The organism is Paraburkholderia sp. J76 (assembly GCF_905220295.1).
In the GTDB taxonomy this organism is placed as follows: domain Bacteria; phylum Pseudomonadota; class Gammaproteobacteria; order Burkholderiales; family Burkholderiaceae; genus Paraburkholderia.
Window position 1 is genome coordinate 1 of sequence record NZ_CAJMZJ010000003.1, and the last position, 115343, is coordinate 115343.

Annotated in this window: 97 protein-coding genes, 3 tRNA genes and 1 riboswitch (1 of these 101 running past the window's edge); of the genes, 52 read left to right on the top strand and 48 right to left on the bottom strand. The window is 65.5% G+C overall.

Annotated elements, in window-relative coordinates; genetic code table 11:
* Window positions 1-122: 122 nt before the first annotated feature.
* On the bottom strand, window positions 123-296 hold the full coding sequence (locus tag U5768_RS06600; protein ID WP_322029603.1) for a hypothetical protein: 174 nt from the start codon (window positions 294-296) through the stop codon (window positions 123-125).
* Window positions 297-427: 131 nt separating this feature from the next.
* On the opposite strand from U5768_RS06600, the gene U5768_RS06605 reads away from it, so the two are divergent.
* The gene (locus U5768_RS06605; RefSeq protein WP_322029604.1) at window positions 428-598 is read left to right on the top strand and encodes a hypothetical protein; all 171 of its coding nucleotides are present in this window, start codon (window positions 428-430) and stop codon (window positions 596-598) included.
* A 25-nt stretch (window positions 599-623) separates the two neighbouring features.
* Here the strand turns inward: U5768_RS06605 and U5768_RS06610 are convergent, their stop codons facing one another.
* The 4 genes from U5768_RS06610 to U5768_RS06625 form a co-directional block, all read right to left on the bottom strand.
* Window positions 624-1976 carry an MATE family efflux transporter gene (locus U5768_RS06610; RefSeq protein WP_322029605.1) on the bottom strand — a complete coding sequence of 451 codons (1353 nt, stop codon included), beginning with the start codon at window positions 1974-1976 and terminating at the stop codon, window positions 624-626.
* On the bottom strand, window positions 1973-2281 hold the full coding sequence (locus tag U5768_RS06615) for a DUF2288 domain-containing protein (protein WP_322029606.1): 309 nt from the start codon (window positions 2279-2281) through the stop codon (window positions 1973-1975). Before U5768_RS06615 ends, U5768_RS06610 begins: the two co-directional genes overlap by 4 nt.
* Before the next feature lie 665 nt (window positions 2282-2946).
* The gene (locus tag U5768_RS06620; RefSeq protein ID WP_322029607.1) at window positions 2947-3666 is read right to left on the bottom strand and encodes a peptidoglycan DD-metalloendopeptidase family protein; all 720 of its coding nucleotides are present in this window, start codon (window positions 3664-3666) and stop codon (window positions 2947-2949) included.
* A gap of 163 nt (window positions 3667-3829) precedes the next feature.
* Window positions 3830-4744, bottom strand: a complete 915-nt coding sequence (locus tag U5768_RS06625) for an aldose epimerase (RefSeq protein WP_322029608.1) — start codon at window positions 4742-4744, stop codon at window positions 3830-3832.
* Window positions 4745-5229: 485 nt separating this feature from the next.
* Here U5768_RS06625 and U5768_RS06630 point away from each other — a divergent pair, with 485 nt between their 5' ends.
* On the top strand, window positions 5230-6060 hold the full coding sequence (locus tag U5768_RS06630; protein ID WP_322029609.1) for an undecaprenyl-diphosphate phosphatase: 831 nt from the start codon (window positions 5230-5232) through the stop codon (window positions 6058-6060).
* A 116-nt stretch (window positions 6061-6176) separates the two neighbouring features.
* Window positions 6177-6253: transfer RNA gene (locus U5768_RS06635), tRNA-Arg, on the top strand.
* Between the two features lie 311 nt (window positions 6254-6564).
* On the opposite strand, the gene U5768_RS06640 is transcribed toward U5768_RS06635, so the two are convergent.
* A complete protein-coding gene (locus tag U5768_RS06640) occupies window positions 6565-6807 on the bottom strand; it encodes a hypothetical protein (protein ID WP_322029610.1) in 243 nt (80 codons plus the stop codon).
* Between the two features lie 190 nt (window positions 6808-6997).
* Here U5768_RS06640 and U5768_RS06645 point away from each other — a divergent pair, with 190 nt between their 5' ends.
* Both U5768_RS06645 and U5768_RS06650 read left to right on the top strand, forming a co-directional pair.
* Window positions 6998-7387 (top strand): hypothetical protein, encoded by a 390-nt coding sequence (locus U5768_RS06645; protein ID WP_322029611.1) that lies wholly within the window; start codon window positions 6998-7000, stop codon window positions 7385-7387.
* A gap of 7 nt (window positions 7388-7394) precedes the next feature.
* Window positions 7395-7844, top strand: a complete 450-nt coding sequence (locus U5768_RS06650) for an NUDIX hydrolase (RefSeq protein WP_322029612.1) — start codon at window positions 7395-7397, stop codon at window positions 7842-7844.
* 93 nt (window positions 7845-7937) lie between these two features.
* On the opposite strand, the gene U5768_RS06655 is transcribed toward U5768_RS06650, so the two are convergent.
* Entirely contained in the window at window positions 7938-9656 is a 1719-nt protein-coding gene (locus U5768_RS06655) for a glutamine--tRNA ligase/YqeY domain fusion protein (protein ID WP_322029613.1), read from the bottom strand.
* A gap of 157 nt (window positions 9657-9813) precedes the next feature.
* Between U5768_RS06655 and U5768_RS06660 the strand changes: the two genes are divergently transcribed.
* Complete coding sequence (locus tag U5768_RS06660) at window positions 9814-10377, top strand: RBBP9/YdeN family alpha/beta hydrolase (protein ID WP_322030047.1); 564 nt, start codon at window positions 9814-9816, stop codon at window positions 10375-10377.
* Between the two features lie 18 nt (window positions 10378-10395).
* Here U5768_RS06660 and U5768_RS06665 read toward each other — a convergent pair whose 3' ends face one another.
* Complete coding sequence (locus U5768_RS06665; protein ID WP_322029614.1) at window positions 10396-11616, bottom strand: CaiB/BaiF CoA-transferase family protein; 1221 nt, start codon at window positions 11614-11616, stop codon at window positions 10396-10398.
* A gap of 320 nt (window positions 11617-11936) precedes the next feature.
* On the opposite strand from U5768_RS06665, the gene alaS reads away from it, so the two are divergent.
* Window positions 11937-14561, top strand: a complete 2625-nt coding sequence (gene alaS, locus U5768_RS06670; RefSeq protein WP_322029615.1) for an alanine--tRNA ligase — start codon at window positions 11937-11939, stop codon at window positions 14559-14561.
* A gap of 82 nt (window positions 14562-14643) precedes the next feature.
* Here the strand turns inward: alaS and U5768_RS06675 are convergent, their stop codons facing one another.
* Window positions 14644-15585, bottom strand: a complete 942-nt coding sequence (locus tag U5768_RS06675; protein WP_322029616.1) for a LysR substrate-binding domain-containing protein — start codon at window positions 15583-15585, stop codon at window positions 14644-14646.
* Window positions 15586-15682: 97 nt separating this feature from the next.
* Here U5768_RS06675 and U5768_RS06680 point away from each other — a divergent pair, with 97 nt between their 5' ends.
* The 3 genes from U5768_RS06680 to U5768_RS06690 all read left to right on the top strand — a co-directional run bounded on the left by U5768_RS06680 (window position 15683) and on the right by U5768_RS06690 (window position 18113).
* Complete coding sequence (locus tag U5768_RS06680) at window positions 15683-16903, top strand: YbfB/YjiJ family MFS transporter (protein ID WP_322029617.1); 1221 nt, start codon at window positions 15683-15685, stop codon at window positions 16901-16903.
* A 186-nt stretch (window positions 16904-17089) separates the two neighbouring features.
* Entirely contained in the window at window positions 17090-17620 is a 531-nt protein-coding gene (locus tag U5768_RS06685) for an NUDIX hydrolase (RefSeq protein ID WP_322029618.1), read from the top strand.
* Window positions 17621-17672: 52 nt separating this feature from the next.
* Window positions 17673-18113: a thioesterase family protein gene (locus U5768_RS06690; RefSeq protein ID WP_322029619.1), complete on the top strand. Its 441-nt coding sequence runs from the start codon at window positions 17673-17675 to the stop codon at window positions 18111-18113.
* On the opposite strand, the gene U5768_RS06695 is transcribed toward U5768_RS06690, so the two are convergent.
* The 3 genes from U5768_RS06695 to U5768_RS06705 all read right to left on the bottom strand — a co-directional run bounded on the left by U5768_RS06695 (window position 18110) and on the right by U5768_RS06705 (window position 20972).
* On the bottom strand, window positions 18110-19060 hold the full coding sequence (locus tag U5768_RS06695; protein ID WP_322029620.1) for an ATP adenylyltransferase family protein: 951 nt from the start codon (window positions 19058-19060) through the stop codon (window positions 18110-18112). The two genes, U5768_RS06690 and U5768_RS06695, sit on opposite strands and share 4 nt — an antisense overlap.
* 6 nt (window positions 19061-19066) lie before the next feature.
* Window positions 19067-19552: an adenosine-specific kinase gene (locus U5768_RS06700; RefSeq protein ID WP_322029621.1), complete on the bottom strand. Its 486-nt coding sequence runs from the start codon at window positions 19550-19552 to the stop codon at window positions 19067-19069.
* 157 nt (window positions 19553-19709) lie between these two features.
* The gene (locus U5768_RS06705; protein WP_322029622.1) at window positions 19710-20972 is read right to left on the bottom strand and encodes an MFS transporter; all 1263 of its coding nucleotides are present in this window, start codon (window positions 20970-20972) and stop codon (window positions 19710-19712) included.
* A gap of 439 nt (window positions 20973-21411) precedes the next feature.
* On the opposite strand from U5768_RS06705, the gene U5768_RS06710 reads away from it, so the two are divergent.
* Entirely contained in the window at window positions 21412-23118 is a 1707-nt protein-coding gene (locus tag U5768_RS06710; protein WP_322029623.1) for a methyl-accepting chemotaxis protein, read from the top strand.
* Between the two features lie 75 nt (window positions 23119-23193).
* Here the strand turns inward: U5768_RS06710 and iolB are convergent, their stop codons facing one another.
* The 7 genes from iolB to U5768_RS06745 all read right to left on the bottom strand — a co-directional run bounded on the left by iolB (window position 23194) and on the right by U5768_RS06745 (window position 32253).
* On the bottom strand, window positions 23194-23997 hold the full coding sequence (gene iolB / locus U5768_RS06715) for a 5-deoxy-glucuronate isomerase (RefSeq protein ID WP_322029624.1): 804 nt from the start codon (window positions 23995-23997) through the stop codon (window positions 23194-23196).
* Entirely contained in the window at window positions 23994-24908 is a 915-nt protein-coding gene (gene iolE, locus U5768_RS06720) for a myo-inosose-2 dehydratase (protein ID WP_322029625.1), read from the bottom strand. The genes iolB and iolE overlap by 4 nt, the downstream gene beginning before the upstream one ends.
* 24 nt (window positions 24909-24932) lie before the next feature.
* A complete protein-coding gene (iolD, locus tag U5768_RS06725) occupies window positions 24933-26939 on the bottom strand; it encodes a 3D-(3,5/4)-trihydroxycyclohexane-1,2-dione acylhydrolase (decyclizing) (RefSeq protein ID WP_322029626.1) in 2007 nt (668 codons plus the stop codon).
* Window positions 26936-28951, bottom strand: a complete 2016-nt coding sequence (locus U5768_RS06730; RefSeq protein WP_322029627.1) for a bifunctional 5-dehydro-2-deoxygluconokinase/5-dehydro-2-deoxyphosphogluconate aldolase — start codon at window positions 28949-28951, stop codon at window positions 26936-26938. Before U5768_RS06730 ends, iolD begins: the two co-directional genes overlap by 4 nt.
* A 37-nt stretch (window positions 28952-28988) precedes the next feature.
* Window positions 28989-29810, bottom strand: coding sequence for an ATP-binding cassette domain-containing protein (locus U5768_RS06735; protein WP_322029628.1), 822 nt, complete (start codon window positions 29808-29810; stop codon window positions 28989-28991).
* Between the two features lie 13 nt (window positions 29811-29823).
* A complete protein-coding gene (locus tag U5768_RS06740) occupies window positions 29824-30987 on the bottom strand; it encodes an ABC transporter permease (protein ID WP_322029629.1) in 1164 nt (387 codons plus the stop codon).
* A gap of 201 nt (window positions 30988-31188) precedes the next feature.
* A complete protein-coding gene (locus tag U5768_RS06745; RefSeq protein ID WP_322029630.1) occupies window positions 31189-32253 on the bottom strand; it encodes a sugar ABC transporter substrate-binding protein in 1065 nt (354 codons plus the stop codon).
* 288 nt (window positions 32254-32541) lie between these two features.
* On the opposite strand from U5768_RS06745, the gene U5768_RS06750 reads away from it, so the two are divergent.
* The 4 genes from U5768_RS06750 to U5768_RS06765 all read left to right on the top strand — a co-directional run bounded on the left by U5768_RS06750 (window position 32542) and on the right by U5768_RS06765 (window position 35862).
* On the top strand, window positions 32542-33432 hold the full coding sequence (locus U5768_RS06750; protein ID WP_322029631.1) for a MurR/RpiR family transcriptional regulator: 891 nt from the start codon (window positions 32542-32544) through the stop codon (window positions 33430-33432).
* The gene (gene iolG, locus U5768_RS06755) at window positions 33425-34447 is read left to right on the top strand and encodes an inositol 2-dehydrogenase (RefSeq protein ID WP_322029632.1); all 1023 of its coding nucleotides are present in this window, start codon (window positions 33425-33427) and stop codon (window positions 34445-34447) included. Before U5768_RS06750 ends, iolG begins: the two co-directional genes overlap by 8 nt.
* Window positions 34448-34460: 13 nt before the next feature.
* Window positions 34461-35516: a Gfo/Idh/MocA family oxidoreductase gene (locus tag U5768_RS06760; protein ID WP_322029633.1), complete on the top strand. Its 1056-nt coding sequence runs from the start codon at window positions 34461-34463 to the stop codon at window positions 35514-35516.
* A 118-nt stretch (window positions 35517-35634) separates the two neighbouring features.
* Window positions 35635-35862 carry a sulfurtransferase TusA family protein gene (locus U5768_RS06765; protein WP_027815106.1) on the top strand — a complete coding sequence of 76 codons (228 nt, stop codon included), beginning with the start codon at window positions 35635-35637 and terminating at the stop codon, window positions 35860-35862.
* A gap of 74 nt (window positions 35863-35936) precedes the next feature.
* On the opposite strand, the gene galU is transcribed toward U5768_RS06765, so the two are convergent.
* Both galU and U5768_RS06775 read right to left on the bottom strand, forming a co-directional pair.
* Window positions 35937-36818: a UTP--glucose-1-phosphate uridylyltransferase GalU gene (gene galU / locus U5768_RS06770; RefSeq protein WP_322029634.1), complete on the bottom strand. Its 882-nt coding sequence runs from the start codon at window positions 36816-36818 to the stop codon at window positions 35937-35939.
* Window positions 36819-36898: 80 nt separating this feature from the next.
* Window positions 36899-39766: a valine--tRNA ligase gene (locus U5768_RS06775; RefSeq protein ID WP_322029635.1), complete on the bottom strand. Its 2868-nt coding sequence runs from the start codon at window positions 39764-39766 to the stop codon at window positions 36899-36901.
* A gap of 215 nt (window positions 39767-39981) precedes the next feature.
* Here U5768_RS06775 and U5768_RS06780 point away from each other — a divergent pair, with 215 nt between their 5' ends.
* Both U5768_RS06780 and U5768_RS06785 read left to right on the top strand, forming a co-directional pair.
* Window positions 39982-42375 carry a UvrD-helicase domain-containing protein gene (locus U5768_RS06780; protein ID WP_322029636.1) on the top strand — a complete coding sequence of 798 codons (2394 nt, stop codon included), beginning with the start codon at window positions 39982-39984 and terminating at the stop codon, window positions 42373-42375.
* A 21-nt stretch (window positions 42376-42396) separates the two neighbouring features.
* A complete protein-coding gene (locus U5768_RS06785) occupies window positions 42397-43227 on the top strand; it encodes a 5'-methylthioadenosine/adenosylhomocysteine nucleosidase (RefSeq protein ID WP_322029637.1) in 831 nt (276 codons plus the stop codon).
* Window positions 43228-43231: 4 nt separating this feature from the next.
* Here U5768_RS06785 and U5768_RS06790 read toward each other — a convergent pair whose 3' ends face one another.
* From U5768_RS06790 to U5768_RS06815, 6 genes are all read right to left on the bottom strand, one after another.
* Window positions 43232-45142: a propionate--CoA ligase gene (locus tag U5768_RS06790; protein ID WP_322029638.1), complete on the bottom strand. Its 1911-nt coding sequence runs from the start codon at window positions 45140-45142 to the stop codon at window positions 43232-43234.
* A gap of 180 nt (window positions 45143-45322) precedes the next feature.
* A complete protein-coding gene (locus tag U5768_RS06795) occupies window positions 45323-45958 on the bottom strand; it encodes a hydrogenase maturation protease (RefSeq protein WP_322029639.1) in 636 nt (211 codons plus the stop codon).
* A 248-nt stretch (window positions 45959-46206) separates the two neighbouring features.
* Complete coding sequence (locus tag U5768_RS06800; RefSeq protein ID WP_322029640.1) at window positions 46207-47070, bottom strand: HlyD family secretion protein; 864 nt, start codon at window positions 47068-47070, stop codon at window positions 46207-46209.
* 40 nt (window positions 47071-47110) lie between these two features.
* Window positions 47111-47311 carry a DUF1656 domain-containing protein gene (locus tag U5768_RS06805; protein ID WP_322029641.1) on the bottom strand — a complete coding sequence of 67 codons (201 nt, stop codon included), beginning with the start codon at window positions 47309-47311 and terminating at the stop codon, window positions 47111-47113.
* Window positions 47301-49532, bottom strand: coding sequence for an FUSC family protein (locus tag U5768_RS06810; protein WP_322029642.1), 2232 nt, complete (start codon window positions 49530-49532; stop codon window positions 47301-47303). The genes U5768_RS06805 and U5768_RS06810 overlap by 11 nt, the downstream gene beginning before the upstream one ends.
* Before the next feature lie 9 nt (window positions 49533-49541).
* Entirely contained in the window at window positions 49542-51092 is a 1551-nt protein-coding gene (locus U5768_RS06815; protein WP_322029643.1) for an efflux transporter outer membrane subunit, read from the bottom strand.
* 155 nt (window positions 51093-51247) lie between these two features.
* Here U5768_RS06815 and U5768_RS06820 point away from each other — a divergent pair, with 155 nt between their 5' ends.
* Both U5768_RS06820 and U5768_RS06825 read left to right on the top strand, forming a co-directional pair.
* A complete protein-coding gene (locus tag U5768_RS06820; RefSeq protein WP_322029644.1) occupies window positions 51248-52186 on the top strand; it encodes a LysR family transcriptional regulator in 939 nt (312 codons plus the stop codon).
* A gap of 165 nt (window positions 52187-52351) precedes the next feature.
* Window positions 52352-52483 (top strand): hypothetical protein, encoded by a 132-nt coding sequence (locus U5768_RS06825; protein ID WP_322029645.1) that lies wholly within the window; start codon window positions 52352-52354, stop codon window positions 52481-52483.
* 47 nt (window positions 52484-52530) lie between these two features.
* Here the strand turns inward: U5768_RS06825 and U5768_RS06830 are convergent, their stop codons facing one another.
* The 4 genes from U5768_RS06830 to wrbA all read right to left on the bottom strand — a co-directional run bounded on the left by U5768_RS06830 (window position 52531) and on the right by wrbA (window position 55973).
* Window positions 52531-53337, bottom strand: a complete 807-nt coding sequence (locus U5768_RS06830) for a metallophosphoesterase (RefSeq protein ID WP_322030048.1) — start codon at window positions 53335-53337, stop codon at window positions 52531-52533.
* 35 nt (window positions 53338-53372) lie between these two features.
* Window positions 53373-54809 carry an FAD-binding oxidoreductase gene (locus U5768_RS06835; protein ID WP_322029646.1) on the bottom strand — a complete coding sequence of 479 codons (1437 nt, stop codon included), beginning with the start codon at window positions 54807-54809 and terminating at the stop codon, window positions 53373-53375.
* 130 nt (window positions 54810-54939) lie between these two features.
* Entirely contained in the window at window positions 54940-55296 is a 357-nt protein-coding gene (locus U5768_RS06840; protein ID WP_322030049.1) for a DUF2069 domain-containing protein, read from the bottom strand.
* 59 nt (window positions 55297-55355) lie between these two features.
* The gene (gene wrbA / locus U5768_RS06845) at window positions 55356-55973 is read right to left on the bottom strand and encodes an NAD(P)H:quinone oxidoreductase (RefSeq protein WP_322029647.1); all 618 of its coding nucleotides are present in this window, start codon (window positions 55971-55973) and stop codon (window positions 55356-55358) included.
* A gap of 107 nt (window positions 55974-56080) precedes the next feature.
* Here wrbA and U5768_RS06850 point away from each other — a divergent pair, with 107 nt between their 5' ends.
* Window positions 56081-57382 (top strand): YihY family inner membrane protein, encoded by a 1302-nt coding sequence (locus U5768_RS06850; protein ID WP_322029648.1) that lies wholly within the window; start codon window positions 56081-56083, stop codon window positions 57380-57382.
* A gap of 45 nt (window positions 57383-57427) precedes the next feature.
* Here U5768_RS06850 and U5768_RS06855 read toward each other — a convergent pair whose 3' ends face one another.
* The 3 genes from U5768_RS06855 to U5768_RS06865 form a co-directional block, all read right to left on the bottom strand.
* Window positions 57428-57748, bottom strand: a complete 321-nt coding sequence (locus U5768_RS06855) for a DUF962 domain-containing protein (RefSeq protein WP_322029649.1) — start codon at window positions 57746-57748, stop codon at window positions 57428-57430.
* A gap of 88 nt (window positions 57749-57836) precedes the next feature.
* Window positions 57837-58676, bottom strand: a complete 840-nt coding sequence (locus tag U5768_RS06860) for an alpha/beta hydrolase (RefSeq protein ID WP_322029650.1) — start codon at window positions 58674-58676, stop codon at window positions 57837-57839.
* On the bottom strand, window positions 58673-60019 hold the full coding sequence (locus U5768_RS06865; RefSeq protein ID WP_322030050.1) for an O-acetylhomoserine aminocarboxypropyltransferase: 1347 nt from the start codon (window positions 60017-60019) through the stop codon (window positions 58673-58675). Before U5768_RS06865 ends, U5768_RS06860 begins: the two co-directional genes overlap by 4 nt.
* A gap of 294 nt (window positions 60020-60313) precedes the next feature.
* On the opposite strand from U5768_RS06865, the gene U5768_RS06870 reads away from it, so the two are divergent.
* The 3 genes from U5768_RS06870 (at window position 60314) to aroC (ending at window position 64039) form a co-directional block, all read left to right on the top strand.
* Window positions 60314-60769 (top strand): CBS domain-containing protein, encoded by a 456-nt coding sequence (locus tag U5768_RS06870; protein ID WP_158757482.1) that lies wholly within the window; start codon window positions 60314-60316, stop codon window positions 60767-60769.
* A 102-nt stretch (window positions 60770-60871) separates the two neighbouring features.
* The gene (locus U5768_RS06875; protein ID WP_322029651.1) at window positions 60872-62851 is read left to right on the top strand and encodes an MFS transporter; all 1980 of its coding nucleotides are present in this window, start codon (window positions 60872-60874) and stop codon (window positions 62849-62851) included.
* A gap of 87 nt (window positions 62852-62938) precedes the next feature.
* Complete coding sequence (gene aroC / locus U5768_RS06880) at window positions 62939-64039, top strand: chorismate synthase (RefSeq protein WP_322029652.1); 1101 nt, start codon at window positions 62939-62941, stop codon at window positions 64037-64039.
* A gap of 97 nt (window positions 64040-64136) precedes the next feature.
* On the opposite strand, the gene U5768_RS06885 is transcribed toward aroC, so the two are convergent.
* Complete coding sequence (locus U5768_RS06885) at window positions 64137-65810, bottom strand: electron transfer flavoprotein-ubiquinone oxidoreductase (protein WP_322029653.1); 1674 nt, start codon at window positions 65808-65810, stop codon at window positions 64137-64139.
* A 177-nt stretch (window positions 65811-65987) separates the two neighbouring features.
* On the opposite strand from U5768_RS06885, the gene U5768_RS06890 reads away from it, so the two are divergent.
* Together U5768_RS06890 and U5768_RS06895 are read left to right on the top strand one after the other, a co-directional pair.
* Entirely contained in the window at window positions 65988-66767 is a 780-nt protein-coding gene (locus U5768_RS06890) for an SDR family oxidoreductase (RefSeq protein ID WP_322029654.1), read from the top strand.
* A gap of 65 nt (window positions 66768-66832) precedes the next feature.
* Window positions 66833-67273 carry a thioesterase family protein gene (locus U5768_RS06895; RefSeq protein ID WP_322029655.1) on the top strand — a complete coding sequence of 147 codons (441 nt, stop codon included), beginning with the start codon at window positions 66833-66835 and terminating at the stop codon, window positions 67271-67273.
* Between the two features lie 37 nt (window positions 67274-67310).
* Here the strand turns inward: U5768_RS06895 and U5768_RS06900 are convergent, their stop codons facing one another.
* Window positions 67311-67883: a LuxR C-terminal-related transcriptional regulator gene (locus U5768_RS06900; protein ID WP_322029656.1), complete on the bottom strand. Its 573-nt coding sequence runs from the start codon at window positions 67881-67883 to the stop codon at window positions 67311-67313.
* A 257-nt stretch (window positions 67884-68140) separates the two neighbouring features.
* On the opposite strand from U5768_RS06900, the gene U5768_RS06905 reads away from it, so the two are divergent.
* The 16 genes from U5768_RS06905 (at window position 68141) to U5768_RS06980 (ending at window position 83478) form a co-directional block, all read left to right on the top strand.
* Window positions 68141-68860, top strand: a complete 720-nt coding sequence (locus U5768_RS06905; protein ID WP_322029657.1) for a CoA transferase subunit A — start codon at window positions 68141-68143, stop codon at window positions 68858-68860.
* Window positions 68861-68875: 15 nt separating this feature from the next.
* Complete coding sequence (locus U5768_RS06910) at window positions 68876-69517, top strand: CoA transferase subunit B (RefSeq protein ID WP_322029658.1); 642 nt, start codon at window positions 68876-68878, stop codon at window positions 69515-69517.
* Between the two features lie 288 nt (window positions 69518-69805).
* Window positions 69806-70699 carry an alpha/beta hydrolase gene (locus tag U5768_RS06915; RefSeq protein WP_322029659.1) on the top strand — a complete coding sequence of 298 codons (894 nt, stop codon included), beginning with the start codon at window positions 69806-69808 and terminating at the stop codon, window positions 70697-70699.
* A 96-nt stretch (window positions 70700-70795) separates the two neighbouring features.
* A complete protein-coding gene (locus tag U5768_RS06920; protein WP_028216802.1) occupies window positions 70796-71149 on the top strand; it encodes a RidA family protein in 354 nt (117 codons plus the stop codon).
* An 88-nt stretch (window positions 71150-71237) separates the two neighbouring features.
* Complete coding sequence (locus tag U5768_RS06925; protein ID WP_322029660.1) at window positions 71238-73487, top strand: bifunctional (p)ppGpp synthetase/guanosine-3',5'-bis(diphosphate) 3'-pyrophosphohydrolase; 2250 nt, start codon at window positions 71238-71240, stop codon at window positions 73485-73487.
* A gap of 76 nt (window positions 73488-73563) precedes the next feature.
* Window positions 73564-73640: transfer RNA gene (locus U5768_RS06930), tRNA-Val, on the top strand.
* A gap of 275 nt (window positions 73641-73915) precedes the next feature.
* Window positions 73916-75823, top strand: a complete 1908-nt coding sequence (thrS, locus tag U5768_RS06935) for a threonine--tRNA ligase (RefSeq protein ID WP_322029661.1) — start codon at window positions 73916-73918, stop codon at window positions 75821-75823.
* A gap of 49 nt (window positions 75824-75872) precedes the next feature.
* A complete protein-coding gene (gene infC / locus U5768_RS06940) occupies window positions 75873-76394 on the top strand; it encodes a translation initiation factor IF-3 (protein ID WP_167056659.1) in 522 nt (173 codons plus the stop codon).
* Between the two features lie 292 nt (window positions 76395-76686).
* A complete protein-coding gene (rpmI, locus tag U5768_RS06945; RefSeq protein ID WP_004191477.1) occupies window positions 76687-76884 on the top strand; it encodes a 50S ribosomal protein L35 in 198 nt (65 codons plus the stop codon).
* Window positions 76885-76914: 30 nt separating this feature from the next.
* The gene (gene rplT, locus U5768_RS06950; protein ID WP_004192938.1) at window positions 76915-77274 is read left to right on the top strand and encodes a 50S ribosomal protein L20; all 360 of its coding nucleotides are present in this window, start codon (window positions 76915-76917) and stop codon (window positions 77272-77274) included.
* Window positions 77275-77507: 233 nt separating this feature from the next.
* Window positions 77508-78521 carry a phenylalanine--tRNA ligase subunit alpha gene (gene pheS, locus U5768_RS06955; RefSeq protein ID WP_322029662.1) on the top strand — a complete coding sequence of 338 codons (1014 nt, stop codon included), beginning with the start codon at window positions 77508-77510 and terminating at the stop codon, window positions 78519-78521.
* 117 nt (window positions 78522-78638) lie between these two features.
* Window positions 78639-81095: a phenylalanine--tRNA ligase subunit beta gene (pheT, locus tag U5768_RS06960; protein WP_322029663.1), complete on the top strand. Its 2457-nt coding sequence runs from the start codon at window positions 78639-78641 to the stop codon at window positions 81093-81095.
* 91 nt (window positions 81096-81186) lie between these two features.
* A complete protein-coding gene (locus U5768_RS06965) occupies window positions 81187-81597 on the top strand; it encodes an integration host factor subunit alpha (protein ID WP_028204248.1) in 411 nt (136 codons plus the stop codon).
* Between the two features lie 127 nt (window positions 81598-81724).
* Window positions 81725-82123, top strand: coding sequence for a MerR family transcriptional regulator (locus U5768_RS06970; RefSeq protein WP_322029664.1), 399 nt, complete (start codon window positions 81725-81727; stop codon window positions 82121-82123).
* Window positions 82124-82216: 93 nt separating this feature from the next.
* Window positions 82217-82293: transfer RNA gene (locus U5768_RS06975), tRNA-Pro, on the top strand.
* Between the two features lie 246 nt (window positions 82294-82539).
* Window positions 82540-83478, top strand: a complete 939-nt coding sequence (locus U5768_RS06980; RefSeq protein WP_322029665.1) for a DMT family transporter — start codon at window positions 82540-82542, stop codon at window positions 83476-83478.
* Between the two features lie 20 nt (window positions 83479-83498).
* Here U5768_RS06980 and U5768_RS06985 read toward each other — a convergent pair whose 3' ends face one another.
* Window positions 83499-84899, bottom strand: coding sequence for an MFS transporter (locus tag U5768_RS06985; protein WP_322029666.1), 1401 nt, complete (start codon window positions 84897-84899; stop codon window positions 83499-83501).
* A gap of 378 nt (window positions 84900-85277) precedes the next feature.
* On the opposite strand from U5768_RS06985, the gene U5768_RS06990 reads away from it, so the two are divergent.
* A complete protein-coding gene (locus U5768_RS06990; protein ID WP_322029667.1) occupies window positions 85278-85847 on the top strand; it encodes an acyloxyacyl hydrolase in 570 nt (189 codons plus the stop codon).
* A 168-nt stretch (window positions 85848-86015) separates the two neighbouring features.
* The gene (locus U5768_RS06995) at window positions 86016-86876 is read left to right on the top strand and encodes a 3-hydroxybutyryl-CoA dehydrogenase (protein WP_322029668.1); all 861 of its coding nucleotides are present in this window, start codon (window positions 86016-86018) and stop codon (window positions 86874-86876) included.
* Window positions 86877-86892: 16 nt separating this feature from the next.
* Here U5768_RS06995 and U5768_RS07000 read toward each other — a convergent pair whose 3' ends face one another.
* Together U5768_RS07000 and U5768_RS07005 are read right to left on the bottom strand one after the other, a co-directional pair.
* The gene (locus U5768_RS07000; protein ID WP_322029669.1) at window positions 86893-87993 is read right to left on the bottom strand and encodes an aldose epimerase family protein; all 1101 of its coding nucleotides are present in this window, start codon (window positions 87991-87993) and stop codon (window positions 86893-86895) included.
* A 59-nt stretch (window positions 87994-88052) separates the two neighbouring features.
* Entirely contained in the window at window positions 88053-89264 is a 1212-nt protein-coding gene (locus U5768_RS07005) for a DNA-binding transcriptional regulator (RefSeq protein ID WP_322029670.1), read from the bottom strand.
* A 309-nt stretch (window positions 89265-89573) separates the two neighbouring features.
* On the opposite strand from U5768_RS07005, the gene xylA reads away from it, so the two are divergent.
* The 6 genes from xylA (at window position 89574) to U5768_RS07035 (ending at window position 99877) form a co-directional block, all read left to right on the top strand.
* Window positions 89574-90896: a xylose isomerase gene (xylA, locus tag U5768_RS07010; RefSeq protein WP_322029671.1), complete on the top strand. Its 1323-nt coding sequence runs from the start codon at window positions 89574-89576 to the stop codon at window positions 90894-90896.
* A 115-nt stretch (window positions 90897-91011) separates the two neighbouring features.
* Complete coding sequence (gene xylB / locus U5768_RS07015; RefSeq protein WP_322029672.1) at window positions 91012-92502, top strand: xylulokinase; 1491 nt, start codon at window positions 91012-91014, stop codon at window positions 92500-92502.
* A gap of 197 nt (window positions 92503-92699) precedes the next feature.
* Entirely contained in the window at window positions 92700-93728 is a 1029-nt protein-coding gene (gene xylF, locus U5768_RS07020) for a D-xylose ABC transporter substrate-binding protein (RefSeq protein ID WP_322029673.1), read from the top strand.
* Window positions 93729-93795: 67 nt separating this feature from the next.
* Complete coding sequence (xylG, locus tag U5768_RS07025; RefSeq protein ID WP_322029674.1) at window positions 93796-95349, top strand: D-xylose ABC transporter ATP-binding protein; 1554 nt, start codon at window positions 93796-93798, stop codon at window positions 95347-95349.
* Window positions 95346-96545, top strand: a complete 1200-nt coding sequence (locus tag U5768_RS07030) for a sugar ABC transporter permease (RefSeq protein ID WP_322029675.1) — start codon at window positions 95346-95348, stop codon at window positions 96543-96545. The genes xylG and U5768_RS07030 overlap by 4 nt, the downstream gene beginning before the upstream one ends.
* 482 nt (window positions 96546-97027) lie before the next feature.
* Entirely contained in the window at window positions 97028-99877 is a 2850-nt protein-coding gene (locus U5768_RS07035) for an ATP-dependent Clp protease ATP-binding subunit (RefSeq protein ID WP_322029676.1), read from the top strand.
* Between the two features lie 73 nt (window positions 99878-99950).
* Here the strand turns inward: U5768_RS07035 and U5768_RS07040 are convergent, their stop codons facing one another.
* Complete coding sequence (locus U5768_RS07040) at window positions 99951-102254, bottom strand: ATP-dependent DNA helicase (protein WP_322029677.1); 2304 nt, start codon at window positions 102252-102254, stop codon at window positions 99951-99953.
* A complete protein-coding gene (locus U5768_RS07045; RefSeq protein WP_322029678.1) occupies window positions 102251-103987 on the bottom strand; it encodes a VRR-NUC domain-containing protein in 1737 nt (578 codons plus the stop codon). Before U5768_RS07045 ends, U5768_RS07040 begins: the two co-directional genes overlap by 4 nt.
* 131 nt (window positions 103988-104118) lie before the next feature.
* Between U5768_RS07045 and U5768_RS07050 the strand changes: the two genes are divergently transcribed.
* A complete protein-coding gene (locus U5768_RS07050) occupies window positions 104119-104703 on the top strand; it encodes a hypothetical protein (RefSeq protein ID WP_322029679.1) in 585 nt (194 codons plus the stop codon).
* A gap of 111 nt (window positions 104704-104814) precedes the next feature.
* Here the strand turns inward: U5768_RS07050 and U5768_RS07055 are convergent, their stop codons facing one another.
* A complete protein-coding gene (locus U5768_RS07055) occupies window positions 104815-105912 on the bottom strand; it encodes a DUF3443 domain-containing protein (protein WP_322029680.1) in 1098 nt (365 codons plus the stop codon).
* 224 nt (window positions 105913-106136) lie between these two features.
* Window positions 106137-106610 (bottom strand): DUF2844 domain-containing protein, encoded by a 474-nt coding sequence (locus U5768_RS07060; protein ID WP_322029681.1) that lies wholly within the window; start codon window positions 106608-106610, stop codon window positions 106137-106139.
* Window positions 106611-106998: 388 nt separating this feature from the next.
* On the opposite strand from U5768_RS07060, the gene bamC reads away from it, so the two are divergent.
* Window positions 106999-108243, top strand: coding sequence for an outer membrane protein assembly factor BamC (gene bamC / locus U5768_RS07065; RefSeq protein ID WP_322029682.1), 1245 nt, complete (start codon window positions 106999-107001; stop codon window positions 108241-108243).
* 110 nt (window positions 108244-108353) lie between these two features.
* Here the strand turns inward: bamC and U5768_RS07070 are convergent, their stop codons facing one another.
* From U5768_RS07070 to U5768_RS07090, 5 genes are all read right to left on the bottom strand, one after another.
* Window positions 108354-109952, bottom strand: coding sequence for an L-lactate permease (locus U5768_RS07070; protein ID WP_322029683.1), 1599 nt, complete (start codon window positions 109950-109952; stop codon window positions 108354-108356).
* 231 nt (window positions 109953-110183) lie between these two features.
* A complete protein-coding gene (locus U5768_RS07075; RefSeq protein WP_322029684.1) occupies window positions 110184-110540 on the bottom strand; it encodes a hypothetical protein in 357 nt (118 codons plus the stop codon).
* A gap of 237 nt (window positions 110541-110777) precedes the next feature.
* Window positions 110778-110999, bottom strand: coding sequence for a glycine zipper 2TM domain-containing protein (locus U5768_RS07080; RefSeq protein WP_322029685.1), 222 nt, complete (start codon window positions 110997-110999; stop codon window positions 110778-110780).
* Window positions 111000-111187: 188 nt separating this feature from the next.
* Complete coding sequence (thiC, locus tag U5768_RS07085) at window positions 111188-113119, bottom strand: phosphomethylpyrimidine synthase ThiC (protein WP_322029686.1); 1932 nt, start codon at window positions 113117-113119, stop codon at window positions 111188-111190.
* A 100-nt stretch (window positions 113120-113219) separates the two neighbouring features.
* Window positions 113220-113349, bottom strand: a riboswitch (TPP riboswitch).
* Between the two features lie 89 nt (window positions 113350-113438).
* Window positions 113439-113846 carry a GreA/GreB family elongation factor gene (locus U5768_RS07090; RefSeq protein ID WP_322029687.1) on the bottom strand — a complete coding sequence of 136 codons (408 nt, stop codon included), beginning with the start codon at window positions 113844-113846 and terminating at the stop codon, window positions 113439-113441.
* A gap of 744 nt (window positions 113847-114590) precedes the next feature.
* Here U5768_RS07090 and U5768_RS07095 point away from each other — a divergent pair.
* On the top strand, window positions 114591-115343 hold the 5' portion of the coding sequence (locus U5768_RS07095) for an EamA family transporter (protein WP_415913871.1). 153 nt of this gene lie beyond the right edge of the window; the window shows 753 of its 906 coding nt (coding positions 1-753); it begins with the start codon at window positions 114591-114593; the stop codon falls past the right edge of the window.

Below are 115343 nucleotides of genomic sequence, written 5' to 3' on the forward strand. Positions count from 1 at the left end.
TTTAAATGGAAGCGCGGGCAAGCATTCACTAACGGACGGACGCAGAAAAGCACCCTCCGGCCAGTTCGACTGGCCGCAGCAAGCTTCAGGCAAGAGCCGCCGGCGAACTGTGGGCGCGAGCTTCAGTGCCTGCGGCGAACCCGGTCGAGGACGTGATGCTCGGCCAGCCAGTGATGCATCATGCCTTCGCCCTCGTGCTCCTTCCGGTAGGCACGCGATTCGAAAATCGATAGCCCAAGCAGAACCAGCAGGCCCACAGCAAGTCCGACCAGTCCCGCGATAGTTTCGGCATCCATGGCAGCCTCCTGTCGATTGCAGCCATGTCCGTATCTTAGAACAGTGTCGCGGCAGAAAAAATAGCGAGTTCGGCGCTCCACTACCCGCATGAAGCGCCGATCGGATCAACATTCAGAAAGGATTTGAGGCGATGTCCCGTGTTTATCTGGCCCTTGCAATGGCCGCCTTGCTTTCGGCATGCGCCGACAACGCAACGTCACACCGCCACGGCACCCCGCCGCAGGATCCGCCCGACTACCACGGCGTGCCGACCGACGATCGGCCACCGATGATGATCGACAACCCGGCGCCAGCTCATTAAGCGCCGCCGCTTTGCGTCACTGACGTCAGCGCAGTTGTACGGAGACAGGCCCAATTGCGCCGCTGATGCGCGACAGCAAAGGTAAAAGCGTCAGGCCGCGTGAGGCCATGAAGACAAGCAGGGCGATCCATAGCCCATGATTGCCGAGCGGCCCGACCAGCGCCCACGACGCGCAGAGAAACACGGCCAGCGACACTGCCATGGCTTGCATGAGTTCGCGTGTGCGCGTCGCGCCGATGAATACGCCGTCCAGCAGAAAACCCCAAACGGAAATGAGCGGCGAAAGCGCGGCCCACGGGAGGAATGCTTCGGCGGCGGCGCGTACCGCTGGCTGATTGGTTAGCTGCCCGATGATCCACGGGCCGCAGACCCAATAAACCGCGGAAAAGCCGAACGCGCCCAGCGCTGCCCAGAACAGGTTGATCTTCACGGCCTGTCGGAACGCATCGCGATTTCCCGCGCCAATCGCCGCGCCCACCAGCGCCTCGGCTGCATGGGCGAACCCATCAAGACCGAAGGCCATGAAGGTCTGGAAGTTGAGAAGAAGGGCGTTCGCGGCAAGAATCGCATCGCCTTGCTTCGCGCCCATATGCGCGAACCACCCAAACGAGCCCAGCAGACAAAGCGTGCGCAGAAAGATATCGCGGTTGATCGCGATGAGGCGCTTGAGCGCCGCGGGTTCGAGCACGGTTTGCAGCGCAAGCGGCGCGAGACCGCGAGGACGTAGGCGCCACAGCACGCAGGCTCCGAAGACAAAACCGAACGTGTCCGCCGTTGCAGTCGCCGCGCCGATCCCGGCGATGCCCCATCGGAACCCGTACACATAAGCGAGCACGGCTATGACGTTCGTCAGATTGATAAATATCTGCGAAAGCAACGCAACGCGCACGCGCTGTGTACCGAGCAGATAGCCGAGCACGACGTAGTTCGCCAGAGCGAATGGCGCGGAGCCGATGCGCGCGAGGCAGTAGATTCCGGCATTGCGTTGTACCTCGGCGCTGCCGCCAATGGCCGCGAGCGCGTACCGGATCAAGGGTGATTGAATCAGCAGGATCGCGGCGCCGATCGCGAATGCCAGCACCAGGGCCCGCACGACATTCGCGCGCAACGCGGCGAAATCGCGGGCGCCGTAGGCCTGCGCGACGAGTCCCGTCGTCCCCATGCGCAGGAAGCCGAAGCCCCAAAAAACGAAGTTGAAGAACAGGCCGCCCAGTGCGACGCCGCCAAGATCGGCCGCGCTGCCGAGATGCCCTGCCACGGCTGTATCGACGGCGCCGAGGATGGGCTGCGTGAGATTGGCGAGGACGATGGGAAACGCGAGCGTCAGCACGCGCCGATGCCAGCCACGCTGTTCGGGTAGGGCTTCGGCGGCGCTCAAGCGCGTTCCTGCACGCACACCCACGGCGAAACGACGACCGCCCACAGCTCCGGCTTGCGAGCCGCGTAATCGGATGCGGTCTCTGCCTGCATGCGTGCCACGAGGCCGGAAGACAGCCATTGCGTGACGACTGCACTGTCGTCGTTGGCGATGGCCTCGGCCACGCTGACGAGATCGAGGTCACGCGCCACGCTCAAGAGTTTGCCTTGCGCGAAGAAGCGTTCGAGATCCTGCCAGTCGATTTTGGCGGTTTCACCGAGCAGCCTGGCGTACGTCGAACTGGGATTGGCGTCGTCGATAGTCATGGTAATGGGGAGTCCGTTGCGGCCGATACTATAAACGATAGTCCGCCTGCCGACCGTCGCCGGGATTTGCCCGAATAGCGATGGCACATCGGCAACATTAATCACATTAATAGCCGAAATCCGCAGTCGCGGTGCCAAAGCCTCCGCGATACGCGTTATTAAATCAGTCAAACGTCTGATCTAAGCGTGCTGCGAATTGGTGTTTCAAATATGTACACCTCATGTAATAAATGTATTGTTGCGTGCGTTTGCCCACTAACGGCGGGGTCATCGAAAATCCGGAAAGTGCCGGGCTTTAAATCGATGCGTCGGCGTTGCCGAAAAATCTCAAGCGGCAATTCGCAGCGCCCTGAATCGCCCACCCAGCAAGCGTTCATGGCTGTTGGTCACTTGCCGCTCCCTGTCGCTGAAGCGGCGTTCCCACGCGCAGGAATAGTTGATTCGGCGTGCTGATTCGCTTCAAAAAAGTGATGCGACACATAATCCGTGCGCCGTAGCACATTTTCGCGCTAATTAAGTGATTGCGCCGCAGGAAGCCCGTTGATAGATTGCGACTCGGCGCATGGTAAACCGGTCCTTTGCCGATATGCGCCAAACCCCCGTTAGCCCGGCGCCATGCCGGGCTTTTTTTCGTCTATTGAAATGGCTGGCCGGAGTGGCTTGTCTCAACGCGCAGGGAGTTGTCGCGTGGGATCGATCGAGCGCCCCTGGTATCGCAGTTCGAAATGCAGCATCACGCGATCATTGTCGCTGCTGCCCATTTCCGCGATCTTCTGGCCCTGCGCGACGCTCTGACCTTCCTTCACGAACAAGGCCTGGTTGTGCGCATAGGCCGTCAGGTAATCGCCGCTGTGCTTGATGATCAGCAAGTTACCGTAGCCACGCAGACCATTGCCTGCATAGACCACGGTGCCGGGCGCTGCCGCGACGACGGGCGTGCCGGCCGAATTGGCGATGTCGATGCCCTTCGAATTGCGGCCGTCGAAGCCGCGAATGACCTGGCCGCTCGTCGGCCAGACAAGGGAAATTGAGGGCGCGGCCGCTGCCGACGGCGCGGATGAGTCGGCGGACGAGGTGTCGGCGGCGTTAGCCGCCTCGCGCGGAGCCGTTGCCGCGCTACGTGGCGCGCTGCCGGTGCGGGCGCTTGCCGAACCGGCGGGCGGCTCCACGCGCAGGACCTGGCCGACTTCGATGGCGTCGGGATTCGACAGATTGTTCCAGCGCACGATGTTCTGCACGGACTGGCGATTGCTGCGCGCGATCTTGTACACGGTGTCGCCACGTTCCACGCGGTAGAAGCCGGGTCCGACCGGAGCCGATCCGCATGCCGCGAGCAACGCAACGAGCGCCGCACATGCCATCCGTCTGATTCCTGATGCCAACATTGAACCTCGCATGACCTTGCCGCGACGGAACAAGACCCGTCGCGCTGGCAAAACGCCTGATTCTAGCGGTTTTGCCAACGCAACTGGGGTTTTGCCTGACGAATGGCTGACGCAAGTGGCAGCCTGGAACCCGTGCCGGTCCCATAGGGACCCGCAGGCGAGATTAGCCGCCGAGCATTTCGACGCCCATGCGCAGCGTCGCCGTTTCCGTTTGACCCGGTGCGAGCCAGCGCAGGCCGAGCCCGTTGTGGATAGCGTCGGGCAGACCCAGCCAGGGCTCGACGCAGTAGAAGTCGGAGTCGGCGGCTTCCGTCCACGTCGTCACGGCGTACCAGGGAAGCGAGCCGGGCCGGTTCAGATCGATGGTCACCGCGCGGCCGAGTCCCGGCGCAACGAGGCGCACCGGCGTTGCGGGCGGCGTCGGCTCGAGCACGTGGAAGCGGTCGATAATGCTGGCGTCGTCGAGCCGGTATTGCGCCTTGCCGGGTTCGGGCGCGCTGATCGAACCGTCCGCAAGTTGGTGACGGCGCTGGGCGCCCGGCAAGTCGAGCGTGGTTTCGGCGCGCTGGGCATGCGGCAGCGCGAAATAGAAATGATGGCCCGCATACCACGGAAGCGGGTCCGCGCCCGTATTTGTTGCGCGGAGCGTTACGTCGAGCGTCTGCGCGTCGGCGAGCCGGTAGATCGCTTCGAAGCGAAAGGAGAATGGGTAGCCCGCGCGGGTGGCGTCGGAGTCGACGAGCGTCATGAGCAGGCCGTGTCCGTCGCCGTCGACCTGCGCCGCAAACGGCAGATCGCGCGCGAAGCCGTGCATCGGCAGATCGCGGACGACGCCTTGGGCGTCGCGCCAGCGCCCAATCTGGCCGTCTACGCGATGGCGGCCGAGGAAGGGGAACAGCAGCGGATTGCCGCCGCGCACGCGCGCCGGCTCGGCCCAGTTCGCATTCTCCGGCCACACGATGACCGGGCGGCCGTCGACGTGCCACGAGAGCAAACGGCCTCCGGCCCACGGCGCGAAACGCAGCGTCGAGGCACCGAGGGTGAGAGTGAGGATGTCCTGTTCTGAATGAGCGTTCATGGGCGGCCCGGGAATGGGTGGCAGGAAGGGCGGCGCGGATGCACCGGGAAGGCGGATTTTGCGCCGCTTTCTCATGCGTGAAAACCCTCGTCGGGGAAAGCGCGGGTGTCGATGGAGGGCAAGAGTCAGCATAATCCGCATGACCGTGCGGTAGCGCACAGAGAATTTTCGCAGGAGACTTCCCATGGACCTCGCAATGGCAATGAGCATGGCCCTGTTCAGCCTCTTTGTCGGCAGCAGCGCGTACTTCTTCTACAAAATGGCGCGCTGATCGCGCCGCCTTTCGTTCTCCCGCACTCGGTTCACGCGCCCATTCGCGCCAGAACCCATACATTCGCAGCCAGGTTTGTTGCGACGCAGTAACTTTTCCGACAAATCTCTCTCCACGCTTGGCGCTGCAATATGGCCCAGGCATAATCGGTGCGCTTTGCCGCACCGACTCCGCACGGTCCGGCCCCTTACACCACCATTACGAGGATCCGCGCGTGAGTCTCTGGTTTCTATTCTTCCTGAGCGTGTTGCAGGGCGTTACCGAGCTGTTTCCGGTGAGCAGTCTCGGCCATACCCTGCTCGTGCCGGCGCTGTTCGGTATGCACATCGACAAGCACGCGCCGCAATTGCTGCCGTTCCTCGTTGCGCTGCACCTGGGGACCGCCGTCGCGCTGCTCTGGTATTTCCGGGAGCGCTGGGTCGCGTTGATCAGCGGCTTCTTCGGCTCGCTGGCCGGCCGCAAGAACGACGATGGGCATATGATGTGGGCGCTCATCATCGGCACGATTCCGACGGGTATCGTGGGTCTCGTGCTCGAAAAGCGCATCGAGGCCATCTTTCACGACCTGCGCATTGTGGCGGCCGCGTTGATGGTCAATGGCGTGCTGCTGTGGTTCGGCGATCGCCTCCAGCGCGCGCGCGCGCATCGTCCGCCCGAGAAGCTTACGTTTCGCCAGGCATTTCTCGTCGGCCTCGCGCAGATCGGCGCGCTCATTCCTGGCTTTTCGCGCAGCGGCCTCACGATGATCGCCGGTAACGCAGCGGGGCTCACGGCCGAAAAGGCCGCGGAGTTCTCGTTCCTGCTCGGGACGCCGATCATCTTCGCCGCCGGCGTGCTCGAACTGCCCAAGCTCTTTCACGCGCGAGATCAATTGATGACCGCTGTGGTTGGCGGCGTGCTCACCGGTATCGCCGCGTGGTTGAGCGTGAAGTTCCTCATGAAATATTTCGAGGGACGCGGGCGCCTCGCATCGTTCGGTGCGTATTGCCTGATCGCCGGCGCGATTTTTCTCGGCTGGTTCGCGCTCCATCAGCAGCCGGTTTAATTCTGGCATGAAGGCCGTTGGCAGGCGCAATGAGCAAGGGGAGACCGTGTGAGGGGATCGCGGTATAATCCAGCCCCGTCTTCGCGCGGCCCGCTTGCGGCCTTGCGCATGTGCACGCGACAGTAGCTCAGCTGGATAGAGCATCGGCCTTCTAAGCCGAGGGTCGGGGGTTCGAGCCCCTCCTGTCGCGCCAGTTTTCAGATACGCAAAAGCCCGGTCTTCCTAGCCGGGCTTTTTGCTTTTTCACATCCGTTATTCGACGATCAGACGTCTTTCCGCCCTTACAGCTTGACGTCGAGCGCGTTGGTCAGATCGCCCATCGGCTGTGCGCCGTTCCGTTGGGCTCTTCTGCAGATGAATCTCAACGCGGATCCGCCGTTCGATCGCGAGGCGGGCGACCCGCCGGTGTTCAGCAGCGCCGAAATCAAGGACGTGATCGCGTTTTCTCGACACGCTCACCGACGGCTGGCAGCCGGGCGCCCACTGAACATACGGAGCGCCGCTTCAGACGCCCGCGATCAGCAGGCAGGCGCCGGTGAGTACGACGAAGGACACGAGCAACGCGACCGTGCCGATGCGCACCGTGGCATCCGGCCAACCTGGCGCGCGCGCGGGGCGGATGGCCAGGTTCGGGCCCGGCGCCTCCGTTTGCGGCGCGTGCGTGTAGTGCGCGACGAAAGACATCAGGCCGATGCAGAGAAGGACCAGCAGGATCGCGAAGACCTTGAGTGCAATGGTGTAGGTCATGTCAGAGATTTCCTGATGGCGTGTAAGTGGGCGACCGACCCATCGTAGTCATCGGGCATAGCCCCCACCATCAGACCAATCCGAAAAGGAACCGGCCGCCGCGGCGCGCGCGGCCTTGCTGGGCGAGCCGAAAAAAGGGCGCGTGTTATGCTTTTCGCCGATTCCGTCAGTCCGTCGAGGAGAACACACAATGTCCCGAACCCTGCACACGCTGAGCGCCATGGGCGCGGCGCTCGTTGTCACCATTGGCATGGGCAGCGCGCATGCCGCCAACCTGGGTTTTCTGAACAACACGCCCATGTCGTTCATGAACCAGGCGGACTACAACTCGCTCCAGAACGCCGTGCGCGATGCCGTCGAGCACAAGGCCGACGGCGAGAGCACGACGTGGTCGAACGAGGGCTCGCACAATGGCACGCGTATCAACTCGACCATCACGCCGTCGAATACGCAAAAGGAAGGCGACAAGACGTGTCGCGACACGGAAGTCGTCATCACCGCGAAGGGCCAGTCGATGACGCTGCATCCGCACTTCTGCCGCAAGGGCCAGGGCGCGTGGGTTTTCCAGAAGCAGCACTGAGCGCGCGGTGAACGGCAAGATCGTTTCGTGCGGCATTGTGCTGCTCGATCCTGAAGGCCGCGTGCTGCTCGCGCACGCAACCGGCACGAATCACTGGGACATTCCGAAGGGGCAGGGCGAACCCGGCGAGACGGAATCGCAGAGCGCGCGCCGGGAGATGGTCGAGGAGACCGGCATCGAAGTCGCGGCGTCGCGGCTCGTCGATCTGGGGCGCTACGTGTATCGGCGCGACAAGGATCTGCATCTCTTCGCCGCCCGCGCCCGCGCCGACGAACTCGACCTCTCGCGTTGCGTTTGCGTGTCGCTTTTTCCGCGCCGCGAAGATGGCGTGATGATTCCGGAAATGGACGCCTGGCGCTGGACCGTACCTGGCGAAGTGGATCGCTATGCAAGCCGCAGTCTTGCGCGGCTGTTCAACACGACGCTCTCGCTCGCGGAACTGCATCGCAGACTTTGAGGTTGTTTCGCCAGGCGCTCCTGTAATGAAAAAAGCCCGCACGGTTCGTGCGGGCTTTTTGCTTGCTGCCCGATGCGGCGCGAGGCGCGAGCCTTACTTGCCCCAGCTATCGCGCAGACCGACGATGCGGTTGAACACCGGCGCACCCGGCTTCGAATCGTAGCGGTCGGCGACGAAGTAGCCGTGGCGCTCGAACTGATAGCGGTCTTCAGGCGCGGCGTCGCGCGCGCCCGGTTCCAGGTACGCTTGCACCACGCGCTTCGAATCGGGATTGAGCGCTTCGAGGAAGTCGCGGCCGCCCGCGTCGGGTTGCTCTTCGCGGAACAGGCGGTCATAGAGGCGCACTTCCGCCGGCACCGCGTTGTCGGCGCTGACCCAGTGAATCGTGCCCTTGACCTTGTAGTTGCTCGCGCCTTCCGTGCCCGATTTGCTGTCGGGGAAGTAGTTGCAATGCACGGCCACGATATTGCCTTCGGCGTCCTTCTCCGCACCCGTGCATTCGACCACGAAGCCGTACTTCAATCGCACCTTGTTGCCCGGGAACAGACGGAAGTAGCCCTTCGGCGGTGTTTCCTGGAAGTCCTCGCGCTCAATCCACAGTTCGCGCGAAAACGCGAACGCGCGATTGCCGCGCTCGGGATGATGCGGGTGAACCGGCGCGCTGCACGGCTCGGACTGGCCTTCGGGATAGTTGTCGATAACAAGCTTGAGCGGATCGAGCACGGCGGTCGCGCGCGGCGCCTTGTCGTCGAGATCGTCGCGCAGCGCGCCTTCGAACACGCTCATGTCGATCCACGAATCGACCTTCGTCACGCCGATGCGTTCGCAGAACAACTGGATCGCTTCGGGCGTGAAGCCGCGGCGGCGCACGCCGACGATGGTGGGCATGCGCGGGTCGTCCCAGCCGTCCACGTGGTTTTCGGTCACGAGTTGCAGCAGCTTGCGCTTGCTCGTGATGGCGTACGTGAGGTTCAGGCGCGAAAACTCGATTTGCTGCGGCAGCGGGCGCGTGAACACGCCGGCGTCGGCCAGTTCGTTGAGCACCCAGTCGTACAGCGGGCGGTGATCTTCGAACTCCAGCGTGCACAGCGAATGCGTGATGTTTTCGAGCGCGTCCGAAATGCAGTGCGTGTAGTCGTACATCGGGTACACGCACCATTTGTCGCCGGTGCGGTAATGATGCGCAAAGCGGATGCGGTAGATCACCGGGTCGCGCATGTTGAAGTTCGGCGACGCCATGTCGATCTTCGCGCGCAGCACGTGCGCGCCTTCCTCGAATTCGCCCGCCTTCATGCGGCGGAAGAGGTCGAGATTTTCGTCGACGGAACGATCGCGGAACGGCGAGTTCTTGCCGGCTTCCGTGGCCGAGCCGCGGTTCGCGCGCATCTCTTCCGGCGACTGGCTATCCACGTACGCCTTGCCGCGCTGGATGAGCAGTTCGGCGAACTCGTAGAGCTTGTCGTAGTAGTCGCTCGCGTAGAAGAGGTACTCGTGATCGGCCTTCTTCCACTCGAAGCCGAGCCACGTCACGGCGTCGATGATCGAGTTGACGTACTCGACGCTTTCCTTTTCCGGGTTCGTGTCGTCGAAGCGCAGGTGGCACACGCCGCCGTAGCGCTTCGCCACGCCGAAGTTCAGGCAGATGCTCTTCGCGTGGCCGATGTGCAGATAGCCGTTCGGCTCCGGCGGGAAGCGCGTTTCGACGCGTTGCGCCCACTTGCCCGACTGATTGTCGTCGTCGATGATGTTGCGGATGAAATTGGATGCCGCAGGCGCGTCCGTGCGGTCGGCGTCTTTACGTTCGGTATTCATGCGAAAAGGGAGTCGTTCGAGGGCGCCCGTCAAAAGGATAAAAGCGCGTAACCGGGCACCCGATGGTGTCTTCCATTCTACCTGACGCGACCCGCCGTGCCAGTCCCGGTGCCGGATCGTCGCGCGGACCACAACAACGCGAGGAGAAAACGTGACGATGAACGAAACGCCTGTACTGGTGCTGCCAGGCTATATGGATTCGGGGCCGGGGCACTGGCAGACGCTCTGGGAAGCCGCGCACGCGGGCTTTACGCGCGTGCAGATGCCCGACTGGATGCACCCGGACTGCGACGCGTGGTGCGCGGCGCTCGAGGCCGCCGTACAGCGCGCGCCTGCTGGCGTGCGATTCGCCGCTCACAGCCTGGGCTGCCTGACCGTGGCGCACTGGGCCGCGCATCACGCGAGCGCCGCGACGCGCGCGAAGGCGGCCGGCGCGCTGCTGGTGGCGCTGCCCGATCCGCGCGGTCCCGAATTTCCGCGCGCGGCGCTGGGCTTCGATCCGGTTCCGCTGGTGGCGCTGCCGTTTCCGAGCGTCGTAGTCGCCAGCACCGACGATCCTTACGGCAACGCGGAGTTTTCCAGGCGCTGCGCGCAGGCGTGGGGCAGCCGCTGGATCGACATCGGCGCGCGCGGCCATATCAACGCCGAAAGCGGGCTCGACGACTGGCCTCAGGGCCTGGAGTGGTTGATGTCGATGGGCAAGCCGGGCGGCGCCGACTAGCCGCCCCGCGCCTCACGCTCACACCACGCCCTTGTCCCGCAGCGCCGCCACCTGATCCTCGCCGTAGCCGAGCACTTCGCGCAGCACCGCATCGGTGTGCTCGCCGAGCGTGGGCGGGTGGCTCGTCACGCGCGGCGGGGTCTCGCTCATGCGGATAGGGTTGCCCACGAGCCGCGCCGTGCCGCCCGATGGATGCGGCACGTCCACCTGCAACCCGCGCGCGATCACCTGCTCGTTCTCGAACACCTCCGCCAGGTTGTTGATCGGCCCGCACGGCACGCCCGCGGCCTCGAGCGCGCCGATCCAGTCGGCTTTCGTGCGCGCGCGGATCAGCCCGGCGACGACCGGCACGAGCGTATCGCGATGGCGCACGCGCGCCGGATTGGTCGCGAAGCGCGCGTCGTCGGCAAGCTCGGGCTGGCCCGCGACCTCGACGAACTTGCGGAACTGTCCGTCGTTCCCTACCGCGAGGATGATCCAGCTATCGCTCGTCTGGAATGCCTGGTAGGGCACGATGTTGGGGTGCGCGTTACCCCAGCGCGCAGGCGGATTGCCGCTCGCCAGGTAGTTCGAGTTCATGTTCGCGAGCATGGCGACCTGCACGTCGAGCAGCGCCATGTCGATGTACTGGCCCACGCCCGTGCGGTCGCGGTGCGCGAGCGCCGTGAGCACGGCAATGGTCGAATACATGCCCGTCATCAGGTCCGCGATCGCGACGCCCGCTTTTTGCGGACCCCCGCCCGGCAGCGCGTCGCGCTCGCCGGTGATGCTCATGAAGCCGCCCATGCCTTGCACGATGAAGTCGTAGCCCGCGCGCGAGGCGTAGGGTCCCGTCTGTCCGAAGCCGGTGACCGAGCAGTAGACGAGGTCGGGCTTCACCTCGCGCAGCGATTCGTAGTCGAGCCCGTACTTCTTGAGTTGCCCGGCCTTGTAGTTTTCCAGCACGACGTCGCTTTGCGCAGCCAGTTCGCGCACGATGCGTTGCCCCTCGGGCGTGGCGATGTCCACCGTCACCGAGCGCTTGTTGCGGTTCGCGGCAAGGTAGTAGGCGGCTTCGGCGGTGTCCGCGCCCCCGGGCGTTTTCAGGTACGGCGGCCCCCAGTGGCGCGTGTCGTCGCCGGCGCCGGGGCGTTCCACCTTGATCACGTCGGCGCCGAAGTCGGCGAGGGTCTGTGCGCACCACGGTCCGGCGAGGACGCGGGTGAGATCGAGTACGCGGATATGGCTGAGAGCGCCCATGCTGTGTCTTCCAATGTCGTTCTGAGGCGGGCCGCAAGCGCACAGGGCGCGCCGGCCGAAGCCCCTCATGGTAAGCGAAAAGGCGCGGCGCGCGCCAATATCCGGTACACTGTTCCGCAGTGCGGAACAGCTTGGGCCGACGTCTGACATCGCCACAGGGCGTGTCGCGCCCATGCAAACCACGCCAGCCGCGCCGCCGCGAGCGCGCGGCGATCCCGTATAATCGTTCGATTCAGCGTCGGGTTTTTCGCCATTATCCGGCGCCCCGACCACGACAAAGATTCAGCACAGTACGCCCCAGGAAGGACCCAACGCACGCCATGAAAGCCGCCGACATCCGCGAGAAATTCCTCAAGTTCTTCGAATCGAAGGGCCACACGATCGTGCGCTCGTCGAGCCTCGTGCCGGGCAACGACCCGACACTGCTCTTCACCAACTCGGGCATGGTGCAGTTCAAGGACGTGTTCCTCGGCACCGAGAAGCGCCCGTACTCGCGCGCCACGACCGCGCAGCGCAGCGTGCGCGCGGGCGGCAAGCACAACGACCTCGAGAACGTCGGTTACACGGCGCGTCACCACACGTTCTTCGAGATGCTCGGCAACTTCTCGTTCGGCGACTATTTCAAGCGCGACGCCATCCACTACTGCTGGGAACTGCTGACCAGGGTCTACGCGCTGCCCGCCGACAAGCTCACGGTCACCGTCTACCAGGAAGACGACGAAGCCTTCGACATCTGGGCGAAGGAAATCGGCGTGCCGGTGGAGCGCATCATCCGCATCGGCGACAACAAGGGCGCGCGCTACGCATCGGATAACTTCTGGCAGATGGCCGACACCGGTCCCTGCGGTCCGTGCTCGGAAGTGTTCTACGACCACGGCCCGGAAATCTGGGGCGGGCCGCCGGGATCGCCTGAAGAGGACGGCGACCGCTTCATCGAGATCTGGAATCTCGTGTTCATGCAGTTCAACCGCGACGCGCAGGGCAACATGACGCCGCTGCCCAAGCAGTGCGTCGATACGGGCATGGGTCTCGAGCGCCTCGCCGCCGTGCTTCAGCACGTGCACAGCAACTACGAGATCGACCTGTTCCAGAACCTGATCAAGGCCGCCGCGCGCGAAACGGGCATCGGCGATCTGGAAAACAACTCGCTGAAGGTCATCGCCGACCATATCCGCGCGTGCTCGTTCCTGATCGTCGACGGCGTGATTCCCGGCAACGAAGGCCGCGGTTACGTGCTGCGCCGTATCGTGCGCCGCGCGATCCGCCACGGCTACAAGCTCGGCAAGAAGGGCGCATTCTTCCACAGGCTGGTGGCGGATCTCGTCGCCGAAATGGGCGCGGCGTATCCGGAACTGGCCGAAGCGCAGCAGCGCGTGACCGATGTGCTGCGTCAGGAAGAAGAGCGCTTCTTCGAGACCATCGAGCACGGCATGTCGATCCTCGAAGCCGAACTCGCCGATCTCGAAGCCAGGGGCCACAAGACGCTGTCCGGCGAACTCGCGTTCAAGCTGCACGACACGTACGGCTTCCCGCTCGACCTCACGGCCGACGTGTGCCGCGAGCGCAACGTGACGGTCGACGAACCGGCGTTCGACGAAGCCATGGCGCGTCAGCGCGAGCAGGCGCGCGCGGCGGGCAAGTTCAAGATGACGCAGGGCCTCGACTACTCGGGCGCGAAGACCACATTCCACGGTTACGAGGAAATCGCCTTCGACGACGCGAAGGTCGTCGCGCTCTACGTCGATGGCGCAACGGTCAACGAAGTGAAGGCGGGTCAGGACGCCGTGGTCGTGCTCGACCACACGCCGTTCTACGCGGAATCGGGCGGCCAGGTAGGCGACCAGGGCGTGATCTCGAACGCGAGCATCCGCTTCGCCGTCGCCGACACGCTCAAGGTTCAGGCCGACGTTGCCGGCCACCACGGCACGCTCGAACAAGGCACGCTCAAGGTGGGCGACGTGGTGAAGGCGGAAATCGACGCCATCCGCCGTGCCCGCACCGCGCGCAACCACTCGGCCACGCACTTGATGCACAAGGCGCTGCGCGAAGTGCTCGGCTCGCACGTGCAGCAGAAGGGCTCGCTCGTCGACGCCGATAAAACCCGCTTCGACTTCGCCCACAACGCGCCGATGACGGACGACGAAATCCGCCGCGTGGAGCAGATCGTCAACGCGGAAGTGCTCGCGAACGCGCCCGGCATCGTGCGCGTGATGTCGTACGACGACGCGGTGAAGGGCGGCGCGATGGCGCTCTTCGGCGAGAAGTACGGCGACGAAGTGCGCGTGCTCGACCTCGGCTTCTCGCGCGAACTCTGCGGCGGCACGCACGTGCAGCGCAGCGGCGACATCGGCCTGTTCAAGATCGTGATGGAAGGCGGCGTGGCGGCGGGCATCCGCCGCGTGGAAGCGATCACGGGCGACAACGCCGTGCGCTTCGTGCAGGACCTCGACGCGCGCATCAATGCGGCAGCGGCGGCGCTCAAGGCGCAGCCTTCGGAACTCACGCAGCGCATTGCGCAAGTGCAGGATCAGGTCAAGTCGCTGGAAAAGGAACTGGGCGCGCTGAAGTCGAAGCTGGCGTCGAACCAGGGCGACGAACTCGTGGGCCAGGCCATCGAAGTGAACGGCGTGCACGTGCTCGCCGCGACGCTCGACGGCGCCGACTCGAAGACGCTGCGCGAGACCGTGGACAAGCTCAAGGACAAGCTCAAGAGCGCGGCGATCGTGCTGGCGGCGGTGGACGGCGGCAAGGTCAGCCTGATCGCAGGCGTGACCGCCGAGGCGAGCAAGAAGGTCAAGGCCGGCGAACTCGTGAATTTCGTCGCCCAGCAGGTGGGCGGCAAGGGCGGCGGCCGTCCCGACATGGCGCAGGCGGGCGGCACCGAGCCGGCCAACCTGCCTGGCGCGCTCGCGGGCGTGAAGGGCTGGGTCGAAGCGAAGCTGTAATACGGCGCGTGGCGGCTTGAACGCCGCTTAGCGACGAAAAAGGGTTGTCCGTGAGGGCAGCCCTTTTTGTTTTTGGCGCGGCTCAGACGGCCTGCAGGCCCGCGGGCGTGGCTGCGGCTTCGCTCGGCGAGGGCAAGGCCGCACTGCCCGAGCGTTGCGCGTGCTCCAGCAATGCCTCCTTCAACGCGCCGAGCGCGGGCGAAAAATGGCCGCGCCGCCAGACGAGCAGCGTGTCGATCCGTCCGAGCTTGCCGAGCGAGTGCACCGTGACCTCGTCGGCGCTACGCTGCAGATCGAGCACCGAGCGTGGCGCGACGGCTACGCCCGCGCCCGCCGCCACGCACGCCACGATCGCGTGATACGAGCCCAGTTCCAGCACGCGCGACGGCCGGATGCCGTGCTCCAGATACCAGCGCTCGACATAGGCGCGATACGCGCAGCCGCGCTCGAACGCCACGAGCGTGGAAAGCGCGATATCGCCTGGCTGGCGGATGGGCCGGTGGCCGCGCGGCGTGAGCATCACGAGTTCCTCGCGATACACGGGCGCGTGGTCGAACACCTCGGGATCCGGCAGGCCAGCGAGCGGCGTGGCGATCAGCGCGGCATCGATTTCGTATTCGCGCAAGCGCTCGACCAGCGCGCCGGTCGTGCCCGTTTCCAGTTCGAGCGTGACGTCGGGCCACGCCTGGTGATAGTGCGCAAGCAGACCGGGCAGACGGCTCGCGGCCGCGCTCTCCATGGTGCCCAGGCGCAGGCGTCCCGTGGGACGTCCAGCCTTGAGCGCGTGGCGCGCTTCGTCGGCGAGCGCGAGCAGACGCTCGGCGTAGGGCAGCAACGTTTCGCCAGCGGGCGTGAGAACGAGGCGGCGGCCCTCGCGCGTGAAGAGCGGCGTGCCGAGCTGATCTTCGAGTTGCTTGATGCGCGTGGTCACGTTCGACTGCACGCGGTTAAGCTTGGCGGCGGCCCGCGTCACGCCGTTTTCGCGCACGACCGCCCGGAAAATCGCCAGTTCGGCGAGGTCCATCGTTCTCTCCTCGAAATGCTTCGATTCATGATAATTCATTTTTCGTGAACGTTGGAATCGCCTAGGATAGTAGGCAGTCGCTTAACTTCCTGAACTCATGACCGATCACGCTCCCCACGCCGTTCCCCGCGCCATTCCCGTTCCCCAGCCCCGTCCGCATGCAGGTCGCCGCGCGGCGTTGGCCTGCATGGTAACGCTCGCCGTCGCGCTGGGCGTGGGACGATTCGCGTTCACGCCGCTCTTGCCGCTCATGCTGCATGGCGGCGCGCTCGATCTGCGTCATGGCGGCTGGCTCGCATCGCTGAACTACGCGGGCTACTTCGTGGGCGCGGTCAGTTGCGTCGCGCTGCGCGTCGCGCCCGCCAGAATCGTGCGCGCGGGCCTCGTCGCCACGGCGCTCCTCACGCTCGCGATGGGCGCGACCCAGCAGTTCTGGATCTGGGCCGTGGTGCGCTTCGCGGCGGGCGCGGTGAGCGCGTGGACGTTCGTGTTCGCGTCGCAATGGGGGCTGCGGCGGCTCGCGCAACTGGGCGCGAACGAGTGGGGCGGCGTGATCTACACCGGCCCGGGTGTCGGCATCATCGCGACCGGGTTGTTCGTGAGCGCGGCAGGCGGTCTCGGCGCGCGCACGGGATGGATCGGCTTCGGTCTCATCAGCGCGCTGCTCGCGGCGCTCGTCTGGTCGACGTTCGGCGAAGACACGCGCGCACTCGCGCCGCGTCCCGCCGCGAGCGCTGCGGCAAGCGGCGCGCGCGAGCCGCACGCAGGGCGCCGCGCGGACGCCTTCTGGCTCGTGCTGCTCTACGGCGTGCCGGGCTTCGGCTACATCATCACGGCGACGTTTCTGCCCGTGATCGCGCGTCACGCGCTGCCCGGTTCGGCCTGGCCCGACCTGTTCTGGCCGATGTTCGGCGCGGCGCTGATCGCGGGCGCGCTGCTCGCCGCGCGCTTCCCGCTGCATTGGGACAACCGCCTGATGCTGGCGGGCGCGTACGTGCTGCAGGCCGTGGGTATCGCGCTTGGCATCGTCTGGCCCAACGCTGCGGGCTTTTCGTTCGGCAGCGTGCTGATTGGCTTGCCGTTCACGGCGATCACGCTCTTTGCAATGCGCGAGGCGCGTCTTCTGCGCGGCGAACGGGCCGCCGCGCTAATGGGCTATGCGACGGCCGCCTATGGCATTGGCCAGATCGCGGGGCCGCTCGTGGCCGCGCCGCTCGCGGCATCGACGGGCTCGTTCTCGCCTTCGCTGTGGCTCGCGGCGCTGGCGCTCGTGGCCGGTGCGATTGGGCTCGTGTGGCGCGTTTGGCATACGCGCTAGCGGTGGCCGTCAGGCCGCGCGGTCCGCGCGCTGCGTGCAACGAGGGCAGCCACGGCAGCGAGGCCGCACGCGCACGCCGATAGCGCACTAAAATGGTCGCTTTCGCGCAAACCGCAAACCGCAAGCCGCGAGCGCGCCCGCCGGGCCGCGCGGCCGCTTCCCGCGCCATCGACCCCTGCCTTTCCCATGAGCGACTACCAGTTTTGCCCGCGCTGCGCCACGCGTCTGACCGAGCGCGCCGATCCCGCCCACGAAGGCGGCCGCGTGCGTCTCGCCTGCCCGGACGACGCCTGCGGCTACGTCCACTGGAACAATCCGCTGCCCGTCGTGGCGGCGATCGTCGAATACGAAGGCCGTATTCTGCTCGCCCGTAACGCCGCGTGGCCCGTAGGCATGTTCGCGCTCATCACCGGCTTTCTCGAAAACGGCGAGACGCCCGAGGAGGGCATCGCGCGCGAAGTGCTTGAGGAGACCTCGCTGCGGGCCGAGAGCGTCGAACTCGTGGGCGTGTACGAGTTCATCCGCAAGAACGAACTCATCATCGCGTATCACGTGAAGGCGTCGGGCACGATTGCGCTCTCGCCGGAACTGCTCGAATACCGCCTCGTCGAGCCCGCGAAGCTGCGGCCCTGGCGCGCGGGCACGGGCCAGGCGCTCGGCGAATGGATGCGCCGGCGCGGCCTGCCGTTCGAGTTCGTGGAGCGTCCCGGCCAGTGATGGCCGCGTATTCCGCTGTGCATTTTTGCCACGCCTTTGCCGGATTTCCTCGATGAACCGACCCGTCACCGTCGCCCGCTCCGGGTATCGCCATTTTCTGCCCATCGGCACGCGCTGGATGGACAACGATGTCTACGGCCACGTGAACAACGTCGTCTACTACAGCTATTTCGATACCGTCGTGAACGAGTATCTGATCCGCGCGGGCGCGCTCGATATCGAGCACGGCGCGACGATCGGGCTCGTGGTCGAAACGCAATGCAACTACTTCGCGCCGCTCACGTTTCCGGAGCGCGTGGAGGCGGGGCTGCGGGTGGCGCGGCTCGGTTCGTCGAGCGTGCGCTATGAGGTCGGGCTGTTCCGCGAAGGCGAGGATGCGCCCGCGGCGCAGGGTCATTTCGTGCACGTCTACGTCGATCGCGCGACGCGCCGCCCCGTAAGCGCATTGCCCGATGCGCTGCGCGCGGCGCTCGAGCCGCTCGCGCGGGACTAACCTCGGCTAACCGCGTCCTCGCGCGCGACGCTGACGCGCTCGAGCGCCGTCATCGGGCCGAGTTGCGCGAGCGTCTGCAAGTGCGCCGCGTTGCGCACGAAGAACGAGCCCGCAAAGCCGAGCGAATTGACGGAGATTCCCTCGACGTATTCCACCACGCGCGGCACGACCAGCATCCAGCGGCGCGTGACGAGCAGGTTATACGGCGCGCCCTGATGCGCAACGCCGCCCACATCCAGGGCGGGCACGCCCGCGGCGTCCAGCAGCGCGCGATAGCAGCCGAGTGCAACCTGCGCGGCGTCGTGCGCCGCGCGCGGGTCCGCGGGGGGGCCTGGATCCCGGGCGAGATCGATGCGCGCGAACGCGTGGCGAAACGGGAGCCCCGGCACGATCGCGATGGGACGCGCGCCATGAACCGTCTGCGCGGCGCCCAGCAGCGTTTCGAGTGGCGCGAGAGGCGGTCCGTCACCCACGAGCGGCAGCGGCACCAACTGCAAATGCTTGTGCGACTGGCTCGCGCCCGCAGCCGCGCCGCCGTTGTAGAACGCGAGGCCGTCGACTTCGCGCAGCGCGTCGATCAGCGCGGCGAAGTCCGCCGCATCGAGCAGCGCTTCCTGCGGTTCGTAGCGCCGCGTCACGATCAGCAGATGCCGGTCGATCACATTGAACTTGTTGAGCAGCGCAACGTGCGTGGGCGAGAGATCGGCGACGAAGAGATCGGCCTCGTAAGGCAGGAACGGATCGCGCGGCGGCTGGGAACCGGACGCTGCCGAAGTCTGCGGCGTGAGCCGCGCCGCCTCCTTGCGCGCGAGATTTTCGGCCACGCGCACGGAAAAGCGCATGCCGCCATCGTCGATGAAGGTATGTGCGGTCTCGATGGAGTGAAGCGCGCCGCACGCGAGCGCATGCGCCGTCTGCCGCTCGATCGCCGCGCGCAGCGTTGCCATCGGCGCTCAGGCCTTGTAGCCGATCGCGCGCAGCAGGTCCTTGCGCCAGCGCACGTCGTCCCCGGCTTCGACGCCGAGCGGCGGCATGCCGTCCACCACGCCGACGATGCCGCGCCCCTGGTCCGTCTCGGCGATCAGCACCTGCGTGGGGTTCGCGGTGGCGCAGAAGATGCGGCAGACCTCGGGCACGGCCTTGATCGTATTGAGCACGTTGATCGGGAAAAAACCGTCGCCGAGAAAGACGATGAAGCAGTGGCCCGCGGCGATGCGCAACGCGTTTTGCGTCGCCATTTCGATGAGCGCGTCCTGCGTGCCCGAGCGCCGCACGAGTCGCTTGCCCGATGCCTCGCAAAACGCGAGGCCGAACTGGATGCCCGGCACGGCGCCATAGAGCGCCTCGTGCAGATCCTCGACGGACTTGATGAAGTGGGTCTGCCCGAGGATGAAGTTGGTCGCTTCGGGCTTTTCGATCTCTACCGTGGACAGTTGCATGGCGAACCTCGCGAGCGGACGGACCTGGCCGGCGGCGGCCAACCTCAAGCCTAGTACGAAGTCGCGGCGAGGCAAAGCGCGTGCAGGCGCGCAAAGCACAACGGCCGGCGCCCCGAGGGGCGTCCGGCCGTTTCACGGATGCGCGACGAGGCGCCCCTTACGCGGCTTTCTTCGCGCGCTTGCCTTCCACGTCGGGCAGCAGAATGGTCAGCACGCCGATGAGCGGCAGGAACGAGCAGACCTTGTAGACGAAGCCGATGCTGGTGGCATCCGCCAACTGGCCGAGCACCGCCGCGCCGATGCCGCCCAGGCCGAACGCGAAGCCGAAGAAAAGACCCGCGACCATGCCCACCTTGCCCGGAATCAGCTCCTGCGCGTAGACGAGGATGGCCGAGAACGCCGAAGCCAGCACCACGCCGATGATCACCGTCAGCACGCCGGTCCAGAACAGGTTGGCGTACGGCAGGAGCAGCGTGAAGGGCGCGACACCGAGAATCGAGACCCAGATCACGTACTTGCGGCCGATGCGGTCGCCCACCGGGCCGCCGATGATCGTGCCCGCCGCAACGGCGGCGAGGAACACGAACAGATGAATCTGCGCGGCCTGCACGGAGAGGTGGAAGCGGTCGATCAGATAGAACGTGAAGTAGCTGTTGATGCTCGCGAGGTAGAAGTACTTCGAGAACACGAGCAGCACGAGAACGGCGATAGCGCCCGCCACGCGGCCGCGCGAGAGCACGACGTGCGGCACCTCGGCGCGCTTTTTCTTCATCGCGGGATGGGACTTGTACCAGCGGCCGATCTGCGTGAGCACGACCATGCCGACGAGCGCTGCCGCCGAGAACCACGCGATGCTGCGCTGGCCGTGCGGAATGACGATCGCCGCGGCGAGCAGCGGCCCGAGCGACGAGCCCGCATTGCCGCCCACCTGGAAAAGCGATTGCGCGAGACCGTGACGGCCGCCCGAGGCCATGCGCGCCACGCGCGACGATTCCGGATGGAACACCGACGAGCCGCAGCCCACCAGCGCCGCCGCCACGAGCAGCACGCCGAAGCTCGGCGCGACCGACATCAGCAGCAGGCCGCACAGCGTGAAGCCCATACCGACGGGCAACGAGTACGGCAACGGCCGCTTGTCCGTATAGACGCCCACCAGCGGCTGCAGCATCGAAGCCGTGATCTGGTAGGTCAGCGTGATGAGGCCGATCTGCGTGAACGACAGCGAGAAGTTGTCCTTGAGCATCGGGTAGATGGCGAGGATCAGCGACTGGATCATGTCGTTGAGCAGGTGCGAGAAGCTGATCGCACCGAGCACCGAATAGACGGTGCGTTGCACGGCGCCCGCGGCGGGAGCGGCAGCGCCCGGGGACGAACCCGCGGCGGCGCCGGACAGGGCGCGCTTGTCGAGACTGGTTTCCATGTTTTCGGCAGCAGAGAAGTATTCAGCGGGCGCCAACTCCGGGCGGGCAGCGGCGACGGCATGAAAGGACATGTATAAGAGTTATGAGCGCAGTGTAATGTGTCTTGCTCGAACTGTACGGACAAGTTTTGTCGAGAATCGGACAGCTCCTGATGCGTCCTGGCCCTGCGGCTCAGTGTCGCAAGGCGTGGAGCCGATCCCCGAAATCGGTGCGCGATTTTTGGCGTCTCTTTTTGGCCATGTATAAATCGCCGATAGGTGCGCTCACGAGGCGCGCAATACGGGGCCGGAATGCGAACTGCGCCGCGCGCAATGCGGTTGAACGCAGAATTAAAGATTGCGCGACGGCGTGCCGTAGACCGGAGTTCAGGCGTAACGCAAATCACGAACGATGGCGTCAGGCCGGACAACAAAGCAGAAACGCTGGAGACCGAAAAAGATGAAAGCAGTATCGCAAGGCGGCAGGCACGCGGGGTTCGTGCCGCAGGATCCAGCAGCAAGCGCGGGGAACGCGCAGCAACGCAATACGGGCCGCGCCGGCGCGGCAGCGCGCGGTTCGTCCCCCGGTTCGTCCCACACTTCGCGGCTTTCCGTGAAGGCCACGCTGCGCCTCGCCTTCGCGCTCGTGCTGATCGGCACGCTCGCCATCGGCGCGATTTCGCTCGCGCAGATCAGCCGTCTCAACGGCTCGACGCAATCGATCTACGAACAGGGCTACGTCGCGAGCCGCGCCGCCGAAGAAGCGCGCGGCCACATGCTGCGTGCGAGCCGCGCCCAGAAGATGCTGCTCACCGCGACCACGGCGCGCGAGCGCGACGAGCTGGGGCAGGATATCGACAAGGATCTCGGCTCGCTGGAGCGCGGCATGAGCCAGTTGCAGCAATACGCGCAGGAGCAGGGCGGCGACGCGCTCGCACTGCAAAAGAAGCTCGCGGATGCGACCACGGCGTGGAGCGGCCATCTGCGCGACTTCGTAACGCTCGTGAAACAGCAGCCGCTCGATCTCTCGCAGATGAGCTGGCAGGTGGGCACGCAGGACGTGTCGCTGCTCGTGGAGACCGGCAAGCTCGAAACGCTCGTCAACGACCTCGTCGAGCAACGCGGCACGGCCGCGAAAGCCACGATCGGCAATGCCGAGTTCATCTTCAAGTCGTCGTTCGTGATGATGGCCGTCGCCACCGTCGCCATGTTCGTGTTCGCGTTCTTCGTGAGCGAATGGGTCGTGCGCCGCATCGCGCGGCAACTGGGCGGCGAGCCCGCGCACGCCAAGGCCATCGCAGCGCGCATCGCGGCTGGCGACCTCGCGCAGCCCGTCGCGGTTCACGCGCGCGACGCGGCGAGCATGCTGGGCGCGCTGCGCGACATGCAAAAAGGCCTTTCGACAACGGTCGCCGAGATCGCCGCGAGCGCCGAGGCGATCGCGTCTGCCTCGGGCGAAATCTCGACCGGCAATCTCGATCTCTCGCGCCGCACCGAAGAACAGGCCATGGCGCTCGAACGCACCGCGAGCAGCATGGAGCAACTCACGTCCACGGTGCGCCTGAACGCCGAAAACGCGGAACAGGCCAGCACGCTCGCGGGCAACGCCTCGGCCATCGCGGAGAAGGGCGGCTCGGTGGTGGGGCGCGTGGTCGCGACCATGCAGGAGATCAACGACAGCGCGAAGAGCATCGCGGACATCATCGGCGTGATCGAGGGCATTGCGTTCCAGACGAATATTCTCGCGCTTAACGCCGCTGTGGAAGCGGCGCGCGCGGGCGAGGACGGGCGCGGCTTCGCGGTGGTGGCGGGCGAGGTGCGCAGCCTCGCGCAGCGCAGCGCGGCGGCGGCCAAGGAGATCAAGGCGCTGATCGGCGCATCGGTGGAGCGCGTGTCCAATGGCTCGACGCTCGCGCAGGACGCGGGCTCGACGATGGACGAAGTCGTGAAGGCCGTGCGGCGCGTGAACGACATCATCGGCGAGATTTCGGCGGCTTCGCGCGAGCAGCGCTCGGGCATCGAGGAAATCAGCCGCGCGGTCACGCAGATGGACGCCGGCACGCAGCAGAACGCGGCGCTCGTGGAAGAGGCCACCGCCGCGGCGCAATCGCTCGACGATCAGGCGAAGGTGCTCAAGCGCCTCGTGGGGAAATTCCGGCTCGCTTGACGCGCTTTCCAGTTCGTTGCGGGCGCAACGAAGAACGCCGCGTGGTTCATCGCGCGGCGTTTTTTTATGGGCGCGTCACTTCGCGTCGCGCTTGATGATCCATTCGTGCGCCGGGTCGTTATGGAAGTGCCATTCGCGCGTGGGGCCCGCCATCACGTTCAGATAGTACGAGTCGTAGCCATAAGGCACGACCACGGGGTGATAGCCGCGCGGCACCATCACGACGTCGTGATTCTCCACGGCCATCGTTTCGTCGAGATCGCGCGAGTCGGTGTAGACGCGCTGGAACGCGAAACCCTGCGGCGGATCGAGCCGGTGATAGTACGTTTCTTCGAGCGCGCTTTCCTGCGGCAAGCGGTTGGCGTCGTGCTTGTGCGGCGGGTAGCTCGACGAGTGGCCCGACGGCGTGCGCACCTCGACCACGAGCAGCGATTCAGCGGGCGCGTCTTGCGGCAGGACATCGCATATGTAGCGCGTGTTCGCGCCCTTGCCGCGCGTGGAGCGCTTCATCTGCGCGGGCTCGATGAGACGAACGGGCAGCGTGCCCTTTGCGGGCGCGCTCGCCACGCCCAATTCGGCGGTGCGTTTTGCGCGCACGGTCGCTTTCACGCCGGGCGGCACGTAGAGCGCGTACGGCGCGGCGTCTTCGAACACGCTGTCGCGCGAGCCGAGGCTCGACCAGCGCTCGCCCCCCGCTTCGATGTCCACCGCGCCCGAGAGCACGACAATGCAGCTTTCGCGATCGGGCTCGGATACGTAGACGATTTCATCCGCTTCGAGCCGGTAGGCGGCGAAGCCGACATAGCGCCAGCCCGCGGTGTCGGGCGTGACGCGCGCGATAGACTGGCCTTCGCGCGCGGCCTTGACCAGCAGAGTCATGCTGCCTCCTTCGATTGGGTGTCCGTAGCATCAACGAGCGCGCGCAGCGTGCGATAGCCCTTTTGCGCATACTCGTACGACGGTGCGATCACGGGGTCCTGCTCGGCTTCGACCACGAGCCAGCCGCGATAGCCGTGCCGCTTCAGGCGCGCGATGATCGCGGGGAAATCGACGGCGCCGTCGCCAGGCACGGTGAACGCGCCTGCGAGCACGGCGTCGAGAAAACTCCAGTTGCGGTTGCGCGCGAGCTTCATGACGGCGGGGCGCACGTCCTTGCAATGCACATGGCACACGCGCGCAATGTGCTTGTCGAGTTCGGCCACGGGGTCGCCGCCCGCAAAGGTCATGTGGCCCGCGTCGAACAGCAGGCCCACGGCGTCGCTCGTGCGCGCCATGAGCTTGTCGACGTCGGCGGGCGTTTCGACGTAGGCGCCCATGTGATGGTGATAGGCGAGACGCACGCCGCGCGAGAGCGTATGGCGCGCGAAGGTGTCGACGCGCGCGGCGTACTCGTCCCACTGCCGGTCGCTGAAAAAACGCGGCCGCTGGTAGAGCGGGCGCGGCGCACCCTGGATCGAACCGGCGACCTCGCCGTACACCATCGCCGTGGCGCCATTCTGCGCGAGCAGGTCCAGATGCCTTTCGACCGCGGCGATTTCTTCCTCCACGCTGCGCCGCGCGAGCATGCCCGAGTACCAGCCGGAGACGAGCGATAAATCGTACTGCGCGAGGAGCGCCTTGAGCGCCTGCGGCTCGCGCGGAAACTTGTTGCCTAGCTCGAAGCCCTCATAGCCGATTTCGCGGCCCTCGGTCAGCGCTTGAGACAGCGGCGTCTCGCCGCCGAGCGTTGGCAGGTCGTCGTTCATCCACGACAGCGGGTTGATGCCGATGCGTACTTCAAATGCGCTCATGTGCGCTCCTCGATGTCTGCGTCGTCAGGCGCGTGGTGCGTTGCCGTTGTCGTCGTCGCCGGGCGTGGCCTGGCTGGGTTGGGCGCGGCCGCCGCGCTGGGCGACCTGTTCGTCGTAGCGCTCGCGCGCTTCGCGCACGGTTGCGCGCGTGGACACCTCGGGCACGGCGACTTCCCACCACCAGCCGCCTTCCTCGGTCGTGCGCGCGGGGTCGGTGTCGATGCACACGACGTACGTGCGCGACGCGGCGCGCGCGCGTTGCAGCGCCGCTTCGAGTTCCGCGATATTCGCCACGTGTTCGGCCTGCGCGCCGAGCGAGCGCGCATGCGAGGCGAAGTCGACGCGCGGCGCGCCGAGCGGCCCTTGCGCGCAGTCGTCGAACAGGTTGTTGAACGGCGCGCCGCCGCAAGCCTGCTGCAACCGGTTGATGCAGCCGTAGCCGCGGTTGTCGAGCACGACGACGATGAGCTTCGCGCCCAGCATGACCGAGGTGGCGATCTCGCTGTTCATCATCAGATAGCTGCCGTCGCCCACCATGACGACGACCTCGCGATCGGGCCGCGCGAGCTTGGCGCCGAGGCCGCCCGCGATCTCGTAGCCCATGCACGAATAGCCGTATTCGACGTGATACGCGCCGGGCTGGCCCGCGCGCCATAGCTTGTGCAACTCGGCGGGCAGCGTGCCGGCCGCGCACACGACGATATCTTCGGTGTACGAACGGCTCGACGAGCGCTGGACCGCGCCGATCACATCGGCGTCGTAGGGCAGGCAGTGGCGCTCCTGCGGCGCATGCGTGAGGCGTTCGACGCTCGCGCGCCACGCGTCGGCGAGACGCCGGGCGTGCGCGGTCCAGTTCGCGTCGGCGCGCCAGTTGATCAGCTCGTCGTTGAGCGCGGCGAGCGCCTGGCGCGCGTCGGCCTGCACGGCGAGGCCGTTGTGCTTGAGCGCGTCGAAGGCGTTGGCGTTCACGCCGATCACATGCGTGTGCGCAAACAGCGAGTTTGAGCCGGTCGTGAAGTCCTGCAAACGCGTGCCCACGGCGAGCACGCAGTCGGCGTCGCGCGCGAGTTCGTTGGCGGCGGGCGAGCCTGTCACGCCGAGCGCGCCCACGTTGAGCGGATCGTCCCACGCGAGCGAGCCCTTGCCGGCCTGCGTTTCGGCCACCGGAATGCCGCGCGCGGCAGCGAGCGTCTGCAAGGCCTGCGAAGCGCGCGAATAGAGCACGCCGCCGCCCGCCACGATGAGCGGACGTTTCGCGCGATGCAACTGCGTGAGCGCCGCGTCGATCTCGGTCTGCACAGGCGCGGGCGCGTGGAACGTCACGAGGCGCGGGGTGAAAAAGCTGGCCGGATAGTCCCACGCCGTGGCCTGCACGTCCTGCGGCAGCGCGAGCGTGACCGGGCCGCAGAGCGCGGCGTCGGTGAGCACGCGCAGCGCGCGCGGCAGCGCGGTGAGCAACTGCGCGGGATGAACGATGCGGTCGAAGTAGCGCGAGACGGGCTTGAGCGCGTCGTTCGCGGAGAGGCCGCCGTCGTGCGGGTCCTCGATCTGCTGCAATACCGGATCGGGCTCGCGCGAAACGAAAATGTCGCCTGGCAACAGCAAAACCGGCAGACGGTTCACGTGCGCAAGCGCGGCCGCGGTGACGAGGTTCGTCGCGCCCGGGCCGATCGAGGTCGTCACCGCCATCATGCGGCGGCGAAAGTGCGCCTTGGCGTAAGCGATCGCGCTGTGCGCCATGGCCTGCTCGTTATGCGCGCGCAGCGTTGGCAGTTCGTGCCGGTACTGGTAGAGCGCTTCGCCGATACCGGCCACGTTGCCGTGACCGAAGATCGCGAACACGCCGCCGAACAGCGGCTCGGTGCGGCCCGAACCGTCTTCGCTCGCCACGCGCTGCGCGGCGAGGTAACGCACGAGCGCCTGGGCCGCCGTGAGCCGCACGGTGTTGGCGTGCGCGCTGGCCGTCGCGTTCGGCGCGCTTTCCTGCGAGGCGTAATCTCCGGGGGCGCCAGGAGCGATACGTTGGTTCATGCCGCCTTCTCCTCGTGGTTGTCGTGCGCGCCCTGCGCATCGGCCCGCGCGGCGCGCCATGCGCCGATCAGCGTTTCGAAGGCGCGGCGCGCGCGGGCGATCACTTCGTCGTCGCCGATCTCGCCGGCGAGCCACGCCACGCTCGGCTCGTAGAAAATCGAGCGGCCCACCGTGAAGCCGCGGCAGGTGGCCGACGCGGCCGCCGCGCGAAAGCCTTCCGCGAGCTGGTCGATAGGCGCGGAAAGCCCGAGCAGCACGACGCCGCGGCAATACGGATCGCGCGCGGCGATCAGCGCGTCGATGTCGCGCCATTGCGCGGCGCCCGTCGGTTCGAGCTTCCACCACTCGGGGTAGATGCCGATGTTGTAGAGCCGCTTGAGCGCGCGGCAGACCGTATCGGGCGCATTCGGCTTGCCGTTGAGTTTCGGCGGAATCACTTCGAGCAGGAGTTCGTGGCCGCTCGCCTGGGTGGCGTCGTAAAGCGCGCGCAACTGCGCTTCCTGTTCGAGACGCTGTTCGATGGGCTCGTCGGGATGAAACTGCACGAGGCACTTCACGGTGTGGTCGATGGGCCAGGACGCGAGCGTCGTGCCGATCGAGCGGCCGTGGTCGAACACGAGCGGCACGGAACCCGGCAGCTCGACCGGGCGGCCGATCCACCAGCCGCGGCCCGTCGCGGCGTTGAGCGCGTCCTGGCCGTAGCGGTCGTCGATCAGGACTCCGATGCGTCCCTCCAGACCGAGCGTGCGTTCGGTCTGCGCCACGGCCTCGACAAAAAGATTCTTTAGATGCGAAATGCGCGCTTCGCTCACGCCCGCCTGCTGCGCGAGATCGAAGAACTGGTTGCGATGATCGAACGCGAAGCCGAGCACTTCGTCGTGCCGCTTGCGCGCGGGCGTCACGCGATGCAGGCGCGCGAGCGTTGCGTCGCGGTCGGGTCGGCGCATGCGTACGGGGTCGGCGGCCGCTTCGCGCAGGAAGTAATCGAGTTCCACCGGCGTGGGCATGGCGGGCGCGCAGCCGTGCCGCGAGACGACGAGCGCGCCGCATGCGTTGGCCGCGCGCGCGCAGTCTTCGAGCGAGGCGTCGCGCAGCCAGCCCGAGAGGAAGCCGGAGGCGAACGCATCGCCGGCGCCCAGTACGTTGAGCACTTCGACTTCCACGCCGCGCTGCATCGGCAGATCGTCCATCGAGGCGGGCACCGCGCCCTCCACGATCTGGCAGCCGAGCGGCCCGCGCTTGACGAGCAGCGTCGCGCCCGTCACTTCGCGCACGCGCGCGAGCGCATCGACGAGCGTTTCCTTGCCGCCCGCAATGCGGAATTCCTCCTCGGTGCCGATCACGAGATCGAAATGCGGCAGGATGCGCTGCAAATGCGCGCTCACGCCTTCGCTCGCGACGAAACGCGTCTCGCCATCGGCCTTGCCCGTGAGGCCCCACAGCACGGGGCGGTAGTCGATGTCGAGCACGGTGCGCACATTGTTGCGGCGCGCGTAGTCGAGCGCGGTGAGGCTCGTTCGGTTCACCTGCTCCGTCGAGAAGTGCGTGCCGGTAATCAGGAGTGCTTTCGATGAAGCGATGAAGGCTTCGTCGAAATCGCCCGAATCGACGGCCATGTCGGCGCAATTCTCGCGATAGAAGATGAGCGGGAACGTGTCGCGGTCTTTCAGCCCCAGCAGCACGAGCGCGGTGAGGCGTTCGTGGTCCACGCGCACATGGCTCGTGTCGCAGCCTTCCTTCGCGAGCGTTTCGACGAGAAAGCGCCCCATGTGGTCGTCGCCCACGCGCGTGAGCATGGCCGGCTTCAGGCCGAGACGCGCGCAGCCGAAGGCGATATTCGCGGACGAGCCGCCCAGATACTTCGCGAACGTCGAGACGTCTTCGAGCCGCGCGCCCACTTGCTGTGCGTAGAGATCGACGCCGAGGCGGCCGAGGCAGACGATGTCGCGGCTGCGCCCGGCAGCGAAGCGGCCCGGAGTCGAACGGGTCGGGGTGGAATGAGTCAGGGCCATGTGTATTCCTGTTGGATGCTGTGCCGTGCCCGCGTGCTCAGATGGTCGCGCCGTCGAGTTCGGCGATCATCTTCTGCATCTCCGCGCCGCCCGCCATCATGTCGAGCACTTCGTTCTTGCTGATCGTGTCCTTCGTAAAGGTGCCAAGCGAGCGGCCGCGATTGAGCAGCGTGAACGAGTCGCCGATAGGGTAGGCGTGGTGCACGTTGTGGGTGATGAAGATCACCGAAATGCCCTTCGCGCGCGCCGCATGAATCAGCTTGAGCACGTTGAAACTCTGCTTCACGCCGAGCGCGGCGGTCGGCTCGTCGAGAATCAGCACGCGTGCGCCGAAATGAATCGCGCGTGCGATGGCGAGGCACTGCTTCTCGCCGCCCGACATCGTGCCGATGGCCTGATGCGGATCGCGCACATGGATGCCCATTTCCGCGAGGCGATCCTTCGCGATTGTTGCGCTCGCATCGAGATCCATTACGTTGACGAAGCCGAACAGCTTCTTCTGCGGCTCGCGGCCCATGAAGAAGTTGCGCGCGACCGAGAGCAGCGGCACGAGCGCGAGGTCCTGATAGACGGTGGCGATGCCGAGATCCAGCGCATCTTTCGGCGAATCGAACAGCACGGGTTTGCCGTCCACGAAATACTGGCCGGAAGTGGGCGCGTGCACGCCGGCAAGCGTCTTGATGAGCGTGGACTTGCCCGCGCCGTTGTCGCCGAGCAGGCAGTGCACCTCGCCGCGCTTTAAGCGCAGCGTGACGCCGTTGAGCGCGATGACCTTGCCGAAGTACTTGCTGACGTTCTCCAGCGCGAGAATCGTGTCGCTGTTTGCCGTGTCTTGTGTGGTGCTGGTGGTATCGGACATGTGAGCCTCCGGCTTACGATTGCGCGACGCGGCGGCGCACGTAGTGATTGAAGAGCACGGCAATGAGCAGCATCACGCCGAGGAACACGCGGAACCAGTCCGAATCGATGTTCGTGTAAGTGATGCCGATCTGCACGACGCCGAAGATGAGCGCTCCGAACGCCGCGCCAATCACCGAACCGTAGCCGCCCGTGAGCAGCGTGCCGCCGATCACCGCGGCGATGATGGCTTCGAACTCCTTCTGAAGACCGCGGTCGGCGGCGGCCGAACCGATGTCGCACACTTGCAGCACGGCGAAGAGGCACGAGCAGAACGCGGTGAGCATGAAGAGCGAGATTTTCACGCGCTTCACGGGCACGCCCACGTTCTTGGCGGCGTTGGCGTCGCCGCCCACGGCGAGAATCCAGTTGCCGTAGCGCGTTTTCGCGAGCACGAACGCGCCAATGGCGACGAGCGCGAACCACCAGAGAATCACCTTCGGCACGCCGGGCACGAGCGGCTGGCCGTTGTCGAGCATCTTGCCGATGCCGACATGCGCGAGCGCCACGAACAGGCCCTTGAACGCGGTGCCGTGAAAGAGCAGGTTGGTGATGAAGTCGGCTCGCGCCACGTCGCCCACACCCGAGACGATGGTGCGGTCGGCGAACATGATCGAGAGCGCGAGGGTCAGTCCACGCAGGATGAAGAGGAACGCGAGCGTGACGATGAACGAAGGCAGCCGCGTGCGCATGACGAGGTAGCCGTTGAGTGCGCCGAGGGCCGTGCAGCCCACGAACGCGAACAGAATCGACAGCGCGATGGGCCAGTGAAAGTACATCGTGGGAATGGCCACCATCATGCCGGCGAAGCCGATCATCGAGCCGATGGAGAGGTCGAACTCGCCGGCGATCATCAGCAGGCACGCGCCGACGCTCAGGATACCCAGGTAAGCCGCGACCTGGGACCAGTTCATTACGCCGTCGAGATCGAACATGCCCGAGCCGCCCGCGCCGATCGCGAAGACGGCGAAGACCAGCACGGTGCCGGAAATCGCGGCGAATTCGGGCCGGCCGAGCAGATGGCCGAACCACGATTCGCGGCGCACGCGTTCGTCGCTGGCGCCGGGCGTCGGCGTGGGCGTGTCTTGCGCGCCGCTCTCCGGTGCGTGCGAGGGGAAGTGTTTGCCGGCTACACCCATGATGTCTCCTTTATCTCGGCCGTGTGAGGCGCACTGGCACCTGCCGGCACCTGCCTCGAATCGAGAATGCCCGAGCGCATTCCCTGCAAGCGACTGCCTTGCAGTAAAAGCAACACGGTGAATGGCGCGCGGCGAGGCTGGCGAGAGGCGATGCGCATCGGAAGATGCTAGCCGCCGCCGCGCGTGACTGACGAAAAATGCTTAGCGGTACTGACCTGCGTACTTCACGACCTTGTCGAGATTCTCCTTGGTGATGAAGCCCGGACCCGAGCGGATATTCTTCGGACCATACGAAGGTTGCAGGCCATAGGTTTCGAGACGCTGCTTGAACTTCGGATTCGCTTCCAGAATCTGGCGGATCTTCTGCGGGTCTGTGGTGTGTTCTTTCTTCACGATGGCGAGCACGGCCACGGGGATATAACCCTGCAGGTACGGCTGCTGATCGATCGCGAACTGGATGGTGCCCGCGCGGATCGCCTTGGCAATGTCATCGGAGAAGTCGAACGTGCAGAAGTAGATCTTGCCCGCGAGGCCCATCTGCTGGACCGCCTTGAGCGTGGCGGCGGCCGGCACCGGGCCGAGCGTGAGAATCGCGCCCGTGTTCGGATGGTTGCGCAGGTACGCGCTCACCTTCGACTGGATTTCGGTCGGGTCCTGGCCGGAGTCGATCGTCGAGGACTTGTAGTCCACGCCGATGGCGTCCGCGAAACCGCGGCAGCGTTCGAACGACACGGCGTTGGTCGCGAAGTGGTTCACGCACAGAAACGACTTCACGCCCGCGGCCTTGGCCTTTTCGCCGGCTGCGTGGCCGGCCACATATTCGGGCTGACCCACGTGCATGATCGCGCCGAGCTTCGCGCTCTGCTCCTCGGTGCCCGAGTTGATCGTCACGAGCGGAATCTTCTTTTCCGTGACCTTGCCGATGGCGCTTTTCAGCACGTCGTAATCGGCGATGGTGACGATCACGCCGTCGTAGTTGCGCGCGGCGGCCTGTTCGATCAGGCGCGACATGTCGGCGATGTCGCCGTTGGGCGGATTGCGGTAGTCGGTCTCGACGTTCCAGTCTTCGTCGGCCTGCTTGATGGCGTTCTTGATCGTGTTCCACCACGAGTCGGAATCGGGCGCGTGGCTGATCAGCACGAAATGCGCGTCGGGGGCGGCTTGCGCCGTTTGCGCGCTCAGCACGGCCGCGCCTGTCAGTCCCGCGGCCAGCGCGAGCATTGCGGCCAACCTTCGGAGCGTGGTCTTGCCCTTGCGTTGATTCATTGTCTCCACCTTTCTCGGTCTGTCGTTCGTTCTTGGGGTGAGCGTCGCAGCCGTGCTTTTTACTTGCCGCTTGCTACCGGGTGCCGATACCTGCACCAACCGCCGCGCTCATCGACAAGAGTAGGACATCGCCTCGCGACTTGCAACGGAAATTTCATTGCAAATAAAAATGGAAAATCTGTTCCATTCGCGTGACGCGCTGCCTATAATCGGCTCCGTCGATATGCCGTGGGATCGAGGCCTGGTAAGGCTTTGCGGCAGTGCGACAACCACGCAAGGAAGACAATCATGGCGGATGACACAACCGACGCCGTAGCGGGCGTGGACGAATTGATGCAGCGCATCGCGCAGGACTACGAGGCGCTGCCGCGTCAGCTAAAAAGCATCGCGACCTACATCGAGCAACATCGCGCGAGCGTGATGATGGACCGCACGAGCGATATCGCCGCGAGTTGCGGCGTGCATCCCTCGGCCGTGGTGCGCTTTGCGCAGCGCTTCGGGTTCTCGGGCTTCTCCGATCTGCAGGCGGTGTTCCGGCAGGCGTATGCGGGGCAGGGCGCGTCGGCCACGAGCTATCAGCAGCGCATTCGCCAACTGATCGACGCCAACGAGGGCGAGGCGAGCCCGGACATGGGCGGCGCCGTGGCGCGCGAATTCATCGGCGCGTGCCGCAACGGGCTCGACGAACTCGAAGCCGGCCTCGACGGCGCGCAGTTCGACGAGGCCGTGAAGATGCTCGAACTGGCGGACAACATCTACGTGATCGGCGTGCGGCGCTCGTTTCCGGTGGCGAGCTATATCGTCTACGCCTTGCAGCACACGCGCAAACGCGTGCATCTCGTTTCGGGTCTCGGCGGCATGTATCACGAGCAGATCCGCAGCGTGAAGAAGGGCGACGTGGTGATCGCCATCAGCTTCGCGCCCTACGGCAAGGAGACGCAGTACTGCCTGCGCACGGCGCAGCAGCATCACGCCAGAACGCTCGTCATCACCGACAGCCAGCTTTCGCCGCTCGCGCGCCACGCGAACGCGCAACTCTATGTGAAGGAGGGGAGCGCGTTCGCGTTCCGCTCGCTCACCAGCACTTTCTGCCTGTGCCAGGCGCTCTTCATCGCGCTTGCGTACCGGCTCGAACTCAACGTGGAAGAATCGACCGACACTGGAGGATACGATGACTAGTGCAGCAAGCGGAGCCGCGAAAACGCTGGATGTGGCGGTATTCGGCGCGGGGCGCATCGGCCGCATTCATGCGGGCAATCTCGCGCGCCAGGCGGGCGTGCGCCTGAAGTACGTGATCGACGTGAATCGCGAAGCCGCCGCCGCGCTCGCCGCACAGTACGGCGCGCAGGTCGTCGACGTGGACGCGGCATTCGGCGACGCTTCGATCGGCGCCACGGTGATCTGTTCGAGCACCGATACGCACTCCGAACTGATCCTGAAATCGGCGGCGGCGGGCAAGCCTATCTTCTGCGAGAAGCCCGTCGATCTGACCATCGAGCGCGCACGCGCCTGCGCGCAAGCGGTCGAGCGCGCGGGCGTCGTCGCCATGATCGGCTTTCAGCGCCGCTACGATCCCACGTTCGCCGCGCTCAAGACGCGCCTCGACGCGGGCGAGATCGGCACGCCGGAAATGCTGATCGTCACGAGCCGCGATCCGGGCGCGCCGCCGGTGGAGTACATCAAGCACTCGGGCGGCATCTTCAAGGACATGCTGATTCACGACTTCGACATCTTCCGCTGGATTCTCGACGACGAAGCGCTGAGCGTACACGCCACGGGCAGTTGCCTGTCCGATCCGGCCATTGCCGATGCGGGCGATATCGATTCGACGGCGGTGACGATCCGCACGAAGCGCGGGCGCCTTTGCCAGATCAACACGGCGCGGCGCGCGGCTTACGGCTACGACCAGCGCTTCGAGGTGCTCGGCAGCGAGGGCATGCTGCAGGCCGGCAACATGAAGCCCACTGAAGTGGTGGCGTGGACGAAGGCGGCGGTCGCGCAGGACGTGCCCGAGGCGTTTTTCCTCGAACGCTACCGCTCGGCCTACGCGCGCGAGATGGCGCACTTTCACGAAGCGGTCACGCAGGGCGTGCCCGTGCGCACGTCGGTCGCCGACGGGTTGAAAGCGCTGGAACTGGCCGAAGCCGCCTCGCTGTCGTGGCGCGAGGGCCGTGTGGTGATGCTCGGCGACTGAACCGGAGACGAACATGCAGGCAATCGATCGTGCCCGGCCGTTGCGCGTGGGCGTGGCGGGACTGGGGAGGCTGGGGCGTCGGCATGCGCAGAACCTGGCGTATCGCGTGCCGGGGGCGGCGCTCGCGGCCGCGTGCAGTCCGCTCGAAGCGGATCTCGCGTGGGCGCGCGAGGCGCTGCCCGCCGCGCGCCTGTATGGCGAGTACGCCGACCTGCTCGCGGATCAATCGGTCGATGCGGTGTGGCTCGTCACGCCTTCCGCATTGCACGCGGAGCAGATCGTGCAGGCGCTCGAAGCGGGCAAGCACGTGTTTTGCGAGAAGCCGCTTTCGCTCGACGTGGCGGAATGCGAGCGCGTGGTGAACGTGTCGCTTCGTCATCCTGAGCATCAGGTGACCATCGGTTTCATGCGTCGCTTCGATCCCAGTTATCAGGATGCCTGGTCAAAAGTGCAGGCGGGTGCGATCGGCAGGCCGTTTCTCGTGCGCTCGCAGACCTGCGATCTCAACGATCCCGAAGGCTTTTTCGTGCGCTTCGCGCCCACTTCGGGCGGCATTTTTCTCGACTGCACGGTGCACGATATCGACGTCGCGCGCTGGCTGCTGGGCAAACCGCGCGCCACGCGCGTCTACGCCGCGGGCGCGATTGCGCTGCACGAATGCCTGCGCGAATCGGGCGACGTGGACAACGGCGTCGCGATCTGCGAGTTCGAGGGCGGACGTCTCGCGATGTTCTACGCGTCGCGCACGATGGCGCACGGCAACGACACCTCGAGCGAGGTAATCGGCACGGCGGGCGCGCTCGCCATCGGGCGCATCCCGCGCGCGAATCGTGTCGAGGTCTACGACGCGACAGGCGTTCGCAGCGAATGCACGCCTGCGTTCTTCGACCGTTTCGAAGCGGCGTTCCTGATCGAGGCGCAAGCCTTCGTCGCCGAAGTCGCGGCGCGCAACGCGGATGGGGCGCAGAAGGAGAGCCTTGGTGCGACGCTCGAAGACGCGCTGGAGGCCACGCGCATCGGCCAGGCGCTGCGCGAGTCGTTGCATACCGGGGCGGCGGTCGCGCTGTAACGCGGGCGGCGATCGTGGGCCAGGCGGCGGTTGGCGCGGCTGCGGTAAAATCGACGTTATTGCCAGCGCCGTCTCACGCCGCGACGGTGCGCCACTGAAGGATCCAACCCCGATGCAGATTCAGGTTCACAAGGAAGTGGATGCGCGCGGGCTGAACTGCCCGCTGCCGATCCTGCGCGCCAAGAAGGCGCTCGCCGACATGGAAAGCGGCCAGATTCTCAAGGTCCTCGCGACCGATCCCGGCTCGCAGCGCGATTTCGCAGCGTTTGCGAAGCAAACCGGCAACGAGATCGTGGAAAGCACGCAGCAGGACAAGACGTTCGTGTTCCTGATGCGCCGGCGCTGAGCGTATCGACGGATAAAAAAATGGCCCGCATGAGAACATGCGGGCCATTCTTGTTTCTACTGCGCCAGGGCGCTTTAGCCTTCCAGCACCGGATTACGCGTACGCAGATACTCGTCGAAATCGGCGCCGACTTCCGGGTGGCGCAGCGCGAATTCCACCGTCGCCTTCAGGTAGCCGAGCTTGCTGCCGCAGTCGAAGCGCGTGCCGTGGTACTTGTACGCGAGCACCTGTTCGTCGGCGAGCAGGGACTGGATGGCGTCGGTGAGCTGCAGTTCGCCGCCCGCACCGGGCTTGATCGACTTGAGATGGTCGAAAATGCGCGGCTTGAGCACGTAGCGGCCCACCACGCCGAGGTTCGACGGCGCGACTTCGGGCGCCGGCTTCTCGACGATGCCCGAGAGCTTGACGATCGAGTCTTCCCATTCCTTGCCGTCGACAATGCCGTACGAGCGCGTTTCCGAGGGCGGAATCTCTTCCACGCCGAGCACGGAGCTATGGTAGTGATCGAACACCTCGACCATCTGCTGCATGACGGGCGGGGTGCCGTAAAGCAGGTCGTCGGCGAGAATCACGGCGAACGGGTTGTCGCCCACGAGCTTTTCCGCGCACAGCACGGCGTGGCCCAGGCCGAGCGCTTCGGGCTGACGTACGTAGAAACAGTCGACGTTGTTCGGCTTGATGTTGCGCACCAGTTCGAGCAGCTTGGCCTTGCCGCGCGCTTCGAGTTCGGCCTCGATCTCATACGACTTGTCGAAATGGTCCTCGATCGCACGCTTGCTGCGGCCGGTCACGAAGATCATCTCCGTGATGCCGGCGGCCACGGCTTCTTCGACCGCGTACTGGATGAGCGGCTTGTCGACCACGGGCAGCATTTCCTTCGGGCTGGCCTTCGTGGCCGGAAGGAAGCGCGTGCCTAGGCCCGCTACGGGGAATACCGCTTTTGTCACTTTCAGCATGTCTTTAGTCCCTGTCCTGGTGCTCGTGCGACGCCGCGGGTGCGGCGTCACGCGTTACAGCCTGTGGCCGATATGGCCGCTCAGGCCGGCAACCGCGCGAGTTGCGCGGTCAGCTTGTCCAGCGTTGCCTGGTATTCTGCCAGTCTCTTCTGCTCCTGCTCAACAACCACGGGCGGTGCTTTTGCTACAAAACTGTCATTTCCTAGCTTAACCTTGCACTTCGTCACCTCATTGCCAAGGCGCGCTATTTCCTTGGACAGCCGTTCGCGTTCGGCGGCGACGTCGATCTCCACCTTCAGCACGAGCTTGTCCGTGCCAACGATAGCAACTGGCGCGCCTGCCGAGGCGGCGTCGAGCGCGGCTTCGTCGGCGATGATCTGGACCTCCGAAAGCCGCGCGAGCGCCTGCGCATAGGGCGCGAACGTCGCGAGGCGCTCCGCGTTGCCCGTGGCGAGCAGCGGTACCTTCGTGGCGGGCGAGAGGCCCATTTCGCCACGCAGGTTGCGGCATGCATCGATCACGGCCTTAAGGTCGGCGGCCCACTGTTCGGCGCTTTCGTCGATCTTCTTCGCTTGCGCCACCGGGTAACGCTGCATCATGATCGATGCCTCGCCTTCGGCTGCGCCTTGCGGGTACGCGTCGGTGAGCGGCGCCACCTTCTGCCACAGCGCTTCGGTGATGAACGGAATCACCGGATGCGCGAGGCGCAGCACCGTTTCCAGCACGCGCAGCAGCGTGCGGCGCGTGGCGCGCTGCTGCTCGGGCGTACCCGTCTGGATCTGCACCTTCGCGAGTTCCAGATACCAGTCACAGTATTCGTCCCAGACGAACTTGTATATGGCGTTGGCCACGTTGTCGAAGCGATAGTCCGCGAAGCCCTTCGCGACTTCGGCTTCCACGCGTTGCAGGAGCGAGACGATCCAGCGGTCGGCCTGCGAGAAGTCCGTGTAGCCGCCGGGGCCGCAATCGCCGGGCTGGCAATCGCCCGGCTTGCCGAAACCGCAGTCGTGGCCTTCGCAGTTCATCAGCACGAAGCGCGTGGCGTTCCAGAGCTTGTTGCAGAAGTTGCGATAGCCCTCGCAGCGCGCGAGGTCGAAGTTCACGTTGCGACCGAGCGTGGCCATCGAGGCCATCGTGAAGCGCAGCGCGTCGGTGCCGAACGCGGGAATGCCGTCCGGGAACTCCTTGCGCGTCTTCTTTTCGATGGTCGCGGCCTGCTTCGGGTTCATCAGGCCCGTGGTGCGCTTGGCCACCAGCGCTTCGAGGTCGATGCCGTCCACGATATCGATCGGGTCGAGCGTGTTGCCCTTGCTCTTGGACATCTTCTGGCCTTCGGCGTCGCGCACGAGGCCGTGCACGTACACCGTGTCGAACGGCACCTTGCCGGTGAAGTGCGTGGTCATCATGACCATGCGCGCCACCCAGAAGAAGATGATGTCGAAGCCCGTCACCAGCACGGAGGAGGGCAGGAAGGCCTTCAGTTCAGGCGTGTCCGCAGGCCAGCCGAGCGAGGAGAACGGCACGAGCGCCGACGAGAACCACGTGTCGAGCACGTCCTCGTCGCGCTTGAGTGCGCCCTTGTAGCCCCTGGCGTCGGCCTGCGCGCGCGCTTCTTCCTCGCTCTTCGCGACGAAGATCTCGCCGTTTTCGCCGTACCACGCGGGAATCTGGTGGCCCCACCAGAGCTGACGCGAGATGCACCAGTCCTGGATGTTCTCGAGCCACTGGTAGTAGGTGGTCGTCCAGTTTTCCGGCACGAACTTGATCTGGCCGTTGCGCACCACATCGAGCGAGGTTTCGGTGATCGACTTGCCGGGGTTGAACGTGCCTTCGGGGGCGGCCTTCGTCATCGCCACGAACCATTGGTCCGTGAGCATCGGCTCGATCACCACGCCCGTACGGTCGCCGCGCGGCACCATCAGCTTGTGCGGCTGCACCGAGTCGAGCAGGCCCAGCGCCTCGAAGTCGGCCACCACCTGCTTGCGCGCCTCGAAGCGGTCGAGTCCGCGATATTTTTCAGGCGCGTTCTCGTTGATCTTCGCGTCGAGCGTGAGGATCTCGATCCTCGGCAGGCTGTGGCGCAGGCCCACCTGGTAGTCGTTGAAGTCGTGCGCGGGCGTGACCTTCACCACACCCGTGCCGAATTCGCGGTCCACGTATTCGTCGGCGATCACCGGGATTTCGCGGTCGGTGAGCGGCAGCTTGACCATCTTGCCGATCAGGTGCGCATAGCGCTCGTCTTCCGGGTGCACCATCACGGCCGTGTCGCCGAGCATGGTTTCCGGGCGCGTCGTGGCGACGGTCAGCGTGGCCGAGCCGTCCGCGAGCGGATAGCGCAGATGCCACAGATTGCCGTTTTCCTCTTCGCTCGCCACTTCGAGGTCGGAGACGGCGGTGAGCAGCACCGGGTCCCAGTTCACGAGGCGCTTGCCGCGGTAGATCAGGCCCTGTTCGTAGAGACGCACGAACACGTCGCGCACGGCGGCGGACATCTTGTCGTCCATCGTGAAATATTCGCGCGACCAGTCGATCGAGGCGCCGAGGCGCCGCACCTGGCCCGTGATGGTCGAGCCCGACTGCTGCTTCCATTCCCACACGCGCTCGACGAACTTCTCGCGGCCGAGGTCGTGGCGCGAGACCTTCTGCGCGTCGAGCTGGCGCTCGACCACGATCTGCGTGGCAATGCCCGCGTGGTCCGTGCCCGGCACCCACAGCGTGTTCTCGCCGAGCATGCGATGGTAGCGCGCGAGGCCGTCCATGATCGTCTGGTTGAACGCATGCCCCATGTGCAGCGTGCCGGTGACGTTGGGCGGCGGCAACTGGATCGAGAAGTTGTTGCGGCCGGGCTCGAAGGTCGCGGCGGCGTAGCCTCGACGCTCCCATTCGGGGCCCCAGTGGGCCTCGATCGTCTGGGGCTCGAAGCTTTTCGCTAGCGTGCTGTCGCTCATGGGTGGAATCTGCCGAAAAAAGGATGCGGAAACGTTCGATTATAAGGGGAAGTCCTCCCGGAGCCGACGCTGCGCCGGGTTCGGGGCGCGCAAGACCGGCGCGTGCGCGCGCACTTATAATGGCGGTCTGCCATTCATCGGCGCGTTCGCGCGGCGCGCTTCGTGCCGCGAGCCGCCCCGCGTAACCCCAGCGCCTCGTCCCTTTTTTTCGCCCCATGCCCGAACTGCTCGCGAACCTGAACCCCGAACAACTCGCCGCCGTGACGTTGCCCAACGAACCGGCGCTCATTCTGGCCGGGGCCGGCAGCGGCAAGACGCGCGTGCTGATCACGCGCATTGCGTGGCTGATCCAGCAGGGCATGGCCTCGCCGTCCACCATTCTCGCCGTGACCTTCACGAACAAGGCCGCGCGCGAAATGTTGGGCCGCCTTCAGGCGATGATGCCCATCGACACGCGCGGCATGTGGATCGGCACGTTCCACGGCCTGTGCAACCGCATGCTGCGCGCGCATTTCCGCGACGCCGGCCTGCCGCAAACCTTCCAGATCCTCGATACGGCCGACCAGCTTTCGGCCATCAAGCGTCTGATGAAGGGCCTGAACATCGACGACGAGAAATACCCGCCCAAGAACTTGCAGTACTTCATCAACAACGCGAAGGAGCAGGGCCTGCGTCCGAAGGACGTGGACGTGAGCGACGACTTCAACCGCAAGTTCGTCGAACTCTACGAGGCGTACGACCAGCAGTGCCAGCGCGAAGGCGTGGTCGATTTCGCCGAACTGCTGCTGCGCTGCTACGAACTGCTCGCGTACAACCCGCCGCTGCGCGCGCACTACCAGGCGCGCTTTCGCGACATCCTCGTGGACGAGTTCCAGGACACCAACAAGCTCCAGTACGCGTGGCTCAAGCTGCTCGCGGGCCCTGGCAACGCGATTTTCGCGGTGGGCGACGACGACCAGTCGATCTATGCGTTTCGCGGCGCGAACGTCGGCAACATGCGCGACTTCGAGAACGAATTCCGCGTGAAGCACATGATCAAGCTGGAGCAGAACTACCGCTCGCACGGCCATATTCTCGATGCGGCCAATTACCTGATTGCGCATAATTCGCGGCGTCTGGGCAAGAATCTGCGCACCGACGCGGGCCACGGCGAGCCGGTGCGCGTGTACGAAGCGGCAACCGACTCGCAGGAAGCGGGCTGGATCGTCGAGGAGATTCGCGCGCTCATCAACCAGGGTCTGGCGCGTCACGAGATCGCCATTCTTTACCGCAGCAACGCGCAGTCGCGCACGATCGAGCACACGCTTGTCAATGCGGGCGTGCCGTACAAGGTGTATGGCGGCCTGCGCTTCTTCGAGCGTCAGGAAGTCAAGCATGCGCTCGCGTATCTGCGTCTCATCGACAATCCGAACGACGACACGGCGTTCGCGCGCGTCGTGAACTTCCCCACGCGCGGCATCGGCGCGCGCTCGATCGAACAGCTTGCCGACGCGGCGCGTCTCTACAACTGTTCGATGGCCGCGGCCATTCCGTACGTGACGGGCAAGGCGGGCACGAGCCTCGGTTCGTTCGCCAGTCTGGTCGCGAAGATGCGCGCCGAAACCGCGCAGATGAGCCTGCCGGAAACCGTCGAATACACGGTGCGCATGAGCGGGCTCGCCGAGTTCTATCAGACCGAGCGCGAAGGCCAGGACCGGCTGGAGAACTTGCAGGAACTCGTGAATGCCGCCACGGCGTTCGTGAGCGAAGCGGGCTACGGGCTCGACACGCCTGCGCGCTCGATTCCGTTGCGCCCGGGCGCGAGCGCGGTGCCCGAGATCGTCTCCCAGGACGGCGAGATCGAAGTGCTCGACGCGCCCGCGATCACCGACCCCGCGCAGAACCCCGACCTCATGACGCCGCTTGCGGGCTTTCTCTCGCACGCGTCGCTCGAAGCCGGCGACAACCAGGCGCAGGCGGGCCAGGACGCCGTGCAACTGATGACGGTGCACGCCGCGAAGGGCCTCGAATTCACGGCGGTGTTCATCACCGGCCTCGAAGAGGGCCTGTTCCCGCACGAGAACAGCGCGATGGAAGCCGACGGTCTCGAAGAAGAGCGCCGCCTGATGTACGTGGCGATCACGCGCGCGAAGGAGCGGCTCTATATCTCGTTCGCGCAGAGCCGCCTGCTGCACGGCCAGACGCGCTACAACGTGCGCTCGCGCTTTTTCGACGAACTGCCGCAGGAATCGCTCAAGTGGCTCACGCCCAAAGTGGAAGCGGGCGCGCGCTGGGGCGGCCGCTCCGACAACGCAGGCTGGGGCCGCGACTGGTTCGCGCGGCCGGGCGGCGGCGAGGGCGGCGGCAACGCGGGCAACTACGGCGGCGGCCGTCGCGAGCGCGACGCCTATATCGCCGACAAGAGCCCGGCGCCCGCGTTCGCCAACGAGCAGCGCGCAGCCGAAACGGGCTTTCGCGTAGGCCAGGGCGTGTTCCACACGAAGTTCGGCGAAGGCACGATCACGGCGCTCGAAGGCAGCGGCGCCGACGCCAAGGCGCAGGTGCGTTTCAAGCGTCACGGCGAGAAGTGGCTCGCGCTGGCGGTGGCCAGACTTCAGGCCGTTGAATAACCCCGCACCTCTTTTTCGACGATGAACGATTCGACTCAAGCGTCGGCTCAAGCGAGCGGCGCGGCCGCCCGCCCGCTCGGCGTGCTCGCCGCGCTGCCCCAGGAACTCGGCGATCTGATCGCGGCGATGCAGGCCGAATCGGGCGTGGTCACGCGCACGTTCGGGCGGCGCGACTACCACCTCGGCACGGTGCACGGCGCGCCTTGCGTGGTGACGCTCGCGCGCGTGGGCAAGGTGGCGGCGGCCGCCACGGCGAGCGCGCTGATCCATGCGTTCGATGTCGAAGCCATCGTCTTTACGGGCGTGGCGGGCGGCGTGGGCGAGAACGTGCACGTGGGCGACGTGGTGGTGGGCGAAACGCTGCTCCAGCACGACATGAACTGCGAACCGATCTTTCCGCGTCATGAGATTCCGCTGCTCGGGCGCGCGCGCTTCGACGCCGAACGCGCGCTCGCCGATGCGCTTGCCGCCGCCGCCGCGCGTTTTATCGCCGAGGAGGGCGCCGCGCTCGCCGCGCATTTCGGCGCGGCGTTGCCGCGTCTGGCGAGCGTGGCGCCGCAGGTGCACCGCGGGCTCGTGATCAGCGGCGATCAGTTCGTCGCGAGCGCGGTTGCCGTGGACGCGCTGCGCGCGCTGTTGCCCGATGCGCTCGCCGTGGAGATGGAGGGCGCGGCGATTGCCCAGGTCTGTCACGAGTACGACGTGCCTTGCGCGGTGGTCCGCACGATCTCCGATACCGCCGACGAGCACGCGAGCACCTCGTTCTCGAGCTTCCTCACCGATATCGCGGGCACGTACTCGACCGGCATTCTCAAGCGCTTTCTCGCCGCGTACCGGCCGCTCGCGCGCTAAGCGATCAGCCCTCCGCCGCGCCGTTATCGGCGCTCACCGCCTCGCGAATCGATTGCAGCGCCGACGCATCCTCGATGGTGGGCAAGTCGCCCGGCTCGCGTCCTTCGGCGAGCGCGGCGATCGCGCGGCGCAGGAGCTTGCCCGAGCGCGTCTTCGGCAGCATCGGCACGAAATGCACGCGCGCGGGACGACCGATCGCGCCGAGCTGGCGGTCCACGGTTGCGCTCAGCGAAGCCGCGAGCTTGCCGGCCTCGGCGGGATCGGCAGCCGCGTTCGCGTCGCGCAGCACCACGAAAGCCAGCGCCGCCTGACCCTTCACCGCGTCGTTCACGCCCACCACGGCCACTTCCGCGACCGCCGCGTGCGACGAGATCGCCTCTTCTATTTCGCGCGTGCCGAGACGATGCCCCGCCACGTTGATCACGTCGTCGGTGCGCCCGAGGATCGTCACGTAGCCGTCGCTGTCCTGCACGCCCCAGTCGAACGTCGAATACACCTGCTGGCCGGGCACGCTTTCCCAGTACGTTTTCACGAAGCGCGCATCGTCGCCCCATACGGTCTGCATGCAGCCCGGCGGCAACGGGTAGCCGAGCGTGATCACGCCTTTGTCGCTTTGCTCGCAGGGCTCGCCCGTATTTTCGTTGCGCAGCACGAGGTCGTAGCCGTAGCAGGGCACGCCCGGCGATCCGAGCTTTTGCGGCAGCGGATCCACGCCGCGCTGGATGGCCAGCATTGGCCAGCCGGTCTCGGTCTGCCAGTAGTTGTCGACGACGGGTTTGCCGAGGGCGCCTGAGATCCACTCGGCCGTGGGCCCATCGAGCGGTTCGCCAGCGAGAAAGAGCGTGCGCAGGCTCGAAAGATCGGCGGCACGCATGAGCGCCGGGTCCTGCTTCTTGAGCACGCGAATGGCCGTGGGCGCCGTGAACATCAGGTTGATACGGTGCTGCTCGACGAGACGCCACCAGATGCCGCCGTCGGGGCGCACCGGCGTGCCCTCGTACATCACCGTGGTCATGCCCGCGAGCAGCGGCGCATAGATGATGTAGCTGTGGCCCACCACCCAGCCGATATCCGACGCCGTGAACATCGTGTCGCCGGCGCGCCCTTCGAAGATGTATTCCATCGAAGCCGCGAGCGCCACCGCGTAGCCGCCCACGTCGCGCTGCACGCCCTTGGGTTTGCCCGTCGTGCCCGAGGTGTAGAGGATGTAGGAAGGCTCGTTCGATTCGAGCCATTCGCACGGAATCTGCACGTCGTAGTGCTGCTCGCGCAGCGGCTCGTAGTCCACGAGATATGGTGCGTTCAGCCGCTCGGGTGCGAGCTGGCGGTCGATCAGCAGCACCTTGGGCGGTGCGTATTCGGCGCGCGCCATCGCTTCGTCCACGAGCGGCGTGTAGTCGATCACCTTGCCGCCGCGCGCGCCGGCGTCGGCCGTGACGAGCAGCGCGGGCTTCGCGTCGTCGATGCGCGCGGCCAGGCTCGGCGCCGCGAATCCGCCGAACACGACCGAGTGAATCGCGCCGAGGCGCGCGCAGGCGAGCATGGCGAACACGGCCTCGGGAATCATCGGCAGATAGATCAGCACGCGCGCGCCGCGCTGAACGCCGAGCGAGCGCATCACGGCGGCCATGCGGTTCACTTCGGCATGCAGATCGGCATAGGTGTAGCGGCGCTCGATGCCGGTTTCGGTCGAGACGTAGACGAGCGCATTCTGGTGCGCGCGCGACGTGAGGTGGCGGTCCACGGCGTTGAAGCACAGGTTCGTGCGGCCGCCGCAGAACCAGCGCGCGAACGGCGGGTTCGAGCGGTCGAGCACCTGCTCGAACGGCGTTTCCCAATGGATACGCTCGGCTTCGCGGCGCCAGAAGTCGTCGGGGTTGGCGACCGACTCGCGGTGAAAATCGCGGTAACGCATGACTACCTTCCTCCCGTGCTGATGATGCAGGCGGCCAGCGCAGCGAGCCGGGGCAACGAACCGGATCTGGCGCAGTTTTTCAGGATAGTGCAGTGCAATGCGCGCGGGCAACGGGGGTTCTCCCGCGGGTCGTTCAGGACGGCCGCATGCGGCTCGCCCGTTTCGGCCTGGGTGCGGCGCTCAGGCGCGCCTGTCGGCATGCGCGACCCGCGGCAACGGGGCGGCGCGCCAACGGCGCAGCCAGTGCCGCGCGGTTTCGACGATCTCGTCGAGCTGGGCGTGCACCGTGCTCGACAGGCACTCGCCGTAGGCGTCGCCGCCTACCGGCTGCACGCCGATCAGGACGATCTCGCGCGGCGAGCGGCCACTAAGCTGCGCGCAGGCGAGCGCGGCGGCGAAGCCCATGCCGATGCGTTTCGGGCAGCGCGTATAGAGGCATTCGGCCGCGGCGTCGCCGGTGAGCACGCAGAGCGCGCCAGGCGCCAGGCCGAAATCGAGCGCGGTGAGCACCATAAGCCGCTGCGCGGATTCGACGACCGGCAGCAGCGAGCGCCCGCGCGTGCCGCCTTCCACGAGTTCGACCTGCGCGGGCCAATCCCAATACGTTCCCAGCCTCTTGAGTGCGTGGACCCCCATGCCCGCATCGCCCCATTGCACATTGCCGAGGCCGAGCACGACCACGCGCTGCGCTGCGGGCGCCGGGCGGCTGACGAGCCCGGCCAGCGCGCGGCGCGCAAAGGCGCGCACGGCGCCGTCGTCGCGCGGGGCTCGCGGTATGCCGCCGATTTCGTGCGGTCGATGCAGGCGAAGGGTCACGTTGATGGCTGGAAGGGTGAGTGTACGAATAGGAATAATCCGAGTTATTCGCTAAACCTCCGTTGATGTATATCAATCGAGATAGGTTTTATCGTGATAAAGGCATAGTTTTGCAATGCTCACCGATTCGCCGTCAGAACAATGTGCGGGAGGGGCTAACACTCCGTCTGCCCGGAGCAACAAAAAAGGGAGCGTCAAACTGGCGCTCCCTCTCTTGATGTGCTTCGGCGTGCGCTGTTAGCGCGTCGTCACGTTCCAGGCTTCACGACCACCGTGCAGGTCGTGCCGGCGGCGAGCACCATGTCGGCCGGCACCTTGTCGATGTGGATGCGCACCGGCACGCGCTGCGCGAGCCGCACCCAGTTGAAGGTCGGGTTCACGTCGGCGAGCAGTTCGCGGCTTTGCGGATTGTCGCGGTCGTAAATGCCGCGCGAGATGCTTTCCACGTGGCCTTCGAGCGTGCCGCCGCTCATCAGCTTGATATCGGCCTTGTTGCCCACCTTCACGTGCGGCAGCTTGGTTTCCTCGAAGTAGCCGTAGACCCAGAACGAATGGCTGTCCACTACGGCAAGCTTCGCCTGGCCCGATGTCGCGTAGTCGCCCTGGAACACCTGGAGGTTCGTGATGTAGCCGTCCACCGGCGAGACCACGCGCGTGCGTGCGAGGTTGAGCTTCGCGGCGTCGAGCGCGGCGATGGCCTGCTGGTACTGCGCCTGCGCCGAGTTCGCCGCGTGCGACGCGTTCTCGCGGTTTTCCTGCGAGACGACTTCGCTGTCCATGTCGGCGCGGCGGCGCGCGTCGTCCTGGCGCATGGTCAGCTCGGCCTTGCGCGCGGCCACGGCGGCCTCGGCCTGCTCGACGGCGATCTGATAGTGCGAGGGGTCGATCTGCATGAGCAGGTCGCCCTTGTGCACGAACTGGTTGTCCGTCACGGGCAGCTCGACCACGGCGCCGGAGACGTCGGGGGCGATGTTCACCACTTCGGCGCGCACGCGGCCGTCGCGGGTCCACGGCTCGTCCATGTAGTGCACCCACAGGACGCGCCCGACCAGAATGGCGACGACGAAGATGATGGCCGTCGCGATAAAGCCAATGAGGTTGCGGATTGTCATGATTCGGTTGATTCGTTCAGCGATGCCTTCAGCGGCGCATTTAGTGATAAATCGCGAGGCCGAGCACGCAGCACACGACCACGAGCAGGCTCACGCGAAAGAGGGAGGGGTGCCACACGACCCGGTAGAGGCCGGTTCGGGCCAGCATGGAATCGAGCACCCAGGTGATGGCCGCGCCCAGAATGAAGAGCAGCACGATCGCCGGGATATAGGCGTCGAGAAACGCGACGTCACGAGGCATGGTTGGCTCCTTGAGTTGGGCCACGGTTCGCGCCCTCGCTGCCCGCGTAGGCCGCGAGCGGCGATTGCGGGTCGATGAGCGCGGTGCGGATGAAATGCAGATGGCTCTGGATGCGCTGCAACTGGTGGCGCTCCTCGCGAGGCGGCGTGTCGCCGTGCGCTTCGGACCTCCACATGCCTTGCAGCACGGTCTCGCTTGCGTCGATGGCGTGCGCTGTCGCTGCGAGCGCATCGCGGTAACGCGCCTCGCCCGGGCGATCGAAAAGCGCGCTCACGGTTTTGAGCGTCGCGTCGATCGCCACGCGCCAGGCCGTTCCCCGCGCGTAGTGCGGATGCGCGGGCAGCGCGGCCAGTTCGTGGCGCAGATCGAGCGCGGCGTTGCCCACTTCGAGCGTCGAGAAGAGCCAGCGCAGCGTGTCGCGGCATTGCGCTTCGTCGTTGCCGGCGATCGACGAAAGCTGGAACATCAGATCGCGCGCGCCGCTCTCGAAGCGGTTGCGCAGCCCTTTCAGGCGCGCGCGGCAAGCCTGCACCGCGCCGCCGCGCAGGTCGGCCAGCAGCCGCCGGCGCAGCCACGGCGTGGAGGGCGGCAGGAGCACGGCGAACGCGAGCGCCGAGACCGCCATCGACGCGATGAGCGCGAGCGCATCGTTCATATAGCTGCTGGGGTTGTACTGCACGACGTTGTCCGGCCCCGCGAGAAAACACAGGAAGATGCAGTAGCCCACGCCGTAACCAACGTACTTCGGGCGCGTCGTGAGGAACACGCCGAACGCGAGGGCAGGCGCGAGCGCGACGCACAGCATCGCGAAGCCGTCGATATGCGGAAATACGCCGAATGTGAGCACCATGCCGACGAGCGATGCGAGCACGGTGCCGAGCGCCATCTGCGTGGCCATGCGCGAGGGCTGCGGCGCGGACGAGGCGAGCGCGCAGGTCGCGGCGGCGTTGAGCACGAGGGTCGAGCCGCTCGGCCATGCGGTGGCGATCCAGAACGCGCCGAGCAGCGTCATCACAATCGCCGCGCGCAGTCCCGCTACGCCAGCCGCGATCAGGTTCGTCTTCGGCACGTAGCGCGCGATCCATTTTTCGCGCGAATGCGTATCGACGGCGAGCGAGGCGTAGGTGGCCGTGTACTCGGTCATTTCGTGCACGAAGCGGTAGAGCAGCTCCGTGGCGGTGTCGAAGTCGAGCAGGCGCGCGTTGCCTTGCGCTTCGAGTTCGGTGCGCGTGGCGCGCACGCGTTTGGGCAGCGCCGAGCGATAGTCGTCGAGCTGCTTCGAGACGTGCGTCGCGTCGGCGGCCGTGAGCACCGGCTCGCCCGCTTTCGCGAACAGCGGCGCGATCTCGCGGAAATACGGTTCGAGCGCATCGACGGTGGCCGACGAGCCATCCGCGCGCAGGCGGTTCATCAACTGATGCAACGCGTGAAAGCGCGTGGAGGCCGTCATGAACTCGGTGTTCAGACGCGCGAGGCGCCCCGAGCGCATGCGCGCGTCGGGCGACTCGAACACGGCCATGCTGCGGTTCGCCTCTAGGCCCACGACGTCGACGACGAAGCGCGCATTGCTCGCTTCGATGTGCGAACGATCGATACGCCCGGCCAGCGCCGCCGAAACATAATCGACGAACGATGAGAAACGGCGCCGCACGTTCGAGCGCAGCAGCTCGCCCGTAAACTGCGGAAACACCACGGCGCTCACAAAACCCGAACACAGAATGCCGATCGAGATTTCGCCCACGCGCGTCATCGCCGACATGAACGCGCCATCGGGATGCTGCGAAGCCGGAATGCCGATGAGCGCCGCCGTATAGCCCGCGAGCACGAAGCCGTACGAGCGGAAGTTGCGGTTGCGCGCGGCGCCCGCGGTGCACACGCCGACCCACAGCGCCGTCGAGACAATGAAGAGTTCCGGCTGCTGCGCGAAGAGGCCGATCAGCGCGAGCATGACCACGAGGCCCACGAGCGTGCCGCAGATCCGGTAGAAGCTTTTCGCGAACACGGGACCGCTTTGCGGCTGCATCACGATGAACACGGTGGTCATGGCTGTGCGCGGCTGCGGCAGATCGAGCTTCATCGCGATGCCGAGCGCGAGCAGCGCGGCGGCGATCGCCTTGAAGAGATAGAGCCAGACGAGGCCGTCCGTGCGCGCCCAGTCGGCGAGCGCGGTATAGAGGCGTTGGCCGCCTGGCTGCGAGGGTGAGGAGGTGGACGCTTGCATCGCCGGGCCTCAGTGCGGCGCGAGCAGCGCGGCGGGCATGAGCGGCACGTCACGCGTTTTCTTGCCGTGCGCGGGCAGTTGCTCGGCTTCGGTCGGCCCCTTCGCGGCGGCATCGCTCGATGCGTCGATCATGCCGCCGCCCAGCGCCGCGACGAGCGTGGCGTGCGCGGCGAGACGCCCGGCCTGGATGTGCGCGACGCCTTCCTGCGCGCGCAGCAACTGCGTTTGCGCGATCAGCACGTTCACATAGTCGGTCAGACCGCGGCGGAAGCCTTCCTGTGCAAGATCGTAATTGCGTTGCGCGGCCGCGACCGAGCGGTGCGCATCGTCTTCCTGCGTCGCGAGCGAGCGCATGCGCACGACCTGATCGGCGATTTCCTTGAGCGCGGTGACGATCGTCTGGTTGTACTGATCGACCGCGATGTCGTACGCGGCGGACTGCGCGCCGAGCTGCGCGCGCAGGCGTCCGCCGTCGAAGATCGGCAGCGAGAACGCGGGGCCGGCCGCATAGCTGCCGCTCATCGACTTGAGGAACTGGAACAGCGGGCCGGCCGCCGCGTAACCGCCCATCGAAACGAGCAGATTGACGTTCGGATAGAAGTCCGCCTTGGCGACGTCGATGCCGCGCGCCTGCGCGGCGACGAGCCAGCGCGCCGCGACCACGTCGGGGCGATAGCCGATCAGTTCGGCGGGCAGCGCCGAGGGCAGGCCCGCGGGCGCGGCGAGCGAGAGCGCGGGGCGCTGGATCGTCTCCCCGGCGCCGGGACCCTTGCCCGCGAGCGCCGCGAGCCGGTTCTTGCCTAGCGCGATGGATTCCTCGAGCGCGTCGATCTGGCGTTCGTACTCGGGCAGCGGCGTTTGCGCCTGACTCACTTCGAGCTGCGTGCCGATGCCGCCCGCCAGGCGCTTTTGCGCGAGCGTGAGAATGCGCTGTTGCTGCGCGAGCGTTTGTTTCGCGATGTCGAGCAGCGCGTAGTTCATCGACATCTCGATGTAGGTGCGCGTGACGTTGACTTCGAGTTCGAGCTGCGCCGCGCGCGCGTCGGCGGCGGTGGCGTGCGCCACGTCGAGCGCGCGCTCCGCGTTGTTCCTGTCCTGGCCCCAGAGGTCGAGGTGATACGAGAGGCCGAGCGTGGCGGTGTTGTTCCACGTATTCGCGCCCGCGAGCGGCCCCGGTCCGTAATAGACGTTGTCGGACCATTGCTGACGCTGGATGGACGTGCTGCCGTTGATTTGCGGCAGGAGCCCGGCCTGCGCCACGCCCACCATCGAGCGCGCTTCGCGCACGCGCGCCTGCGCGGCGGCAAACGAGGGGTTGCCGGCCACCGAGGCTTCGATCCAGGCGTTCAGTTGAGGGTCGTTATAGCCGCGCCACCAATCTCCGGCGGGCCAGCCTGCGTCGGTATTCGCCGCGCGGATCGCCGAACCGGCGTCGAGTTGCGCGGGTTGCGCCGGCTTCGCCTGCGGTGCGATGCCCCCGGTACTGGCGCAGCCCGCGATTATCAACGAGAACGTAAGAACCGAGAGTGCGGCGAGTCCTTTCGGTACCGGAGACTGCACGATTTACTCCTTTTCTTGACTATGAATCACTGTGCGTCATTATATTTTTTGCGGGATTGATGAATAACTGGTAAGGATGCAAGGCATTTTTACGAAACATGAGACAATGGGTCTTACGGGATATGTAACAATTCTGTGTCAGATATAGGATTGGTATGGATACGCTTCAAAACATGCGTGTATTCGTGCGGGTGGTGGAGGCGGGCAGCTTCACGGGCGCGGCGCAATACCTGAACACGACCACGGCTTATGCTTCGCGCGCGGTATCCGATCTGGAGGCGCATCTGCGCACGCGGCTTTTGAACCGCACGACGCGCCGCATCGCGCTCACCGAGGCGGGCGAGCGCTACCTCCAGCGCTGCGAGCAGATCCTCGCCTACGTCGATCAGGCCGAAGCGGAAGCCGGCGACGCCCATGCGCGCCCCGCAGGCAAGCTCAAGGTCCACGCGATGACGAGCTTCGGCCAGCACTACGTGGTGCCGGCGGTGGGGCAGTATCAGTTGCTCTATCCGGACGTGCACGTGGAACTCACGCTCGCGCAGCGCATGCCGGACCTGCTCGACGAGGGGTACGACGTCGCCCTCGTGCTCGCCACCGACCTGCCGGACTCGGGCTTCGTCTCGCAGCGCATTGCGAGCGCGTTCAGCATCGCGTGCGCATCGCCCGCGTATCTGGAGAAGCGCGGTGTGCCGCAAACGCCCGCCGATCTCGCGAACCATACCTGTCTGCAGTTGGTGACGCCGGTGTTCCCGAGCGCGCAGTGGCAGTTCACGGGCCCCGAAGGCGCGTGCAGCATCGAACTCGGTCCCGCCACGTTCCAGGTGAACGTGGCCGAGGCGATGGCGGTGGCCGTGCGCGAGGGCATGGGCGTGGGCCTGCTGCCGATCTATTCGGCGATCAGCGGTCTGCGCAGCGGCGAACTTCAGTGGATCCTGCCCGAGTACAAGTCGCAGGAGATGAACGTTTTTGCGGTGTACCCGTCGCGCCAGTATCTCGACGCGAAAATCCGCACCTGGGTCGAACTGCTGCGCGAGAGCCTGCCTTCGACGCTCGCGCGCGACCAGAACGAGTTGCGCCAGTTCGCGCGCACCTGAGGCAAACGCATTTGCGCCCGATCAAGCGGCGCATACGGGCTGTGACAGCCTGTTACAGCTTGCGCACATGGCAACACTTGCTTACGCCCGGCGGCGCGGCGGCTTGGTAAGGTAGCGGGACTGTTTTACGCAACCTTCAACTCATACGCCAATACCGGGATTGACATGGATACGCATCTGATGATCGGCATCGCCGTGATGATGGGCCTGATCGGCATCGCGGCCTCGCGCGATCTGCTGCGCATGCGCCGCGCGCAACTGCAGCCCGTGACGCTGCGCGTGCGCCACGACGACTAACGCATACAGCGGGCGCATCTGCTTCGCCGGGCGTTGCCAGATTCTCGCTAGATTTCCACCACCTTGTCCCATGCAAAAGCCGGATTCTCCGGTTTCCCCGTACGGCGGTCGCGATAGCCGCGCGGGTTGCACACCACGCGCGTGCCGTTGACCGTGTAGTCGAAGCACGTATGCGTGTGGCCGTGTATCCATAGCGCGACGGGCGCGCGCACCAGCGCGTCGAGATCGTTCACGAATCCCGCCGACACCAGATCTTCCGCATAGCGCGGCGCGAGGCTTTGCCTGTGCGGCGCGTGATGCGTGACCACGATCGTCTCGCCCGCGAAGGGCCTGGCCAGTTCCGTTTCGAGCCACGCCCGCGAGCGCGCGTGAAGCGCGAGCGAGTCCGCCGGCGTGAAGTCGCGCGCATTCGCTTGCGGGCTATCCGGCCACGACACCTGGATCAATCCGCGAAAGTCGAGCATCACGCGCATGGCAGCCGCGATGGCGGCTTCACGCGTGGCAGCGTCGGCGCCGAAGAGCGCGAAGTCCGCCCACAGCGTGGTGCCGAGCACGCGAAAGCGGCCCGCCGGATCGACATACACGCCGTCGTTGAGGAAATGCACGTTGTCGAGCGTGGCGGCGGCGTCGCGCATCGCGGTTTCCAGCGCACCGAGTTCGCCGTCGTAGTATTCGTGATTGCCGGGCACGTACACCACCGGCACCTGCGGATCGAACGTTTGCGCCGCCCAACGCAGCCCGAGCCCGTGATTGTGGATGTCGCCCGCGAGCACGACGAGATCGGCCTGCGCATGCGGGATCGTGTCGGGCTCGTCGTATTCCAGATGCAAGTCGGACAGCACGCGGATCTTCAACACAATGTCGGCTCCTGGCGTTTTGAGCGCCGCTTCTAGTGCAGCACTTTCCCCGGATTCATGAGGTTCTGCGGATCAAGCGCGCTCTTGATCGCGCGCATGAGCGCGAGTTCGACCTCGCTCTTGTAGTGCATGTTCTCATCGATCTTCAACTGCCCGAGGCCGTGTTCCGCGCTGATCGTGCCGCGATGGCGATCCACGCTGTCGTAGACGATGCGGTTCAGCGTCTTTTCGTTTTCGGCGAGGAACTGTTGGGGATCGCCGCCCGCGGGCGCCTGCACGTTGTAGTGCAGATTGCCGTCGCCGAGATGGCCGAAGGTGACCATGCGCGCGCCGGGCACCGTGCGCGCGATCTCGGCGTCGGTTTCCTCGATGAAATGGCCAATGCGCGAAATCGGCACGCCGATATCGTGCTTGATGTTCAACCCTTCCTGCGCCTGCGCGAGCGGAATGTGCTCGCGAATGTTCCAGAACGCCTGCGACTGCGCGAGGCTTTCGGCGACTACGGCGTCTTCCACGAGACCCTGCTCGAGCGCGTCTTCCATGAGCCGCTCGAAGAGGGCGCGCGCGTGTTCCTCGCTTTCGTTGTCGGACAGTTCGAGCAGCACGACCTGCGCGTGATGCTCCGCGAACGGATAGCGCAGTTGCGGGAAATGGCGCCCGACCAGCTCCATGCAGAAGTCCGACATCAGCTCGAAGCCGGTGAGCAACGGCCCGGCGTAGCGCTGCGCGAGCGCCAGAAAGTCGAGGGCGGCATGCGCCGAGCCGAGCGCCGCGAGCGCGGTGACGCGCGCGGCCGGCAGCGGATGCAACTTCATGACGGCCGCGGTGATGATGCCGAGCGTGCCTTCCGCGCCGATGAAGAGATCGCGCAGATCGTAGCCGGTGTTGTCCTTGCGCAGCCCGCGCAGGCCGTCCCAGATCTGGCCTTGCGGCGTGACGACTTCGAGGCCGAGACACAACTCGCGCGTGTTGCCGTAGCGCAGCACGCCGGTGCCGCCCGCATTGGTCGAGAGATTGCCGCCGATCGTGCAACTGCCTTCGGCGGCAAGCGACAGCGGGAACAGGCGGCCCGCATCCCTCGCGCGCGCCTGGACTTCGGCGAGGATCACGCCGGCTTCCACGGTGATCGTGTTGTTGTGCGCGTCGATCTCGCGCACGCGATTCAGGCGCCGCAGGCTCAGTACGGCCTGGTTGCCGCTCGAGTCGGGCGTCGCGCCGCCCGCGAGGCCGGTGTTGCCGCCTTGCGGCACGAGCGCGACGCGATGCTCGTGCGCGAGCTTCACGAGCGCGGCGACTTCCTGCGTATTGGCCGGGCAGAGCACGGCGAAGGCCGCGCCCTGATAGCGGCGGCGCCAGTCGGCGAGGTAGGGCGCGGTGTCGTGCGCGTCGGTCAGCACGTATTGCGCGCCGATGGCGGCGGCGCAGGCGGCGAGGAAGGCTTGACAGGCGGTCGGGGTGGAGTCGGTCATGATGTCTCGGAGATTCGCGGCTCGCGCCGGGCTGGCGGGCGCGCCGCGATTGTCGTTCAGGCGCGAGGCTCAAATGCCTAGTGTGACACGGCGATAGCCTTCACGCAGCGCTCGCGGGCAACGCGCCTGCTCAGGGCGACTCGTGCCTGGCAAGCTTTTCGGCCTGCTTGTGAGCCTGCTTGTGAGCCCGCTTATACGGTGCGACATACGCAAGCGCACACGCGAAAAAGCCGAAAGCCAGCGCGACTTCCACCCAGCCCAGCAGGTTGCCGGGCGCGGGATCGGTCATGCCGCGCACGATGCCTTCCGCGAAGTAGAGCAGCACGAGCATCGCCGCCCACTGCAGCGTGTAAAGCCGGCGTCGCAGCACGCCGGGCAGCGCGAGGGCGAGCGGCACGGCCTTGAGCACGAGCGCGCTGCCGCCGGGACGCAGCGGCGCGAGCCGCCATTCCCACGCAACGCACAGCAGCGTGAGCGCGGCGAGCATCGCAAAGGCGCCGAGCGCGGCGCCGCGACGCGGGGCGATGGGCTCGGTCACGCTTGCGTTCATGGCCGCTGGCCGTATTCGGTGTTGGCGAGCGCGAGCGCCGCGCGCGCGAGCCGCACGCCTAGCGCGCTCGCGAGCGTCTTTTCTTCGGCGCTCAAGCCGTGGCCGCGCGCGTCCGGGCGCGCGTGATGCGAGGCGCCGTAGGGCGTGCCGCCGCCCTGCGTGGTCGTGAGCGCGCTTTCCGTGTAGGGGATGCCCACGAGCAGCATGCCGTGGTGAAGCAGCGGCAGCATCATCGAAAGCAGCGTGCTTTCCTGGCCGCCGTGCAGGCTGCCCGTCGACGTGAACACGCAAGCGGGCTTGCCCGCGAGCGCGCCCGAAAGCCACTGCGGCGTCGTGCCGTCGAGGAAGTACTTGAGCGGCGCGGCCATGTTGCCGAAGCGCGTGGGCGAACCGAGCGCGAGACCCGCGCATTCTTCGAGATCGCGCAGTTCGACGTAGGGCGGCCCGTCGGCGGGGATATCGGGCGCGGTGGCCTCGCAGACAGTAGAGACGGGCGGCACCGTGCGCACGCGCGCTTCGGCGCCGGGAACGCTGTCGACACCCTGAGCGATCGCGCGCGCGAGTTCGCGGGTTGCGCCATGTCGACTGTAATAAAGCACAAGAATCGGTTTCATCTGGCCTCGTCGGTGGACGGGATATTATAGGGGCTGGGTTTGCCGCCCATGCGGCTCCTGGCGGGCGCGGCAAGCGAAGTGTTCACGGTGGCGAGGAAGGCGGGCGAATGGATGTGCTGTCGAGGGTGAGGATCGATCTGGGTATCGTGAAGCGGCTTGCGCGTTTCGCGGCGCGGCGCAGCCGTGAAGATCGCATTCCGCAGGTCGCGGGCAGCCTGACTTTCACCACGCTGCTCTCGCTCGTGCCGCTCGCCACGGTCGCGTTCGCGCTCTTCACCGCATTCCCGATCTTCGCTTCGTTCCAGAGTTCGCTGCAGACGTTTCTCGCCGACCACCTCATGCCGGCGCAGATCAACAGCCAGATCTTCAAGTATCTGAACCAGTTCGCCTCGAAGGCCAAGGGGCTCACGACGATGGGCATGATCGTGCTCTTCGTCACCTCGGTCATGACCATGATGACCGTGGAATCGGCCTTCAACCTGATCTGGCGCGTGCGCAAGGCGCGGCCCTTCGCGCAGCGCGTGCTCGTCTACTGGGCCATCCTCACGCTCGGGCCGATCCTGATCGGCGTGAGCCTGTCGATCTCCTCGTACGTGTTCACGCGTTCCGCCGTGATCGCGACCGAGCAGCACGTGTCGGGCATCCTCGACTGGATGCTCATCGGCGCTTCGCTGCCGCTCACGGCGCTCGCGTTCACGATGCTCTACGTGTACCTGCCGAACTGCCGCGTGCAGTGGCGCGATGCGCTGGTGGGCGGCATCGCCGCGGCCATCGCGTTCGAGGCGGCCAAGCGCGGCTTCGGCTATTACGTGCGCCGCATTCCGACCTATACCGCGGTTTATGGCGCGTTCGCGGCGGCGCCCATGTTCCTGCTGTGGATGTACCTGAGCTGGTTCATCACGCTCGTGGGCGCGATGATCACGTCGGCGCTGCCCGAAATCCGCACGGGGCGCTTCGACCGGCCACGTTTTCCGGGCAGCGACCTGCTCGACGCGCTCGAATTGCTCGCAGGTCTCGCCGATGCACGCGACGCCGGCGAGCCCGGGCGCACGACCGAGCAGCTCGCACAGCTTTTGCGGCGCGACCTGGCTACGGTCGCACGGCTGATCAACGGTCTGGAAAAGGACGAACTCGTGGGGCGTCTCGAGCAGGACGAACGCGCGAAAACGCTGTTCCTGCTGATCGGCAATCCCGCGCGCATTTCGGTCGCGGGCATTTTCAACCGCTTCGCGATCGATCGCGAGGAACTGGCGTATCAGCTCAAGTCGAGCACTATCGACGCGCACCTGCTGCTGGGCGCGCTCGACAACGACAAGCTCGCCATTTCGCTCGCGTCGCTGCTTGCCGCGCGGCGTGTGCCGGCGCTGACGGAAGAGCACCCGCCGGGACTTCCGCATCCGGCGGCGTGACGATGCGGCGCGCCCGTGCGCGGCGCGCCGTGCGGCGCATTCGAATCAGAGCGAAATCTTGCCGCGGCAGATATCCGCGAACATGACCCAGTCGCCCATCAGGCTATAGATGGGGTGGCGGAAGGTGGCCGGGCGGTTCTTCTCGAACCTGAAATGTCCGACCCAGGCGAAGCCGTAACCGCACACGACGGCGAGCGGCAGCCAGAGCCAGTTGCCGGTGGCGATCGCCATGCAGACGAAGCCGATCACGCCGAGCGAGCCGATGAAATGCAGCCGCCGATTCGTGAGATTGCTGTGCTCGCTCAGGTAGAACGGATAGAACTGCGCAAAGCTCGAAAAATGCTCGGTATGCGTGGTGGGTTGCATCGTCTCCTCCTTGCCGCGTGAGCACGCGGGGGATGGTTCATGCCGCCATTTTCCGGCGTTCCGAACGACCGTGCAACCAGGGCTCGCGTTAGCTGTTGCCCGCGCGCGGCGCTTGCTGCGTTGCAAAAGCATAGAGCGCGTCGAGCGTCGCGTCGGGCTGCTCGGTCATCAGCGCGTGGCCCGCGTCGAGCGTGATCGTATCCACGGGCGTGCCCGCTTGCGCGATTGCCGTGGCGAGGGCGCGCGCAGCGCGCGGGGGCGTCATCGCGTCGCGTTTGCCGACGATCAGGCGCACCGGGCAGCGCACCTTCGCGGCGCTGGTCAGTCCATCCGCGTAGGCGTTGCACGCCGCGAAATCGGTATGGAAAAGCTGCGGCTCGCCGCGCGCGGAGGCTCGCTCCATGAGGCGCCCGTTCATGCCGCGCAGCCAGAAGCCGGGCCCGGGGCTCGACGGCTTGGCGGCGAGCGTCGAGTGCGACCACGCATTCACGAGCGCGATGGCCTCCGGCTCGCGCTCGCGCGCGGCTTCGAGCAAGGTCGGCGCCACGGTCATCGGGAACGCGGTGGCGAGCAGGGCGATGCGCTGAGCGCGCTCGGGATGGCGCGCAGCGAATTCGAGCGCGACGAGCGAGCCCATGCTGTGGCCGGCGACGAGAGCCTGCGGTGCATTGAGCGCGTCGAGCAGCGCGGCCAGCCAGTCGGCGAGCGCGCCGATGCTCGTGAGCGCCGGGCCCGCGCTGCGCAGGTGGCCGGGCAGATCGACGGCCAGCGCATTGAAGCCGTGGTTCGCGAAATAGCGCGATTGGAGCGCCCAGACGCTGTGGTCGTGCTGCGCGCCGTGGACGAACACCGCGAACGGCAGCGCGCGGTCGATCGCGCGCGAGGCCGTGTAGACATAAACCGGCTTGCCGGCGACATCGACGATCATGACGCCTCCTTGCCGGCGCCCTTGGCCTTGGACGCATCCGTTTTCTGCGACGCCTTCAGCGCGCGCTTGAGGTCGTCGACGAGATCGGCGGAATCTTCGAGTCCGATCGAAAGCCGGATCGTCCCTTCCGCAATGCCGGCGGCGGCAAGCGCGGCGGCGTCCATGCGGAAATGCGTGGTCGAGGCCGGGTGGATCACGAGCGAGCGCGCGTCGCCGACGTTGGCCAGATGCGAGAACAGCGTGAGCGACTCGATGAAGCGCTTGCCCGCCGCGCGTCCGCCGCGCAGGTTGAAGCTGAACACGGCGCCCGCGCCGCGCGGCAGCAGGCGTTTGGCGAGCGCGTAATCGGGATGGCTCGGCAGTTCGGGCCACGCGACCGATTCGACCGCCTCATGCGCGGCGAGAAATTCGACGATGCGCCGCGCGTTCGCCACATGCCGCTCCATGCGCAGCGGCAGCGTTTCGATGCCTTGCAGCAACTGCCACGCGGCCTGCGGATGCAGGCACGCGCCGAAGTCGCGCAAGCCCTCGCGGCGCGCGCGCAACAGGAAGGGCGCCACCGTGCTCTCCTCGCTGAACACCATGTCGTGAAAGCCCGCATAGGGCTCGGTGAGTTCGGGAAAGCGGCCCGACGCGTCGAAGTCGAACGTGCCGCCATCGACCAGCACGCCGCCGATCGTCGTGCCATGGCCGCCGAGGAACTTCGTGGCCGAGTGATAGACGAGATCCGCGCCGTGCTCGAAGGGCCGCAGCAGGTAAGGCGTGGTGAACGTCGAATCGACGAGGAGCGGCACGCCGTGGCCATGCGCGATGTGCGCGAGCGCCTCGATGTCGAGCACGTCGAGGCCCGGATTGCCGAGCGTCTCGCCGAACAGCAGGCGCGTGTTGGGCCGCAGCGCGGCGCGCCAGGCGTCGAGATCGCCGGGCTTGACGAAGGTCGTCTCGATGCCGAAGCGCCTGAGCGTGTAGTGCAGCAGATTGTGCGAGCCGCCATAGAGCGCCGCCGAGGCGACGATGTGCGATCCCGCGCCCATCAGCGTGGCGATCGCGAGATGCAGCGCCGCCTGGCCGCTCGCGGTGCCGATCGCGCCCGCGCCGCCTTCGAGCGCGGCCACGCGTTCCTCGAACACCGCGACGGTCGGATTCGAGATGCGCGAATACACGTGGCCCGCGCGCTCCATGTTGAAGAGCGCGGCGGCGTGGTCAGTATCGCGAAACGAGAACGAAGTGGTGAGATAGATCGGCGTCGCGCGGGCGCCGGTGGCGGGATCGGGCGCCGCGCCGGCGTGCAGCGCGAGTGTGTCGAAGCGGGTATCCGGAGTCAATGCAGGCGTCGAGGACATCGTGGCGGCGCGGCCGGCGCGAACCGGCCTGGTGTCGAAGGTGAAGGGCATCGTAACACCGGCGGCGGGGCGCGGGGGCGCGCCGCCGGGCGTTTCTGGGCATGACGAAGGCCCTCGGGAGCGGCGGGAACCGCGCCGGAAAACGCCTCGCAACGGCTTTCGGCAGACGTTTCGGGGCCCCGCGGACCGCCCGCCGCGCGGCTTTCCTTTTAACAGTCTTTCCGCTAGGATCGAATCAGGTAGCCATCTTTTCAGCATTTCCCCCATTACTAGCGGCATTCCTGGAGACACATCATGCGTGTCAGCGACATCCTCAAGGTAAAGGGCAATACGCTCTATACCGTTACGCCCGATACTGCGCTGCACGAGGCAGTCAATACCATGGCCGAGCACGATATCGGGTCGCTCGTCGTCATGGAGTACGGCGATCTGGTCGGCATGCTCACGTTCCGCGAGATCATCCTCACGCTGCGCGCCAACGGCGGCAGCGTCGGCACCACGACGATCCGCAAGGTCATGGACGATCATCCCATCACCTGCACGCCGGAAACCGAGGTCGACGAAGTGCGCCGCATGATGCTCGAACATCACGTGCGCTACCTGCCGGTCATGGAAAGCCGCTCGCTCATGGGCGTGATCTCGTTCTACGACGTGGCGAAGGCCGTGGTGGAAGCGCAGGGCTTCGAAAACAAGCTGCTGAAGGCCTATATTCGCGACTGGCCCGAAGAGGAGCGTCAGCCGGCGCGTTGAGCGTGGGCCGTTTCCCTGCGGTGGTCAGCATGAAAAAGCGCGCGTCCGGCGCGCTTTTTCGCGTCTGGGCGCCATGAATTCCGTCAGTGCGATTCCTGATCGATGAACGATAGACCGATGCCCGCAGCGCAGCGCGACGAGCGCAAAGCGCACCACGACCACGCTTCGCAATTCACGCTGCTGCGCCAGCGTCGTTTCGCCCCGTTTTTCTGGACGCAGTTTCTCGGGGCGATGAACGACAACGTCTTCAAGATCGGCTTCACCTCGCTCGTTACGTATCAGGCTGCGCGGTTTTCGGGCGTCGATCCGAAGACGGTTGCCTTCCTCATCTCGGCTATTTTCATCCTGCCGTTCGTGCTGTTTTCCGCGACTTCGGGTCAGGTCGCCGACAAGTACGACAAGGCGACGCTCACGCGCTGGGTCAAGACCTTCGAGATCGCGGTCATGCTGATCGGCGCGGCCGGCTTCTGGATGCACAGCGCGCCGCTGCTCTACGCGTGCACCTTCCTCATGGGCGTGCATTCCACCGTGTTCGGGCCGGTCAAGTACGCGTATCTCCCGCAACGGCTCGCGCCCGACGAACTGGTGGGCGGCAACGGGCTCGTCGAGATGGGCACGTTCGTCGCGATCCTGCTCGGCACGATCGTCGGGGGCGTGGCGGCGGGTATCGGCGCGATGGATGCGACGTCCGCGACCGTGGTTGAAGGACCGCCTGCCGGCGCCTGGTGGCTCGGCGGCATGTGCATCGGCATCGCGCTGGCGGGGCGTGTGGCTTCGGCCTTCGTGCCGCCGTGCGAGCCATCGCAGCCGGATCTGCGCATCAACTGGAATCCGTTCACCGAAACCTGGCGCAACCTGGGTCTCGCGCGCGGCAATCGCACCGTGTTCCTGAGTCTGCTCGGCATCTCGTGGCTCTGGTTCGTCGGCGCGACGTTTCTCGCCTCGTTCTTCAATTTCGCCAGGGACGTGATGTCGGCCGACCCCGACGTCGTGACCTTGCTGCTCGCGATGTTCTCGCTCGGCATCGGCTTGGGGTCGCTGCTGTGCGAGCGGCTTTCGCGGCGGCGCATCGAAGTGGGCCTCGTGCCGCTCGGCTCCATCGGCATGAGCGTGTTCGGCATCGATCTGTTCTTCGCGAGCCATGCGCTGCCCGCCGCGCCCCATCTGCTTTCGGTGGGCGAATTCCTGCGCACCGCCGCGCACTGGCGCGTGCTCGCGGACCTGTTTCTGCTCGCCATGTTCGGCGGCTTCTACAGCGTGCCGCTCTACGCGTTGATCCAGAGCCGCAGCGCGCCGAGCCACCGCGCGCGCATCATCGCCGCGAACAACATTCTCAATTCGCTCTTCATGATCGTCTCGGCACTCATGGCGATGGCGCTCACGTCCGCGGGCGTCGGCATTCCCGGCATTTTTCTCACCACGGCGCTCCTCAATATCGTCGTGGCGGCCTATATCTACACGCTCGTGCCCGAGTTCCTGCTGCGATTCATGGCGTGGGTGCTCGTCCATACCGTCTACCGCGTGCGGCTCGTGCATGCCGAACGCATACCGCGCGAGGGCGCGGCGGTGCTCGTCTGCAACCACGTGAGCTATGTCGATGCCATCGTCATCATGGCCGAGAGCCCGCGGCCGATCCGCTTCGTGATGGATCGGCAGATCTTCCGCTCGCCGTTCCTCGGCTGGGTGTTCCGTCATGCCAAGGCCATTCCGATTGCGCCCGCGCACGAAGACCCGTCTGCGCTCGCCGCCGCTTACGACGCATGCGCGGCCGCGCTGGCCGAAGGAGACCTCGTCTGCATCTTTCCCGAGGGCAAGCTCACGCGCACGGGCGACATGAACCCGTTCCGGCACGGCGTGACCGAGATCTTGGGGCGCACGCCGGTTGCTGTCGTGCCGATGGCGTTGCGCGGCCTCTGGGGCAGCGCGTTTTCGCGCTTTCCGGCGTCCGGGCAGGAGCGGCCCCTGCGGCGCGGCCTGACGAGCCGTTTGACGCTCGCGGTGGGCGAGCCGATCGCGGCCGCCGACGCCACGCTGGAGCGTTTGCAGGAAACGGTGGCGGAACTGCGCGGCGCGCGGCGCTAATGCGGGCTCGCCCGACCGCCCGGTCGGGCGTCGCTGCGCGTGGGCTGGCATAATATTGGATTACCCGATTCACTTTGGACGACCGCCATGTCCGGCAACACGCTCGGTACGCTTTTCACCGTTACCACCTTCGGCGAATCCCACGGTCCGGCCATCGGCTGCGTCATCGACGGCTGCCCGCCCGGCCTCGCGCTGACCGAAGCCGACATCCAGATCGACCTCGACCGCCGCCGTCCCGGCACGTCGCGTCACGTGACGCAGCGCCAGGAGGAGGACAAGGTCGAGATTCTCTCGGGCGTTTTCGAAGGGCGCACGACGGGCACGCCCATCGCGCTTCTGATCCGCAATACCGACCAGCGCAGCAAGGACTACGGCAACATCGTCGAGACCTTCCGCCCCGGTCACGCCGACTATACCTACTGGCAGAAATACGGCATTCGCGACTATCGCGGCGGCGGCCGTTCCTCGGCGCGCCTCACGGCGCCCACGGTCGCGGCGGGCGCCGTTGCGAAGAAGTGGCTGCGCGAGCGCTTCGGCGTGGAAGTGCGCGGCTACATGCGCGCGCTCGGCGAGATCGACGTGCCGTTCGTGAGCTGGGAGCACGTGCACGAGAATCCGTTCTTCGTGCCCAACGCCGACGTCGTGCCGCAACTCGAGGACTACATGGACGCGTTGCGCAAGGACGGCGACTCGATTGGCGCGCGCGTGAACGTGGTGGCGAGCGGCGTGCCGGTGGGGTGGGGCGAGCCGCTCTTCGACCGGCTCGACGCCGATATCGCGCATGCCATGATGGGCATCAACGCGGTGAAGGGCGTGGAGATCGGCGCGGGCTTCGCGAGCGTCGCGCAGCGCGGTTCGGTGCACGGCGATGAACTCACGCCCAACGGTTTCCACGGCAACCACGCTGGCGGCGTGCTCGGCGGCATAACGACCGGGCAGGACATCACCGTTTCTATCGCCATCAAGCCGACCTCCAGCATCCGCACGCCGCGCCGCTCGATCGACAAGGCGGGCGAGCCCGCGACGGTCGAGACCTTCGGCCGCCACGACCCATGCGTGGGCATTCGCGCGACGCCGATCGCCGAGGCCATGCTCGCCCTCGTGCTGATCGATCATGCCCTGCGCCACCGCGCGCAGAATGCCGACGTCGTCGTGACGACGCCGAAGATCGCGGCCAGCGACGAGTGACGCCGACCGGTACGGCGTGAGCCGAACTCGTTGCGCGGGCAACAAAAAACCGCTTCGGGCTCGCACCTGAAGCGTTTTTTTTTGCGTCCTGCCGAACTTACATGTTCGGATAATTCGGACCGCCGCCGCCTTCGGGCGTGACCCACACGATGTTCTGCGTCGGGTCCTTGATGTCGCAGGTCTTGCAGTGCACGCAGTTCTGCGCGTTGATCTGCAGGCGGTCGCTGCCGTCGTCGTTCTTCATGAACTCGTACACCGCAGCGGGGCAGAAGCGCGCTTCGGGGCCCGCGTAGGTGCGCAGGTTCACGTTCACGGGCACGCTCGCGTCCTTCAGCGTGAGGTGCGCCGGCTGATTCTCCTCGTGGTTCGTGTTCGAGATGAACACCGAAGAAAGCCGGTCGAACGTGAGCTTGCCGTCCGGTTTCGGATACTCGATCGGCTTGCACTGCGAAGCGGGCTTGAGCATCTCGTGGTCGCGATGCTGGTGATGCAGCGTCCACGGCACGTTGCCGCCCAGCAGCTTCTGCTCGATGCCCACCATCAGCGTGCCCAGATACAGGCCCTTGCTCATCCACTGCTTGAAGTTGCGCGCCTTGTACAGCTCCGTGTAAAGCCACGACCGCCTGAACGCTTCGGGGTACGCAGCAAGTTCGTCGCCCGTGCGCCCGGCCTGCACGGCTTCGAACGCCGCATCGGCCGCGAGCATGCCGGTCTTGATCGCCGCGTGGCTGCCCTTGATGCGCGAGGCGTTCAGAAAGCCCGCATCGTCGCCCACGAGCGCGCCGCCCGGGAACACGAGTTTGGGCAGCGACATCAGGCCGCCCGCCGTGATCGCACGCGCGCCGTACGACACGCGCTTGCCGCCTTCGAGGTACTTGCGGATTTCCGGATGCGTCTTGTAGCGCTGGAATTCCTCGAACGGCGAGAGATACGGGTTCTGGTACGCAAGGCCGACGACAAAACCCACCATCACCTGGTTGTTGTCGATGTGGTACAGGAACGAGCCGCCGTAGGTGTCCGATTCGAGCGGCCAGCCGGCCGTGTGGATCACGAGGCCCGGCTGGTGCTTCGCCGGATCGATCTCCCACAGTTCCTTGATGCCGATGCCGTAGACCTGCGGGTCCGCGTCCTTGCCGAGCTTGAACTTCTCGTTCAGTTGACGGCCCAGATGCCCGCGGCAGCCCTCGCAGAACAGCGTGTACTTCGCGTGCAGCTCCATGCCGAGCTGGAAGTTTTCGGTGGGCTCGCCGTCCTTGCCCACGCCCATGTTGCCGGTGGCGACGCCCTTCACGGAACCATCGTCGTTGTAGAGCACTTCGGCAGCCGGGAAGCCGGGGAAGATTTCGACGCCCAGCGCCTCGGCCTGCTGGCCCAGCCAGCGGGTGACATTGGCGAGGCTGATGACGTAGTTGCCGTGGTTCTTGAAGTTGTCGGGCAGTGCCCAGTTCGGCACGGATTTAGCCCCCGTTTCGGAAAGAAAAAGGAACTTGTCCTCGGTCACGGGCACGTTCAGCGGTGCGCCTTGCTCTTTCCAGTCCGGCATCAGCTCGTTCAGGGCACGCGGATCCATGACCGCGCCCGAGAGGATATGCGCCCCGATTTCCGAGCCTTTCTCCAGCACGCAGACGCCGATTTCAGCGCCCTTTTCCGCGGCCAGCTGCTTCAGGCGGATCGCGGCGGACAGCCCGGCGGGGCCGCCGCCGACGATCACCACGTCGTATTCCATCGACTCGCGTGGGCCGTATTGCTCCAAAAGACTTGCGGGGGTCATCAATGCTCCTCTTGCCATTAGAATGCTTTTTTCGGGTTCGTATTGTCGGGTAACGTTCCCCGTGCCGCAACCCAACAGGGTAACATTAGCACGACCGTTCTATTCTAAGGCGCCGGATTTGGCGTGGCCATCAAGGCCGCGTTCTGGCGCTTATTCACCTTTGAACAGGAACCGGAAATGGGCCGTTCGATCAATCTGGAAGGCAAGGTCGCGATGATTACGGGGGCCTCCAGCGGGCTCGGCAAGCGTTTCGCCCAGGTGCTCTCGCAGGCGGGCGCGAAAGTCGTGCTTGCGAGCCGCCGCGTGGAGCGCCTGAAGGAGCTGCGCGCCGAAATCGAGGCGAACGGGGGCGCGGCGCACGTCGTGTCGCTCGATGTGACTGACTATCAGAGCATCCGCTCCGCGGTCGCGCACGCGGAAACCGAGGCGGGGACCATTGACATCCTGGTCAACAACTCGGGCGTTTCCACCACCCAAAAGCTCGCCGACGTAACGCCAGCCGACTTCGAGTACGTATTCGACACCAACACGCGCGGCGCTTTCTTCGTGGCCCAGGAAGTCGCCCGGCGCATGATCATGCGCGGCAACGGCGGCGGCGCGAAGCCCGCGTACCGCATCATCAATATCGCTTCGGTGGCGGGCCTGCGCGTGCTGCCGCAAATCGGCCTGTACGCGATCAGCAAGGCGGCGGTCGTTCATATGACGAAGGCGATGGCGCTCGAATGGGGCCGCCACGGCATCAACGTGAACGCGATCTGCCCAGGCTATATCGACACGGAGATCAACCATCACCACTGGTCGACGGAGCAGGGGCAAAAGCTCGTTTCGATGCTGCCGCGCCACCGCGTTGGCAAGCCGGAGGACCTGGACGGCCTGCTGCTGCTGCTGGCCGCCGACGAGTCGTCGTTCATTAACGGCTCGATCATCACCGCTGACGACGGCTTCGGGCTCACCTGAGCGCAGGCGAGTCCGGCCGCCGGCCGGCATTCCGTTTTTTAGCAACAACGAGAAGTCGAAGTGCAATGAGTGACTACCACCCCGTATTTGAAATGACCATGCCGATCCGTTGGGGCGACATGGACGCGTTCGGCCATGTGAACAACACGGTCTATTTCCGCTACATGGAGCAGGTGCGGATTTCCTGGTTCGAGCATCTGGGCGTGGCCGCGGAGAGCGGCGACGGCCAGGGGCCGGTGATCGTCAATGCTTCGATGGAATTCCTCAAGCAACTGCATTACCCCGGCGACATCGTTTGCACGATGACGGTCGGTCAGCCAGGCCGCAGCAGCTTCGACACCGGTTTCGAACTGCGCCGCGCCGACGAGCCGGACGCTCTCTACGCACGCGGAAATGCGCGCTGCGTGTGGATCGACTACGCGGCGGGCAAATCGGTGCCGATTCCCGACATGCTGCGCGCGACCATCGAGCATGCGGGCCTCGTCAAGTCCGACCGGGTAGGTTGAGCGCCGGGCGACCCGGGCCGCCCGGCAAAGCGCGCCCTTACTGGCCGAGAAGCCGTTGCAGCAGTTCGGTGGCGTTGCCCGTGTCGTACTTGCGCATGAGGCGCGCACGATAGACGTCCACGGTGCGCGGGCTGATATCGAGAATTCGCCCGATCTGCTTGCTGGTCTTGCCGGTAACGAGCTGCGCGGCGATCTCGCGCTCGCGCGGCGTGAGTTCGATAGCGACGCGGCGCGTCGCGCTCAGGTCTTCAAACGTCCAGACGCCCGCCGCGTGTGGCTCGGTGCGATCGAGCGAGCGCCCCGTGACATGACACCAGAATAGTTCGCCGTTGGCGCGCTTCATGATGCGGTCGTCGGCGTAGCTGCCTTGCGCTGTCATGATCGGCGGAATGCGCGCGCCAATGCGCTCGAACTCGTCCGCCGAAGGGTAGAGCACCTGAAACGACTGGCCGATCAGCGTCTCGCGCGCGCAGCCGAAGATGGCGGCGACCTGCTCGTTGCAATCGACGATGGTGCGCTCGCGCGCAAGCACGAGGCCGATGGGCGCGAGATGGAACGCGGTCTGGTAGTCGAGAGCGGAGCGTTCGACGGTTTGGGTGGAAGCGGCCATGGCGGACGGTGCGGGTATTGCTTTATGTAGTTTTGCGTATTGTGCCGCAACAGCGGGGCAGCGTACGCTTTGCACCCAACGGAGGAGCAGTTTTCAAAGCTCGCGCGGCTCGTTTGGGCCCGTGCGCGCAGCCCGGCCGGGCTGCCGGCTTCACGGCAACGCCACCGGGGCATGACTAGAATTGAGCGGCCGGACGCGCTCGACGTCCGCGCGACAAACCGGATTGGCGGATTTCCATTCGAGGAAGGGACACACTGATGAACAAGGTCTACAAAAGCGCGGCTGCCGCGCTCGAGGGCATCGTCAAGGACGGCCAGACATTCGCGGTTGGCGGCTTTGGCCTCTGCGGCATTCCTGAAGCGCTGATCGGCGCACTGCGCGATACGGGCGTGAAGGGCATCACCTGCATCAGCAACAACGCGGGTGTGGACGGCTTTGGCCTGGGCCTGCTGCTGGAGACGCGCCAGATCAAGAAAATGATCTCGTCCTACGTGGGCGAGAACAAGGAATTCGAGCGTCAGTATCTGTCGGGCGAACTCGAACTCGAATTCACGCCGCAAGGCACGCTGGCTGAAAAGCTGCGCGCGGGCGGCGCGGGCATTCCCGCGTTCTTCACGAATACCGGCTTTGGCACACTGATCGCCGAAGGCAAGGAAACGCGCCAGTTCGGCGACAAGCATTACGTGCTCGAGCATTCGCTCACGGCGGATGTCGCGCTCGTGAAGGCATGGAAGGCCGACAAGTCGGGCAACCTGGTTTTCCGCCGCACGGCGCGCAACTTCAACCCGATGTGCGCGATGGCGGGCAAGATCACCGTAGCGGAAGTGGAGGAGATAGTCGAGAACGGCGCACTCGATCCGGACGCCATCCATACGCCGGGCATCTTCGTGCAACGCATCGTGCTCAACGCGCATCCGGAAAAGCGTATCGAACAACGCACCGTGCGTGCAGCATCGAGCAACCCGGCGGGAAACTGAGGAAGGAGACCGATCATGGCATGGAATCGTGACGAAATGGCCGCGCGCGCGGCGAAAGAACTGCAGGACGGCTTCTACGTGAACCTCGGCATCGGGCTGCCCACGCTCGTGGCCAACCACGTGCCCGCAGGCGTGGAAGTGTGGCTGCAGTCGGAAAACGGCCTGCTCGGCATCGGCCCGTTCCCGACCGAGGACGAAGTGGACGCCGACATGATCAACGCAGGCAAGCAGACGGTGACGACGCTGGCGGGGTCGTCGATTTTCTCTTCCGCTGACTCGTTCGCGATGATTCGCGGCGGCCACATCAACCTGGCGATCCTCGGCGCGATGCAGGTGAGCGAGAAGGGCGATCTGGCCAACTGGATGATCCCCGGCAAGATGATCAAGGGCATGGGCGGCGCGATGGACCTCGTGGCGGGCGTTGGCCGCGTGGTCGTGTTGATGGAGCACGTCGCGAAGGGCGACCAGCACAAGATTCTCGAAGCCTGCACGCTGCCGCTGACTGGCGTGGGCGTGGTCGATCTCATCATCACGGACCTCGGCGTGATGGAAGTGAGCGAGGCCGGACTGAAGGTGACCGAGCTTGCACCGGGCGTGACGGTGGACGAGATCAAGGCCAGGACTGGCGCGCCGCTCGATGTAAGCGCCGTGAGCTGAATGTCGTAGCGTAAGCATGATTTGCGGCGGGCGAGACTTCGGTCTCGCCCGTTTTGTTTTGCGGTGCTTGCATTGTTGCGCGTTGGCGTCGCGTTGAAACGTCGGCCAAACGGCATAGGCCGGATGGGAGAGGGGGGCGGTGTTCGGAACGCTGCCCAGCGCGGCGCGAAGCCCGGCCTGAGGCGCCACGGGGTACGGTTTGCGTGCGGCGTTGCGGCCGATGGCGCGGGGCAAAGCCGTTTACAATCGGTCGAAAGCCTTGATGCGCCTTCGAGCGAGGATCCCGCGATGACCGAATCGACCGCCGTGCCGCGCCAGCAATACGTTCAGTGTCTCAGTCCCGCGGGCCTGCACCGCATCGCGTACACCGAGTGGGGCGCCCCCGCCAATCCGCGCGTGCTTGTATGCGTGCACGGGCTCACGCGCTCGGGGCGCGACTTCGACCGCTTTGCCGCCGCAATGGCCCACACGCACCGTGTCGTGTGCCCGGACGTGGCCGGCCGGGGCCTCTCGTCGTGGCTGGCCGACGCACGCGGCTACGGCGTCGCGCAATACGTGGCGGACATGGTCACGTTGATCGCGCGCACCGGCGTCGAGAAGGTGGACTGGTTCGGCACCTCGATGGGCGGCCTGATCGGTCTCGCGCTCGCGGGGCTGCCGGGTACGCCCATTGGCCGCATGCTGCTCAACGACATCGGGCCGCATATCGAACCTGCGTCGCTTGCGCGTATCGGCGAATATGTGGGGGTTGGCGGGACTTTCGCCACGCTCCAGCAAGGGATCGACAACGCGGCGCTTCTTGCCGCCTCGTTCGGGCCGCTGAGCGTCGAGGAATGGCGCGAGATCAATACGCCATTGCTGCACGAAGTGGAGGGGCAGTGGCGCTACCGCTACGACCCGCGCATTTCGGAGCCTTTCAAGGCAACTACGCCGGAGCAGAACGAAGAAGGCGAGAAGTTCCTGTGGCGCTCGCTCGCGGCGTTCGAAGGGCCGGTGCTGGTCGTGCGCGGAGCGCTTTCGGACCTGCTGTCGCGCGAAACGGTCGCGAAAATGGTCGAGACGGGACGCAACGTATCGAGCGTCGAAATCGAGGGCGTGGGGCATGCGCCCGCGTTCCTCGCGGCCGACCAGATCGCGATCGCGCGCCGTTTCTTCGACGGGGATGCCCCTCGCGCGTCATAATATGAGATTCGCCGGCATATTCGGGCCCGCAGTCATGCGCACCGGATGGCGTCGGCGCGGAAGTCGACCGTTTTTCACTTCTCAACAGGAATTTTCATGGCAGTCATTCGTCACCACGTTGGCCCGCGTCTCTCGGAAACCGCCATTCACAACGGCACCGTCTACCTGGCTGGCCAGATCGCCGAGGACACGAAGCAGGACATCGGCGGTCAGATGCGCGAGGTGCTCGGCCACATCGACCGTCTGCTTGGCGAGGCGAACAGCGACAAGTCGTTGCTCCTCTCGGTGCAGATCTATATTGCCGACATGAAGGATTTCCCCGGCATGAACGCCGAGTGGGACAAGTGGGTCGCGCAAGGCGCGACGCCGCCGCGCGCGACGGTCGAAGCGAAGCTCGCGAATCCGGAATGTCTAGTCGAAATCGTCGTGGTGGCCGCGCAGCGCGATTGAGCGCGAGTCGTTCAGTCGGCGTAATGTCCTGGCGCTTGTTTGATCATCTTTGTTGTCGCCCGTCCGGCATGCCGGCGGGCATCGTCTCATGAGTAGCGAAACCGTTCCGCCCGCCCCCGTGGTTGCCGCCGATACCGGCGCGCTGCCGTCGCTCGACGACGCGCTTGCGTTCGTGCGCGCGCACACCGGCGACGCACGTCTTTCCACGGGCGAGCCGCTCATCGAGCACGCGCAGGGCACGGCATCCATCATGAGCCGGCTCAACGTCGATCCGCCCGCCGTGCTCGCGGCGGCGCTCTTCAATCTCGCGCCGCATCTCGACGATCCGGAAGCGACGCTCGAGGCGCAGTTCGGTGCGGAAGTCGCGAAGCTCGTGTTCGACGTGCGCAAGCTGCTGCGGCTGGGCACCGTGAGCCAGCGCGCGGCGCAGCAGGCCGTGCCCGAAACGGGCCGCGAAGGGCGCGACGCCCAGGCAGCGCGGCGCGCGCAGGTGGAGTCGCTGCGCAAGATGCTGCTCGCGTTTGCGCAGGACATCCGCGTCGTGCTGATCCGGCTCGCGTCGCGCCTGCAGTCGCTGCGCTTTTACGCGGCGGCGAAGATCACGCCCGCGCCGGAGATCGCGCACGAAACGCTCGAAATCTACGCGCCGCTCGCCAACCGGCTCGGCATCTGGCAACTGAAGTGGGAACTGGAAGATCTCGCGTTCCGCTTCCAGGAGCCCGATACCTATAAACGCATCGCGAAGCTGCTGGACGAGAAGCGCGTGGAGCGCGAGAGCTACGTGTCCGAAGCGATTGCGCGGTTGCAGAGCGAGCTGGCCGCGGCGCATATCCCGGCTGACGTGAGCGGGCGGCCCAAGCACATCTACAGCATCTGGAAAAAAATGCGCGGCAAGGAGATCGACTTCTCCGAGCTTTACGACGTGCGCGCATTCCGTGTGATCGTGCCGGACATCAAGGATTGCTATACGGTGCTCGGCATCGTGCACAACCTCTGGCAACCGGTGCCGAAGGAGTTCGACGATTACATTTCGCGGCCCAAACCCAACGGCTACCGTTCGCTGCACACGGTGGTGATCGGCGACGACGGGCGCGCGTTCGAAGTGCAGATCCGCACGCAGGAAATGCATCAGTTCGCCGAATACGGTGTGGCCGCGCACTGGCGCTACAAGGAGGCCGGTTCGAAGGGTTACGGCGGCCAGTTCAGCGCGAGCAGCAGCTACGACGAGAAGATCGCGTGGCTGCGCCAGTTGCTTGCCTGGAAGGACGATGTTTCGGATGGGCGCCAGCCGTGGGAGCAGTTGCGCCAGGCCACGCTCGACGACGACCACATCTACGTCCTCACGCCGCAGGCCCGTGTGATCGCGCTCCCGCTCGGCGCGACGCCGCTCGACTTCGCTTATCACCTGCACAGCGAACTGGGCCATCGCTGCCGCGGCGCGCGCGTGGACGGCGCGATGGTGCCGCTCAATACCCAGCTTCGCAACGGCCAGACGGTCGAAATCGTCTCGGTGAAGGAGGGCGGTCCGTCGCGCGACTGGCTCAACCCGCAGCTTGGCTACCTGCATAGCCCGCGGGCGCGCCAGAAGGTGCGCGCGTGGTTCAACGCGATCGAGGCGCAGGAGAACATCGCCAACGGCCGCGCGATGGTGGAAAAGACGCTGCAGCGCGAGGGCCGCACGTCGGTCAATCTCGATCAGCTCGCGGCCAAGCTCGGCTTCAAGTCGCCCGACGACCTCTTCAGCGTGGTCGGCAAGGAAGAGTTCAGCCTGCGCAACGTCGAGCACGCGTTGCACGACGCGCCCACGGCCGAGCCCGAAGAGGAGACGCCCGAACAGCTCACCAAGCGCGCGAGCGGCGCTAACGTCGCGCATGGCGGGTCGTCGGGCGTGCTGGTGGTCGGCGTGGATGCACTGCTTACGCAACTCGCGCGCTGCTGCCGCCCCGCTCCGCCCGACGCGATCAGCGGTTTCGTCACGCGCGGCAAGGGCATGTCGATCCACCGCAGCGACTGCCCCACCTTCCGCCGCATGGCCACCCGCGCGCCCGAGCGTGTGCTGCACACCACGTGGTCCGCCGACGTGATGGGCGGTCGCGGCCAGTCGGTCTATCCGGTCGATATTTCGATCGAGGCCACCGACCGCCAGGGGTTGCTGCGCGACATCTCCGAAGTGTTCGCGCGCGAGAAAATGAACGTGATCGGCGTGAAAACCCAGTCGCGCCGCAATGCGGCGTATATGCAGTTCACGGTGGAGGTGTCGAATTCCGCGCAGATCCAGCGCGCGTGCGTGCTGCTGGGCGAGGTGGGCGGGGTGCAGCGGGCGTCGCGAAGGAGTTGAAGCGGCAGGACGGATTGCCGCGCTGCAAAAAAATGCTTGCCAAGTGCGCGGGTACTTCATATAATCTTTCTTCTTCAGGCTCGTAGCTCAGCTGGTTAGAGCACCACCTTGACATGGTGGGGGTCGTTGGTTCGAGTCCAATCGAGCCTACCAACGAAATCGAGGTCGCGGCGAGTGTGTTGCCGAGGCTTCAAATGCAGTAAAAAGCGCTACGCGCTCAAGGCGAATACGGTTATGACACCGCGAACGTTTACCGAAACTACTTCGGAGCGACGCTAGTCGAGGACCTCTTTCGCCTCTGCAGTCTGGTTTGAAAAGTGAATGCGGCCCCTCGAAAGCGGGGCCGCATTTTTTTTCGCCGCGAAGTTTTCCGCGGTCTGTTCCCACGAACAATACGTTGTGCCTTTGCGGCACTTCTGGAGAAGAACATGGTTGCGATACGTCTGCCCGACGGTTCGGTTCGACAGTACGATCATCCCGTCACGGTCGCCGAAGTGGCGGCTTCGATCGGCCCCGGTCTCGCGAAGGCGGCGCTCGGCGGCAAGCTCGACGGCGAACTGGTCGATACGTCGACGCTGATCGATCGCGACGCATCGCTCGCCATCGTCACGGACAAGGACGCCGACGGTCTCGACATCATCCGTCATTCCACGGCGCACTTGCTGGCCTACGCGGTTAAGGAGCTGTATCCGGAAGCGCAGGTCACGATCGGGCCGGTGATTGACAACGGCTTTTACTACGACTTCGCCTACAACCGTCCCTTCACGCCCGAAGATCTCGAAAAGATCGAAAAGCGCATGCAGGAACTCTCGAAGAAGGACGAGCCGGTGTCGCGCCGCGTCGTCACGCGCGGCGAGGCCGTGGACTACTTCAAGAGCATCGGCGAGAAGTACAAGGCCGAGATCATCGAGTCGATTCCGGGCGCGGAAGAGATCAAGCTGTACTCGCACGGCGGCTTCACGGACCTGTGCCGCGGCCCGCACGTCCCGTCCACGGGCAAGCTGAAGGTCTTCAAGCTCATGAAGGTCGCGGGCGCCTACTGGCGCGGCGACTCGAAGAACGAGCAACTGCAGCGCATTTACGGCACGGCCTGGACGAAGAAGGAAGACCAGGATCAGTATCTCCACATGCTCGAAGAGGCCGAAAAGCGCGACCACCGCAAGCTCGGCAAGCAACTCGACCTGTTCCACATGCAGGACGAGTCGCCGGGCATGGTGTTCTGGCACCCGAAGGGCTGGACGCTCTGGCAGCAGGTCGAGCAGTACATGCGCGGCCGTCTGCGCGTGGCCGGATACGACGAAATCAAGACGCCGATGATCATGGACCGCTCGCTGTGGGAAGCGTCGGGCCACTGGCAAAACTATCGTGAAAATATGTTCACGACGGAGTCCGAAAAGCGCGACTACGCGATCAAGCCGATGAATTGCCCGGGTCACGTCCAGGTGTTCAACCACGGCCTGCGCTCGTACCGCGATCTGCCCCTGCGCTATGCGGAATTCGGCTCGTGCCATCGCAACGAGGCGTCGGGCGCGCTGCACGGCCTCATGCGCGTGCGTGGCTTCGTCCAGGACGATGCGCACATCTTCTGTACGGAAGACCAGATCATCAGCGAGTCGATCGCCTTCAACACGCTGGCGATGAGCATCTACAAGGATTTCGGGTTCGATCACATCGACATCAAGCTGTCGCTGCGCCCGGAGTCGCGCGCGGGGACGGATGAAACGTGGAATCGCGCCGAACATGGCCTGCGCGAGGCGCTCACGGCCTGCGGCCTGCAATGGGAAGAGTTGCCGGGCGAGGGCGCGTTCTACGGCCCGAAGGTCGAGTACCACATCAAGGACGCACTTGGCCGGTCGTGGCAGTGCGGCACGCTTCAGCTCGACATGGTCCTGCCGGAGCGCCTTGGCGCCGAGTACGTGGCCGAAGACAACAGCCGTCGCCGCCCGATCATGCTGCATCGCGCGATCCTCGGTTCGATGGAGCGTTTCCTCGGAATTCTGATCGAGCACCATGCCGGCGCGATGCCGCCGTGGCTCGCTCCGGTGCAGGCCGTTGTGATGAATATCGCGGAAAGTCAGGCCGAATATGCCGCTAATCTGGCCCAATCGTTGCAAAAACAAGGGGTTAGAGTGGTGGCCGATTTGCGCAACGAGAAAATTAGCTATAAAATACGCGAGCACACGCTTGAGAAGGTCCCGTACCTGCTTGTCGTCGGCGACAAGGAGCGTGAAGCACAAACGGTAGCCGTGCGTGCCCGTGGCGGCGTCGATCTGGGTGTCATGCCCGTCGGCGCATTCGCTGAGCGTCTGGCGCAGGACGTCAAGACGTTCAAGTAAGCCACCTGGCAGCGCGGCTCGTTTTTTTAATTTTTAGAGGAAACGTAACATCGCTACGGATAAGTCGCATCGCATCAACGGTGAAATCACTGCACCCGAGGTGCGTCTCGTCGGAGTCGAGAACGAGCCGCTCGGTATCGTAAAGCTGGCTGATGCGTTCCGCATGTCGGAACAGCAAGACGTCGATCTGGTTGAAATTGCCCCCCAGGCAGTGCCGCCCGTGTGCCGCCTGATGGACTACGGCAAGTTCAAGTACCAGGAATCGAAGAAGCAGCACGAAGCCAAGCTGAAGCAGAAGGTCATTCAGGTCAAGGAAGTCAAATTCCGCCCGGGTACCGATGACGGCGATTACAACGTCAAGCTGCGCAATCTCATCCGCTTCCTCGATGAAGGCGACAAGACGAAGATCACGTTGCGTTTCCGCGGCCGCGAAATGGCTCACCAGGAAATCGGTATGCGCATGCTCGAGCGCCTGCGCACCGACCTCGAAGAAGTCGGCCAGGTCGAGCAAATGCCGAAGATGGAAGGGCGCCAGATGATCATGGTGCTCTCGCCCAAGAAGAAGAAGTAATCCGGCGCGCCGCGCGGTCGTTCGATGCGCGGCGGTCGAAAGCAGTTTTCAATGACGTCTTCGGCGCCCAGGTGCGGAAGGCGGCAAGCAGGTTCCGGAACGGCGCCCGCGCGCTGCACGTGAAGTGCGGCAAACGGGCGTTTTTCCTGAAAGCGGCGGCAAGCTTGTTTTTCAAAAGCCAGCCAGTCGCCAAAACAAGTGGAGTGGGTTTCGAAGGGCGGAGTCCCGGCAACGCGTGCGAACGTCGAGCCAACCGCACACCCATGTCCATCAAATAATGGAGTTGTCTGTCATGCCGAAGATGAAGACCAAGAAGAGCGCTGCAAAGCGCTTCGTGGTTCGTCCGGGCGGTACCGTCAAGCGCGGTCAAGCCTTCAAGCGTCACATCCTGACGAAGAAGACCACCAAGAACAAGCGTCATCTGCGTGGTGCAACGGCCGTTCATGATTCCGATCTGAACTCCGTGCGCGCAATGCTGCCGTTCGCGTAATCCTCAACCGATAACTCATAGGAGCGAAACATGCCTCGAGTCAAACGTGGGGTTACCGCACGGGCCCGCCACAAGAAGATCATCAACCTGGCCAAGGGTTACCGCGGCCGTCGCAATAACGTCTATCGCATCGCCAAGCAGGCGGTCATGCGCGCTGGCCAGTACGCCTACCGCGATCGCCGCAACAAGAAGCGTGTGTTCCGCGCACTGTGGATCACGCGTATCAACGCGGCGGTGCGTCAGCACGACATGACCTACAGCGTGTTCATCAACGGCCTGAAGAAGGCTTCGATCGAACTCGACCGTAAGGTTCTGGCTGACATGGCTGTGTTCGACAAGGCTGCATTTGCTGCGATCGTCAAGCAGGTGAAGGCCGCCGTCGCTGCCTAAGCGCTGGTAAGCATAGGTATTGCGCAGGTTCGTTGCAGCAGATATTCCGGTCGTTTCGGTGATGCTGCAACAAAAACGGGGCTCCTCACCGAGCCCCGTTTTTGTTGGTAATCACGCTTCTTGCGCCGCTTCATGCAGTGTCTTCGCGCCGTCGTCGCCGGGCTTCATTATGGCGTGCCGTGAGCGCGGAGATGCTCCAAGTCTCAAACTCTGACGCTGAAAAGATGGGATCAATGGATCTGGACCAGATTGTTGCCGACGCGCAAAGCGCGTTCGCTGGCGCGCCCGACGTCAACACGCTCGAAAACGAAAAGGCCCGCTTTCTCGGCAAGTCCGGCGCGCTGACCGAACTGCTCAAGGGCCTGGGCAAGCTCGACGCCGAAACGCGCAAGACCGAGGGCGCGCGCATCAACGCCGTCAAGCAGCAGGTGGAAGCTGCGCTCAACGCGCGCCGCCAGGCGCTTGCGGACGCGCTGCTGAACCAGCGTCTCGCCGCCGAGGCGATCGACGTCACGCTGCCGGGCCGCGGCACGGGCACGGGCAGCCTGCACCCCGTGATGCAGACGTGGGAACGCGTCGAGCAGATCTTCGGCTCGATCGGCTTCGACGTGGCCGACGGTCCCGAGATCGAAACCGACTGGTACAACTTCACCTCGCTCAACAGCCCGGAAAATCATCCTGCGCGCTCGATGCAGGACACGTTCTACGTGGACGGCAAGGACGCCGACGGCCGTCAGCTTTTGTTGCGCACGCACACGAGTCCGATGCAGGTGCGCTACGCGCGCACGCACACGCCGCCCATCAAGGTGATCGTGCCAGGCCGGACGTATCGCGTGGACAGCGACGCCACGCACTCGCCGATGTTCAACCAGGTCGAAGGCCTGTGGATCGAAGAGAACATCAGCTTCGCGGACCTGAAGGGCGTCTACACCGACTTCCTCAAGAAGTTCTTCGAGCGTGACGACATTCAGGTGCGCTTCCGTCCGTCGTACTTCCCGTTCACGGAGCCTTCGGCCGAAATCGACATGATGTTCGAGCACGGCAAGAACGCCGGCAAGTGGCTCGAAATCTCGGGCTCGGGCCAGGTGCATCCGACCGTGATCCGCAACATGGGCCTCGACCCGGAGCGCTACATCGGCTTTGCGTTCGGCAGCGGCCTCGAACGCCTGACGATGCTGCGTTATGGCGTGCAGGATCTGCGCCTGTTCTTCGAAGGCGATCTGCGCTTTTTGCGCCAGTTCGCCTGAACGAAGCGACGCCGCAGCGCTAATTTCGTTAGCAGCGCGCGAGGCGGACGCAGCACCGGAAGACGGTGCGCGAGAACCCTTCGCTGTGGTCACAATCTGTCTGGAACGTAAAACCAAATGCTATTCCCCGAATCCTGGCTGAGAAGCTTTGTCGATCCGAAGCTCACGACCGATGAACTGGCCCACGCGCTCACGATGGCCGGCCTCGAAGTCGAAGGCCTGCGCCCGGCCGCGCCGCCCACCACGAAGATCGTCGTGGGCCGCGTGCTCGAAGTCGTGAAGCACCCGGACGCGGACAAGCTCAATGTCACGCAGGTCGATGCCGGCACCGGCGCGACGCTGCAGATCGTGTGCGGCGCGCCTAACGTTGCGCCCGGCATCAAGGTGCCGGTGGCGCTCGTGGGCGCAGAACTGCCGCCCGCGGAAGAGGGCGGCAAGCCGTTCGCGATCAAGCTCTCGAAGCTGCGCGGCGTGGAAAGCCAGGGCATGCTGTGCTCGGCGCGCGAACTGAAGCTCTCGGAAGACCACAGCGGTCTCATGATCCTGCCGGAAGACACGCCGATCGGCCAGGACATCCGCGAAGCGCTGAATCTCGACGACACCGTCTTCGAAATCAAGCTCACGCCGAACAAGGCCGATTGCCTTTCGGTGTACGGCATCGCGCGCGAAACGGCGGCGATCACGGGCGCGCCGCTGCAGGCGCCCGTGTATCCGAAGGTCGAAGTGAAGCTCGACGAAAAGCTGCCCGTGAAGATTTCGGCGCCGGACCTGTGCGGCCGCTTCTCGGGCCGCGTGATCCGCGGCGTGAACGCGCACGCGAAAACGCCGATGTGGATGGTCGAGCGCCTCGAGCGTTCGGGCCAGCGCAGCATCTCGGCGCTCGTCGATATCTCGAACTACGTGATGCTCGAACTCGGCCGCCCGTCGCACGTGTTCGATCTCGACAAGATCCACGGCTCGATGGACGTGCGCTGGGGCAAGAAGGGCGAAACGCTCAAGCTGCTCAACGGCAACACGGTCGAAGTCGATGAAACCGTGGGCGTGATCGCCGACGATCGCGAGATCGAAAGCCTCGCCGGCATCATGGGCGGAGACAGCACGGCCGTCACGCTCGACACGACGAACATCTATCTCGAGGCCGCCTTCTGGTGGCCGGACAGCATCCGCGGCCGCTCGCGCCGCTACAACTTTTCGACCGATGCAGGCCATCGCTTCGAGCGCGGCGTGGACTGGTCGACGACCGTCGAGCACATCGAGCGCATCACGCAACTGATCCTCGACATTTGCGGCGGCGCTGCCGGCCCGATCGACGATCAAACCGTGAACGTGCCGAAGCGCGAGCCGGTGACGATGCGTGTGGCGCGCGCGAACCGCATCATCGGCGTGAAGATCGGCGCCGATGAGATCGCGCAGATTTTCACGCGTCTGGGCCTCGCGTTCGAACGCAACGTTGACAAGGCGGGCGAGGACAGCTTCAGCGTCACGCCGCCGCCGTACCGCTTCGACATCGAGATCGAGGAAGACCTGATCGAAGAAGTCGCGCGCATCTATGGCGTCGAAAAGATTCCGGCTCTGCCGCCGGTCGCGCGCAGCGAAATGCGCGCCACCAACGAAACGCGCCGCTCGATCCACGCCATTCGTCACGCGCTCGCCGCGCGCGACTACGCCGAGACGATCAACTTCAGCTTTGTCGACGCCGAGTGGGAACAGGACTTCGCGGGCAACGCGAATCCCGTGAAGCTGCTGAACCCGATCGCGAGCCAGCTCTCGGTCATGCGCACGACGCTGTTCGGCAGCCTCGTCAACGTGCTGCGCCACAACCTCAACCGCCGCGCGGACCGCGTGCGCGTGTTCGAGGCGGGCCGCGTGTTCCTGCACGATCCGTCGATCAAGGCAGGCGAGATGACGGTGGAAGGTTTCGCGCAACCGAAGATGATCGGCGCGCTCGCCTACGGTCCCGCGCTCGAAGAGCAGTGGGGCGCGCAGACGCGCGGCGTGGACTTCTTCGACGTGAAGGGCGACCTCGAAGCGTTGTTCGCATCGCTGGGCGCGGTCAAAACGCCGCGTTTCGTGAAGGCCGAGCATGCCGCGTTGCATCCGGGTCGTAGCGCGCGCATCGAAGTCGATGGCAAGTCCGTGGGCTGGATCGGCGAACTGCATCCGCGCTGGATGCAGAAGTACGACCTGCCGCACGCACCGATGCTCTTCGAAGTCGAGGCCGACGCGCTGATGGCGCGCGAGCTGCCCACGCCTGCGGAAGTCTCGAAATTTCCGCCGGCGCGTCGTGACATCGCTCTTGTTGTCGATCAAAAGATCGAGGTGCAAGCGTTGCTCGACGAGTTCCAGAAGGGCATGCAAGACGAGGCTTGCCGGATTGTGCAGAGGGTTGCGCTTTTCGATGAATTTCGTGCAAAATCAAATACTTCCGGACTTGGCGCGGACGAGAAAAGCCTTGCCTTCCGGGTGACCCTGCAAGATACTGGCGGAACCCTTCAGGACGAAACGGTCGATGCGGCCATCAAGTCCCTGGTGGATCGCCTGGCTCGAGTGTATGGCGCCCGGTTGCGCGGATAAGCTCCTCGGCTCATCACGTACCGACATCGGCTACCGGTTGGCGAGGTTGCAAGTCAACCCCGCAACCGGCAGCGCGCCATTTCATAGATAGATGAACGAAATGAACTCGAGTGATTTCGAAGCCCTTCTTGCGGCACAGCGTAGCGCCATGATTCGCGACATTCCTGCCTCGTCGGCAAGCGCCACGAACGACACGCCCACGCTGACCAAAGCCGAACTCGCTGAGCTGCTGTTCGACAACGTCGGTCTCAACAAGCGCGAAGCGAAAGACATGGTCGAAGCCTTCTTCGAAGTGATTCGCGACGCGCTGGAAAGCGGCGACAGCGTGAAGCTGTCGGGCTTCGGCAATTTCCAGTTGCGCGACAAGCCGCAACGCCCCGGACGCAATCCGAAGACGGGCGAGGCGATACCCATCGCGGCGCGTCGCGTTGTGACGTTCCATGCGAGCCAGAAGCTCAAGGCGCTCGTGGAGAGCGGCGCCGAGGCAAGCTTCCCGCGCTGATGCGTTGAGCTTGTCTGCCCGCGGCGGTGGCAATATGGCGGGCGTGAACGAATAAGTAGAAATAGCGGACTTCAAGGACCCAGGCGGCGACGCCTCATTGCGCAACCACCACCACGGCAAACCGGCGATGACATCGACAAGCGAAAAGGTCGTCTTGCCTCCCATACCCGCCAAGCGCTACTTCACCATTGGCGAGGTGAGCGAGTTGTGCGGCGTGAAGCCTCACGTGCTGCGGTATTGGGAGCAGGAGTTCACGCAGTTGAAGCCGGTGAAGCGGCGCGGCAACCGTCGTTATTACCAGCATCACGAGGTATTGCTGATCCGTCGCATTCGCGAACTGCTCTACGAGCAGGGCTTCACGATCAACGGCGCGCGCAATCGGCTCGACGCGCACGGTGCGGCGGCCGACGAAGCGGGGCAAGCCGAAGCCGTGGGTGCGCCCGCCGCCGAAGGCACGACCGCGCTCGTGGACGTCGATCAGTTGCGCAAGGAATTACTGCATGTGCTCGATGCGCTTGGGCGCTGAACAGCCGCGCTGAAGGGATGCATGCGGGACGTTCACGAATTACTCGCGAAGCGGTTCTAATTAGAGAAACTCTCTGTTATACTTTCTAGCTCTCGGGGCGTAGCGCAGCCTGGTAGCGTACCTGCATGGGGTGCAGGTGGTCGGAGGTTCAAATCCTCTCGCCCCGACCAAAAATAGAGCCCGCGTAATCGAAAGATTACGCGGGCTTTGTCTTTTGGGCTTCAACTTTTTGCGCGCTGCAAAACGCGTGGCGCAATAACACCGCAAGTTCCGGCTGTTAATTTTTCTCACATATCGGTGAGAATCCTTCGTTATACGGCGCGCGCCGCTCGCCTTACGATACGCGTACTTCGCACACGCGATCCGTATCATCGCGCGCCCGCGCGCAACCCCGTGCTCACCCAGCGCCGCCCCACATGAACCCGATCGAACTCGCCCAACTGGTCTTCCTCGCCGCCCTATGGGGCGGCTCGTTTCTGTTTATCCGCGTCGGCGTGGCCGATTTCGGCGTCGCGCCGCTCATGGCGCTGCGCGTCGGCATCGGCGCGGTGTTCCTTCTGCTCGTGCTGTTCTCGCGGCGCCCCGCGCGCGAAGCGCTCGGCACGCTGCGCGAACGCGCGTGGCCGCTCTTCGTCGTCGGCATTCTCAATTCGGCCGCGCCGTTCTGTCTCTTCGCCTGGGCCGAACTCACGCTCTCCGCGGGCGTCACGTCCGTGATCAACGCGACCACGCCGCTGTGGGGCGCGGTCGTCGCGTATGTCTGGCTCAAGGATCGTCTGAGCGGCCTGCGCGTGGTCGGTCTCGTGATCGGTTTTGTGGGTGTGCTCGCGCTCGTCTGGGATCAGGTCGTGACGCACGCCGGCGACGGCGCGTCCTCCACCGGCGCGGCGCTCGCCGCCCTTGCGGCTCTGGTCGCCTCGGCGTTGTACGGCGTTGCCGCGAGCTATACGAAGCGCCATCTCACGGGCGTCGATCCGCTTACGGTCGCTGCCGGGACGATGACAGGCGCGACGCTCGTGCTCGCGCCGATCGCGCTCGTCACCTGGCCTGCCGCGCCTGTCTCGCTGCATGCGTGGGGCGCCGTGCTCGGCCTCGGCGTGGCGTGTACCGGCGTCGCGTATCTGCTGTTCTTCCGGCTGATCGCAGCGGTCGGGCCGGCGCGCGCGATCACGGTGACCTTCGTGATCCCCATCTTCGGCATTCTGTGGGGCGCGCTCTTTCTCGGCGAGCGCGTGTCGATGGGCATGGTCGAGGCGTGCGCCGCGATTCTCGTGGGCACCGCGCTCGCGACCGGTTTCGTGAAACGCCTGCCGGGTTTCGCCGCGCGTCGCAGCGGGGCAGGCGCGGAACGCTAGCTGGCCGACGCCCGCATCGATCAAGCGGCCGCGCGCGGTACCCCTTTGACTTCGCGGCGCTCGCCACGTCCGATCGGCAGCGTCGCGACGATCACCGTCCCCAGCACGAGCAGCACCGCGGAATAGATGAGCCCCGCGGCATAGCTGTGCGTCGCATCCTTGAGCCAGCCCACGACGAGCGGATTCGCCGCCGAGCTGATATTGCCGATCGCGTTGATCACCGCGATCCCCACCGCGCGCGCTTGCGGCGTGAACGCCTGATCGGGCGTGGTCCAGAAAATCGACATCGCCGTATACGATCCCGCCGATGCCAGGCACACGCCGAGCAGTTGCACGAGCGGCGCGCCGCCCTGCGCCGTCAGCACGCAACCGAGCCCCGAAAGCAGCATGGGCGCTGCGAGATGCCATTTGCGTTCCTGCCGACGATCCGAACGTCGCCCCCACGCGATCATCGCGACGATGGTGACGATCTGCGGAATCGTCGCGACGAGGCCCACGGTGACGTTGCTCGCCCCGGCGCTGAAACCCTTCACGATCAGCGGCGCCCATACGGCGACCATGGCGAGCGTGTTGACGAGGCAGAAGTACGCCGCCGCGAAGCGCAGAACCACGGGCGAGCGCAGTTGCTGCCAAAGGCTGCGCTCGCGCGCCGTATGCGGCATGGGCGCCGTGGGCATAGCGAGGGTATCCGTGGGCTCGGCAAGCGCGGCTTCGAGCGTGCGTTTTTCTTCCGCGCTGAGCCAGCGTGCGGCGCGCGGCGTGTCGTCGAGGTAGAAGAACGCCACGCAGCCAAGCAGCGCGGCGGGCATGCCTTCGAGCACGAAGAGCCATTGCCAGCCGGCGAGTCCCGCGTGGCCGTCGAGTTTGAGGATGAAACCCGAGACCGCGGAGCCGAGCGCGGCCGTGACGGGCATGGCGATCATGAAGAGGGCATTCGCCCGGGCGCGCCACGCGCTGGGGAACCAGCAGGTGAGATAGAGCAGCATGCCGGGCAGGAAGCCCGCCTCGGTCACGCCGACCAGCATGCGCAGCCAGTAGAGCGTGGTGGCGTTGGTGGCGAACATCGTCGCCGTGGAGGCGAGACCCCACGCAATCATGATGAAGCTGATCCAGCGACGCGCACCCACGCGCGCGAGCATGAGGTTGCCTGGAATGCCGCACGCGATATAGGCGACATAGAAGAGGGTCGTGGCGAAGCCGAACTGAGTGCTCGACAGCCCGAGGTCCTTCATCATCGTGAGGCCCGCGAAGCCGATGTTGATGCGGTCGAGGAACGAGACGACGAACAACAGGAACAGGAAGCCGAGCAAATGGCGCGAGACCTTGCGCGTGACCTGTTCGGTGGCGGCGGCGCAGCTTGACTGCGCTTGCGCGGAAGTGTGCGGCACGCGCGAAGCATGCCCTTGCGGGTTTGGGCTCATGTGTCTCCTCCTAAGCGCCGGGGGCGTGAGCGTGGCAAGGCTTATGGCTTTGTTGTTTGCCGCGGATCACAGGTCTCGCGGATTATGCGAGGGGCTCGCGCGCGCTCTGTCCACAATTTGGGTACAGCTACGTGTCGCGTTCGACGGCGTTCGGGAATACCCGAATCCACGCGGCGCGTGGATTAACACGCGGGAATGTCCGCGCAATGCGCGAATCAGAAAATCGTTATTACGAATTTGAACGCCCGATAATCGAAAAGCTGTGATTCAGGCGGATTCGTACCGGCGATAAGCGCGTTCGTTTATTCGACGTTAAACTGCGCTCTCCGATACGCGTGGGTCATTAGTGAACATTGCAGCGCGATGTCATTCGTCCTTATGCAAGCAAGAAGATTCGTCTGGCGCACTCGCGCGGTACGTGGGGCGCTGGCGGCGCTTTGCGCGCTCGGCGCGGCCAGCGCGCACGCGGACAACACGTTTGGCGTTCAACTCGCAGCGGGTGTCGCGGACCACGACGTGAAAAAGCTCGACCTCGGTCTCGTCTGGGACCCGGGCTTGCAGTGGTGGCATATCGGCGGGTATCACTTCACGCTGGTTGGCGAGGCGCACGTTGCTTACTGGGAGTTGAACTCGCCCGACGCCGTTTACTCGCATATCTGGGAATACGGCGTGACGCCGGTATTTCGCTTCATCAAGGATAGCGGCTGGTTCAGGCCGTTCATCGAGGCGGGCGTGGGCTTTCACTTTCTTTCGCACCTGCGTCAAACGCCTGATCGCGCAACGTCCACATCGTTCCAGTTCGCGGACATGGTCGGCGTGGGCGCGCAGTTCGGCGAGCACGGGAATTTTCAGGCGGGCTTTCGTTTCCAGCATCTCTCGAACGCGGATATCAAGGAACCGAATCCGGGTGCGAACTTCAGTCAGATCTATTTCCAGTACAACTTCTAGGGCGCATGTGGGCCTCCGGGCCGCGCTCCCCCCGTCATGCGAGTTCCAGCCGATTCCCGCAACCCGTTACACTGTGGGTTTTGGTGCGGTGCACCACGCGTTGCGCCGCATGCCCGGCATTTTTTATAGCGACACGCCGGCGTCGCAGACAAGGAGTGAGGACGAGGCATGGCAATCGAATCGGTAGGGATCGTGGGCGCGGGGACGATGGGCAACGGCATTGCCCAGGCGGTGGCGGTGGCGGGGCTCAAGGCGGTGATGATCGACGTCACCGATGCGGCGCTCGCCAAGGGCGTCGCCACGCTCACGCACAGCCTGGAGCGGCTCGTCTCGAAGGGCAAGCTGGAAGCCGGCGCGCGCGACACCGCGCTCGCGCGCATCGAAACAGCCACCGACTACCAGCGTCTCGCGAGCGTCGATCTCGTGATCGAGGCGGCGACCGAGAACGCGGAACTCAAGACGCGCATTCTCAAGCAGATCGAGGCCGCGGCGCGCCCCGACGCGATCATCGCCTCGAACACCTCGTCGATCTCGATTACGGCGCTCGCGACCACGCTCGCCGATCCGTCGCGCTTCATCGGCATGCACTTCTTCAACCCGGTGCCGATGATGCCGCTCGTCGAGGTGATCCGCGGCCTGCAAACGCGCCCCGATGTGGCCGAGTCGGTGCGCGAAATGGCGCTGCGTCTGGAAAAGACGCCGATCGCCGTAAAGAATGCGCCTGGTTTCGTGGTGAACCGCATTCTGGTGCCGATGATCAACGAGGCGTTTTTCGTGCTCGCGGAAGGCATTGCGAGCGCCGAGGAAATCGACGCGGGCATGAAGCTCGGCGCCAATCATCCGATTGGCCCGCTCGCGCTGGCGGACCTGATCGGCCTCGACGTCTGTCTTTCGGTGATGGACGTGTTCCTGAAGGATTTCGGCGACTCGAAGTATCGCGCGTGTCCGCTGCTGCGCGAGATGGTCGCGGCGGGCCAGCTCGGGCGCAAGACCGGCCGCGGCGTGTACCAGTACGACAAGGTCTCCTGAAGCAGCGTGCCCGGTTTCAGGCGAGCACGCTCACGCGGTATTGCGTGACTTGCTGATAGGTCTTGCCGGGCCGCAACACCACTTCGTCGCAGGCGGGCGGTTCCATGTTGATCTGGTTCGGGAAGCCGCCCGCTTCGAGGCACAGCCCCGCGTAGCGCGCGCACGTCGCGCCCCGGCGTCCCGGCTGACCTTCCAGATAATTCCCCGTATAAAGCTGCAGGCCGCGCTGGTCGGTCGAGACGGCAAGCTCGCGCCCGCTGCCGGGCTCGTAGACGCGCGCCACCGGCCGCACGGGCCAGCGGCCCGGCGCGGCGTGCAGCGTGCCCGCCGTGCTCTCGGGCGCGCGCAGCACGTAGCAATGGTCGAAGCCGCGTGCGCGCTCGAGTTGGGCGTTCGGCCAGTCGAGCCGCGCGCCGAGCGGCGCGCCGTGGCGGAAGTCGAACGCGCTGCCCGAGACATCGGCGATACGCACCGGCACCAGTTGCGGATCGACTTCGAGAAACGCGTCGGCGTCGATCGTCAGCATGTGGCCGCGAATATCCGGGCTCGTTTCGCCGGAGAGGTTGAAGTAGCCATGACTCGTGAGATTGAGCGGTGTAGGCGCGTCGCTCACGCCTTCGTACTCGAGCGTGAGCGTGCCGTCGTCGTCGAGCGTGTAGCGCACCTGCACGCTCACGTTGCCCGGAAAGCCGCCGTCGCCTTCGGGCGAGTCGAGCCGCAGCACGAGCGAGCCCCGGTCCTCTTCCACCTGCCACATCTGCCGGTGAAAGCCGTTCGCGCCGCCATGCAGCAGGTTGCCGTTCTCGTTGCGATCGAGCGAATAATCGATACCGTCGAGCGTGAAGCGCGCCCCCGAGATGCGGTTGGCCCAGCGGCCGACCAGGGCGCCCATGTACGTGGTGGCCGCGAGATATTCGGCGGGCGTGTCGTGGCCTAGCAGGATGTCCGCGAGGAGGCCGGCGCGATCGGGTGCGAGCCACGAGACGAGCGTCGCGCCGAGGTCGCTGACCGTCACCTTCATGCCCTGCGCGTTGCGCAGCGTGTACAGCCGCACGGCGTCGCCGCCGGGCAGGGCGCCCCACGGTTCGGAAGTCAGATGGGCAGCAAGAGTGTTCATGAGCGGAAGAAAACGTATGAAGTTAGCGTGATGGCCCCGGCGCTGCAAAAGCCGCGTCATTAAATGGACAGGCGGCTGCCCGAAGCGTTCGCAACACTGTCCTGATATTCGCGCGGCGTGCATCCCAGTTCGCGCCGGAACACCGCGTACATGTATTGCAGCGACGTGAATCCGCAGCGGATGGCCACTTCGGCGCTCGAGGCGTCGCGGCTCGCGAGCATGGCCTTCGCGGCATCGAGCTTGTGGCGCAGGATTTCCTGGTGGACCGTGCACTGGAGTTCGCGCCGGAAATATTCTTCGAGCGACGAGCGCGACACGCCCACGTAGTCGGCCACCTGCTCGGTCTTGATGCCCTGGCACGCATACTGCCGGATGAAGTGACGCGCCCGCATGACGTGCGGGCTCGACAGCGGTTCGTGCCGCGTCGATTCGAGCACGTTGATGCCGACGGGCGGAACGAGAATGCGTTGCCCCGGAAAACGTGCGCCGCGCAGCATCTGGTGCAGCAAGTGGGCGGCTGTCTTGCCCATTTCCTCGGTGCCCTGAATGACCGACGAGAGCGGAATACGCGTGAGCGTACGGGTGAGCGGATCGTTGTCGATGCCGATGATCGCCACCTGCTCGGGCACGGCAATGCCGTGAATCAGGCATGCCTGAAGCAAATGTCTCGCCCGCGCGTCGGTCACGGCAATCACGCCCACGGGTTTGGGCAGGCTGTGCAGCCAGACGCTCAATTGCTCGATGTGCTGGTTCCAGGCGCTGGCGCTGGTGGCCTGACCGCGGTAGATCGGCGCCTGCAGGCCTTCTTCGCGCGCGATCGCCTGGAACGCGAGTTCGCGCTCCTGCGCCCAGCGGTTTTCCTGCGCAACCGGCAGGCTGTACATCGCGAGATTCGGCAAGCCCGCGCCGATCAGATGCGTCCACGCGAGCGAGACCAGTTTGCGGTTGTCGGTCGCGATATAGGGCACGTCGGCGGGGTAGTGGGCGGCGTCTTCGAACGACGAGCCCACGGCGACGACGGGCAGCGGGCAGCCGCGCAGGGCGTCGGCTACGGCGGGGTCGTCGAAGTCGGCGATGATGCCGTCGCCATCGAAGCGCTCGATGCCCGCCAGGCGGCAGCGGAAGTCTTCTTCGAGAAAGAGGTCCCACGCTACGCGCGTGGAGCGCAAATAGTGGCCGATGCCCGCAATGATCTCGCGGTCGTACACCTTGTTCGCGTTAAAGAGCAGGGCGATGCGGTGAGGCGTCTGGGAAGCGGGGGCGCGGGTCATGTCATGTTGGCGGCTTTCGCCTGGCGTGGTGCGCCGGCGCGTAGCCGCCATGTCTCCAGTTCGGGCGCGGTGCGCGCAAATGAGCGCCGCGCTACGATGTCTCTCGCGCCTGTGGCGCGTCGTTTTAAGCGTCCGGTTATTTTAGGCCCACATTCGGGTTCGCGCGCGCCCCGGCCGCGCCAGTCGGCAGGAAACATTAAAGGTCTCACGCAATTTCGCAATTGCCGCGCTTTGCACGTCGCGGGCAGTATGGCGTCACACAGAGGGATGCACGCTGCGCCGCTGCGCTGCAACAACATTGGAGACATCATGTCGTATTTCGAACATATCCCCGCTATTCGATACGAAGGCCCGCAGTCGGACAATCCGCTTGCTTACCATCACTACGACCGCACCAAAAAGGTGCTCGGCAAGACGCTCGAGGAGCATCTGCGTATCGCCGTGTGCTACTGGCACTCGTTCGTCTGGCCCGGCAACGACATCTTCGGTCAGGGGGCGTTTCACCGGCCGTGGCAGCAGCCCGGCGACGCCATGGAGCGCGCGCGCCAGAAGGCCGACGCAGCGTTCGAATTTTTCTCGAAGCTCGGCACACCTTACTATACGTTCCACGACACCGATGTCGCTCCGGAAGGCAAGGACCTGAAGGACTACACGGAAAACTTCAGGCGCATGGTCGACTACCTCGGCGAGCGCCAGCAGTCGAGCGGCGTGAAGCTGCTGTGGGGCACCGCGAACCTGTTCTCGAATCCGCGCTACGCGGGCGGCGCCGCCACGAATCCGAACCCCGAAGTGTTCGCGTATGCGGCCACCCAGGTTTGCCAGGCGCTCGACGCAACGCGCAAGCTGGGCGGCGAAAACTATGTGCTATGGGGCGGCCGCGAAGGTTACGACACGCTGCTGAATACCGACCTCAAGCGCGAGCGCGAACAGTTTGCGCGCTTCCTTTCGATGGTGGTCGAGCACAAGCACCGCACCGGTTTCACCGGCACGCTGCTGATCGAACCGAAGCCGCAGGAGCCGACCAAGCATCAGTACGATTACGACGTCGCCACGGTGCACGGTTTCCTCACGCAATATGGTTTGCAGAACGAAATTCGCGTGAATATCGAGGCGAATCACGCGACGCTCGCGGGCCACTCGTTCCATCACGAGATCGCGACCGCGTTCGCGCTAGGCGTGTTCGGCAGTGTCGACGCGAATCGCGGCGATCCGCAAAACGGTTGGGACACCGACCAGTTCCCGAACAGCGTCGAGGAACTCACGCTCGCGTTCTACGAGATCCTGCGCCACGGCGGCTTCACGACAGGCGGCATGAATTTCGACGCGAAGGTGCGCCGTGCGAGCGTCGATCCGGAAGACCTGTTCTACGGCCACGTGGGCGCGATCGACATACTGGCGCTCGCGCTCGAACGCGGTGCGGCGCTCGTGGAAAACGACCGGCTCGAGCAGTTCCGCGCTCAGCGCTACGCGGGCTGGGACAGCGAATTCGGCCGCAAGATTCTCACGGGCGGCTATTCGCTTTCGTCGCTCGCCGCCGACGCGCTCGCGCACGGCATGAATCCGCAGCACGCAAGCGGCCAGCAGGAGCGGCTCGAGAATGTCGTGAACCAGGCCATTTACGGCCAGCGCTAACGGCGCAGCGGCGCGCGAAAAAAACGCCTGAAAAAACATTAGCGCGCGCCGTCAAATTCGCAATTGCGCCAGTTTCCATAGAAGGCAAACTGGCGCAAAAAAGAAGGACGGAGACATGTTCATCGGTATCGACCTCGGCACGTCGGGCGTGAAGGCCGTGCTGCTCGATCGCGCGGGCGACGTGCTCGGCAGCGCGAGCGCGCCGCTCACCGTGAGCCGGCCGCAGCCGCGCTGGTCGGAGCAGGCGCCGCAAGACTGGTGGCTCGCCACGCAGAGCGCATTGCGCGCACTCATCGACGAGGCGCGCGGGCGCGGCATCGACCCCGAGCGTATCGAGGCGCTTGGCCTCACGGGCCAGATGCACGGCGCGACGCTGCTCGACGCCCAGGGCGAGGTGCTGCGTCCCGCCATCTTGTGGAACGATGGTCGTTCGGACACCGAATGTGTCGAACTCGAACGGGCCGTGCCGCAGTTGCACGCCGTCGCGGGCAATCTCGCGATGCCGGGTTTCACGGCGCCGAAGCTGCTCTGGGTGCGCAAGCACGAGCCGGAGATCTTCGCGCGCATCGCGCATGTGCTGTTGCCGAAAGACTATTTGCGCTGGCTGCTCACGGGCGTGTTCGCCACCGATCCCTCCGACGCCGCCGGCACGCTGTGGCTCGACATTGCGAAGCGCGACTATAGCGAGACCTTGCTTTCGGCATGCGGCCTCACGCGCGCGCAAATGCCGGACGTATTCGAAGGGAATCAGGTCACGGGCCTGCTTCGGCCCGAACTCGCGCGCCAATTCGGTCTGCGCGAAATTCCGGTCGTGGCGGGCGGCGGCGACAACGCGGCGGGCGCCGTGGGCGTGGGCATCGTGCGGCCCGGCGACGCCATGCTGTCGCTCGGTACGTCGGGCGTCTATTTCGCGGTGTCGGACGGTTTTCTCGCCAATCCCGATTCCGCCGTGCACAGCTTCTGCCATGCGTTGCCGCATACGTGGCATTTGATGTCGGTGATGCTCAACGCGGCGAGTTGCCTCGACTTCACGGCGCAGCTTACCGGATACGAAAGCGTCGCCGCGCTGCTCGCCGACGCCGAGGCGAATTCGAACGCCGGGCGCGACGCGCGCCGTCCGTGGTTCCTGCCGTACCTGAGCGGCGAGCGCACGCCGCACAACAACGTCAACGCGAAGGGCGTGTTCTACGGCATGACGCCGCAAACATCGCGCGCCGATCTCGCCAACGCGACGCTGGAAGGCGTGGGCTTCGCGCTGCTCGACGGGATGGACGCGCTGCACGCGGCAGGGCTCGTGCCCGAAACGATTACGGTCATTGGCGGCGGCTCGCGCAGCGCCTGGTGGACGCAGATGCTCGCCGATATCAGCGGCCGCGCGCTCACGCTGCGTGCGGGCGGTGAGGTGGGGCCGGCGCTGGGCGCCGCGCGCCTCGCGCATCTCGCGCTCGAGCCGGGCGCGTCGCTCGACGAAGTGTGTCCGCAACCTCCCGTGCTGGCGATTCGCGAGCCGGATGCCGCTCGCCACGCCTGGTACCGCGACGCCCGCCGTCCAACCTTTCGCGCGTTGTATCGCGCGCTCGAACCGGTTTTCGCAACCGGCGCCTGAGTAGCGGCGCCGGCGCAGAAAAAACTGCGCGGCCAGTGTAGTCGTGCAGTCGATTGGTAGTCCTAAAGTGATACCGCACGCTGTGCCGTTTCGCGTGTGTTTCGCAATGACATTGGCAACACCCCGATAACCATCGCCTGCGGCGGCGACGCGTACGCGCGCGTCTTTCGCATCGGCATCAAGAGGAGTATGGAGACATGAATTTCGCCAAACGTCGTTCAGTGCTGAGTTCGCTCGTATGTGGAGCCGTGCTCGCGAGCCTGTCGCTTGCCGCGCCGCTCGCGCACGCCAGCAAGGATCATCCGGAGATCGGCTTCTGTATCGACGACCTGCGTGTCGAGCGCTGGTCGCGCGACCGCGATTATTTCGTCGCCGCCGCGGAAAAGATGGGCGCGAAGGTGTCGGTGCAGTCGGCCGACGCCAGCGAAGAACGCCAGATTTCGCAGATCGAAAACCTCATTTCGCGTGGCGTGGACGTCATCGTGATCGTCCCGTTCAATTCGAAGACGCTTGGCAACGTCGTCGCCGAAGCGAAGAAGGCGGGCATCAAGGTCGTGTCGTACGACCGCCTGATTCTCGACGCCGATATCGACGCGTACATCTCTTTCGACAACGAGAAAGTGGGCGAGCTTCAGGCGAAGGGCGTCTACGATGCGCAGCCCAAGGGCAACTACTTCCTGCTGGGCGGCGCGCCGACCGACAACAACGCGAAGATGCTTCGTGAAGGACAACTGAAGGTTCTGAAGCCCGCCATCGACCGCGGCGACATCAAGCTGGTCGGCCAGCAGTGGGTGCCGGAATGGAGCGCGTCGACGGCTCTGCGCATCATGGAAGACGCGCTCACCGCGAACAACAACAAGATCGACGCCGTCGTCGCCTCGAACGACGGCACGGCGGGCGGCGCAATCCAGGCGCTCGCCGCGCAGCATCTCGCGGGCAAGGTGCCGGTATCGGGCCAGGACGCGGACCTCGCGGCGGTCAAGCGCGTGGTGGCGGGCACGCAGACCATGACGGTCTACAAGCCGCTCAAGCTCATCGCGGGCGAAGCCGCCAAGCTTGCGGTCGATCTCGCGAAGGGCCAGAAGCCCGCGTACAACGCGCAGTACGACAACGGCAAGAAGAAGGTCGATACGGTGCTGCTGCAGCCGACGCTGCTCACGAAGAGCAACGTGGACGTCGTCGTGAAGGACGGCTTCTACACGCAGGCGCAACTGGCAAGCCAGTAACGTTCACGGCCAGACGGCCCGCGCGCTCCCGAAGGGCGCGCGGGCCGTCGCAGCGAGTAACCAGCGTATGACCGAACCTTTGCTGACGATGCGCGGCATCGTCAAGTCCTTTGCGGGCGTGAAAGCGCTCGACGGCATCGACCTCACGGTGCGGCCCGGCGAATGCGTGGGCCTGTGCGGCGAGAACGGCGCCGGCAAATCCACGCTCATGAAGGTGCTCTCGGGCGTGTACCCGCACGGCACCTGGAGCGGCGAGATCCGTTGGGAGGGCGCGCCGCTCGAAGCGCAGAGCGTGCGCGACACCGAACGCGCGGGCATCGTCATCATCCACCAGGAATTGATGCTCGTGCCCGAGCTAACGGTGGCCGAAAACATTTTTCTCGGCAACGAAATCACGCTGCCGGGCGGCCGCATGAATTTCGCGGCGATGTACCAGCGCGCCGACGAATTGCTGCGCGAGCTGAACATCGACGCCATCAACGTGGCGCAGCCTGTGATGAACTATGGCGGCGGCCATCAGCAGCTCATCGAGATCGCGAAGGCGCTGAACAAGCGTGCGAAGCTGCTGATTCTCGACGAGCCGTCGTCCTCGCTCACGGCGGCGGAAACGAAGATCCTGCTCGACATCGTGCGCGATCTGAAGCGCCGCGGCGTGGCGTGCGTCTACATCTCGCACAAGCTCGACGAGGTCGAAGCCGTGTGCGACACCGTGAGCGTGATCCGCGACGGCCGCCACGTGGCCACCGAGCCGATGGCGGCGCTCACCACCGATCGCATCATCGCGATGATGGTGGGGCGCGAGATCCGCAATCTCTTTCCACGCGAGCCGCACGACATCGGCGAGGTCGTGTTCGAGGCACGCAACGTGACCTGCTACGACGTGACGAATCCGCGCCGCAAGCGCGTGGACGACGTGTCGTTCGCGGTGCGGCGCGGCGAGATTCTGGGCGTGGCGGGGCTCGTGGGCGCGGGCCGCACGGAAACGATGCAGGCGATCTTCGGCGCGTATGCGGGCGCATGCACGGCGACGGTGGTGCTCGAAGGCAAGCCGCTGAAAATCCGTTCGCCGCTCGACGCGATCAATGCGGGCATCGCGATGGTGCCCGAGGACCGCAAGCGCCACGGCATCGTGCCGCAACTGGGCGTGGGGCACAACATCACGCTCTCGGTGCTGCAACGCTTCTCGAAGCGCGGACGCATCGACGAGGCCGCCGAACTCGACACGATCCGCACGGAGATGCAGCGCCTTTCGGTGCGAGCGGCGAACCCCATGCTGTCGATTGCGAGCCTCTCGGGCGGCAACCAGCAAAAGGCGGTGCTCACCAAGATGCTGCTCACCGACCCGAAGGTGCTGATCCTCGACGAGCCGACGCGCGGCGTGGACGTCGGCGCGAAGTACGAAATCTACAAGCTGATCTTCCAGTTGGCCAAACGCGGCGTGGCGATCGTGATGGTGTCGTCCGAGTTGCCCGAGGTGCTGGGCATCAGCGACCGCGTGCTCGTGATCGGCGAGGGCGAGTTGCGCGGCGACTTCGTCAATGAAGACCTCACGCAGGAAGACATTCTTGGCGCGGCGATCCAGAGCGTGCGCGCCCAACCCGATATAGCGAGTGCAGTATGACCCCCGACGTCACGACCCAAGGCGCGCGCGAAGAACTACCGCAAGCCGGCAACGGCTTCGCCATGCGTTTCCAGCAACTCTTCGCGCGCTACAAGATCCTCGCGCTGCTGCTCGCAGTGGCCGTGATCTGGCTGTTCTTTTCGCTGCTCACGCATGGCGCGTTCGTCACGCCGCGCAACGTGTCGAACCTGCTGCGGCAGATGTCGATCACCGGCATGCTCGCGTGCGGCATGGTGTTCGTCATCATCGCGGGCGAAATCGATCTTTCGGTCGGCTCGCTGCTGGGCTTGCTCGGCGGCGTGGCCGCGATTCTCGACGTGAACCGCGGCTGGCCCATCGGCGCGACGGTGCCGGCGGTGCTCGTGCTCGGCGTGCTGGTCGGGCTTTTCAACGGCTGGTGGTCCACGTATCGCCGCGTGCCGTCGTTCATCGTGGGTCTCGGCGGCATGCTCGCGTTTCGGGGTGTGCTGCTCGGTATCACGGGCGGCTCGACCATCGCGCCGGTGTCCGATCACTTCGTGTTTTTAGGCCAGGGTTATTTGCCGCGCGTAGCCGGCGACGTGCTGGCGCTCGCGCTCTTCGTGCTGCTCGCCGTGCTCACGGTGCGCCAACGCGCGAACCGCAGGCGCTATCAGTTGAGCGTCGTGCCGCTCTGGCAGGACGGCGTGAAGATTGTCGGTGCGGGCGCGATTTTGCTTGCGTTCGTGCTGATGCTCGACAGCTATGGCGGCATTCCGGTGCCCGTGCTGCTGCTGCTCGCGCTGCTCGGTATCTTCACATGGATCGCCACGCAAACCGTGTTCGGCCGCCGCATCTATGCGGTGGGCTCGAACCTCGAAGCCACGCGTCTTTCGGGCGTCAACACGAACCGCGTGAAGCTCGTGATCTTCGCGCTCATGGGGCTCATGTGCGCGTTCGCCGGCATCGTCAATACGGCGCGTCTCGCGGCGGGTTCGCCCTCGGCGGGCACGATGGGCGAACTTGATGCGATCGCCGCGTGCTTTATCGGCGGCACGTCGATGCGCGGCGGCTCGGGCACCGTGTATGGCGCGCTGATCGGCGCGCTCGTGATGGCGAGCCTCGATAACGGCATGTCGATGCTCGACGTGGATGCGTACTGGCAGATGATCGTGAAGGGCGGCATTCTCGTGCTCGCCGTGTGGATCGACGTAGTGTCGGGCTCGAACCGCCGCTGAACAACCTGCGGCCATTCGATAGCAAACATGCCGATGGAATCGGTCTGATCAAAGTGTTCTTGCACCGCGCATGACATTCGACGCAACACCGCGAAGCCTCGCAAGCGGATGATTGTCACGCGCAGTTGCTCTCCTCGCGCGCCTGCGAGCGCGCCCTCAGGGCGGGACTGAATGTCCCGCCCTTTTTCTTTGCACGCGGCGCGTTGCAGGTTCGACGCGTTGGCAATCGTTTCCTGCCACAATCGTTTGCACCTGTGCCGGGCGGCGTTCGCACGCGACGCGCGCGATCCATTCCGTCCGCAAGGTTATCGTCAGCCACAGCACGGCGCGGCAGGTGTTTGCGCGCGTGCTCGCCGATGTGTCGCTTTGCTGGTGCAACCGCTGCATGAACGGTCGCGTTGCACCGAATCGCGCCGCGAGGTTGTGCGAGGATTTTGCCAACTACGGCGGCGCGATTCCGATCTTCCGGAGACAAGCCGACCATGCCCACACTTTGCGAAATCTGCAATACCCGGCCTGCCGTTGCGCGCGTGACTGTCGTGCAAAACGGGCAGCGCAAGTCCATGTCGATCTGCGACTACGACTACCGCCAACTGATGCGTCACCAAAGCATGCTCAACCCGTTCGACTCGCTGCTGGGCGGCAGCGGACTGTCGCGCTTTTTCGGCGGACAGGGCGGCGAGGACGAGCATGACGACGACGGACACGATCTCGCCGCCGAGGTGCCGCGCGAATCCGTGGACGCGACCGATGCGTTCAGCGAGCAGACGCTCGAAATCCTGCAGCGCGCCGCGGAAAAAGCCCACGAATTGCAGCGTAACGAACTCGACACCGAACATCTGCTGTACGTGCTCGCCGACACCGATGTTTGCGCAGCACTCCTGAAGGAGTTGAAGCTCTCGCCGCAGGACATCAAAGGCTATATCGATCAGCACGCGCAGAAGGGCACGGCTTCGCCCGACGCGCCTATCGACAAGATGACGATTTCGCCGCGCCTGAAGAAAGCGTTTCAGTTCGCGTTTCAGGCGTCGCGCGATCTCGGCCATTCGTATGTCGGCCCCGAGCATCTGCTGATCGGTCTCGCTGCCGTGCCCGACAGCATTGCGGGCACGCTGCTCAAGAAATACGGCGTCACGCCCGAGGCGTTGCGCCAGAAGGTCGTGAAGGTCGTGGGCAAGGGCGCGGAAGATGGCCGCGTGGATGCGCCCACGGGCACGCCCACGCTCGACAAGTTCGGCCGCGACCTCACCAACATGGCGCGGCAAGGCAAGCTCGATCCCGTGCTGGGCCGCGCGCAGGAAATCGAGAACACGATCGAGGTGCTCGCGCGGCGCAAGAAAAACAACCCGGTGCTGATCGGCGAGCCCGGTGTGGGCAAGACCGCCATCGTGGAAGGGCTCGCGCAGCGCATCGTGAACGGCGACGTGCCCGAGGTGCTGCGCGGCAAGCGGCTCGTGGAGGTGAACATCAACTCGATGGTCGCGGGCGCGAAATATCGCGGCGAGTTCGAGGAACGCGCGAAGCAATTGATCGACGAGGTGACCGCGAAGCACGACGAACTGATTCTCTTCATCGACGAATTGCACACGATCGTCGGCGCGGGGCAGGGCGGCGGCGAAGGGGGGCTCGACATCGCCAATGTGCTCAAGCCCGCTTTGGCGCGCGGGGAGTTGAGTCTCATCGGCGCCACGACGCTCAACGAGTACCAGAAGTACATCGAAAAAGACGCGGCGCTCGAACGGCGCTTTCAGCCCGTGCTCGTGCCGGAGCCCACGGTGGAGCAAACCATCGTGATCCTGCGCGGTCTGCGCGACAAACTCGAGGCGCACCATCAGGTGACGTTCGCCGACGACGCCTTCGTGGCCGCCGCCGAGTTGTCGGACCGCTACATCACGTCGCGCTTCTTGCCGGACAAGGCGATCGATCTCATCGATCAGGCCGCGGCTCGCGTGCGCATCGGTTCGACCTCGCGCCCCGCCGACATGCAGGAACTCGAAGCGGAAATCGCGCAGCTCAGGCGCGAGCAGGATTACGCGTCTTCGCGCAAGCGCTTCGACGAGGCCAAGGGATTCGAAGAGCGCATCAACGAAAAGCAGACGAAGCTCGACGAACTCACCGAAGCGTGGCAGCGCAAGACCGGCTCGGAAACGCTTGAAGTCACGGTGGCGTCCATTGCGGAAGTCGTATCGCGGCTCACCGGCATTCCCGTTGCGGACCTCACGCAGGAAGAGCGCCAGAAGCTGCTCAAGATGGAAGAGACGCTGCGCGAGCGCGTGGTGGGGCAGGAGGACGCCGTGGTGGCCGTGAGCGACGCCGTGCGCCTTTCTCGCGCGGGCCTCGGCCAGTCGAATCGGCCGATCGCGACCTTCCTGTTCCTCGGGCCGACCGGCGTGGGCAAGACCGAGCTTGCGAAGGCGCTGGCGGAAACCGTGTTCGGCGACGAGCAGGCCATCATCCGCATCGACATGAGCGAGTATATGGAGCGCCACGCCGTGGCGCGGCTCATTGGCGCGCCGCCGGGTTACGTGGGCTACGACGAGGGCGGCCAGCTCACCGAGCGCGTGCGTCGCCGGCCGTATAGCGTAATTCTGCTCGACGAGATCGAAAAGGCGCACGCCGATGTCTACAACGTGCTGCTGCAGGTGTTCGACGACGGGCGCCTGACCGATGGCAAAGGCCGCGTGGTCGATTTCAGCAACACGATCCTGATCGCCACGAGCAACCTGGGCGCGTCGATCATCATGGACAACCTGGAGCGCCCCGAGAAGTCGCGCCTCGACGAGAAAACGGTCCGCGCGGAACTCATGAAGGTACTCAAGGGCCATTTCCGGCCCGAGTTCCTTAATCGCATCGACGAGATCATCGTGTTCCATGCGCTCTCGCGCGACAACATTCGCTCGATCGTGCAGATCCAGCTCGAACGCGTCACGCGCACGGCGGCGGCGCAAGGCATCACGCTGTTGATGGGGCAAACGCTGATCGATCATCTCGTGGAGGCCGGCTATCAGCCGGAATTCGGCGCGCGCGAACTCAAGCGGCAGATTCGCCAGGAAGTGGAAACGCGCCTTGCGAGGGAAATACTCGGCGACGCGCTGCAGTCGGGCGATACCGTCGAGATCGGTTACGACAAGACGAACGAGGAAGTGACGATCAGCAAGATCGCCGTGCCGCCCGACGTAAAGGAGAACAGGACGCCGAAGAAGCCGAAGAAAGCCGAGTCCCCGCCGGTCGATGAAATCGCGAACGAAATGGCCGCCGACGACATGGAAGGCGACCCGCCGCCTCCGCCCAGGAAGAACGGCAAGGGCGCGGGAAAGACGAAGCCGGCTTGATCGAACCGTACACACGCCGGCGCACCGAAAAGTGCGCCGGTTTTTTTCGCGCGTGAATGATTCGGCGTCCGTATCAACTGGATGCGATGTGCCACCACGCTGGCAGCAGCGCGCGTACGCCGGGCTGCGCGAAGCGGTCGTCGAGCAGATGCACGACGCCGCGATCGTGCTCGGTGCGGATCACGCGCCCCGCGGCCTGCACGACCTTGCGCAGGCCCGGAATGAGGTACGTGTAGTCGAAACCATCGCCGTAAAGCGTATCCATGCGCGCGCGCATCGCCTCGTTTATGGCGTTCACCTGGGGCATGCCGAGCGTGGCGATGAACGTGCCGATGAGGCGCGTGCCCGGCAGATCGATGCCCTCGCCGAATGCGCCGCCCAGCACCGCGAAGCCAATGCCGCGGCCGCCTTCCACGAAGCGCGCGACGAAGGCCTGCTGGCCCGCTTCGTCCATGGTGCGCGACTGCAGCCACACGTCCACCTGGGGATGGCGAGCCATGAATGCATCGGCGGCTTGCTGCAGATAGTCGTAGCTGCTGAAAAAGCACAGATAGTTGCCCGGGCGTTCGGCATACTGCGCCGACACGCGCGCAACCAGCGCGTCGAGCGATCGTTCGCGGTCCTTATAACGCGTCGAGATATGGCGCGCGATGCGCACGTCGAGCTGCTCGGCGCGAAACGGCGTGTCGATGTCGATGTTCACCGTGTTGGCGGGCAGGCCGAGCATGTCGCGGTAGTAATGCGTGGGCGAGAGCGTCGCCGAAAAGAGCGTCATGCTGTGCGCCGTGGCGATGCGGGGGCGCAGCGCATCCGCCGGCACGATGTTGCGGATCGCAAGGGTCGAGCGCGGGCGGCGCGTTCCCGGCTGCGCAAGCGGCGTGACATCGAAGAGCGAATGCGTATCGAAGCGCTCCGCAATGCGCGTGAAGTGCAGCGCGTCGAAATAGAAGCGTTCGAGTTCGGCGTCGCGCATGAGGGCAGGTTCGGCAAGCTGATCGCCGATCGCTCCGATCACGTCGCCGAGCGCGGCCACGAATCCTTCGGGCAACGCGTCGCTCGCGCGCCAGGCGCCGGGTAGCACCGCGTTTTGCGCATTCCAGTGTTTTTGCAGGCGCGCAATCGCACGCTTGAGCGGGGGGCTCGCCGCGCGGCGCACGGTGTCGAGGCGCGTTTGCACGAGTTCCGCCGAGTACATCGCGCGGGCGCGCTCGGGGAGATTGTGCGCTTCGTCCACGAGCACGCTCGCGCGCCACTGGTTGTGCACGGCCAGCATGAACAGCATCGCGCTCGCGTCGAACCAGTAATTGTAATCGCCGACGATCACGTCGCTCCAGCGCGCCATTTCCTGACCCAGGTAGTAAGGACAGACGGCGTGCTCGCTCGCCACTTCGCGCAGCGCCGCGCGATCGAGACGCACGCGTTCGAGCGCGGCGGCGCGCGCGGCGGGCAGGCGGTCGTAAAAGCCGCGCGCGAGCGGGCACGATTCGCCGTGACATGCCGCCTCGGGATGCTCGCAAGCCTTCTCGCGCGCAACGAGTTCGAGCACGCGCAGGGGAGCGTTCGCCTGTTGCGGGTGGGCGGCGGTTTTGTCCTGTGTACTTTCTTGGGTGTTTGTCAGCGTTGCCAGCGCATCGAGCGCCAGTTGGCGTCCCGAGCTTTTCGCGCTCAGAAACACGACCTTGTCGATCGCCGCGCGCGGGCAGGCCTTCAACTGCGGAAAGAGCGTGCCGATGGTCTTGCCGATGCCGGTAGGCGCCTGCGCGAGCAAACAGCGCCCCTGCGTGGCCGCGCGCCAGACGGCTTCGGCCAGATCGCGCTGGCCGTGTCGAAACTGCGGATGCGGCAGGCCAAGCGCGGCGAGCGCGGTGTCTCGCGCGGACCGGTGCGCGCTTTCCTGCTCGGCCCATGCGACGAAGCGGCGGCATTGCGTTTCGAACGCGGCGCGCAGTTCCGACGCGCTCGCATGTTCGACGAGCGCCGTCTCGCGGCCAGAACCAATTTCGTAGTACACCAAAGCGAGTTCGAGCCTGTCGAGGCCGAGCTTCTCGCACAGGAGCGCGCCATATACGCGCAACTGCGCCCAGTGCAGCGCGCGCTGATTCTCGCGCATCGCTTCGAGATCGCCGCGATAGGTCTTGAATTCTTCGAGCCGGTGGCGCTCGGGATCGTAGCCGTCGGCGCGGCCGCGCACGGTGAGCGATTCGAACGTGCCGCAAAGCGCGATTTCCGTTTCGAAGCCGGGCGGACGTCGAGCCGCGATGGCCGCGTGGCCGGCACGGCCGTCGCTCGCGTCGGGCGAGGGCGTGAAGCGCAAGTCGAGGTCGCCGCGCTTCGCGGTGAACTCGCATAGCGTGCGCACGGCAACGGTATAGCTCATGGCGCGGACAACGCCGTTGCGGCCATTGCTTCGGCGAGGACGGGCCAGCGCACCTGCAGAACGGAAACGGGCATGTCGTGCCGCACGCAATACGCAAGCCAGCGGCGCTGGTTGTCCTGCAGGCGGTCGCCGGGGCCTTTTACCTCGATGAGTTCGTAACGCCGCTCATGCGGCCAGAAGCGCACGAGATCGGGCAACCCCGAGCGATTGGCGACCGGTTCGCGCAGCAGCCGCTCGAACCACAAGCGCAGGTGCGCGGCGGGAAAGCAATCGAGGGCGAGCGCCAGCAGTTCGTCGCTCAGCGCGGGCCATGCGACGAAGGGCGACTGGATGCCTGCTTTATCCGCATAGCGCCGCGAGATCGAGTCGCGGTAGGCGTGCGTTTCGAGTTCGGCGAGGCATGTTTCGAACTGCGAAGCGCGGCGCGCGACGAAGTCGGCGGCGTAAAGATCGGCGGGGCCGCGCTGGAACGGATGGAAGAACGCGCCGGGCAGCGGCGCGAACAGCGCGGGCCAGCAGAGCAGGCCGAAGAGCGCGTTGATCAGCGTGTTTTCGACATAGAACACGGGAGCTTGCGGCGTGGCGAGCGCGGCGCGCGCGGCTTCCTCGACGCGCACGGCTCGCGGCGCCGCCGGCAACACGAGCGCGATCTGCGTGAAGCCCGGATCGGCGTTCGTCTTCGATCGCGATCTCGTGCGCGCGAGACGCCCGAGCGTGCGCGCCGCGCGCTGCGCTTCCTCTTCGTTCGCGGGCGCATCGGCAATGGTCTGCGCGAGCGCGAGCGCTTCTTCGCGGCGGCTCAGTCGTTCGAGCACGCGCACGCGTCGATAGCGCGACTCGGGATGCCCGCAGTCGAGATAGGCGCGCCACGCGAGTTCGGGTTCGCCCGCGCGTTCGGCGGCAAGGCCTGCCGCGTGGCGCAGTTTGTCGTGGCGCGCGCGCAGCCACGCGTTGGCGTGCGTGCGCGGCGCCAGCGCGTCGAGCGATTCGAGTGCTGCGGCGATGGCGGCTGCGGCGTCCCGGTCCTGGGCCGCGGCGGCGCTGTCGAGACCGTCGCGGCAATCGCGCAGCGCCAGGTACGTGTCGATGTCCTCGCGCCGCTGGAACGCGCGCGAGGCCAGATCGAAGGGCACGCTTTCGTAGCGATAGACGCCGAGGTCGGCGAGCACGAACTCCGACCAGTCCTGACGCAGGTTGCCGAAAAACATGAGGCGCAGGCGCTCGCAAAGCGAGGCGCTCGCGAATAGCAGCACCGTGTCGGCTGACGCGGGGAACCATGCGTGCCAGTCGCGCGGGTCGGGTGCGTTCGCGTAGTGCGCGCGGTAGTGCTCATCGAGCGCTTCAAGCAAGGCCGCGCGAGTGACGCGCGGCTCGTTCGCAACGCCGAGACGCACGGCGAGCGCTTGCAGTTCGGCTTTCGTCACGAGCGCGGCGAGCGCGTCGAGATCGAGCGCGGGCGTGACGTCGAGCCAACCCGCCGCAGCCAGCGGGGCCGCGGCCGCGCGCGGGCAGCCAATCTCGCCGTACGCAAGACGGCTTGCGCGGAAATGGGGTCCCTTGCGCATCAGCATGCGCACGAAGAGGGCGCGCGACGCTCGCGGCATTCGGGCGAAATCGTCGACGAAGCGGCGCTCGGCGTCGTCGAACAGGTCGGAGCAGCGCGCATCGAGCCACGCGAGCGCGCGCTCGAAGTTCGCGAGGTAGTACAACGGATCGGGAGAATCGGGGAGCACGCGCGGCACTGTATGGATATACAGCAGCGATGATAGCAGGCTCGCGGGTGGCGCGAGCGCCGCAAGGGAGCGCCGTAAGGATTCCGCGCACCGTAGGCTACAATTGCCGCAGCCTGAAAAACGGATGAGCAATGAACAAACGTAACGCATGCTTCGCCGGCCTCGCGGCCGCCGTCACCCTGCTCGCGGGATGCGCGGCGCAGTACCGCAACACCGGCTCCTGCGAAGAGGAGATGCGTAACCGCCTGGCCGGCACGACGTTCGGCGACCTGAAAGTCACGCATAGCGCGACGACGTATCGTGGCGCGCGCGTGGTGATCGAAGGGCAACTGGAGAACGGTGCGGCGTCGGGCGTCGTGGTTGCGTCGGCGCCTTATGGGGCGTCGGCATCGGCGGCTTCGGGCGCGTCGGCGGCCGCGTCCGCTACACGGCAGAGCGCCGGGGAGGCGCCCGCGGTCACGGCGCCGGCAGTGCAGGCTGGTGCGTTGCCCGGCACGATTTCGGTTCCCAGCGCGCCCACGGCGCAGGGCGCGGCGGGTGAGAAGCCGACCACGCCGCTCGCGGTGCTGGTTGCCAAGCTCGGCATCAAGAAGCCCGTCGTTATGCCGACGGCCGCGGAGTGCACCTTCGACGAGTCCGGCCTCGCGACGTTCCGCTGGCTCGCGCCTGCGCCGCTCGCCAAAACCACGCCCGCCCCGAACGCCGCGACGGACTAACGCGCCCACTCGCGTTCGCTGTTGCGTTTCGTCGTCCGCGCAATCCGCGCTTATGAAGGCCTCGCTAGAGGCCTTCGTCGTTTGCGACGTGCGCCGCCACCGGCAGCGCGTTCAGAACGCGAAGAACGGTCCGTCGCCCGCAGGCGTGACCTGCGAGGCGATCGCAGTAAACACGCGCCGCCCGAAGAAGAACGGCAGCCCCCAGCCGAACGCGTTGGCGTTGTAGCCCGCCAGATTGCTGAAGGCCCAGTTGCCGCTCGCGAGGAGCGTAGTCGAACTCGCGACCGAAAAGGTCACGGATGCGCCCACGCCGTCGATGCCCGCTATCGTCGCGCCGAGGCTCACGGGCGAACTCGGGCAGTACCAGAAGCCGCAGCGCGTCATCGTTGCGCTGTTGAAGTACAGCGCGTTCGAACCCGTGTCGAGATAACTCAGCGAGTAGACGGTGCCGTCCGATGTGGTCGTCTTCACGTAGCCGGTGCCCGAGTTCGCCCGCAGCACGGTCGCGCTGCCGAGCGCGTTGTTGGCCTGCGAGCCGATGCCGAAGATCATCGACCCGCTTACCGCGGACGCGCCGCTGTCCGCCACGGCCGGCAGGTCGATGACCACGCCGTTGTTGTCGGTGGCAAAGGCCGCCACGGGATTGCTGACCTGCTGCGCGAGCGGCTGTGCGCTCGCCGTGCAGCCGCTCGCCGGGCACGCGTAGTACCACGGCGTGATGGCCGCCCTCACGCAGGACGCGCCGCAATCGGCGCTGAACGGCCCGACGCCGAGGATGCCGTTCGAGCGCAGCGTCGTGGCGCTGTTCATCGCGAGCCCGCTGCCGGCGCAGCCCGCGGGTGCGGAGGCGGGCACGGCCGGGTCGGCGATCAACTGGACCGGCAGCGCGGCGGCCACTTCGCCCGCGAGTTTCACGTCGGCGCTGCGCACCGCTCCCCACGTATAGCCCGTGCCGAACACGGCGCATTCGCCCGCGATGCCGGTGCCGGCGCCGGCAGGCACGGCGGGCAACGCGAAGCCCGCGGGCAGCGCCGAAGCGAGCAGACGCAGGCCCTGCGAGCCGGTGTCGACCTGCACGTTGTCGACGGTCGCGCAGGTCGTGGTGCCTGGCACGCACACCGTGACGCTCGCCATCAGCATGTTGCGCGTCGAGGTAGGCGTCGGGCCGACGGTGATGGTCACGACGTTGGGCGTGGTCGATTGCGGCACTGTGCCGCTCGTGCTGGTGGTCGAAGGCGTGCTCGCGGAAATGGGCGCGCTCGCGGAGGCCGGGGCGCTGGCGGGTGCGCTGGCGCCCGTGGCCGGGGCAGCGGTTCCACTGCTGCCACCTCCGCCGCCACAGGCCGTCAACAAGCTGCAAATCAGGAACAGTGCGGCAGGCGCAATGCTTCGGCCGATGCGAGATGCGCCTGACGGGCGCGGCCGGCGGCCCTTCATTGCAGGTCCCCGACGCTCACACCTGCGGGCAGCGCGGCCGGCAGCCACGCGCGCCCCGAATAGGCGCGCATGTGACCGGCCGTCTCGACCACGACCTGCGCGCCGTCCACGCGCGAGGCGTGCAGGCCGTCACGGCCCGCGGCGTGAAGCGCCGCGGCGGCGCTGCGCCAGTCGGCTGCGTAACGGCCCAGCAGCGCTTGTACGTCGGGCTGCGCCGGCCCTTGCCACGTGTACGCGAAGGTCGTGCCGCTGGCGCTCCCCGCGTATTCGTTGATGGTCGTGCCGTCCTCGTCGACGTAGCTGATGACGCGCGCCGCGCCGCCGCCGACGGTGCGCTGCGTGGCGCCGGGCGGCACCGCTGCGATCTCGCCGAGCGCCGCGCTGGCCGGCGCGGCGGCGAAGCTCAGGCAAGTGAGCACGCAGGCGAAGGCCGCGGCGCGGCCCGCCTGGATGAGGCTGCAAGTCTTCATGACGCTCTCCGGTGCTGCTTTTTATGAATCTCTTTTTTGAGATTTCGATGGGAAATTAGCACCGGGGTCGTTGTCGCAAGTCACTCAGGTGAGAAGGGTGACGACGCGCAAAGCGGCATTTTGGCGCCGGCTGGCGTTAGTCCCTTGATCCCAAAGGAGTTTGGCGGGGAGCCAACAGGCTGGCTGTGCCGGGTCAAATGTGGATGAATGTTACGGCGAGGTCGGTTTGACGAATCGGGCGTGGGGTCCTGCGTCCATCGCCGCTGCGGATGCCCGGCCTGGATTGCGCGCTTACCCGCGGTTTTTGCACAGCGGGCCGCCGGACCGGTAAAATGTTTGGTTGATCCACGGAAACTGGCCGTGGCGTAGCCGAAGGGATTACCCGAACATGAGTGATTTTCATCAACGTCTTGCCGCGCGCGCGCTTGCGCTTCTGATGGCGGGCGGGCTGGTCGCCGGCTGCAGCTCGCCGACGCCAGGCAAGATCGATTACCGTAGTGACGCCAAGGCGAAGCAGTCCTCGCTCGCTGTGCCGCCGAACATGCTCGACGAAGCGTCCGACCAGCGCTCGCTCGCGCCGCAGGGCGGCGAAACCTCGCTGTCCTCGCTCAAGCAGACCCAGGCGGCCGCGCCGCAGTCCGATCAGAGCCAGGTGGATCCGCGGGTGCCGGGCATGCATATCCAGCGTGACGGCACGGAAAGCTGGCTTGTCATCGAGAGCCGCACGCCCGACCAGGTCTGGGCGCAGGTGCGCCGCTTCTGGCAGGAACAGGGCTTCCTGCTCGTGGTCGACCAGCGCGACAAGGGCGTGATGGAAACGGACTGGAACGAAACCCATCCGAAGATCAGCGACGGCCTGATCCGCAACACGCTCTCGTGGGCCACGGGCAATTCATACGTGACCGCCGAGCGCAACAAGTACCGCACGCGCCTCGAAACGTCGCCCGCGGGCGGCACCTATGTGTTCATCAGCCAGAAGGGTCTGAGCGAACAGCTCACCGGCACCAATAACGACACCAGCAAGTGGGTGCCGAAGCCCAACGATCCCGCGCTCGAAGCCGAGTACCTCAAGCGTCTCATGATGACGCTCGCGAACGCGAAGCCGGGCGTGCCCGACGCGCAGGTTGCAGCCGAAGCCGACGCCAAGGCCAATAGCAAGGGCACCGACGCGAAGGCGAAAGGCTCGGACGCCGCAGCCGCCGCCGTGGCCGCGCAGAACGTGGCGGCCGTGGGCCAGCAATCGGGCAGCGGCTCGTCGAACTCCGGCGCGCAGGGCACGTCCGGCCAGTACAGCTCGACGGAACTCACGCTCGGCGAACCGTACGACCGCGCCTGGGTGCGCGTGGGCATCGCGCTCGATCGCGCCAACTTCACGGTGGACGACCGCGATCGCACGAAGGGCATCTACTACGTGCGCTACGTCGATCCGAAGGATCTGAGTTCGGACGAGCAGGGCTTCTGGAACCAGATCTTCCACGGCCGCAAGGAAAAGGTCGCGAAGCAGTACAAGCTCAACGTGCGCGCCGTGACCGACAATCAGACGCGCATTGCGATCGTGGACGACAACGGCCAGATCGACTCGTCGCGCCCGGCGCAGGAGATCATGGGCCTCGTGGTCGACGAACTGCATTAAGCCCGGCGCTCAGGGCGGCATCGGCTGGCCCTGAACGACGTAGCCAAAGAAAAACCCGCCTGCGCTTTCGCCGCGCAGGCGGGTTTTTTTCATTCAGGCGCGCTCAAGACTCAGTGCGGAATCATCCACGTCAGGACGTTCTGCTGCAGCCACACGAGAATGCCGAGCAGCACCGTCAACAGAATCGAGTGCTTGAAGGTCTTCGCGAACACGTGGCCTTCCTGGCCCTTGAGATCGGTCGTGGCGACGCCCGTCGCGATGTTTTGCGGCGAGATCATCTTGCCCATGACGCCGCCCGACGAGTTGGTGGCCGCCATCAGGATCGGATTGAGGTTGAGCTGCTTTGCGGCCACCACCTGCAGGTTGCCGAACAGCGCGTTGCCCGAGGTGTCGCTGCCCGAGAGGAACACGGCGACCCAGCCAAGGAAGGCCGAAACAAGCGGAAAGAACGCGCCGACCGACGCCACGCCCAGACCCAGCGTATAGGTGAGCCCCGAGTAGTTCATGAGGAACGCAAGCCCGACGATGGTCGCGACCGTGAGAATGGCGATGCGCGTCTGCACCCACGTATCGACGATTGCCTTGCCGAAGTCGGCGGGTTTCAGTCGCACGACGAACGCGGTGATGATCGCCGCGACGAGAATCGCCGTGCCGGTGGCGAGCGGCTGGAAGTCCCAGATCGCGCCATACGGGGTGTTGTAGAGCGTGATGTAGACGGCCTTGTCGAGGCCGGGCCACGGCACTTTCACGTCGCCGATCGTGAAGACCTTCGCGACGGTCCAGATGATCACCACGGCCGCGACGATGATCCACGGATACCAGCCCTGCGCGCCCGTCACGGTGCCGCGCGTTTCGGCCGCCCGATCGACCTTGATCGAGAAGCGCGGATCGGCCGCGGGCTTCCACACGCGCAGGAACAGGATCGTGAGGATCAGCGAAACGAGCGACGAGAGCACGTCGGTGAGGCTGTAGTTGATGTAGTTGGACGTGATGAACTGCGTGATGGCGAAGCTGCCGCCCGAGACGAGCAGCACCGGCCAGATGCGCAGCATGCCGCGCCCGCCCGCGTAGATCGCGATGACGTAGAACGGCAACAGCAACGCGAAGAACGGCAACTGGCGGCCGACCATCTGGCCAAGCAGGTCCGAGGGCAGGTGCGTGACTGCGCCGAGCACGGTGATCGGCACGCCCAGCGCGCCGAAGGCCACCGGCGCCGTGTTGAAGATGAGCGTGAAGGTCAGGGCTTCGAGCGTGGGGAAGCCGAGCATGATGAGCAGCGAACTCGTGATGGCGATAGGCGTGCCGAAGCCGGAAATGCCTTCGAACAGCGCGCCGAACGAGAAGCCCACGACGACGAGCACGATGCGCCGGTCGTTGGGCAGATTGTCGAGCAGCCACATGCGGAACGCCGCGAAGCGGCCCGAGCGCAACGCGATGTTGTAAAGCAGGATTGCCGTGACGACGATCCACATCACGGGCCACAACGCGAACACTGCGCCCGCGAGCACCGAACTGATCGCGAGATTGACCGGAAACTGCCAGCCGGCGATCGCGACAATCAGGCCGACCACGAGCCCCGCGAGCGAGGCTTGCCACGCGGGCCGCCGCGCCCAGCCGAGCAGGGCGAGCACGGTGAGAATGGGCAACACGGCGACGAGAAACGAAAATAGCAGCGAATTGCCGATGGGGGTCAACAACTGGTGGAACATCACGTCTCCTTTATGCTGGTTCGTTATCGGCGCAGCAGTGCGGCAGCGTGCGCCGGGGCGCGTCGTCGGCTGTGGAGTTCGGTGGCCGGCCAGGCGGCCGAGTTAAGGCGGCGCTTCAATCCCCGCTAGCCCACTTGGAGGATAGATAACGCGACGAGAGCGTCAAGGAGGGAAAGTACGGTCCGGCACCGTTTTGCGGGGGATTTCGCGTCGCGGTTGCGTGCCTGGGCGTCAGTGATGCCAATGTCCGCCGCCTCCGCCCCAGTAGCCGAAGCCGAACGAGACGGCGGGCGCGCCCCAGCCCCAGCCGTACGCGGGGTAGGGGTAATACGCGGGGTAGGTGGCGGGATAAGCTGGATAGGCCGGCCACGTGGGCACGGCGAGCGCGACGGGCGGAGAAGGATAGAGTGGCCCCGGATACTGCGCGTCGGGCACGGCGACAGGGGTTGGCGCGGTTTGCTGGGTGGCCGCCACGGGCACCGTGCCGTAATAGTAGGGGCCGTAGCCGTACGGGGAATAGTAGTAGCAGCCGGAAAGCGACAGGAGCATGCTCGCGGCAGCGATCATCGACACAGACGGACGTTTCATGGCGCGCTCCGCGGGTGGCGAACGGCCGCGCGGGTTATATCGTCTTCAGGCTTGGGCCGTTCGATCGTTCGACTTTACGCCGTACCTCGGCGTTTTGCGCACGTTATTGCTGGAGGCCCAAGGCTGTACCCAAGGCTCAAGCAAACGCGGCGCAGCCCCTGAGGGTCTGCGCCGCGCATCCTTCCCTGATGCACGCCTTGAGCGGCGTGTTGCCTGTCGTGTCGTGTTCTGCTTTTTTTACTTGCCAACCTGGTTGCCGATCACGCCGCCTACTGCCGCACCGCCCACGGTGGAAAGCGCATTGCCGCCAATCGCGGCGCCGGCCGCGCCGCCCACGCCTGCGCCAATGACCGTATCGCGATCGCGCGTCGACATGCCGTCGCAAGCCGAAAGACTGCCCAGCATGGCAACGAGCGTCGTTACCGTCAGCAGCGTGCCTGCACGTTTGAGCGTTTTCATTTCCGACTCCCCACGCATGTGCGTTTGAGTGTGCGGTACGACATACGCGGAACGCGCACATCGCCCCTCCAATACCTTTATCGTAGGCAGGCGACCCGTATCCAGGTGTGTGCGCTTGTCAGCGAGTTGTGCGAGTCGTTAGAAAATGTTTCGGCGGGCCGCGAGGGCCCGCCGGGCGGGGCAAGCGCTTACTGGCGCTGATAAATCTCCGCGCCTTGCTTGACGAACTCGACGGCCTTCACCTCCATGCCCTTCTTCAGGGCCTCGTCGTCGCTCATACCCTGCTTCGCGGCGAAGTCGCGCACGTCCTGCGTGATCTTCATCGAACAGAAGTGCGGGCCGCACATCGAGCAGAAGTGCGCGACCTTGGCCGAGTCCTTCGGCAGCGTTTCGTCGTGGAACTCGCGCGCCTTGTCCGGATCGAGACCGAGGTTGAACTGGTCTTCCCAGCGGAACTCGAAGCGCGCCTTGGAGAGCGCGTTGTCGCGCACCTGCGCGCCCGGATGGCCCTTCGCGAGATCGGCCGCGTGCGCCGCGAGCTTGTACGTGATGATGCCGTCCTTCACGTCGTCCTTGTTCGGCAGACCCAGGTGTTCCTTCGGCGTGACGTAGCAGAGCATGGCCGTGCCGAACCAGCCGATCATCGCGGCGCCGATGCCCGAGGTGATGTGGTCGTAGCCCGGCGCGATGTCGGTGGTGAGCGGCCCGAGCGTGTAAAAGGGCGCTTCCTTGCACCAGTCGAGCTGGAGATCCATGTTCTCCTTGATGAGCTGCATCGGCACGTGGCCCGGGCCTTCGATCATCACCTGCACGTCGTGCTTCCACGCGATCTGCGTGAGTTCGCCGAGCGTCTTCAGTTCGCCGAGCTGCGCTTCGTCGTTGGCGTCGTAGATCGAGCCGGGACGCAGGCCGTCGCCAAGCGAGAAGCTCACGTCGTACTCCTTCATGATTTCGCAGATCTCTTCGAAATGCTCATAAATGAAGGACTCCTTGTGATGCGCGAGACACCACTTGGCCATGATCGACCCGCCGCGCGAGACGATGCCCGTCATGCGGTTGGCGGTGAGCGGCACGTATTGCAGGCGCACGCCCGCGTGGATCGTGAAGTAGTCCACGCCTTGCTCGGCCTGTTCGATGAGCGTGTCGCGGAACATTTCCCACGTGAGATCCTCGGCCTTGCCGTTGACCTTCTCGAGCGCCTGGTAAATCGGCACCGTGCCGATCGGCACCGGCGAATTGCGGATGATCCACTCGCGCGTTTCGTGAATGTGCTTGCCGGTCGACAGATCCATGACCGTGTCGCCGCCCCAGCGGATCGCCCACGTCATCTTGTCGACTTCCTCGCCGATCGACGACGTGACCGCGGAATTGCCGATGTTCGCGTTGATCTTCACGAGGAAGTTGCGGCCGATGATCATCGGCTCGCTTTCCGGGTGGTTGATGTTCGCGGGGATGATGGCGCGGCCACGCGCGATTTCGTCGCGCACGAATTCGGGCGTGATTTCCTTTAGCGCGTTCTCGCCGAACGCCGCGGCGCCGAATGCCTGGCCCGGATGCTGGCGGCCCATCATCGCGGCGAGCTTCGCGCCGTTCGGGCCGCTTTGCTTGAGGCTTTCCAGATATTCGGCACGGCGCTGGTTCTCGCGAATCGCGATGTATTCCATCTCGGGCGTGACGATGCCCTGGCGCGCGTAGTGCATCTGCGTGACGTTCTTGCCTTTTTTCGCGCGACGCGGCGTGCGGTGCAGGCCCGGAAAACGCAGTTCGGCGGTGGCCGGATCGGCGGCGCGCTCGCGGCCGTATTCGGAGGAGAGGCCCGGCAGCGCTTCGGTGTCGCCGCGCTTTTCGATCCAGTTCTGGCGCAGCGCGGGCAGGCCCGCGCGAATGTCGATGCTGGCTTCCGGGTCGGTGTACGGCCCCGAGGTGTCGTAGACATAGACCGGCGGATTCTTCTCGCCGCCGAAGCCCGTAGGCGTATCCGCTTGCGTGATCTCGCGCATCGGCACGCGGATATCGGGCTGCGAACCGGTCACGTAGATCTTGCGGGAATTGGGCAGCGGCGCGATCGCGGCTTCGTCGACGTGCGCGTTGGCGGAAATGAACTTCGGATTCGCGTTCATGCGTCTCTCTCCATGGAAAGCCAAGTGGGAACAACGGCTTAGCAGGAGACGAGACGGAACGTGGACGGACTTCGCTGTGATGGGTGAGGCTTGAGCGATGTTGCGAAGTCCGGACGCTTCCCTGCGCTGGCATTATCCAGATCAGGTTCAAAGGGTATTTCTCACCCGCGAAATACGCTGCACGACTTTCGTTCGATGCGGCGCATGACGCAGGACCCCCGCGTAAGCAAGGCCAAACGATACACCGCGCTGCGACGATCTGGCAAGTGCCTTCGCCAGTGAGATGTGCCAGGCGCGAACTGGCGCAGCTTGCGGCGGCTTACAACGTGAAATCGTTCGAAGCTTCGGGCTGAAACAGGATGCGCTCGATTTTCAGCGTTTCGACCGCGCCTCCCGGCGTGGTGAAGCGCACGCTGTTGCCGCGCTTCGCGCCGAGGAGCGCGAGACCCGCGGGCGAGAACACGTTCAGCCGCCCGGCGTCGACGTTCGCTTCATGCGGATAGACCACGGTGTACGTGAGCGCTTCGCCGTTGCGCTCGTCCACGAGCGTCACCTGCGAGTTCATCGTGACGACATTCGTGGCCACGTCGCGCGGCTCCACGATCGCGGCGTGCTCGAGCAATTCGTCGAGCATGGCCAGGCGTTCGGGCGCGGCGCCCGGCTCTGCGGCGCACTTCTCCAGGCGGGCGACATCGAGTTCGGTGAGGTAGCGCATTTTCTTCGACATGGCGGGTCTCCTTGCGATCCAGAAAAAGTCGAGGTTAGGGCGAGGGCTGGCGGCCCAGATAGCGCGAAGGGGCGCGGGGCCGCAGCGGGGCGCAACGGATCGGCCCGGAGCCCGACCGAACGGCTCCGATAAGGTGGGGAGGCGGGTTCAGTGCGGGCGCCGGGCGGCGCAGAGCGGGGCCGACAGCGCAGCGGACAGTGACGGCAAGGCGCGCGGGCGGGTGGACACGGATCTCGGCGCCAGTCGCTCGCGGGCCGGCCGCAAGCGCGCCGGCGCGCTGCGAAGAGCGCGCGGCGGCAAGGCGGGAGCGGGAGGCGAAACGAGCGAAAACATGGCGGGCGGCGTGTCTCGAACAGGTAATTGAAAGTTAAACGTAATACTCGATCATGCTAGCACGATCTCACAAAGCCGGCGCGCGCGTGGACGCGCTGGCTTTGCAGTGAGCACAGTCTAGAGCAAACGCCATGACGCAGCGCGCATAAAGCCTACTGAAAGCCGCCGCAACGACCGGCGATACTGCATAATGCGGGTCGCCCGTCCCGGGTGTCCTTCGTACTCCGACTTTTTTGCGTTCTTGCGCACCTGCACCATGCTGTCGAGCTTTACCCGTCCCGCCGCCTTGCCGCCGGGGCGCCCGCGGTTCAGCCATTCACGCGCCGCGGCGAAATGACGATGCCTCCCCCTTTGCATTCTCGCGTGAATTCTCGATCGTTCCTCGCCGGAGCCCTGCGGGCCGCAGCGGCGCTGTGGCGTTTTGTGCGCGGCGTGCGGCTGCCGCAATCGCGCGCCGGGCGCGTCGCGCTTTCGCTTGGCGTTGTCTACTTTGTCTGGGGCTCGACGTATCTCGGCGTGAAAGTCGCGCTTGACTCGTTTCCGCCGCTGCTGCTTTCCGGCCTGCGTAATCTGCTCGCCGGCATCGGCCTGTTCGTGTTCGCCATGCGCCGGCGACCCGTCATGCCGACGCTCCTCGAAGTGCGCAACGCCGGCGTGGTGGGCACGCTGCTCGTCGGTCTGTCGAGCGGCATGCTCGCTTACGGCATGCGTACCGTAGGAACCGGCACGGCGGCCGTGATGGTCGCGACGGTGCCGCTCTTTGCTACCGTGATCTCGGCGGTTACCGGCCGGCGCGTGGCGAAGGCCGAATGGGCCGCCGTCGCGCTCGGGCTCGTCGGTATTGCGATTCTCAGCCATGGCGGCGGGGCTTCGGGCTCCGCGGGCGGCAGCCTCGCTATTCTGTGCGGCGCGCTCTTTTGGGCGATCGGCGCGCATCTGGCGGGCAAGCTCAGATTACCCACGGATCTCTTTATCGCGACCGCGCTGCAAATCGGCCTCGGCGGCGCCATGTCGACCGCGGTCGCGTTGGTCACCGGCGAACGCATGGGCGAGTTGCATTTTTTGCCGCTCGCGGCATTCCTCTACCTGATGCTCATCGGCACGATGGCGGCCTACGTCGCGTATGGCTATCTGATCCGCCATACCAGCCCGCTCGTCGCGAGC

Excerpts from the sequence above, each read along its gene's own strand:
- U5768_RS07035 (WP_322029676.1), top strand. The coding sequence starts at position 97,028 with ATGCCCACACTTTGCGAAATCTGCAATACCCGGCCTGCCGTTGCGCGC.
- U5768_RS06705 (WP_322029622.1), bottom strand. The coding sequence starts at position 20,972 with ATGGAAACCAGTCTCGACAAGCGCGCCCTGTCCGGCGCCGCCGCGGGT.
- U5768_RS06710 (WP_322029623.1), top strand. The coding sequence starts at position 21,412 with ATGAAAGCAGTATCGCAAGGCGGCAGGCACGCGGGGTTCGTGCCGCAG.
- U5768_RS06970 (WP_322029664.1), top strand. The coding sequence starts at position 81,725 with ATGACATCGACAAGCGAAAAGGTCGTCTTGCCTCCCATACCCGCCAAG.
- U5768_RS06775 (WP_322029635.1), bottom strand. The coding sequence starts at position 39,766 with ATGAGCGACAGCACGCTAGCGAAAAGCTTCGAGCCCCAGACGATCGAG.
- U5768_RS07005 (WP_322029670.1), bottom strand. The coding sequence starts at position 89,264 with ATGACCCGCGCCCCCGCTTCCCAGACGCCTCACCGCATCGCCCTGCTC.
- U5768_RS07090 (WP_322029687.1), bottom strand. The coding sequence starts at position 113,846 with ATGTCGAAGAAAATGCGCTACCTCACCGAACTCGATGTCGCCCGCCTG.
- U5768_RS06800 (WP_322029640.1), bottom strand. The coding sequence starts at position 47,070 with ATGACAATCCGCAACCTCATTGGCTTTATCGCGACGGCCATCATCTTC.
- U5768_RS06910 (WP_322029658.1), top strand. The coding sequence starts at position 68,876 with ATGGCATGGAATCGTGACGAAATGGCCGCGCGCGCGGCGAAAGAACTG.
- U5768_RS06615 (WP_322029606.1), bottom strand. The coding sequence starts at position 2,281 with ATGACTATCGACGACGCCAATCCCAGTTCGACGTACGCCAGGCTGCTC.
- U5768_RS06785 (WP_322029637.1), top strand. The coding sequence starts at position 42,397 with ATGAACGATTCGACTCAAGCGTCGGCTCAAGCGAGCGGCGCGGCCGCC.
- pheT (WP_322029663.1), top strand. The coding sequence starts at position 78,639 with ATGCTATTCCCCGAATCCTGGCTGAGAAGCTTTGTCGATCCGAAGCTC.
- U5768_RS06600 (WP_322029603.1), bottom strand. The coding sequence starts at position 296 with ATGGATGCCGAAACTATCGCGGGACTGGTCGGACTTGCTGTGGGCCTG.
- U5768_RS06810 (WP_322029642.1), bottom strand. The coding sequence starts at position 49,532 with ATGCAAGCGTCCACCTCCTCACCCTCGCAGCCAGGCGGCCAACGCCTC.
- U5768_RS06780 (WP_322029636.1), top strand. The coding sequence starts at position 39,982 with ATGCCCGAACTGCTCGCGAACCTGAACCCCGAACAACTCGCCGCCGTG.
- U5768_RS06625 (WP_322029608.1), bottom strand. The coding sequence starts at position 4,744 with ATGAACGCTCATTCAGAACAGGACATCCTCACTCTCACCCTCGGTGCC.
- U5768_RS06850 (WP_322029648.1), top strand. The coding sequence starts at position 56,081 with ATGGATGTGCTGTCGAGGGTGAGGATCGATCTGGGTATCGTGAAGCGG.
- rplT (WP_004192938.1), top strand. The coding sequence starts at position 76,915 with ATGCCTCGAGTCAAACGTGGGGTTACCGCACGGGCCCGCCACAAGAAG.
- U5768_RS06750 (WP_322029631.1), top strand. The coding sequence starts at position 32,542 with ATGGCGGATGACACAACCGACGCCGTAGCGGGCGTGGACGAATTGATG.
- iolB (WP_322029624.1), bottom strand. The coding sequence starts at position 23,997 with ATGACTCTGCTGGTCAAGGCCGCGCGCGAAGGCCAGTCTATCGCGCGC.
- U5768_RS06760 (WP_322029633.1), top strand. The coding sequence starts at position 34,461 with ATGCAGGCAATCGATCGTGCCCGGCCGTTGCGCGTGGGCGTGGCGGGA.
- galU (WP_322029634.1), bottom strand. The coding sequence starts at position 36,818 with ATGCTGAAAGTGACAAAAGCGGTATTCCCCGTAGCGGGCCTAGGCACG.
- U5768_RS06665 (WP_322029614.1), bottom strand. The coding sequence starts at position 11,616 with ATGGGCGCTCTCAGCCATATCCGCGTACTCGATCTCACCCGCGTCCTC.
- U5768_RS06925 (WP_322029660.1), top strand. The coding sequence starts at position 71,238 with ATGAGTAGCGAAACCGTTCCGCCCGCCCCCGTGGTTGCCGCCGATACC.
- U5768_RS06995 (WP_322029668.1), top strand. The coding sequence starts at position 86,016 with ATGGCAATCGAATCGGTAGGGATCGTGGGCGCGGGGACGATGGGCAAC.
- U5768_RS06985 (WP_322029666.1), bottom strand. The coding sequence starts at position 84,899 with ATGAGCCCAAACCCGCAAGGGCATGCTTCGCGCGTGCCGCACACTTCC.
- xylA (WP_322029671.1), top strand. The coding sequence starts at position 89,574 with ATGTCGTATTTCGAACATATCCCCGCTATTCGATACGAAGGCCCGCAG.
- iolD (WP_322029626.1), bottom strand. The coding sequence starts at position 26,939 with ATGAACCAACGTATCGCTCCTGGCGCCCCCGGAGATTACGCCTCGCAG.
- U5768_RS06865 (WP_322030050.1), bottom strand. The coding sequence starts at position 60,019 with ATGTCCTCGACGCCTGCATTGACTCCGGATACCCGCTTCGACACACTC.
- U5768_RS06820 (WP_322029644.1), top strand. The coding sequence starts at position 51,248 with ATGGATACGCTTCAAAACATGCGTGTATTCGTGCGGGTGGTGGAGGCG.
- U5768_RS06870 (WP_158757482.1), top strand. The coding sequence starts at position 60,314 with ATGCGTGTCAGCGACATCCTCAAGGTAAAGGGCAATACGCTCTATACC.
- U5768_RS07060 (WP_322029681.1), bottom strand. The coding sequence starts at position 106,610 with ATGAAGACTTGCAGCCTCATCCAGGCGGGCCGCGCCGCGGCCTTCGCC.
- U5768_RS06895 (WP_322029655.1), top strand. The coding sequence starts at position 66,833 with ATGAGTGACTACCACCCCGTATTTGAAATGACCATGCCGATCCGTTGG.
- U5768_RS06660 (WP_322030047.1), top strand. The coding sequence starts at position 9,814 with ATGAACGAAACGCCTGTACTGGTGCTGCCAGGCTATATGGATTCGGGG.
- U5768_RS06740 (WP_322029629.1), bottom strand. The coding sequence starts at position 30,987 with ATGGGTGTAGCCGGCAAACACTTCCCCTCGCACGCACCGGAGAGCGGC.
- U5768_RS06835 (WP_322029646.1), bottom strand. The coding sequence starts at position 54,809 with ATGACCGACTCCACCCCGACCGCCTGTCAAGCCTTCCTCGCCGCCTGC.
- U5768_RS06905 (WP_322029657.1), top strand. The coding sequence starts at position 68,141 with ATGAACAAGGTCTACAAAAGCGCGGCTGCCGCGCTCGAGGGCATCGTC.
- U5768_RS06700 (WP_322029621.1), bottom strand. The coding sequence starts at position 19,552 with ATGCAACTGTCCACGGTAGAGATCGAAAAGCCCGAAGCGACCAACTTC.
- U5768_RS07030 (WP_322029675.1), top strand. The coding sequence starts at position 95,346 with ATGACCCCCGACGTCACGACCCAAGGCGCGCGCGAAGAACTACCGCAA.
- U5768_RS06860 (WP_322029650.1), bottom strand. The coding sequence starts at position 58,676 with ATGATCGTCGATGTCGCCGGCAAGCCGGTTTATGTCTACACGGCCTCG.
- U5768_RS06675 (WP_322029616.1), bottom strand. The coding sequence starts at position 15,585 with ATGGACCTCGCCGAACTGGCGATTTTCCGGGCGGTCGTGCGCGAAAAC.
- U5768_RS06655 (WP_322029613.1), bottom strand. The coding sequence starts at position 9,656 with ATGAATACCGAACGTAAAGACGCCGACCGCACGGACGCGCCTGCGGCA.
- U5768_RS07040 (WP_322029677.1), bottom strand. The coding sequence starts at position 102,254 with ATGAGCTATACCGTTGCCGTGCGCACGCTATGCGAGTTCACCGCGAAG.
- U5768_RS07000 (WP_322029669.1), bottom strand. The coding sequence starts at position 87,993 with ATGAACACTCTTGCTGCCCATCTGACTTCCGAACCGTGGGGCGCCCTG.
- alaS (WP_322029615.1), top strand. The coding sequence starts at position 11,937 with ATGAAAGCCGCCGACATCCGCGAGAAATTCCTCAAGTTCTTCGAATCG.
- U5768_RS06980 (WP_322029665.1), top strand. The coding sequence starts at position 82,540 with ATGAACCCGATCGAACTCGCCCAACTGGTCTTCCTCGCCGCCCTATGG.
- U5768_RS06920 (WP_028216802.1), top strand. The coding sequence starts at position 70,796 with ATGGCAGTCATTCGTCACCACGTTGGCCCGCGTCTCTCGGAAACCGCC.
- U5768_RS06605 (WP_322029604.1), top strand. The coding sequence starts at position 428 with ATGTCCCGTGTTTATCTGGCCCTTGCAATGGCCGCCTTGCTTTCGGCA.
- pheS (WP_322029662.1), top strand. The coding sequence starts at position 77,508 with ATGGATCTGGACCAGATTGTTGCCGACGCGCAAAGCGCGTTCGCTGGC.
- U5768_RS06620 (WP_322029607.1), bottom strand. The coding sequence starts at position 3,666 with ATGTTGGCATCAGGAATCAGACGGATGGCATGTGCGGCGCTCGTTGCG.
- U5768_RS06730 (WP_322029627.1), bottom strand. The coding sequence starts at position 28,951 with ATGGCCCTGACTCATTCCACCCCGACCCGTTCGACTCCGGGCCGCTTC.
- thrS (WP_322029661.1), top strand. The coding sequence starts at position 73,916 with ATGGTTGCGATACGTCTGCCCGACGGTTCGGTTCGACAGTACGATCAT.
- bamC (WP_322029682.1), top strand. The coding sequence starts at position 106,999 with ATGAGTGATTTTCATCAACGTCTTGCCGCGCGCGCGCTTGCGCTTCTG.
- U5768_RS06915 (WP_322029659.1), top strand. The coding sequence starts at position 69,806 with ATGACCGAATCGACCGCCGTGCCGCGCCAGCAATACGTTCAGTGTCTC.
- U5768_RS06965 (WP_028204248.1), top strand. The coding sequence starts at position 81,187 with ATGAACGAAATGAACTCGAGTGATTTCGAAGCCCTTCTTGCGGCACAG.
- iolE (WP_322029625.1), bottom strand. The coding sequence starts at position 24,908 with ATGAGCGCATTTGAAGTACGCATCGGCATCAACCCGCTGTCGTGGATG.
- wrbA (WP_322029647.1), bottom strand. The coding sequence starts at position 55,973 with ATGAAACCGATTCTTGTGCTTTATTACAGTCGACATGGCGCAACCCGC.
- U5768_RS06885 (WP_322029653.1), bottom strand. The coding sequence starts at position 65,810 with ATGACCCCCGCAAGTCTTTTGGAGCAATACGGCCCACGCGAGTCGATG.
- U5768_RS06855 (WP_322029649.1), bottom strand. The coding sequence starts at position 57,748 with ATGCAACCCACCACGCATACCGAGCATTTTTCGAGCTTTGCGCAGTTC.
- U5768_RS06690 (WP_322029619.1), top strand. The coding sequence starts at position 17,673 with ATGAACCGACCCGTCACCGTCGCCCGCTCCGGGTATCGCCATTTTCTG.
- xylG (WP_322029674.1), top strand. The coding sequence starts at position 93,796 with ATGACCGAACCTTTGCTGACGATGCGCGGCATCGTCAAGTCCTTTGCG.
- U5768_RS06745 (WP_322029630.1), bottom strand. The coding sequence starts at position 32,253 with ATGAATCAACGCAAGGGCAAGACCACGCTCCGAAGGTTGGCCGCAATG.
- thiC (WP_322029686.1), bottom strand. The coding sequence starts at position 113,119 with ATGAACGCGAATCCGAAGTTCATTTCCGCCAACGCGCACGTCGACGAA.
- aroC (WP_322029652.1), top strand. The coding sequence starts at position 62,939 with ATGTCCGGCAACACGCTCGGTACGCTTTTCACCGTTACCACCTTCGGC.
- xylB (WP_322029672.1), top strand. The coding sequence starts at position 91,012 with ATGTTCATCGGTATCGACCTCGGCACGTCGGGCGTGAAGGCCGTGCTG.
- iolG (WP_322029632.1), top strand. The coding sequence starts at position 33,425 with ATGACTAGTGCAGCAAGCGGAGCCGCGAAAACGCTGGATGTGGCGGTA.
- rpmI (WP_004191477.1), top strand. The coding sequence starts at position 76,687 with ATGCCGAAGATGAAGACCAAGAAGAGCGCTGCAAAGCGCTTCGTGGTT.
- U5768_RS06825 (WP_322029645.1), top strand. The coding sequence starts at position 52,352 with ATGGATACGCATCTGATGATCGGCATCGCCGTGATGATGGGCCTGATC.
- U5768_RS07080 (WP_322029685.1), bottom strand. The coding sequence starts at position 110,999 with ATGAAAACGCTCAAACGTGCAGGCACGCTGCTGACGGTAACGACGCTC.
- U5768_RS06900 (WP_322029656.1), bottom strand. The coding sequence starts at position 67,883 with ATGGCCGCTTCCACCCAAACCGTCGAACGCTCCGCTCTCGACTACCAG.
- U5768_RS06695 (WP_322029620.1), bottom strand. The coding sequence starts at position 19,060 with ATGGCAACGCTGCGCGCGGCGATCGAGCGGCAGACGGCGCATGCGCTC.
- U5768_RS06790 (WP_322029638.1), bottom strand. The coding sequence starts at position 45,142 with ATGCGTTACCGCGATTTTCACCGCGAGTCGGTCGCCAACCCCGACGAC.
- U5768_RS06990 (WP_322029667.1), top strand. The coding sequence starts at position 85,278 with ATGCAAGCAAGAAGATTCGTCTGGCGCACTCGCGCGGTACGTGGGGCG.
- U5768_RS07050 (WP_322029679.1), top strand. The coding sequence starts at position 104,119 with ATGAACAAACGTAACGCATGCTTCGCCGGCCTCGCGGCCGCCGTCACC.
- U5768_RS06890 (WP_322029654.1), top strand. The coding sequence starts at position 65,988 with ATGGGCCGTTCGATCAATCTGGAAGGCAAGGTCGCGATGATTACGGGG.
- U5768_RS06645 (WP_322029611.1), top strand. The coding sequence starts at position 6,998 with ATGTCCCGAACCCTGCACACGCTGAGCGCCATGGGCGCGGCGCTCGTT.
- U5768_RS06685 (WP_322029618.1), top strand. The coding sequence starts at position 17,090 with ATGAGCGACTACCAGTTTTGCCCGCGCTGCGCCACGCGTCTGACCGAG.
- xylF (WP_322029673.1), top strand. The coding sequence starts at position 92,700 with ATGAATTTCGCCAAACGTCGTTCAGTGCTGAGTTCGCTCGTATGTGGA.
- U5768_RS07075 (WP_322029684.1), bottom strand. The coding sequence starts at position 110,540 with ATGAAACGTCCGTCTGTGTCGATGATCGCTGCCGCGAGCATGCTCCTG.
- U5768_RS06805 (WP_322029641.1), bottom strand. The coding sequence starts at position 47,311 with ATGCCTCGTGACGTCGCGTTTCTCGACGCCTATATCCCGGCGATCGTG.
- U5768_RS06640 (WP_322029610.1), bottom strand. The coding sequence starts at position 6,807 with ATGACCTACACCATTGCACTCAAGGTCTTCGCGATCCTGCTGGTCCTT.
- U5768_RS07070 (WP_322029683.1), bottom strand. The coding sequence starts at position 109,952 with ATGTTCCACCAGTTGTTGACCCCCATCGGCAATTCGCTGCTATTTTCG.
- U5768_RS06840 (WP_322030049.1), bottom strand. The coding sequence starts at position 55,296 with ATGCTCGCCGCGCTCACGCTGCTGTGCGTTGCGTGGGAATGGCGGCTC.
- U5768_RS06680 (WP_322029617.1), top strand. The coding sequence starts at position 15,683 with ATGACCGATCACGCTCCCCACGCCGTTCCCCGCGCCATTCCCGTTCCC.
- U5768_RS06875 (WP_322029651.1), top strand. The coding sequence starts at position 60,872 with ATGAACGATAGACCGATGCCCGCAGCGCAGCGCGACGAGCGCAAAGCG.
- U5768_RS06735 (WP_322029628.1), bottom strand. The coding sequence starts at position 29,810 with ATGTCCGATACCACCAGCACCACACAAGACACGGCAAACAGCGACACG.